Raw genomic sequence first — 115,343 nt, forward strand, 5'->3', positions numbered from 1 at the left:
GCGGTCCCTCGCTGGCGTCGACGAGCAGGACGACGCCGTCGACCATGGTCAGGCCGCGTTCGACCTCGCCACCGAAGTCGGCGTGGCCGGGGGTGTCGATGATGTTGATGGTGAAAGGGCCGGTGCCGTCGGCGGGCACGTAGCGCACCGCGGTGTTCTTGGCCAGGATGGTGATGCCCTTTTCGCGTTCCAGGTCCATGGAGTCCATGACCCGGTCGGCCATCTCGGCCCGGGCGCTGAACGCACCGGCCTGGCGCAACATGGCGTCGACCAGGGTTGTCTTGCCATGGTCGACGTGGGCGATAATGGCGACGTTGCGGAGGTCGGAGCGGGTCTGCATGCCCTTATCCTCCCGCTCGCCCGTCGCCGGCCCCCGTCGGGGTCACCCTGAGGTGGCCCGGATCTCCACGCAAATCGCTGCCTGTCGCCGTCCGGCGGCTGGCATGCTGACGTTCGTGGCGGGGGAGCGACATGCATGACCTGTTGATGCGGTTGGCCGACCTGCCGCCCGGGTTGATCTACGTGGTCGCGGCGGCCCTTGTGATGGGCGAGACCGCGCTGCTCCTCGGCCTTTTCGTGCCGGCGGAGGGGACGCTCCTGCTGGTCGGGTTCCTGGCGTACACCGGGACGCTGCGGCTCGGCCCGACGCTGCTGATCATGATCACCGCGGCGGCCGTCGGTGACGCGTTGGCGTTCCGGGCCGGTCGGCGGTACGGGCCACGGCTGCGGGCCGGCGGATTCGGTGCCCGGGTCGGCGAGGAGCGGTGGGCCCGGGCCGACCGGATGCTGGGCCGGATGGGTGGTCGCGGCATCGCCGGGGCGCGGTGGGTGGCGTTCGCCCGCACGCTTCTGCCCCGGCTCGCCGGAAGCACCGGCATGCGCTACCGGCGGTTCGCGCCGTGGAACCTCCTCGGGGTGGTGAGCTGGGTCGGCGGCTCGATCGTGGTCGGCTATCTGGCGGGGGAGTCGTACGCGGCGGTCTCGCACTACCTGGGCCGCGCCACCGCGGCGGTGCTGCTGATGCTGGTCTCGGTCGTCGCGATCGTGCTCGCCGGCCGGTGGCTGGGCCGCAACCCCGATCCCGTACGCGCGCTGCTGGCGCGGGCCGGCCGGCTGCCGGTGCTGCGGTGGGTGGTGCACCGGTACGGCGCCCTGTTCACCGGGCTGTCGGCGCGGGTCGGTGCCGGTTGGGCACTGGTGGCCAACCTTGCCGCCGGCCTGGTGCTGCTGTTCAGCGGCGGCCTGGTGCTGGCCTGGGCGGTGTCGACGGTGGTCGACGGGAGCGGGCTGTCCGCCGTGGACACCGCGATCGCCGGCTGGTTCGCCGGGCAGCGCACCGACGGCGCGGTCGAGGTGGCGCACACGGCGATCGGCGCGTTGCGGGGATCGCTGCTGATCGCGGTGGTCGGGATGCTGGCGCTGGCACACGGTTGGCGTACCCGGGCCTGGCGCGACGACCTGGTCGGCGTGGTCGGTACGGTCGGCGCGTTCGTGCCACCGGTCCTGGTCGCGCTGGTGGCCGACCTGACCATCCTGGACGAGTCGTCGGCGGGCGGCCCGCTGCCGGCGGCGCTGCTGCCCGGCCAGAACGCGGTGGCGTCGGCGAGCCTGTGCACGCTGGCGTGGCTGCTGTCGCGGCGGGCGCGTTGGCCGGTGGCGGTGGCGGCGTGGACCGGGGCCGCGGTCGGGGTGGTGACGGTCGCGGGTGCCCGGCTCTACGTCGGCTGGAGCACCGCGAGCGAGACGGTGACGTCGGTGCTGCTCGGGGTCCTGTGGACGGCGGTGTTCATGATCGCCTGGGCGACCCGGGACCGGGCCGTGCGGAAGCCGGACGGGGCGACCGGCACCGGGGCGGTCGGCACCGGGGCGGTCGGCATCGCATCAGCCGGCGCCGGACCAGCCGGCAGCGGTGGGCCGTTGGCGGACGGGCGGTCGGCGGGCGACACGGGGCCGGTGGCGGCCGGTGGCCGGGCCGACGGGGACCGGCCGGCGGTCGGTGCCGCGGGCCTGGAGCAGGCCGGTCCGGAGGCGGGCGGCGGCCGGGCGAACGCGGGCACCTACCGGCCGCGACGGGCGGCGGGCCTGGTCTGACCGGGCCGCCCGAGGCGGCGTCCAGTTTGCCCGGGCGGGTCCCGTCCAAGGTCAACCGCTGTTATGGTGCGTCCCGCGCCGGTCCCCACCTGCCACGACCTGCGCGGCTCGTCGCTCGTGCGACTGGCCGCCGGTCGGCGGGGCCCGGTGTCCGGACCGACACGGGAGGGGACGTCCGATGCGGACACGGGCACGCCGGACAGTGGTGGTGCTGGTCGCAGCCGTGCTGGCGGTCGCCGGTTGCGGCGACGCCGGTGGCGACCTGGCCGGGGACGGGTTGGCCGGGGACGGGATGTCCGACGTGGTGGCCCCGGTGGTCGAGGCCACCGGCACGCCGACGCCGTCGCCGACCCCGCCACCGCCGCACGTGCAGGGGCTCGGTGCCGCCCTCACGCCCAGTGCCAGCCCGACGCCGGGCGCCACCCCGTCGGCCCGGCCGAAACCGACCCGCAAGCCGCCGGTCGAGGCCAAGCTGCCGCCGGCCGTACCGGCGCCGGCCCCCAGCGGCTGCAAGCCGAAGTACGTGGGCACGCAGGCCACCCGGGCCCAGGCGAAGGCGGCGCTGACCGAGGCGGCGGGGCGGGCGTACTGGCCGACGTCGGCGCCGGGCATCCGGGTGCCGGTCAACCTGGTGAAGGCCGTCGCGTGGCAGGAGAGCGGCTGGCAGTCCAACATCATCGCGTGTGACGGCGGGATCGGCCTGATGCAGGTGATGCCGGACACCGCGGCGTACGTCAACATGCGGTTCGAGAAGAACTACGACGTCGACGACTACCGGGACAACGCGACGCTGGGCGCGAACTACCTGGCCTGGCTGATCAAGTACTTCGGCGACGTCTACTTCGGGGGCGACTACACGCTGACGTACGACGGGGAGTGCGCCAGCCACACCGCGCCGTGCCTGGTCAACGCGGTGTTGGCGGCGTACAACTTCGGCTACGGGAAGGTCGACACCGCCGACGGGCTGGTGATACCGAACCCGCGCTACGTCGAGAACGTCCGGTGGTTGACGACCGGATGCGAGTGCCTGGCGTTCTAGCCGCCGCCCGCCGCCGCGCCGGTGTCACGATCCGGCGCGGTGGCGGGCCGGACCGGTCAGTCGGTCTTGGCGCGGGCCAGGGCGCTCGGCCACCAGAAGCGGCGGCCGACGGTGACGGCGATGGCCGGCACCAGCAGGGTGCGGACGAGCAGGGTGTCGAGCAGCACGCCGAGGCCGACGATGATCCCGAGTTCGGTGAGGGTGACCAGGGGCAGCACGCCGAGCACGGCGAACACGGCCGCGAGCAGGATGCCGGCGCTGGTGATGACGCCGCCGGTGACGGCCAGCGAGGTCAGCATGCCCTTGCGGGTGCCGAGGGTGAACGCCTCCTCGCGGGCGCGGGTGGCGAGGAAGATGTTGTAGTCGACGCCGAGAGCGACCAGGAACAGGAACGCCAGCAGGGGCACCGAGGTGTCCAGGGCGGCGTAGTCGAGGACGTTGGTGAACAGGAAGTTGCCGGCGCCCAGGGCCGCGAAGTAGGTCGCGACGACGGTGGTGACCAGCACCAGCGGGGCGACCAGTGAGCGCAGCAGCACGATCAGGACGAGCAGGACGACGACGAGCACCAGCGGTACGACGACCTTGAGGTCGCGGATGGCGGCGTCGCGGGTGTCGAGGTTGCTCGCCACGGTGCCGCCGACGAGCGCGTCGGCGTCGGGTACGTCGTCGACGCGCTCGCGCAGGTCGCGGATCGTGTCGAAACTGGCGGTGCTGTCCGGTTCGGCCTCCAGCACGACGTCGATGGCGACGAGGTCGGCGGTGCGTTCGGCGACGCGGGCGCTGGCGACGCCGGGGGTGTCCTGGACGGCGGTGAGGAGTGGCTGCTCGCTGCCGGCGTTGCCGATGACGCTGGTCGGGTCGGCGGAGCCGGCGGGGAAGTGCCGGGCGAGGGTGTCGAGGCCGTCGATCGACTCGGCCTGGACCCGGAACTGTTCGGTGCGGCTGAGGCCGAGCCGGGCGTCGCTGAGGCCGAGGGCGAGGAGGGCGAGCACGGCCAGGGAGCCGGCGAGCACGGCGCGCGGGCGGCGGGCGACGAGGCCGCCGACCCGGGCCCAGATGCCGGAGCGGGCGGGGTCGGCCTGCCCGGCGCGGGGCACGAACGGCCAGAAGAGGCCACGACCGCAGACGGACAGGGCGGCGGGCAGCACCACCAGGCCGTACGTGGCGGCGACGGCGAGCCCGACCGCGCCGGCGACGCCGATCGCCCGGTCGTTGCCGAGTACGGCGGTGAGCAGGGTGAGCAGGCTCAGGCAGACGGTGGTGGCGCTGGCGGCGATGGCCGGTCCGGCCGACGACAGCGAGCGGCGCATCGCCTCGCGCCGGTCGTCGACGCGGCGCAGTTCCTCGCGGTAGCGGGCGATCAGCAGTAGGGCGTAGTTGGTGCCGGCGCCGAAGACGAGGACGTCGACGATGCCGGTGGTCGACGGGTCGATCGGCAGTTCGATCGCCCGGCTGAGCATGGCGATCAGGCCGTTGGTGACCACGTTGGCGGTGCCGACGACGGCCAGCGGTACGAGCCACAGCCAGGGGCTGCGGTAGGTGACGATCAGCAGCAGGGCGACGACGACGACGGTGACCAGCAGCAGCCGGAAGTTGGCGCCGTCGAACGAGGAGGCGATGTCGGCGGTGAATCCGGCGCCGCCGCTGACCTGCGCGGTCGCGCCGGCGGGCAGGCCGTCGGCGGCGGTGGCGCGCAGCCGTTCGACGGTGGCGATCGTGGTGTCGGTGTCGAGGTCGGCGGGCAGTGGTACGGCGAGCAGGGCGGCCGCCCGGTCGGGGGAGTAGACCGGTGGGGAGACCTGGCCGCCGGTGGCCTCGGCGGCGAACGCGGCGGCGTCGGCGGCGATGGCGGCCGCGTCGTCGGCGGTCAGTGGCTGCCCGCCGCGGGAGTAGACCACCAGGGCCGGGTTGAGTTGGCCGCTGGGCAGTTGCCGCTGGAGTTCGGCGACCCGGACGGACTCGGCCGTGTCGGGCAGCGCGGCCGTCGGGTCGGTGCTCTCGTAGGCCTGGCCGCCGCCGAGGACGACGGCGGCGGAGAACACGGCCGCGACGAGGAGCACGATCCAGGCGCTCCACCGGCCGCTGACGATCGCGCCGATCCGGCCGCCGATCCTGGTCGGCCGGTGGTCGCCGGCCGGGCCGTCGTCGGTTTCGGTGTCCGTCCGGCCGGAGGTGACCTGTCGCGGTGTCATCCACATCTCCCGATAAACATACTTGTCGACAACCAAGTATCTCGACGATCGAGATTATCGACGCCTCCGGTAGAGTGCAAATCAGGCGAGGCAAGGCACGGAAAGGCGGACAACCTCGGTGACGCACGGCATGTACCGGCCGCGTGACACGCGGCGCGAAGCGCTCACCGCCGACATCGCCGTCGACCTGCGCCGGCTCACCATCGACTCCGAGCACGTCGGGCACGCCTTCGCCAACCTGCACGGGCTCGGCGCCACCGACCTCCAGGCCCTGATCGCGATCATGGACGCGGAGCGGGAGGACAACCCGATCACCCCGGGCCGGCTGGGCGAGCACCTCAACCTGTCGTCCGGCTCGGTCACCGCCCTCATCGACCGGCTGGAACGCGCCGGCCACATCCGCCGCGACCGGGACACCGTCGACCGGCGCAAGGTCTTCCTCCGCTACGCCGACCGGGGCGCCCGCGTCGCCATGGACTTCTTCCGCCCGCTCGGCTGGCGCACCGAGGGCGTGATGGCCGGCTACACCGACGACGAGCTGACGGTCGTGCACCGGTTCATGCGGGACATGGCGGCGATGATGCGCCAGCACCGCGACGACGTACGGGCCGGTCGGCCCACCGGCCCGGCACCCGGGGGCGACGCGCCGGACCGGGCCGCCCCGGTCGGCCGGCCGCCGGACTGATGTTCGCCGCGCTGGCGGCCGGGCTCGCCGCCCGCCTCCTGCGACTGCCCCCGGCGCGCACCCGCCGGGTGGTCCGCCGGGCCGGCCTGCGGGTCCGGGCCCGTGACGGGGTCAAGCTCCTCACCGACCACTACGCCCCCGACCTGCCGGCCGCGCCCACCGTGCTGATCCGGACCCCGTACGGGCGGGGCCTGCCGATGCGGGTGCTCGGCCGGCTGCTGGCCGGGCAGGGCTTCCACGTGGTGATCCAGTCGTGCCGGGGCACGTTCGGCTCCGGCGGGGTGTTCGAGCCGTTCGCCGACGAGCGCGCCGACGGCCTGGACACCGTCGACTGGCTGCGCCGGCAGCGCTGGTACTCGGGCGGGTTCGGCATGTTCGGCGCCAGCTACCAGGGCTTCGTGCAGTGGGCGCTGGCCCCGGACGCCGGCCCCGACCTGCGCGCGATGGTCGCCGTCGTCGCCGCGTCGACCAGCCGCGAATCGACGTACGCCGGCGGGGCCTTCTCGCTCGACAGCGTGCTGACCTGGGTGGAGCTGATCCAGGCGCAGCGGGTGCCGTGGCTGGCCCGGCAGGTCGAGCTGAAGCGCGGCCAGCCGGGGCTGGTCGCCGGGCTGGCCCACCTGCCGCTGGCCGAGGCCGACCGGATCGCCACCGGCGCGGCGGTGCCGTTCTTCCAGGACTGGCTGCGGCACCACCGGCCGCGGGCGGCGTACTGGCGCGCCCGGGTCTTCGACGCCCGGATCACCGAGGTCACCGCCCCGGTCGGCATGATCACCGGCTGGCACGACATCTTCCTGCCGGCCCAACTGGCCGACTACGCGCGGCTGCGGGCGGCGGGCCGGCGGCCCTACCTGACGGTCGGGCCGTGGACGCACGGCAGCCCGGGGCTGCTCGCGGCGTCCGTACGCGAGGGGGCGGCCTGGCTGCGGGCGCACCTGGCCGGTGACGCCGTCGGTCTGCGCACGGCACCGGTACGCGTCCACGTCGGCGGCGGCGCGGGCTGGCGTGACCTGCCACGGTGGCCGCCGCCGGCGGTGCCGGTGGCCTGGCACCTGCAACCCGGCGGCGGCCTGGACCCCGCGCCGCCGCCGCCGTCGAGCCCGGACCGGTTCCGCTACGACCCGACCGATCCGACGCCGTCGCTGGGCGGCCCGTTGCTCGTCGCCCAGCGGGCCGGGACGGTCGACAACCGTGACCTGGAGGCCCGCCCGGACGTGCTGACCTACACCGGTGCGCCGCTGCGCGCGCCGGTCGAGGTGGTCGGCCCGGTCGCGGCGGAGATCCGGGTACGCAGCGAACTGCCCTACTTCGACGTCTTCGTCCGGCTGTGTGACGTGGACCGGCGCGGGCGCTCCCGGAACGTGTGCGACGGCCTGGTCCGGGTGGTGCCGGACGGCTTCCCGACGTCGGCCGACGGGGTGGTGGCCGTGCCGGTGGCGATGTGGCCGGTCGCGCACCGGTTCGCCGCCGGCCACCGGCTGCGGGTGCAGGTCAGTGGGGGTGCGCATCCGCGCTACGCCCGCAACCCCGGCACCGGCGAGCCGCTGGGTACGGCGGTCACGCTGCGGGCCGGCGACCGCGAGCTCCACCACGATCCGACCCATCCGTCGGCGATCCTGCTCCCCGTCGTAGAACAGGGCTGATCTACCACTTTCAGGTGTCTGGTTCACCATTTCCACACTTGTAACAAAACCGACAAATATCCTGCCGTGTCAGGTGTCGGTAGCCGCGCCGTCGCCCGTACGAAAGGGGACGACGTGCGCGTCGCGACCACGACCACGGTGCTCATCGCCGGCCTGTCGGCCATTCTCGCCGCCCCCGTGCCGGCCGTCGCCCGGGCCGCCGAACCGGCCGCGACCGTACGCGCCGACGGCTCGCTCAACGTCCGTGCCGGCGCCTCGACCGCCGACCGGCGCGTCGGCACGCTGCGCGACGACACCCGGATCACCGTCACCTGCCAGGTGTACGGCGAACTCGTCACCGGCACCCAGGGCCGGTCGGCGCACTGGAACCTGCTGTCCAGCGGCCGGTACGTCGCCGACGCCTACATCCGCTGGACCCCGTCGCGGCCCGCCGTGGCCTGGTGCGGCGGCAACCGGGCGGCCGTGGCCACGGCGCGCACCGGCGGCGGGCCGCTCAACGTGCGCGCCGGCGCCGGCACCGGTCACGCCCGCGTCGGCACCGTCGCCGACGGCAGCCGGCTCACCGTGGAATGCCAGACCTGGGGCCAGACGGTCACCGGGGCGGTACGGCGCAGCTCCGCCTGGAACCGGCTGGCCGGTGGCCGGTTCGTCGCCGACGCGTACGTCGCCTGGAACCCCGCCGCGTCGAACCTGCCGTGGTGCGGCCAGGCGCCGCCGACCGTGCCGACCGCCGACCGCAACCGGTTCATCCAGCGGATCGCCGAGCCGGCCCGGGCCGGCTTCCGCCAGTACAAGGTGCCGGCCTCGGTCACCATCGCCCAGGCGATCCAGGAATCCGGCTGGGGCGGCAGCGGCCTGACCCGCCGCGACCACAACTACTTCGGGATCAAGTGCTTCGGCGCCCCTGGCCCGATCGCGGTCGGCTGCCGGTCGTACGCGACCACCGAGTGCGAGGGCACCCGCTGCTACGGCACCACCGCCAGCTTCCGCGCCTACCGCGACGCGGCCGGTTCGTTCGCCGACCACGGCCGCTTCCTCAGGGACAACAGCCGGTACCGGCCCGCGTTCGCGTACAGCGACAACCCGGACCGGTTCGCCGCCGAGATCCACAAGGCCGGGTACGCCACCTCGCCGACGTACGCGACGAACCTGATCAGGCTGATGAAGCAGTACGACCTCTACCGCTACGACCGGTGAGCGGCGCCGCCGGGGCCGGGAACCGGCAGCGGGCGCGGAAGACGGCGGGTGGGGTGCGGTGAGGGCCGCCCACCCGCTATTCTCCTATGTTCGGGAAAACAAAAGAATCGCATGTGAAATGCGATTCTCTGGGGATTTTATCGAACAGGGAGACAATTTGTCAATCTCGTCCAGGGCCGCCGCCGACCAGCGCACCGACGAGGTCGACCGCGAGCAGGCGCACGTGTCGATGCTCTACCGACGGCTCGACGCGATGCGTGATCATGCCACGAAACGGCTGGCCAGGGCCTTGCGTGAAACCGGCGGTACGCCCCAGGCCCGGTCCCAGCGCGACAGCGCCACCGCGATGTACCGCGAGCAGGTGGCGCAGTTCGACGCGGTGGAAAACGGACTCTGTTTCGGCCGACTCGATTTCGACGACGACCGCACCGCGCACGTCGGTCGGATCGGGATATTCGACGAGAGCCACGGCCACCGGCCGCTGCTGCTCGACTGGCGGTCGGACGCCGCCCGGCCGTTCTATCTCGCCACCGCCGCCGCCCCGCACGGCGTGACCCGCCGCCGGCACATCCGCACCAACGACCGCACCGTGGTCCACCTCGACGACGAGGTGCTCGACCTCACCGCCGCCGACCCCACCGGCAGCACCGGACTGGCCGGCGAGGCGACCCTGTTCGCCGCGCTCGGCGCCGGCCGCACCGGACGGATGCGCGACATCGTCGAGACGATCCAGGCCGAACAGGACCGGATCATCCGTTCCGACGTCGCCGGCCTGCTCGTCGTCCAGGGCGGCCCCGGCACCGGCAAGACCGCCGTCGCCCTGCACCGGGTCGCCTACCTGCTCTACACCCACCGCCGGGAACTCTCCACCCGTGCCGTACTCGTCGTCGGGCCCAACCCGACCTTCCTCAACTACATCTCCCAGGTGCTGCCGTCGCTGGCGGAGACCGGCGTGCTGCTGCGCACCCCCGGCGACCTGTTCCCCGGGGTGACCGCCCGCCGCGACGAGCCCGCCGAGGTGGCCGAGATCAAGGGGCGGCCGGTGATGATCGACGTCCTCGCCGCGGCCGTCGCCGACCGGCAGCGGCTGCCCGACGAGCCCATCGAGATCAACGTCGAGCAGGACACCCTGCGGCTCGACCCGGCGACCATCGCCGACGCCCGGACCCGCGCCCGCCGCTCCGGCAAGCTGCACAACCTCGCCCGGCCGCTGTTCGACACCGAGATCATCCACGCCCTCGCCGCCCAGCTCGCCGCGAAGATCGGCGCCGACCCGCTCGGCGGCGACAACCTGCTCGACGAGGCCGACGTCGCCGAGATCCGGCGCGAACTGCGCCGCGAACCCGAGGTGCTCGCCACACTCGACTGGCTGTGGCCGATCCTCAGCCCGCAGCAACTCGTCGCCGGCCTGTTCGCCTCCGACGCCCGCCTCGCCGCGGCCGCCCCGCAACTCACCACCGTCGAGCGGGAGCTGCTGCGCCGCGAACCGCGCGGCGGCTGGTCACCGGCTGATGTGCCACTGCTCGACGAGGCCGCCGAACTCCTCGGCGAGGACGCCACCGTCGAGGCCGTGCTCGCCGAACGCGAACGGCAACGCCAGATCGAGTACGCCGAGGGCGCCCTGGAGATCGCGATGGGCTCCCGTTCGATCGACGTCGAGGACGAGGCCGAACCCGAGCTGCTCGCCGCCACCGACCTGCTCGACGCCGACCTGCTCGCCGACCGGCACGAGTACGGCGACCAGCTGACCGCCGCCCAGCGTGCCGCCGCCGACCGCCGGTGGGCGTTCGGGCACATCGTCGTCGACGAGGCCCAGGAACTGTCCCCGATGGCCTGGCGGCTGCTGATGCGCCGCACACCGAACCGGTCGATGACCGTCGTCGGCGACGTCGCCCAGACCGGGGACCTCGGCGGCACCTCGTCGTGGGCACAGGTCTTCGAGCCGTACGTGGCGGACCGCTGGCGGCTCGCCGAACTCGAGGTCAACTACCGCACCCCGGCCGAGATCATGTCGGTCGCCGCGCGGCTGCTCGCCGACATCGACCCCACGCTGACCCCACCCCGGTCCGTACGCGAGACCGGCGTACCGCCGTGGGCCAGCCGTACCGCCCCGGGTGAACTGCCCGCCCGGCTCGCCGACGTGGTGACCCGGGAGGCGGACGACGTCGCCGACGGCCGTCTCGGCGTGATCGTGCCCGCCGCGCGGCTGGCCGAGCTGGGGCGGGCGGTCGCCTCGGCGGTCCCGGACGCGGCGGTCGGTGACCGGTCCGACCTGGTCAACCGGGTTGTCGTGCTGACCGTACGGCAGGCCAAGGGGCTGGAGTTCGACTCGGTCGTCGTCGTCGAGCCGGCCGAGATCGCCGCCGAGTCGCCCCGTGGCGACAGCGACCTCTACGTGGCGCTGACCCGGGCCACCCGCCGGCTCGGCGTCGTCCACAGCGGAGAGTTGCCGGCCGCCCTCGCGGACCTGGCCGATCGGCCGACCTGATCACCCGATGTCCCGACCGGATCGGTATGGCGTACGCCGTACGGTGGATCCATGGTGGACTGGGCGGTGGCCCTCGGTGTGGTGGGTGTCGTCGGGGCGGTGGGTGTCCTCGGCGTGGCCGCCGCCATCGGTCGGGCCCGGGCGGCCGGCCGGCGCAAGGACCTGGTCGGCGGCGCGCTGCGGGACCGGCGGCCGGCCGATCCGGCCCGGTCGGACGATCCGCCGGTGCGGGAGATGCCGGCCGAGGCCGAGGTGATCGCCGAGATCGCCGAACTGCTCGATCGGGGCAAGCGGCGCCAGGCGACCTATGTGCTGCGCGGGCACACCGGCATGGCGGGCGCCGACGCCAAGCGGCTGGTCGACGAGATCGGGGCGGGCCGGCACCCGGCCACCTGGCCGGTCCGGACGCCGGTCGTCGGGGCCGACTGGGAGTTCGACCCGTTCATCGTCGACCGGGCGTTCGCCCTCAAGAAGCGGGGCCGTGAGGCCGACGCCGTACGGCTGCTCTGCGAGCGGCTCGGCGCGCCGCTGTCCGAGGCGACCAAGCTCGTCCGTTGAGCGCCGGCGGGCCGGCGGTGGGCTGGCAGGTCGCCGGTAGCGTGGGGCCATGGAATGGTTCGGGGCCCTTGGCGCGATCGTGGTCGTACTGGTGATCTGTGTGATCGTGTTCGTCGCCGCCCGCTCCCGCCGTCGCGGTGCCGACCTGGTCGGCGGCGACCTGGCCGGGCGGGCGCGGTACGGCGCCGGACCGGCCGGCGGCAAGGGCACCGGTGTCGTCGCCGGACCCGAGGGGGTCGAAGGTCTCGACCGTCTCGACGCCACGGACCGGGCGCTGGTCGCCGAGATCCTGGAGTTGCTCGGCCGGAACCGGAAGATCCACGCGATCAAGGTCCTGCGGACGCGGCGCCCGATGGGCCTGGCCGAGGCGAAGCAGGTGGTCGAGCAGATCGGGGCGGGCCGGGTGCCGGCGCGCTGGCCGGGCCAGCCGCCCCGGTCGCCGGAGGTCGCCGACCGGTCCGTTGTCGACCGGGCCACCGACCTGAAGCGTCAGGGCCGGCTGATCGAGGCGGTCAAGCTGGTCCGCGCCGAGACGGGCCTGTCCCTGCGCGAGGCCAAGGACATGGTCGACGTCCTCTGACCCGACCCTCGCGCCACCGGGCCTCTAGCCGCGATCTTGCACTTGTCGCCTGACAAATCCGGCGAACGGGGGAGACAACTGCAAGATCGCGGGGATCGGGGCGGGGCGCGAAGCGCCCCCGCCCCCGATCTCAGCGGCCGCCGAAGAAGTTGTTGCCGGCCATGCCACCCTGGCCCATGCCGAAGCGGCCGGCCATGTCGGTGCCGGCGAGCGCGTTGTACGGCGGCATCAGCTCCGCCGGCTGCACGACCACCATGCCCTCGCCGCTGAACTGCATCTGCCAGCTCTCGCCGGTGTTGCCCCGAGGGCGCCACACCGACGACGAGGTGACCGCCGCCTGCATGCTGACCTGGAGGCTCGACGACCAGGCGATCACCGCGTCGGCGTCGGCGAAGTAGTAGTTGCTGGGCGTCACCCGCATCACCAGCGGTTCGCCGGTGGTGGTGACGGCGATCTTGCCGTGCCCGGTCAGTTCGATGTTGTACGCCCCGGCGCTGGCGATGTTCACCTGCGACTCGATGCGGACCACGTCCCACCGCAACTGCTTCTCGAACGCGAGCACGTTCTCGCCGTCGACGGTCAGCCCGTCACCGGTCAGGTCGAGGATGTGGATGTCCTGCGCCTGGTTGGCCAGGAAGACGCTCCCGGAGCCGGACACCTTCATCAGGTTGAGGCCCTCGCCGGTCATGTAGCGCGAGATGTGGGCGCCCCAGTGCTCGTGGTGCCCGTCGAAGTTGACGCCGCCCTGGTAGGCGATCATCGCGCCCTTGCGGGCGAAGAACTCCGTCATCCCGCTCTGCTGGCCGAGGTTGGCCTTGAGCATCTTGGTGTTCTGGAGCACGAACTTGTCGGTGCCGCCGACTTCGGTGTTGGTCAGCAGGCTGCTCTGGTACATGTCGTCTTCTCCTTCGCCGTATCCCGCTACCGCTGACCGTCAGCCCCGGGCCGAGAAGTTGGGGCGCTCGTCCTCGCTCGGCTGGACCATGACGAAGCCCTGCCCGGAGAACCCCAACTGGAACGCCTCGCCGGAGCCGCGCCCGAAGAGACCGCCCAGCCGGGCGGTGCGCCGCGGCTGGACGCTGAGCCCCTCGGTGAAGGCCACCAGCGCGTCGGTGTCGACGAAGGTCGGCGCCTCCCGGGTGTCGAGGACCACCGGGGTGCCCTTGCTGGTCAGTGCCACCCAGCCGTGGCCGCGCAGCACGACGTTGAACATGCCCATGCCGGACAGCATGCTGACGCCCTTCACCCGCTCGATGCCCCACTGGAGGGAGGCGTCGAAGGCGAGGATGTTCTTGCCGTTGACGCTGAGCGCCTCGCCGGCCAGTTGCAGGACGACCACGTCCTTGCCGTAGTCGGCCAGGTAGAGCTCGCCCTGGCCGGTCGCGACCATCAGCGGTACGCCCTCACCGGTCGCCCAGGAGCGCGCCATCTGGCCCATCTGCGGCGGGTTGGGGTTGAAGTCGATCAGACCCTCGTACGCCACCATCGAGCCGGCGCGGGCCATCAGGTCCTGCCCGGGGGCCATCATCACCTTGGCCATCTTGTAGCCGTGGGTGCTCATCCGGTCCCGGATCTGCGTCTGCCCATAGTGCTGGAGCAACGGACTCTGCACGGCGAACCCCTCAGACCTCGTACGGCTGGACTACGACAAAGTGGCCCTGGAGGCCCATGAACTGCAGCGCGACCGACTCGCCGCTGGCACCCGGGTAGATCTCGCGGGAGATCCGTACCTGGGTGGACACCGACACCCGCATCCCCGCCGTCCAGGCGACGACCGCGTTCATGTCGGCGAAGGTCGGGCCCTGGCACTGCAGGGTCAGCGGCGTGCCCTTGGTCATCACCACGACCGTGCCCTGGCCGGACACCACCAGGTGGAACATCCCGCCGCCGGGGATGCCGGGGCTCTCGATGCGCTGCACCTGGGTCTGGAGGCTGGCGTCGAAGGCCAGCACGTTGTTGGCGTTGACGCACAGCGAGTGGCCCTGCAACTCGACGATGTGCAGGTCGGCGGCGTCCTCGGCGAGGAACACCTCGCCCTGGCCCTTGCAGGTCATCAGCTTCAGGCCCTGCCCGGTCGCGGCGTTCTCGAAGAACGCCTTGAGCCCGCCGGAGCCCTTGTAGGCGAACTCGATGTCGCCCTGGTAGGCGACCATCGAGCCGCGCCGGGCGTACGCCTCCGGGCCCAGCGTCACCTTGACCAGCTTCTTGTTCTGCTGGGTCCACCGGCCGGTGGTCGGCGTCTCCCGGTATTTCTGCAGGCTGACCATGACGCCGGGCTGCACCGGCTGGGCCTGCGACGGCAGTCCGGAGCCGAACTGGCCGGGCGCCTGCGGGTAGCCGGGCTGCTGCTGCGGGTGCCCCTGCTGCGGCGGGAAGCCCTGCTGCGGCGGGTAGCCCGGCTGCTGCTGCTGGGGAAAACCGGGCTGCTGCGGCGGGAAGCCGGGCTGCTGGGGCGGGAAGCCGGGCTGCTGGGGCGGGTGGCCCGGCTGCTGCGGCGGCGGGAAGCTCTGCCCGGGCTGCTGGCCGTAGCCGGGCGGGGGCGGCGGAGGCGGCGGCGGGGTGAAGCCGGTGTGCGCCGGGGCGGCGGGCTGCTGCTGCGGTGGCACCGGCGGCGGCGCGAACGACGGCGCCGCCTGCTGGGGCGGCGGGGCGAAGCCGGGCGACGGCTGCTGCTGCGGCGGCGCGAACGACGGCGGGGCCGCCGGGGGCGCGGCCGGCTCGTCGTCGACCTCGCCGCCGTACGAGCGGATCAGGTCGGCGAGCCCGCCGGCGAAGCCCTGGCCGACCGCGCCGACCCGCCAGACGCCCTTGCGGTAGAGGTCGGTGATGATGATGGCCCGCTCGGTGCCGAAGTCGGCGCCGGTGAAGCTGTAGCGCAGCACCTCCTGGCCGCCGGCGACGAGTCGCAGGTAGCCGGACTGGATCTGGCTGGCGCTGCCGGAGCCCTCGATCGCCGCGCAGAACGACAGCTTGTGGATCTTGTCGGGGACCTGGTCGAGGGTCACCCGGAACGAGTCGGTGTCACCCGACTGCTCGCCCAGCTTCTGGATCGCACCCTCGGGCGACTTCGGCTGGTTGAAGAAGATGAAGTAGGAGTCGTCGGAGAGCTTGTCGGCGGCGTCCAGCCCGAAACACGAAATGTCCCAGGTCAGGCCCGGTGAGACCAGTTGGATACCGACGTATAGGTCGGTTCCCGCGGTCAGTGCCGACAATGGGCTCTTCTGACCCCGCGTGAATGCCTGAGACACGTGATCCCCTCAGCTACGACGTGGTGTTCCTGATGAAGTTAGCGCCGTTCGGCAAGTCGCGGCGAACCGGCCGGTCCGGCCACGCTGCCCGGCGGTGTCGCCGGATCGACCGGCGTCGACCAGGGTCGGGAACCGTCGTCCCCGGCCGGTCGTCCCGGCCCCGGGCGGCGGTTCACCGTCCACCGGCCAGGCGGTCGAGTACGGCGTCGAGCGCCGTACCCGATCCGACCGGGTCCGGGGTGAAAGTCCACGACAGCCCGACCCACGGGTCGCCGACGTGGTCGTCGGGCACGGCCGGTAGCCGCGACATCGACCGCCACAGCGCGGACACCAGCGGCCCGAGCGTCGACGAGTCGGCGGGGTCGGCGACCAGCAGCAGGTTCACCCCGACATCCGGGCCGTCGTTGATCAGGTACTGGATCTGCGCGATCGACCGCTCGTCGAAGCCGTACGGGAAGTCGTGCAGCACCAGCAGCCGGCGGCCGCCGTCGACCAGCCCCGGCGGCAGCGCCGTCTCGCCCGAACGCATCGCCATCTGGATCAGGTCGACCCGGGAGACCAGGTTGTCGAGCAGTTCGGCCAGTTCGCCCGGAGTGGTCGCCGGTGGTCCGGCCAGCGCGTCGCCACGCAGGCCACGTACGGCGGCACCGCCACCCGCCAGGTCGGCGACCGAGACGCTGAGCTTGCCGGCCGGGTGGGCGGCGAGCAGCCGGGCGATGACCGAACGGGCCAGCGCGGTCGCCGTCGACCGGTCGGTGCCGGCCGCGTCGATCCACAGTGGCCTCGCCAGCGGGAGCCGGAACAACAGCGGAATCCGCAGGTCGGGGTCTTCGGGCAGGTGCAGTTCACCGACCCGCAGCGCCACCGCCAGCTCCGTCGGCGGCTGCCAGCCCCGCCAGACCGGACTGTCCCAGCGGGCCATCGTCGCCGGGAGGACACCGTCGAGCTGGCGCAGCTCGGTGCCGAGCTGCGCCGCGTCCCGCCGGTGGTCGGCGGTCGCCCGGGCCACCAGTTCGTCGTGCCGGCGGTCGGCCGCCGCCCGGGCGGCCGCGGTCTCCGGCGAGTTGCGGGCACGCGGGTCGTCGAGCAGCCGGCCGACCTCGTCGTCGCGGCGCTGCTCGGCGTATTCGGTCGCCGACCGCAGCGCCGAGGTGCTGCGGGCGGCGTCCTCGAAGATGCTCCACACCTGCTGGTAGAGCCGTTCCGGGGGCAGCCCGCCGGCCGCTTGCGGCGCCGGCTGCGGCGGCTTGGCCCGGTCGGTCGGCCACGGCCGCGCCGGCTGGGCGGGCACCGCCGCCGGGCGCGCGGATGGCGTCGGTGGCTGGGCGGGTGGTGCGGGTGGTTGCGCGGATGGCGCCGGTGGCTGGGCGGGCGGCGCGGGTGGTTGCCCCGCCGGCGCACCGGTGCCGGCCGCGACCGGGCTGGCGGTGGTCGCGGATACGGGCACCGCCGGCGCCGGCTCCTCGTCCACCTCCACGCCGCACACCGCCACCAGCTCGGCCAGCCCGCCGGCGTAGCCCTGGCCGACGGCCCGGATCTTCCAGCCGCCGGCCCGGCGGTAGATCTCCCAGGCGATGACCGCCCGTTCGGTGTCGAGGCCGGTGACGACGAACGTCGCCATCACCGCCCCGTCGGCGCCGGCGATCCCGGCGACCGGTGCCGGGCCGGCACCGAACGCCGGCGCCGAGCCGTCGACACTGACGGCCACCAGCACCTTGCCCACCTCGGCCGGTACGGCGGCCAGGTCGACCTCGACGCACGCCGGCCGGCCGGCGGCGGCGGGCCGGCACGACACCCCCGGCCCGTCCGGCTGGTTGTAGAACACGAAGTCGGCGTCGGTGCGTACCCGGCCACTGTCGGTGAGCAGCAACGCCGACAGGTCGGCCGGCCCCGGAGTCTCCACGGTCACGCGGAGCCGGGCCACGGTCAGGGGAGCGTTCTGTCCCTTGACGAGGACCTGTGCCATCACTCTCTCCTCGGTGGCGATCTAGCGGGTGGCCGCCACGGTCACAGGAAACGTCCCAGCATGGGGATCAGCTCCAGGGGCTGGCGGCCCTGGACCGGCTCGCCGATGGCCATCATCTTCCAGACGCCACCCTCGCGGTAGACCTTGGCCATCACCATGCCGGTGGTGCCGACACCGCCCGAGAGCGTATAGCGGGCCAGCTCCTGGCGGGTCGTCTCGTCGACGAGCCGACAGAACGCCGCCTCGACCTGCTCGAAGGTGTGCCCCTGGTACGACGTGACCACGAACAGCACCGTCGTGACGTGGGCGGGCACCCGGGCCAGGTCCACGATGATCGACTCGTCGTCGCCGTCACCGTCGCCGGTGCGGTTGTCGCCGGTGTGCGCGATCGACCCGTCCTTGCTGCGCAGCTGGTTGTAGAAGGCGATGTCGACCGGCTGCTGGTCGGCGAACAGGATCGCCGACGCGTCGAGGTCGACGTCGATCTCCCGGCTGCCGAACAGGCCGCGCCGCTTGATCGGGTCCCAGCCGAGGCCCATCCGCACCAGGGTGAGCTGGACGCCGTTCTCCTTGCGCAGCGACACCCGCTCGCCCTTGGACAGGCTGACCGGGGCACCCGGGCGGCCCAGCGTCTTCTCCATCGAGATCGGGGCGGCGGCCGGCGGCTGCGGGGCCGGGGGTGCCGGTGGCTGCGGGGCGGGCGGCTGCGGCGCCGGGGGTGCCGGTGGCGGCGGGGGCGGCGGCGCGGCCTGCGGCGCCGGGGCGTACTGCGGCGCGGGTGCGGCCGGCGGCGGCGTGTACTGCGGCGCGGGCGGCGCGCTCGGCGGTGGCGGCGGGGGGCCTGGGTGACCGGCGGCGGTGGCGGCGGGGCCTGGGTGACCGGCGGCGGTGGCGGCGGGGCCTGGGTCACCGGCGGCGGGGGCGGCGGCGCGGCCTGCGGGGCCGGCGCGGGTGCCGCCGCGGCGGGCGCGGGCGCCCCGTCGACCACGACGCCGTGGTCCTGGATCAGGTCGGCGAGGCCACCGGCGTAGCCCTGCCCGACCGCCCGGACCTTCCACGCCCCGGCCCGCCGGTAGAGCTCCAGCGCGATGACGATGCTCTCCGTGGCGAGGCCGGTGACGGCGTAGTTGACCAGTTCGGCGCCGGCCGCGTCGTAGACCCGGGCGGTCGGCGGCGCCACCTGGCCGAACCGCTGGCCCTGCCCGTCGACGCTGACGACGATCCGGACCTTGTCCACGTCGGCCGGCACCGCGCCGGTGTCGACCGAGACCTCCCACGGCTGGCCGGGTGAAGGCTGCCGGCAGGAGACCCCCGGCCCGTTCGGCTGGTTGTAGAAGACGAAATCGGCGTCGGAACGTACCTTGCCGTTCGCCGCGACCAGCAGCGCGGACAGGTCGGTCGGGCAGGCGACCTCGACCACGACCCGTACCTGGGGCGCGGTCAGGGCGGTGTTCTGCCCCTTGACCAGGGCGGTGGACATCTTCGTCTCCTCGTGGTGTCAGCGGGACGCGGTGGACGTCGGCCGGTCGATGGTCTGTTCGCCGTACCACCGCACGATCTCGTCGCCGGCGGCGGCGCCGGCGGACGCGGTGGTGCGGCAGTGCGGCGCGGTGAATCCGGTCAGGTGCAGTTCGCCGTGCGCGGGCCGGATGGCCGCGTCGGCGGCCCGCAGCATATCGGCGTCGAGCAGCGAGTCGCCGCCGGCGACGACCCGGTCGGCGGCCACCCGTTCGGCGACGTGGGCGACGGCGGCGGCCTTGTCCAGGCTGGACGGCAGCAGGTAGAGCTTGCGGCCCTGCAACGACACCCGCCAGCCGCAGGCGCCGGCCCACTCGCCGGCCTCGGCGGCGAAGTCCGGCAGCCACGCCTCGCGGGTCTCCACGGTCAGGTAGAGGAAGAAGTCCTCGACCGCGCGTACGGCGGCGAACCCGCGCCGGCCGTGCCAGTCGACGCCCTGCTGCCAGACCGCGTCGAACGTGGCCGCGGCGGCGGCCATGTTGCGGCGGACCTGCCGCTCCCAGACCGGGTCGGATTCGCCGTCGACGAGCAGCCGGGCCCCGTTGCAGACGATCGCCAGCGACGGTGCCCGGCCGGGCAGCCGCAGCCGCAGGTACTGCGGGACCGAACGGGTGGTGGCCGGCACCACCACGCCGGCCGCCGCCAGCTCGGCCCAGCGGGTTGTGGTGGCCGTCGTCATGTAGGCGTAGGTGCGGTCGCCGTCGATGTCGACCGGCACCAGGTCGGCCGGGTCGGGGCGGGTGGCGCCGGCCGCCATCGCGCGTTCGGAGAACAGCACGGTGCCGTCGAGGTCGGTGGCGATGACCGTGCTCACGACGCCACGTCCGTCCCGGCCGCGCCGCGCGGCCGGATCAGACCAACCGCCGAGTACGGCAGGTCGGCCACCTTCTCCACCGGCACGCCGCGCTGCTCGGCGAGCAGCAGTACGTGCCCGAGGTCGGCGACGGCGTCGGGGCGGATCAGCACCCGCCACGGCATCCGGCGCAGCAACACCCGGGTCGTCTCGCCGACCCCGGGCTTGAGCAGGTTGACGTTGTCGAGGCCGTACTCGCGGGTCAGCCGGAGCGCGGTGTGCCAGCCGCTCCAGTCCGGGGTGCGGTCCGACGCGGCCAGGGCCGGCCAGTCGGCGGCGACCCGGTCGGCGACCGCCGGGAACCGCGCGGTGATCCGGTCGAGCAGCAGGTTGGAGACGTCGGCGTCGGCGAGGTGCCGGTAGAACTTCGCGCCGTGGAACTGGCCCGGCCCGATCAGCCGGTCGTTGAGCACGGTGCGCGACACCAGCCCGGACACCGTCGAGTTCAGGCACGCCGACGGGATCAGGAAGTCGTCGCGGGTGCCGAACACGGTCACGCAGTTGCCGGGGTCGGCGAGCACGGCCAGCGTCGGGTCGAAGACCAGGCCGTCCTGTTCGGCCAGCAGGTCGAGGGCCGCCCGCAGCTCCCGGGAGATCGCCCCCTTGCCGGTCCAGCCGTCGACGAACATCACCTGGGCCGGGTCGTGGTGCCGGGCCAGGTAGCGCATCGCCACCCGGTCGATGCCGCGGTCCCGCACGATCGACACGGTGTAGTGCGGCAGTGTGACGCCGTGGGCGTACCGGGCCCAGCGGCGCATCAGGATGCCGACCGGGGTACCGGCCCGGGCCAGCGACACCAGCACCGGCGCCTCCCGCTGCGCCAGCACCAGTTCGGTGACCACCCCGACCGCGTGCGCGACGCGGTCGGCGGATTCGGCCAGCGCGGCGTGGAACAGCTCCAGGTATTCCCCGGACGGCTGGTATTCGGTCGGCAGCGACTCGGCGTAGTGGGCGGCGCCGGACTGGATCCGCGCCTCCCGCTGCTCGACCGGGGCCTCCAACTCCACGTCCGACAGGTCGGTCAGCAGCCAGGTCACCTCGGCCGCGTCGTACGAGGAGAACGCCGGGCCGTGCAGCGGCGTGGGCAGGGTCATCGGGCTACCTCCTGTCCGGCCGGCGCCGTGGCGACCACCGGGACCAGATCGGGTACGACCGCGACGGTGACGCCGCCGCTGACCGCGCGCAGTGCCGCCACCAGCCCGTCGTCCTGCCACAGCCGCGGGGTGTCGGCGGTCCGGTCGACGACCAGCACGATCCGGTCGAACGGTTCGGCGGCATCTGGCGGCGCGACGTTGTAGACGTACCGGACGCCGTCGGTCTCGTGGTCGTGCGGAGGGAACGTCAGCGTGGTGCGGATCGCGTATCCGGGCTCGTCGACGGCGAGCACCGGCGAGCGGGTGGTGGAGGAGAACCGGACCGGGCCGCGTCGGGTCCGCGCCAGCCGGCAGGCCAGGGCGAGCGGGGCGTACATGAACTCCTCGGTGCCGAGCACGAGGATCCGCGCGTCGTCGGGGAACCCGGCGGCGACCTGTTCGGCGAGCCGGGACACCGCCCCGGCCAGGGCCGGCCGGTGCCGGGCGGCGAACCCGTGCCGGCCGCCGTCGGGCAGATCGGCCGGCCAGCCGGCGTCGACCCGTACGACGTCCGACGGCGCCCGGCGCGGTGCCGGCGACCGGCCGCCCGAACGGTGCGGGCCGGCCGGGGGCCGCCCGGTGTCGACGGCGTCGACCAGCGCGCGGCCGCGTTCGAGCACGTCGTCGGGGAGGACGACACCACCGGCGGCCAGCGACACCACATCGACCCGGGCCCCGAGTTCGGTGCCGAGTTCGGCGAGCATCCGCTGGTCGGGGCCGCCGCGCAGGTCGAGCAGGGCGGCGATGACGTAGTGCTCGCGGGGCCGTAGGGCGTGCAGGGCGCGGATCGTCGCCGCCGCGGTCCGCCCGGTGGACAGCTCGTCGTCGACGAGCAGGAGCGGGCCGGGCCGGTCGAGCCAGCCCGGGTCGGCCGGCAGCAGCAGGTGCTCGGTGGCGTGGCTGTGGGTCTCGTCGAAGCGGCCGAGCAGCGGCACGCCGGGCACCGGCCGGCGGGTGGAGTGCAGGTAGTCGGCGCCGGCGAAGACGTCGGCGACGACGTGGCCGAGGGCGGTGGCGGTCTCGGCGTATCCGACGACGAGGGGCGGCTCGGGCAGGTGCGCGACGCCGGCCGGCGGGATCCCGGCGCCGGGGGCCGGGGCACGGTCCGGTCCGGGTACGGCGTCGACGTCGGTCAGCTTCGCGCCGAGCAGTTCGGCGACCCGCCGGCCGAGTAACCAGCCCGCGGTGTAGACGGTCCGCGGGTCGACCGGGATGTGCTTGCCCAGCACCTCGGAGACGATCAGGTGGGCGCGGCGGGGGTTGCGCCGTACGGCCAGGCCGGCGAGGTCGGCCAGGCGCGGGGTGTCTGCCGGCGTACCGGGACCGGCGGTGTCGACGAGGCGGATGCCGAGACGTTCGGTGACCCAGGTCCCGGACCAGGTCGCATCGGTGCGGCTCAAGCGGCGAGCTCCGGCGGGCTGACGGTGGCGTCGAGGAAGTCGACGAAGCCCACCCCTTCGGCGGCCACGCCGAACACGCTGGCCCGCAGCAGGGTCTGCTCGGCCCACGGGCGGTGCGGCTTGACCTCGTTCATCTTGTTGCCGTAGAGGCTGCGCAGCACGCCACCGCCGAGGCCGCCGGCCGAGTCGTCGCAGATCGCCACCGCGTCACTGTATTCCTCGTGGCTGACAACACTGAGGGCGTGTACGGCCGCCGCGTGGCTCGGGTGGATGACGGTCTTGCCGTTGAGCCCGTTCGAGCGGTCGAGCAGCAGCTCCCGGATCAGGCCGTCGAGCGCCTGCCGGACCAGGTGGCGGCGCAGCAGCCGGCCGCTGTCGTCGTGGTCCTCGAACGGGGTGACCCGCAGTTGCGGCTTCAGGACCCGTTCGCCGCCGGAGAAGTACTCCCACACCGGGCCGGTCACGAGATAGCCGGTGCCGTCGCGGCGGGCCATGACGTTGATGATGTCGGTCAGCACCGAGGCGACGACGCCGATGTCCCAGGCGGTCAGTTCGGCCGGCCGGCGCAGGCCGTAGACGCTGCTCAGGTCGGTTGCGCCGACCCGTACGGCGAGGATCAGGTCGCGGTTGAGGTCGAGCAGGTGCCGGATCGCGAGCAGGGTGCCCTGCCGCGTCTCGGCGTGTGCGATCTCGGGGGTCTCCAGCACCGGCATGGCGTACAGCGGGCGGCCGGTGGCCCTGGCGACGTCGCGTACGGCGCGCAGCCCGGCCTGCCCGGAGTCGTCGGCGCGGAACTTGGGCAGGACGAAGCCGCTGAGCACCCCGAGGTCGTCGCCGAGCCGTTCGGCGAGCCGGTAGATCTGGTCGGGGTGGCGGACCCGGACGAAGAGCAGCGGGCCGTCGGGGCGTTGCTGCGCCACCTGCCGTAGCTGCCGGGGAAGGTTGATCTCGGCCGCGTCGACCTCGTCGTCGCGGATGGCGTCCTCGAGGCAGCACACCATGCTCATCACGCCCTCGGCGTGGCACCGGGCGATGTCGGAGGCGAGCTGGGGGCGTACGGCGGGGGAGTAGAGGGTGGCGCCGAGGGCGAGGGCCAGCCGCTCGGGCGGGGAGTCGCGGGCGAAGTCGGTCGGGGGGCGGTGGAACAGTGTGTCCGCCGCACCCCCGACCAGGTGGGAGAAGTAGCGCATTGCTGTCCTTTCTTCTCTTCCCGGGACGGGGGCGCGGCGCGCCACGTGGTGATGGGTGGCCCGCCGGCGGGTGGTGCCGGCGGGTGGTGCGGATCGACCCGGGCGGTCAGCCCAGGTTGGCGGCCACCAGGGGCATGAGTTCCTGGAACGTGCGGCCGCTGCCGGGGGCGCCGATGGCGGTGAGCGCCCAGCCGGCGCCCTGGCGGTTGACCCGGGCCATCACCAGCGCCGTGTGGGTGCCGGATCCGGTCAGGGTGAAGCGGGCCAGCTCGCTGCCGTTGGTCTCGTCGACCACCCGGCAGTAGGCGTTGGCGACCCGGGAGAAGTCCTCGCCGGTGAACGAGTTGACGGTGAAGACCAGGGTCTGCACCGCGGCGGGCACCTGACCCAGTTCGACGATGATCGACTCGTCGTCGCCGTCGCCCTCGCCGGTGGTGTTGTCACCGGTGTGGACGATCGAGTTGTCCTTGCTGCGCAGTTGCCGCCACCACACCTGGTCGAGCAGCCGACCCGAGCCGTCGAGCAGCAGGCACGACGCGTCGAGGTCGATGCCCCCGCCGCCGCCGCGCAGCTTGCCGAAGAATCCCTTGGCGGGTGCGGCGTCCCAGCCCAGGCCCATCCGGATCCGGGTCAGGGTGCCACCGGGCTTCTCGAGTGAGACCCGCTGCCCTTTGGTCAATTGCACTGCCATGGTGCTGCTCCCTGCGTTGGTGTGTCCGTCAGACCTTCGCGAGTTCGGAACCCGACCGGTCGGAGCCGGCGCCGGCGCGGCGGTTGCGAATCACCGAGCTGGCGAACGAGGCGAGGATGAAGGCGAGGCCGATGAGGCCGGTGAAGATCTCGTTGATGTGGATGTTGATGGTCAGGATCAGGATCGTGGCCAGCGCGCCGATCGCCCAGTGCGCACCGTGTTCCAGATAGACGTACTCGGCCAACGTCCCCTTGTTGACCAGGTAAACGGTGATCGAACGGACGAAGAAGGCACCGACGCCGAGGCCGGCGACGATGATGAAGATGTTCGAGGTGATCGCGAACGCGCCGACGACGCCGTCGAAGCTGAACGACGCGTCGAGGACCTCGAGGTAGAGGAACAGGAAGAACGCGGCCTTGCCGACGGCGACGGTGACCGGCTGTCCGCCCTTGGTCTCGGTCTTGGTCTTGGCGTCGGCCGCGACGGCCTCGGCCACCGCGTTGGTCGCCGGTACGCCGGGCGCGGTCGTCGGGTTCTTCGCGTCCTTCGACCCGTCCGCGTCCTCGGACTCGTGGGTGACGTTCTCGACCAGGTTCTCACCGGCCGACTCGAACAGTTCGCCGAGACCCTTGACCAGCAGGTAGGTCACCAGGCCGTAGAGGCCGGAGGTGAGCACGGTCGCCGCGTTGTCGCCGGCCAGCAGTTCGCCGGCGGCCAGCAGCACGGCGAGACCGACGACGACCGACAGGTGGTCGAGCCGGCCGAGCTTGGCCAGCACCGCCTCGATCGGCTTGATCCACTTGATCTCGCGGTCCTCGAACATGAAGTCGAGGAAGATCATCAGCAGGAAGATGCCGCCGAACGCCGCGATGGCGGGGTGCGCCTCCTCCAGCGCGTGCTGGTAGTCGTCGGGCGAGTCGATGGCCAGCTGGAAGGCCTCGATCGGGCCGAGGCCGGCGGTGAACGTCACCAGCAGCACCGGGAAGACCAGCCGCATACCGAAGACGGCGATGGCGATACCGACGGTGAGGAAGATCTTCTGCCAGAACCGCGACATGCGTTGCAGCACGCTGGCGTTGATGACGGCGTTGTCGAACGAGAGGGAGACCTCCAGCACGATCAGCACCGCGACCAGGACCAACGCGGTAGGGCCACCGAACCAGGCTGCGGCGATCAGAGTCGCCACAGTGATCGCCAGGGACCAGAAGAAGGTACGTAAGAACACGTGGCGCTCCGAATGGACAGTTGTCAGAGGATGTCGATGTGCTGGTGGAGATCGTTCGATGGACCGGTTGAAGATCGTCCGGCGGGAGGTCTCGAAGTGGTGTCGTTCACACGGCCGCGGGCCGCCCGTCCGGTTGGAAGGACGACCCGCGGAGTGAAGGTGCAGGCGGCTGGCTGCGCCGCCGGTTGTCAGACGTTGACGCCGAAGTCCTGCGCGATGCCCCGCAGGCCGGAAGCATAGCCCTGGCCGACGGCCCGGAACTTCCACTCGGCGTCACGACGGTAGAGCTCGCCGAACACCATGGCCGTCTCGGTGGAGGCGTCCTCGGAGAGGTCGTAACGGGCCAGCTCCTCGCCGCCGGCCTGGTTGACCACCCGGATGAAGGCGTTGGCGACCTGGCCGAACGACTGGCTGCGGCCCTCGGCGTCGTAGATCGACACGGTGAACGTGATCTTGTCGACGTCGCCGGGCACGCCGGCGAGGTTGACGTTGATCTGCTCGTCGTCGCCGTCGCCCTCACCGGTGAGGTTGTCACCGAGGTGCTGCACCGACCCGTCGGGCGAGGTCAGGTTGTTGAAGAAGATGAAGTGCTGGTCCGAAACCGCCTTGCCCGAGGCGTTGCAAATGATGGCGCTGGCGTCGAGGTCGAAATCGGTGCCGGTGGTGGTGCGTACGTCCCAGCCCAGACCGACCGTGACGGCCGTCAGACCCGGGGCCTGCTTGGTGAGGCTGACGTTGCCACCCTTGCTGAGGCTGACTCCCACGAACTCCTCCAACTCGCTGCACGGCGGGACGATCCCGCGAATGAACTTGTGGCCGGGCCGTAGCCCGTACCAGCGTGTAATACCACTGTGAGGCCGGGTCTCCCGGCTGCCTCACCGAGCGTCGCAGACCGACGCAACACGTGACGCACCCTCGATGGGCGACCTGACCTCACGGAACGGGGAGGTTACCACCGTGAGATCAAAGAATCCTGAGAAACGGATTGTCACGGCCGAACCGCCGACCGAACCGGCCCGGCGTCACCAGCCGCGGGCCCGCCACTCCGGCACCCCCGGCCGTTCGGCACCGAGCGTGCTGTCCTTGCCGTGACCGGGATAGAACCAGGTCTCGTCGGGCAGCCGGTCGAAGAGCTTGTGCTCGACATCGTCGATCAGGGAAGCGAACCGCTGCGGGTCCTTGTCGGTGTTGCCGACCCCGCCCGGGAACAAACTGTCCCCGGTGAACAGGTGGGGCACCCCAGCCGGGTCGCGGTAGAGCAGGGCGATCGACCCCGGCGTGTGCCCCACGATGTGGATCACCTCCAGGGCGCAGTCGCCGACGCGTACGGTGTCGCCCTCGGCCAGCGGCTCGGACGGGATCGGCAGCCCCTCGGCGTCGAGCGCGTGCACCAGCGACCGGGCGCCGGTGGTCGCCACCACCTCCTCCAGCGCCACCCAGTGGTCCATGTGCTGGTGGGTGGTGACCACCGCGGACAGCCCGCCTCCACCGACCAGTTCCAGCAGCCGCGGCGCCTCGTTGGCGGCGTCGATCAGCACCTGGTCGCCGGTCGCCCGGCAGCGCAGCAGGTAGGCGTTGTTCTCCATCGGCCCGACCGAGAGCTTGGTGATGGCCAGGTCGTCCAGCTCGCGTACGTCGGGCGGGCCACCCGGTGCGACATCTCCGGTATAAGGCATCGGGGTTCCTTCACATCCAGTTCGGCGGATTCGGCAGCGGTCCGTCCGGGGTGACCTCGAGCGACTCGCCGGTGGACCGCCCGGTGAGCCACCCGGCCAGCGCGTACGCCGGCCCGGTAACCGTCGGCGTCGCCCCGGCGGCACCGACGGACAGTTCCTGCCCCGTCTCCACGGGGCACAGCACGACGTTCGGCGCGTCGTCACGCCCGGCGTAGCCGCTGACGATCTCGTGCAGCAGGTGGAGGGCGAACGCCTCCGGCCAGTCCCGCGGCCGGTAGCCGGCGGCCAGGTCGACGTGGTGCACCTCGATCTCCCGCAGCCGCCGCCACACCCCGTACGCCGCGGTCTGCGGGCGGTCCGGGATCTCCAGCGTGGTGAGCCACATCTCGCTGGTCAGCCGGTCGGCCGTGGCGGCGTGCCGGGCGGCCGAGTCGCGCAGGTCGGCGAGCTGGACCGCCAGCGGGCGCCCGGCGCCCGCCTCGATGTCGGCGACCCGGCGCTCCCAGCTCGGGTACTGCGGGGTCACCACCCCGGTCCGCGCCCACTCCAGCAGGTTGGTCATCCCGTCGGCGTTGCGCGCCAGGTGGGTCAGCACGTGTCCGCGGCTCCAGCCCGGCAGCGCCGACGGCGCGGCGACCGCCGCGTCGGAAAGGTCCGCCACCGTCGACAGCAGCCGGTCGGTCGCGCGTCGCACCTCGGCCATGAGTACGAGCGGGTCAGCCGTCACGGTCCGACCCTAACCGCCGTACCGCCACGGGGCCGGACGGAAATGCCTTTCGGCGGGTCGGGGGAGGCTCTACCGTCGATGCCGACGCGTCACGCAGGAACCGAGAGGGGGTGCCAGTCCATGCCGCCATCCATGCGGGCGAACGCGACCAGCCCCGTCTCACCGGGTATCTGACGGCCCACACCGGGCCGCCGGCACCATCACGCACGAGAAGGTTCCCATGACGTTCGACATCACGTCCCTCGGTTGGGACGCCGAACGGGCCGCCGCGTTCCGCGCGCCCGATCCCAGTCATCGACCCGGCCGGGTCATCCGCGTCGACCGCGGCGCCTGCACCGTGCTGTGCGCCGACGGCACCGTACGCGCCAGTCTCGCCGGCGGGGTCCTGGTCGCCGCCGGCCGCGACCCGGCGAACCTGCCCTGTGCCGGCGACTGGGTGGTGGTCCGGCACTGGCCCGACCAGCGGGTCACCGCCGAGGCGGTGCTGCCCCGGCGCACCGCCGTCGTACGGCGCACCGCCGACAAGGACTCGACCGGTCAGGTGCTGGCCGCCAACGTCGACACCGTGGCGGTCGTCGAGCCGATGGACCCGGAGCCGGACGTCGGCCGGATCGAACGACTGCTGGCGCTCGCCTGGGAGTCCGGGGCCCGGCCGGTGGTCGTACTCACCAAGTGCGACCTGGCCGCCGACCCGGCGGCCGTGGCCCGGCAGATCGCCGAGATCGCGCCCGGCGTGGAGATCGTGCCGGTCAGCGCGCAGCGCGGCGACGGCCTCGACACGCTGCGGCCGTCGATCGCCGCCGGCCGGACCCTGGCCCTGCTGGGCCCGTCCGGCGCCGGCAAGTCGACCCTCGTCAACGCCCTCGCCGGGGCGGTCGTGATGGCCGCCCAGGGGGTCCGCGGCGTCGACGGCAAGGGCCGGCACACCACCACGTACCGGGCGTTGATCCCGATCCCGGGCGGCGGCGCGGTGCTGGACACCCCCGGGGTACGCGCGGTGGGCCTGCTCGACGCCGCCGGGGGACTCGACCAGGCATTCGCCGACATCGCCGAGCTGGCCGCCGGGTGCCGGTTCGGGGACTGCGCGCACAACGGCGAACCGGGGTGCGCGGTGCGGGCCGCGCTGGAGTCCGGTGACCTGACCGGCCGGCGCTGGGAGAGCTGGCGCAAGCTCCAGCGCGAGGTGGCGTTCGAGACCCGCCGCCGCGACGCCCGGGTGGCGGCGGAGCACCGGGCCAGGTGGAAGCGGATCGACCGGGACCAGCGGGCCGGGGGTGCCCGCCCCTAGCCGTCGGCCTCTGGCCGTCGGCCTCTGGCCGTCGGCCTCTGGCCGGCGGCCCCGGCCGGCGCGTCGGTCGCGGTCGCCGGCACCGGCCGTCCGTGGCGCCGCCGCCCCCGGTGACCTGGTGTCGGGGGTGTGGGGCGGGTCGCGGGAATTCGGGGGAGGGGAAAACTGTCATACCCCGCGGATACAGTAGCCGCGACGTTTCTGTGTCGTTGGCATCTACGACCGGCGGGCATCAGCGTCGATGAGATCAGCCGTCGATGGAATCAGGTGTCGACGAGATCAAGTCGATGAGTGACGGCATCGTTACTGTGCCGGTGCCCCGGACAGATCCCCTTATATTGCAACTGGGAGTGGGCGGACAGTGGCCGACCGACTGATCATCCGCGGCGCGCGCGAGCACAACCTGCGCGACGTCAACCTCGACCTGCCGCGGGACGCGATGATCGTGTTCACCGGGCTGTCCGGCTCGGGCAAGTCCAGTCTCGCGTTCGACACGATCTTCGCCGAGGGGCAGCGCCGCTACGTCGAGTCGCTGTCGTCGTACGCCCGGCAGTTCCTCGGCCAGATGGACAAGCCGGACGTCGACTTCATCGAGGGGCTCAGCCCCGCGGTCTCCATCGACCAGAAGTCGACCTCGCGCAACCCCCGCTCGACCGTGGGCACCATCACCGAGGTCTACGACTACCTGCGACTGCTCTTCGCCCGGGTCGGCGAGCCGCACTGCCCGGTCTGCGGCGAGCGGATCTCCAAGCAGAGCCCGCAACAGATCGTCGACCGGGTCCTCGCCATGACGGAGGGCACCCGGTTCATGGTGCTCGCCCCGGTCGTGCGCGGACGCAAGGGCGAATACGTCGACCTCTTCGCCGAACTGCAGGCCAAGGGCTATGCCCGGGCCCGGGTCGACGGCGTCGTGCACCCGCTCAGCGAGCCACCCAAGCTCAAGAAGCAGGAGAAGCACACCATCGAGGTGGTGGTCGACCGGCTCACCGTCAAGGCCGGCGCCAAGCAGCGGCTGACCGACTCGGTCGAGTCGGCGCTCGCGCTGGCCGGCGGCATCGTGCTGCTCGACTTCGTCGACCTGGCCGACGACGACCCCAACCGCGAACGGCGCTTCTCCGAGCACCTGGCCTGCCCCAACGACCATCCGCTGGCGATCGAGGACCTCGAACCCCGGGTCTTCTCCTTCAACGCGCCGTACGGCGCCTGCCCCGAGTGCACCGGCCTCGGCACCAAGAAGGAGGTCGACGCCGACCTGGTCGTACCCGACCCGGAGCGCACCCTGCGCGAGGGGGCCATCGCGCCGTGGAGCGGCGGGCACACCCTCGAATACTTCCTGCGCCTGCTCGAGGCCCTCGGTGACGCCGAGCACTTCGACCTCGACACCCCGTGGCGCAAGCTGCCGTCCCGGGCCCAGAAGACGATCATGTACGGCTCCGAGGACCAGGTCCACGTCCGCTACCGCAACAAGTACGGCCGGGAACGTTCCTACTACACCGGCTTCGAGGGCGTGGTGCAGTGGATCGAGCGGCGGCACTCCGACACCGAGTCGGACTGGTCCCGCGACCGCTACGAGGGCTTCATGCGCGACGTGCCGTGCGGCACCTGCGGCGGCACCCGGCTCAAGCCGGAGGTCCTCGCGGTGACCCTGGCCGGCAAGAACATCGCCGAGGTCACCAACCTGTCGGTCGGCGAGTGCGCCGACCTGCTCGGCGGCCTGGTCCTCACCGACCGGCAGAAGATGATCGCCGAGCGGGTGCTCAAGGAGATCAACGCCCGGCTGCGGTTCCTGGTCGACGTCGGGCTCGACTACCTGTCGCTCGACCGGGGCGCCGGCACGCTCTCCGGCGGCGAGGCGCAGCGGATCCGGCTCGCCACCCAGATCGGCTCCGGCCTGGTCGGCGTGCTCTACGTGCTCGACGAGCCGTCGATCGGGCTGCACCAGCGGGACAACCAGCGCCTGATCGAGACCCTCGTACGCCTGCGCGGGCTGGGCAACACGCTGATCGTCGTCGAGCACGACGAGGACACCATCCGGGCCGCCGACTGGATCGTGGACATCGGCCCGGGCGCCGGCGAGCACGGTGGCCGGATCGTGCACAGCGGCTCGGTGGACGACCTGTTCGCCAACGAGGAGTCGCTGACCGGCGCCTACCTGTCCGGGCGGAAGGCGATCGTGACGCCGGCCACCCGCCGCCCGCAGACCGCCGGCCGCGAGCTGGTCGTGCACGGTGCCCGCGAGCACAACCTGAAGAACCTGACCGTCAGCTTCCCGCTCGGGCAGTTCATCGCCGTCACCGGGCTCAGCGGGTCGGGCAAGTCGACGCTGGTCAACGACATCCTCTACACGGTGCTCGCCAACCAGCTCAACCGGGCCCGGCTGGTGCCCGGCCGGCACACCCGGGTCAGCGGCCTCGAACACGTCGACAAGGTCGTCGGCGTCGACCAGTCGCCGATCGGGCGTACGCCGCGCTCGAACCCGGCCACCTACACCGGTGTCTTCGACCACGTACGCAAGCTGTTCGCCGAGACCACCGAGGCGAAGGTACGCGGATACGGTCCCGGCCGGTTCTCGTTCAACGTCAAGGGCGGGCGCTGCGAGGCGTGCTCGGGCGACGGCACCATCAAGATCGAGATGAACTTCCTGCCCGACGTCTACGTCCCGTGCGAGGTCTGCAAGGGCGCCCGCTACAACCGGGAGACGCTGGAGGTCCACTACAAGGGCCGGACCATCTCCGAGGTGCTGGAGATGCCGATCGAGGAGGCGGCCGAGTTCTTCGCCGCCATCCCGGCCATCCACCGGCACCTCAAGACCCTGGTCGACGTCGGCCTGGGCTACGTCCGCCTCGGCCAGCCCGCGCCGACCCTGTCCGGCGGTGAGGCGCAGCGCGTCAAGCTCGCCTCCGAGTTGCAGAAGCGTTCCAGCGGCCGGACCGTCTACGTGCTCGACGAGCCGACCACGGGCCTGCACTTCGAGGACATCCGCAAGCTGCTCAAGGTCCTCGACGGGCTGGTCGACAAGGGCAACACGGTCATCGTCATCGAGCACAACCTCGACGTGATCAAGTCCGCCGACTGGTTGATCGACATGGGACCCGAGGGCGGCCACCGCGGCGGCACGATGCTGGCCGCCGGCACCCCGGAGGAGTTGGCCGAGGTGGCCGACAGCCACACCGGCCAGTTCCTGCGCCCGGTGCTCGGCCTGACCGGCGAGCCCGACGGCGGCGCGTCGGCGGTCGCCCGGGCGGCGAAGGCCAACGGCCGGTCCACCGGCGCGAAGGCCACCGGCCCGGCCACGAAAGCCACCGGCCCGGCCACGAAGACCGCCGGCCCGGCCACGAAGACCGCCAGGGCGACCGCCGCGAAGACCGCGAAGTCCGCGAAGTCCGCGGGTACGGCCGGCGCGGAGGCCGGTGGGACCGACGGCGAGGCGGGGTCCGGCGGCACCGCGCCCAAGACCCGCGCCCCCCGCAAGGCGGCCACCCGGACCCGCGGCTGAACCAGCGCCGGCTCGATTCCGTGCCTTCTGGTGGGTCGTGGAAGATCCATGGCCCACCAGCAGACAGGAAGGGCTTCGCATGAGTGAGGACCAGGTCGTGACCGGGCCGGGCAGCACCACCCGCCGTTCGCTGTTCGCGGGTGCCGGCGCGGTCGGCGCGACCGTCGTACTGGCCGCCTGCGGCGGTGACGACGGGTCCCCGGACGGCGGCACGTCCACGCCCGGCACCGCGCCGACCGGCGGCGGCGACACCGGCGGCGGCGTCACCCTGGGTTCGACCGCCGACGTACCGGTCGGCGGCGGGGTCATCTTCGCCGCCCAGCAGGTCGTGGTGACCCAGCCGACGGCGGGTGACTTCAAGGCGTTCAGTTCGATCTGCACCCACCAGCAGTGCCCGGTCAGCCGGATCGAGGGCGGCATGATCAACTGCACCTGCCACAACAGCCGGTTCTCGATCGAGGACGGCGCGCCGCAGGGCGGCCCGGCCACCGCGCCGCTGCAGAGCAAGACGGTCACCGTCCAGGGCGACAACATCGTCCTGGGCTGACGACCGGCGTCGCGGCGGGGCGCCGACCGGCGCCCCGCGCGGCGCCTCCGGGTCGTCCCGCCCGCCGGGTCCGGTCCGTCGACCGGGTTGTGTCGGGGGTACGGGCTAGGCTTGCCGCCGTGGCTGACCCCTCGACCTACCGCCCCGCCCCGGGGACGATTCCCGAGGCGCCGGGGGTCTACCGCTTCTACGATCCCGGCGGCCGGGTCATCTACGTCGGCAAGGCGAAGAACCTGCGCAGCCGCCTCAACTCCTACTTCACCGACCCCTGGCACCTGCACCAGCGCACCCAGCAGATGGTGACGACGGCCTCGTCGGTCGACTGGGTCATCGTCAGCGGCGAGGTCGAGGCGCTCCAGCTCGAATACACCTGGATCAAGGAGTTCGACCCGCGGTTCAACGTCAAGTACCGCGACGACAAGTCCTACCCCTACCTCGCCGTCACCGTCGGCGAGGAGTTTCCCCGGCTGCAGGTGATGCGCGGCGAGAAGCGCAAGGGCGTGCGCTACTTCGGGCCGTACTCGCACGCCTGGGCGATCCGCGAGACGCTCGACCTGCTGCTGCGGGTCTTCCCGGCCCGCACCTGTTCCTCCGGGGTCTTCAAGGCGGCCGGCCAGGCCGGCCGGCCGTGCCTGCTCGGCTACATCGGCAAGTGCTCCGCGCCGTGCGTCGGCCAGGTCGGTGCCGACGAGCATCGCGAGATCGTCGACCGGTTCTGCGACTTCATGGCCGGGCGCACCGACACCATGGTCCGCCGGCTCGAACGCGAGATGTCGCAGGCCAGCGAGCGGCTGGAGTTCGAGCAGGCGGCCCGGCTGCGGGACGACCTCGCCGCGCTGCGCCGGGCGATGGAGAAGCAGACCGTGGTGTTCGGTGACGGCACCGACGCCGACGTGGTGGCGTTCGCCGAGGACCCGCTGGAGGCAGCCGTCCAGGTCTTCCACGTGCGCGGCGGCCGCGTCCGCGGCCAGCGCGGCTGGGTGGTGGAGAAGGTCGAGGACCTGACCACCGGTGACCTGGTGCACTACTTCTGCACCCAGGTCTACGGCGGCCAGCACGGTGAGGCCGACGTGCCCCGGGAGTTGCTGGTGCCGGCCCTGCCCGGCGACGCCGAGGCGCTCACCGAATGGCTGTCCGACCACCGGGGCAGCCGGGTCAGCCTGCGGGTGCCGCAGCGCGGTGACAAGAAAGCCCTGCTGGAGACGGTGGGCCGTAACGCCGCCGAGGCGCTGGTCCGGCACAAGCTGAAGCGGGCCGGCGACCTGACCACCCGTGGCAAGGCCCTCGACGAACTCGCCGAGGCGCTGGGCATGGAGACCGCGCCGCTGCGGATCGAGTGCTTCGACGTCTCGCAGATCCAGGGCACCGACGTGGTCGCCAGCATGGTCGTCTTCGAGGACGGGCTGCCCCGCAAGAGTGAATACCGCCGGTTCGCCGTCCGTGGCGCGACCGACGACCTGTCCGCGATGGCCGAGGTGCTGCGCCGGCGGTTCAGCCGCTACCTCGACGCGACCAGTGAGGAGATACCGGCCGGCAGCGCGACCCCGGCCGGTGCCGCCGCCCCGGACCGGCCCGGCCTGTCCGGCGGCCCGGTCGCGGCCGACGCCGCGGTGGGCGCCGACGCCGCGGTGGGCGCCGGGGTGCCGGCGGAGAGCACGCCGGATGGCGGCCCGGACGGGGGGCCGGCCGGCAGCCTGCTCGACCCGACCACCGGCCGGCCGCGACGGTTCGCCTACCCGCCGCAGCTCGTGGTCGTCGACGGCGGGCAGCCGCAGGTCGCCGTCGTCGCCCGGGTCCTGGCCGAGCTGGGCATCGACGACGTCGCCCTGTGCGGGCTGGCCAAGCGCCTGGAGGAGGTGTGGCTGCCCGACGACGACTTCCCGGTGATCCTGCCGCGCACCTCCGAGGCGCTCTACCTGCTCCAGCGGATCCGCGACGAGGCGCACCGGTTCGCTATCGCCTACCACCGCCAGCGCCGCTCCAAGCGGATGACCGCCTCGGGCCTGGACGGGGTGCCCGGCCTCGGCGAGGTACGCCGCAAGGCGTTGCTGCGCCACTTCGGTTCGCTGAAGCGCCTGTCGTCCGCGACGGTCGAGGAGATCACCGAGGTGCCGGGGGTCGGCCCGCGCACCGCCGAGGCGATTCTCGCGGCCCTCGGCGACGAGCCGGCCCCGCCGCCCGTACCGGACGCCCGGGCGGAGACCGGCCCGGACGCCGTCGCCGGCCCGGCCGCGACGGCCGCCGGCGGGCCGGGTGCCGACGCCGGCGCCGGCCCGGACGGCACGCGCGGCGCCGGGTCCGGACCGGCCGTGCGGCGTGACGACGCCTAGGATCGGATTCTGGTCGAGCGGCCCGACGGGCCGCCCGTACACGACGGGGAGATCGTGAGCGAGCGAACCATTGGGCTCCGTGCCCGGCACGGCGCCGCCGAGCGCAGCGAGGGGTCGGTGTGAGCGAGCGGAACCATCAGGTTCAGGTCTTGGCACGGCGCCGCCGAGCGCAGCGAGGGGGCGGTGTGAGCGAGCCCAGCGAGCGAACCATCAGGTTCAGGTTCTGGCACGGCGCCGCCGAGCGCAGCGAGGAGGCGACGTGAGCGAACGCAGCGACAGCGGGCCCGGGGCCACCCGGTCGGACACCAGGCTGGTGGTGGTCACCGGTGTCTCCGGCGGCGGCCGCAGCACCGTGGCCCGCGCCCTGGAGAACGTCGGCTTCTACGTCGTCGACAACCTTCCCCAGGCACTGATGCTCGAGATGGCCGAGCTGGCGTACGCCGCCGGTGGGGCCGCCCGGCAGACCGCGATGGTGCTGGACGTACGCAGCCGGGCCTTCTCCACCGATCTCGCCGGTGCCATCGAGGCGCTGCGGGAGCGGGGCTTCCAGCCCCGGGTGGTCTTCGTCGACGCCGACGACGAGGTGCTGATCCGCCGCTTCGAGAGCGTCCGGCGGTCGCATCCGTTGCAGGGCGAAGGACGGCTGGTCGACGGCATCACCGCCGAGCGCAAGCTGCTGGAGGAGGCCCGCGACCAGGCCGACGTGATCATCGACACCAGCCACCTCAACGTCAACCAGCTCCGGCGCCGGGTCGAGGAGCTGTTCGGGGGCGAGGACGCCCGCCGGCTGCGGGTGACCGTGCTGTCCTTCGGGTTCAAGTACGGCCTGCCGCCCGACGCCGATTTCGTGCTCGACGCGCGTTTCCTGCCGAACCCCTACTGGGTGCCGGAGTTGCGCGAGCACACCGGCCGGGACGCCGACGTCAGTGACTACGTGCTCGGCCAGGATGGCGCGATCTCGTTCATCGAGGCGTACGCCGGGCTGATCAGCTCCACCGCCGCGGGGTTCGAGCGGGAGGGCAAGCGCTACCTGACGGTCGCCGTCGGGTGCACCGGCGGGAAGCACCGCAGCGTCGCCATCGCCGAGGAGCTGGCCGCCCGGCTGCGGCTGGCCTGGCTTTCGGCCAACCCGCAACACCGTGACCTGGGGCGCGAGTGAGGGGGCCGGGACGGGGGGCGTCCGGCGGGCCGGGGCCGGTCCGGGTCGTCGCCTTCGGCGGCGGGCACGGGCTGGCCGCCTCGTTACGGGCGCTGCGGCAGTGCCGGCTCGATCTCGACATCACCGCCGTGGTGACGGTCGGCGACGACGGCGGGTCGAGCGGGCGGCTGCGTACCGACCGTGGCTCGCTGCCTCCCGGCGACCTGCGGCAGGCGCTCGTCGCGCTGACCGCCGACACCCCGCAGACGCGCCGCAGTGCCGACCTTTTCCAGCACCGGTTCACCCCGGTTCCGGCGGGTCAGCCCGACGACCCGCTGGTCGGGCACGCGGTCGGGAACCTGGTGCTGTGCGGGCTGATGGAGCTGCTCGGCGACCCGGTGGCCGCGCTCGACCACGCGGCCCGGATGCTGGACGCGGCCGGCCGGGTGCTGCCGATGTCCTGCGACCGGGTGGAGATCGAGGCCGACGTACGGGGGCTCGACCCGGCCCGCCCCGACGAGCTGGTCACGGTCCACGGTCAGCACGAGGTCGCCGTCACCACCGGCCGGGTGGAGACCGTACGCCTGACCCCCGGCGCGCCGGCGGCCTGCCCGCAGGCGCTGGCGGCGGTGGCCGACGCGGACTGGTTGATCTTCGGCCCGGGAAGCTGGTACACCAGTGTGATCCCGCATCTGCTGGTGCCCGAACTCGCCGCCGCGATCGTGGCCAGCCCGGCCCGGCGGCTGGTGACCCTCAACCTGGCCGCCGAACTGGAGACCGACGGCCTTTCGGTCGCCGGGCACCTGGCGGCCCTGCACCGGTACCTTCCGGAGTTGGCAGTTGACACGGTTATCGCGGACGGGAAAGCCGTAGGTGACCCCGAACCGGTCAATCGTGCGGCAGAATCGCTGGGTGCGCGGCTGTTACTCGCCCCGGTGGCGGTCTCCGACGGCGGCCCCCGACACGATCCGGCCGCATTGGCGGCCGCACTGGTTCCCGTACTGGGTTCCGCTCGTTAAGCACGTACGAAAACACCGGCAGCAAGCCGGAACCGGCCACGAGGTGACGTGAGAAAATGGCGATGACCGCTTCGGTCAAGGACGAGCTGAGCCGGGTCGACGTACCCAAACCCTGCTGCCGCCGGGCGGAGATGGCCGCCCTGCTGCGCTTCGCGGGGGGCCTGCACATCGTCTCCGGCCGGGTCGTCGTGGAGGCCGAGCTGGACACCGGCGCCGTCGCCCGGCGGCTGCGCCGCGAGGTGGCCGAGGTCTACGGCTACCCGAGCGAGATCCACGTGCTGGCGTCCGGTGGACTGCGCAAGAGCAGCCACTACATCGTGCGGGTGGTCAAGGACGGCGAGGCGCTGGCCCGCCAGACCGGGCTGCTCGACGTGCGCGGGCGTCCGGTGCGCGGCCTGCCGCCGCACGTGGTGTCGGCCAGTGTGTGCTGCGCGGTGGCGGCCTGGCGGGGGGCGTTCATGGCGCACGGCTCGCTGACCGAGCCCGGCCGGTCCTGCGCCCTGGAGATCACCTGCCCGGGGCCGGAGTCGGCGCTGGCCCTGGTCGGCGCCGCCCGCCGGATCGGGGTCACCGCGAAATACCGCGAGGTGCGCGGTGTCGACCGGGTCGTGGTCAAGGATGGTGACGCGATCGCCGCGCTGCTCACCCGGATCGGCGCGCACTCCAGCGTGCTCGCCTGGGAGGAGCGCCGGGTACGCCGGGAGGTGCGGGCGACCGCGAACCGGCTGGCCAACTTCGACGACGCCAACCTGCGCCGTTCGGCGCGGGCGGCGGTCGCGGCGGCGGCCCGGGTGACCCGGGCCCTGGAGATCCTCGCCGACGACGCCCCCAACCACCTGACGTCGGCCGGCCAGTTGCGGCTGGAGCACCGGCAGGCGTCGCTGGAGGAGCTGGGCGCGCTCGCCGACCCGCCGCTGACCAAGGACGCCATCGCCGGGCGCATCCGCCGGCTGCTCGCCTTGGCCGACAAGCGGGCGCGTGACCTGGGCATTCCCGACACCGAGGCGGCCGTCACACCGGACATGATGGTCGTCTGAGCACCGACCGGGGCGGTTTCCGCCCCGACGCACCACGACGGACAGCGCTCGGATAGGGTCGCAGCGTACGGCGACGGGGCCGGCACCCGGCCCAACCCGCCGCACGCACCGCCTCGGGCGGTCAGAGCTTCTTCCAGAGGCGTGGCGGGGCGGCCGGGGTGACCTTCGGCGGCCGACCGCGGACGGTCGGCGCACAGAATTTCCGCCGGTCACGGGCTTTCCCGGCGGACCAGAATGCGAGGAGATGGAACCTGTGACCATCCGGGTTGGCATCAACGGCTTCGGCCGCATCGGCCGCAACTTCTTCCGGGCGGTGTCCGCGTCGGGCGCCGACATCGAGATCGTCGCCGCCAACGACCTGACCGACAACGCGACGCTCGCCCACCTGCTCAAGTACGACAGCATCCTCGGCCGCTTCCCCCAGGAGGTGAAGGCGACCGCGGACGAGATCACCGTCGGTGGCCACACCGTCAAGGTCTTCGAGGAGAAGGACCCGGGCAAGCTGCCCTGGGGCGACCTCGGTGTCGACGTGGTCGTCGAGTCGACCGGCTTCTTCACCGACGCCAACAAGGCCCGGGCGCACATCGACGGCGGCGCGAAGAAGGTCATCATCTCGGCCCCGGCCAAGAACGAGGACGTGACGGTCGTCATGGGTGTCAACCAGGACACCTACGACCCCGCGCAGCACTCGATCATCTCCAACGCGTCGTGCACCACCAACTGCCTCGCGCCGATGGCCAAGGTGCTCAACGACACGTTCGGCATCGAGCGTGGCCTGATGACCACCATCCACGCGTACACCCAGGACCAGAACCTCCAGGACGGCCCGCACAAGGACCTGCGCCGGGCCCGCGCGGCGGCGCTGAACATCGTGCCGACCTCGACCGGTGCGGCCAAGGCCGTCAGCCTGGTGCTGCCGGAGTTGAAGGGCAAGCTGGACGGCTACGCGCTGCGGGTGCCGATCCCGACCGGCTCGGCCACCGACCTGACCGTCACGCTGTCGCGTGAGGCGTCGGTCGAGGACGTCAACGCCGCGCTCAAGGCCGCCGCCGAGGGCCCGCTCAAGGGCATCCTGGTCTACACCGAGGACGAGATCGTCTCCAGCGACATCGTCACCGACCCGGCCTCCTGCATCTTCGACGCCGGCCTCACCAAGCGGATCGGCGACCAGGTCAAGGTCGTCGGCTGGTACGACAACGAGTGGGGCTACTCGAACCGCCTGGTCGACCTGGTCAAGCTGGTGGGTTCGTCCCTGTGAGCATCCGTACCCTCGATGATCTTCTCGCCGAGGGTGTGTCGGGTCGGCGCGTACTCGTACGCGCCGACCTGAACGTCCCGTTCGAGAAGGAGCATCCGGGCGTCATCTCCGACGACGGCCGGATCCGGGCGGTGCTGCCGACGGTCACCGCGCTGCGCGACGCCGGTGCGGCCGTGGTCGTGGTCTCGCACCTGGGGCGGCCCAAGGGCGCGCCGGACCCGAAATACAGCCTGGCGCCGGTGGCGACCCGGCTCGGTGACCTGCTCGGCTCCCAGGTGGTCTTCGCCGAGGACACCGTCGGCGAGTCGGCGCGGGCCGCGGTCGGCGCGCTGACCGGCGGGCAGGTGGCGCTGCTGGAGAACCTGCGGTTCAACCCGGGGGAGACCAGCAAGGACGACGCCGAGCGGGGCGCGTTCGCCGACCAGCTCGCCGCGTTCGCGGACGCGTACGTCGACGACGCCTTCGGTGCCGTGCACCGCAGGCACGCCAGCGTTTACGACGTACCGGAGCGGCTGCCGCACTTCGCCGGCCGGCTGGTGCTGCGCGAGGTCGAGGTGCTGGCCAAGCTGACCGGCGACCCGGAGCGGCCGTACGTGGTCGTGCTCGGCGGCTCGAAGGTCTCCGACAAGCTGGCGGTGATCGAGTCGCTGCTGCCGAAGGTCGACCGGCTGCTGGTCGGCGGCGGCATGTGCTTCACGTTCCTCAAGGCGCAGGGCTACGAGGTGGGCCAGTCGCTGCTGGAGGAGGACCGCGTCGAGATCTGCCGGGACCTGCTGGAGCGTGCCGGCAACCGGATCGTGCTGCCGGTCGACCTGGTCGCGGCCACGGCGTTCTCGGCCGACGCGGAGCGGACCGTCGTCGACGCCGCCACCATCCCGGCCAACCGGATGGGGCTGGACATCGGCCCGCGCAGTGTCAGCCTCTTCGCCGAGGCGATCGGCGGCGCCCGCACGGTCTTCTGGAACGGGCCGATGGGCGTGTTCGAGCTGGAGCCGTTCGCGGCCGGCACCCGGGGCGTCGCCGAGGCGATCACCGAGGTCGACGGGTTCACGGTCGTCGGCGGCGGCGACTCGGCGGCGGCCGTACGCACCCTCGGACTCGACGAGTCCGCGTTCGGACACATCTCGACCGGCGGGGGTGCCTCGCTGGAATACCTGGAGGGCAAGATCCTCCCGGGCATCGCGGCGCTGGAAGGGTAGCTCGGTGGCTGACACTGTCCGCCGGCCGTTGATGGCCGGCAACTGGAAGATGAACCTCAACCACCTGGAAGCGATCGCGCTGGTCCAGAAGTTGGCGTTCAGTCTCAACGAGAAGCAGCTGACCGAGGTCGAGACGGTGGTGCTGCCGCCGTTCACCGACCTGCGCAGTGTGCAGACGCTGATCGACGGCGACAAGCTCCTGATCGGGTACGGCGCCCAGGACCTGTCGCCGTACGCGTCCGGGGCCTACACCGGTGACATCTCCGGCCCGATGCTCGCCCGCCTCGGCTGCCAGTACGTCGTCGTCGGGCACTCCGAGCGGCGGGCCTACCACCACGAGGACGACGCGGCCGTCAACGCCAAGGTCGCCGCGGCGCTGGCCCACGGCCTCGCGCCGATCCTCTGCGTCGGCGAGGGTCTGGAGGTCCGCGAGGCGGCCGGCCACGTCGCGCACTGCAGCGATCAGCTCGACGCGGCCCTGAAGGGGCTCAGCGCCGAGCAGGTCGAGAAGGTCGTCATCGCGTACGAGCCGGTCTGGGCGATCGGCACCGGCAAGACGGCGACCCCGGAAGACGCCCAGGAGGTCTGCGGGGCGGTCCGCGAGCGGGTCGCCGAGCGGTTCGGCAAGGAGACCGGCGAGCGGACCCGGGTGCTCTACGGCGGTTCGGTGAAGTCGTCGAACATCGCCGGCATCATGGCGAAGCCGGACGTCGACGGCGCGCTGATCGGCGGGGCGAGTCTCGACGCCGACGAGTTCGCCAAGATCGTTCGCTTCCCGGAGCACGTCTCCCGGTAGCCGGTCGTCGACCCCTCGTCACCAGGACGGTGGCGAGGGGTCGATCCGTACCCGGTGCACATGATCGCGGTCCTACCGCTATCCTTGGCGCGGCCCCGTAATCGAGAGGACTGACCTAACTATGCCGATCGCGTTCGCATACACGTTGATCGTGTTGCTGGTCATCACGAGCGCCCTGCTCACCCTGCTGATCCTGCTGCACCGCGGTAAGGGCGGCGGTCTGTCGAGCATGTTCGGCGGCGGTGTCAGTTCCAGCCTGGCCGGGTCGTCGGTCGCGGAGAAGAACCTCGACCGCTACACGGTTCTCGTCGGCATCGTGTGGTTCGCCTGCATCGTCGGGCTCGGCCTCTGGCTCAAGCTCGCCATGAACACGGGCGCCTCCTGAGCCGCGAACAGTCGTAGACTCGGCGCGCGGACCGCACTGCGGTCCGCGCGCCGAATTCTTGGCGGCCGATCGTCCGTTGCCGCTCGGGTCCGGCGGCCGCACGTCGCGCTCCATCGTGTCGCGCCGCCGTCCGGTGGCACCGCACCCGACGACAGGAGCGAACGACCGTGGCCAGTGGCAGCGCCATCCGGGGTGTCCGGATCGGATCCGGTCCGATGCGACCGATCGAGCGCGGTGAACCCGCACCCCGCCGGTCGGTCACCTACTGGTGTGCCGGCGGGCACGCCAACCCGATCCTGCTCGCGGCCGACGTGCCGCCGCCGGCCACCTGGGACTGCCCCCGCTGCGGGCAGCCGGGCGGCCTCGACGCCGACAACCCGCCGGGGCCGGCGCGGCCCGAGCCCTACAAGTCGCACCTGGCATACGTGAAGGAGCGGCGCAGCGAAGCCGACGGCGCGGCGATCCTCGCCGAGGCCCTGGCCGCCCTGCGCCGACGCCGCGGCGAAGCCTGATCCACTCCGCCCCGTCAGCCGGTGGACGGGGCCGCTTCGGCGTCCAGGAACCAGCGGGTGCGGTCGACGCCGTGGACGGCCGCCGCGGGCAGCGGCCCCGCCGGCCCCGCCCAGCCGTCCGGCCCGGCGTCGGCCGGGGGCGCGGCGGTGCCGGACTCGGTCAGGGCCAGCCGTACCGCGCCGGCCTTGTCGGCACCGGCCGCGACCAGCCACACCTCGCCGGCGGTGTTGATCGCCGGCAGGGTGAGGGTGATCCGCACCGGCGGCGGCTTCGGGCTGTCCCGGACGGCGGCCACCGGCTCGGTCGCACCGGTGACCGGATGGCCGGGGAACACCGACGCGACGTGCCCGTCCTCACCGACCCCGAGCAGCAGTACGTCGAACCGTGGCAGGTCGCCGTCCGGACCGGCGGCCACGGCGAGGGCCTGCCCGTACCGCTGGGCCGCCGCCTGCGGGTCGGGTCCGTCCGGCCCGTCGTCGGCGGGCATCGGATGCACCCGGGCCGGGTCGAGGGGCAGCGCGTCGAGCAGCGCCGCCCGGGCCTGGGTCTCGTTGCGGTCGGGGTGGCCGGCCGGCAGGAAGCGCTCGTCGCCCCACCACACGTCGACCCTGGACCAGTCGACGCGGTCCCGGTCGGACAGGTCACGGACCGTGCGGTAGACGTCGGCGGCGACCCGGCCGCCGGTGAGCACCACCGACGCCGCGCCCCGGGCCGCCTGCGCCCCGGCCAGCGTCTCGACCAGCCGCGCGGCGACGACCCGGACCAGTTCGTCCCGGTCGCCGAGCACGTTCCGGCGTACGCCGGCCACCGGCACCTCCGGCTCCGGCCCGCTCACCCGGCCGACCCACCCGGACCGGCGTGCGCACCCATCTGCGCCTCGGCCCGCTTCGCGGTGATCGGATCGCGCCACACGTGCACCCGCTGCGCCGGCCGCTCCTCGAGGCCCGATTCGCCGGCCATCGCCTCCAGCGACTGCGAGTAGATCTGGTCGGCGTCGAGCCGGCGCAGTTCCTCGGCCAGTTCGTCGCCGAGCGGGCGACGGACCAGCGGAAGTTGCCGCTCGTTCTGGCCGGTACGCCGGAACGTCGCCATGCCGCCGTCGCGGACCAGTTCCAGCTCGTCGCCGTTGGCGCAGCGCAGCTCGACCGAGCGCATGCGGGGAAACTCCGTCGTCTCCCGCAACGTGGGGGAGATGCCCAGCCGGGCCTTCAGCCAGCCGGACATCAGCGCCGCCGTCGGGTCGGTCGGCGGTGCGGTGATGGTGGCCTCGGTCACCTCGGCCGCGGTCGTGTCGAACGCCCCGGCGACCAGGGTGCGCCACGGCGTGATCCGGGTCCAGGCCAGGTCGGTGTCGCCCGGCGCGTAGTCGGCCGCCCGCCGGTGCAGCGCCTCGACCGGGTTCACCGCCTGCGCCGTGTCGGTGATCCGCCGGTCGGCGACGATGCCGAGGAAGTCGGTGGCGATCTCGTCCGGCGGCTCGCTGTGCCACCAGGTGACCACCGGTACGTCCGGCACCAGCAGCGGCATCACGACCGACTCGGCGTGCAGGGCCAGCCGGCCGGACATCCGCATGACGACGGCCTCGCAGGGGCCGAGACGGCCGCCGACGACGATCTCGGCGTCGAGCCGGTTCCGTTCGCCGTTGATGTCGGAGCGGACGACGACCAGCAGCCGGCACGGGTGGGCGGCGGCGGCGATGGTCGCCGCCGCCTCCGCCTCGCGGACCCGCTTCTCGTCGACGACCACGATCAGGGTCAGCGCCATGCCGCTGGCGACGCCGCCCGCGCTGCGCCGTTCGGCGGCGAGCGCCTTCACCACCTCGTTGCCGGTGGTGTCCCACAGCCCGATCACGGGTTCCTCCAGGTCGCCTCGGTCACGCCCGACACCGGCCCGGTCACGTCCGACGCCCGGCCGGTCATGCCCGCCGCCAGGACCGGCCGTCGCGGGCCAGCATCTCGTCGGCGGCCCGCGGCCCCCACTCGCCGGACCGGTACGGCTCCGGCTTGCCCTCCCACGCCTGCTCCAGCGGGTCGACCACGGCCCAGCTCTGCTCGACCTCGGCGGCGTCCGGGAACAGGGTGCGGTCGCCGATCAGCACGTCGAGCACCAGCCGCTCGTACGCCTCCGGGCTCTGTTCGGTGAACGCCTCGCCGTACTGGAAGTCCATGGCGATGTCGCGCAGCTCCATCGTGGTGCCCGGCACCTTGGAACCGAACTTGAGCACGACACCCTCGTCGGGCTGGACCCGGATGACGAGCTGGTTGTGCCCGAGCAGTTCGACGTCGGCCGGGTTGAACGGCAGGTGGGGCGCCTTCTTGAACATGATGGCGACCTCGGTGACGCGGCGGGGGAGCCGCTTGCCGCACCGGATGTAGAACGGCACCCCGGCCCAGCGCCGGTTCTGGATGCCGAGCCGTACCGCGACGTACGTCTCGGTGGTGGAGTCCTTCGGCACGTCGTTCTCGTCGAGGTAGCCGACGGCCCGTTCACCGGCGACCCAGCCGGGCAGGTACTGGCCGCGTACGGTGCCGGTGGCGACGTCCTCGGGCAGCGCGATCGCCTTCAGCACCTTCAGCTTCTCGGTCCTGATCTCGGCGGCGTCGAAGCTGGTCGGCTCCTCCATCGCGACCAGGGCCAGCAGCTGGAGCAGGTGGTTCTGGAGCACGTCGCGGGCGGCACCCGCGGTGTCGTAGAACCCGGCCCGGGTGCCGATCCCGACGTCCTCGGCCATGGTGATCTGCACCGAGTCGACGTGCCGGGAGTTCCACAGCGGCTCGAAGAGGTTGTTGGCGAAGCGCAGCGCAAGGATGTTCTGCACCGTCTCCTTGCCCAGGTAGTGGTCGATCCGGAAGACGTCGTCGCGGGTGAAGACGTCGTCGACCAGGTCGTTGAGGGCCTTCGCCGACGGCAGGTCGAACCCGAACGGCTTCTCCACCACGACCCGCCGCCAGCCGCCGGACTTGGCGTTGTCGGCCAGGCCGGTGCGGGCGAGCTGCTTGAGCACGACCGGGAACGCGGCCGGCGGGATGGAGAAGTAGAACGCCGCGTTGCCCGGGATGCCGTGCGTCTCGCGCAGCTCGTCGAGGGTTTCGACGAGGTGGTCGAACGCGGCGTCGTCGTCGAACGACCCGCCGACGAACTTGATGTTGCCGACGAGCCGGGCCCACACCTCCTCCCGCCACGGGGTCCGGGCGTGCTTCTTCGCCGACTCGTATGCCATCGACTCGAAGTCGCCGTCGCCCCAGTCGCGGCGGGCGAAGCCGGCGACCACGAAGCCGGGCGGCAGCAGGCCGCGGTTGGCCAGGTCGTAGACCGCCGGGAGGAGCTTCTTACGGGACAGGTCGCCGGTCACCCCGAAGATGACCAGCGCACATGGTTCGGGGATCCGCGGCAGCCGCCGATCCTGCGGATCACGTAGCGGGTTCACGCCGGCCATTGTCAGCCCCGCAGGTTACGAACGGCGTCGAGGAGCTGCGCCACGCCGGCGGCCCGGTCGGTCAGGTGCAGCCGGACGAGCGGCCGGTCGCGGCCGGCGAGGGCCTCCCGGTCGCCGGCGGCCTGCGCCGCCTGCAACGTCCCGAAGCTGTACGGCTTGCCCGGCACCGGCAGGTCGTCGGTGACCGCACCGGTGATCTGGAGGTACGACCCGACCTGCGGCCCACCCTTGTGGTACTGCCCGGTGGAGTGCAGGAACCGGGGTCCCCAGCCGAAGGTGACCGGCCGGCCGGACGCGGCGGCGAGCAGCGGGCGTACGTCGGCCGCGGCGGCGTCGCCGAACCGGTCGAGGTAGGCCATCACGGCGAGGTAGCCGTCGCCGACGACGCCGTCGACCAGCCCGCGCAGCACCTCGGCGAGGGTGCCGCCGGTGCCGCCGTACACCTCGACGGCGCCCTCGCTGAACGCGGGCGTCTCGGTGGGCAGGCCGGCGGCGAGCAGCCGGTTGGTGTTGTCCTTGGACTCGGTGACGTTCGGCTGGTCGAACGGGTCGATGCCGAGCACCCGGCCGGCGACCGCGGTGGCGTACTCCCAGGCCAGGAACTGGGCGCCGAGCGGGCCGTTGACGGCCAGGTGCGGGCGTACGCCGCCGCCGGGCACGGTGCCGGGCGGGCAGGCGCCGCCGGTGGTGACGGTGAGTACGTCGTCGCCGGTGGCGCCCGGGCTCTCCGGGGCCTCGACGACGACCGGCAGGATGCCGATGCCGCTCTTGCCGGTCGACTCGGCGACGAGTTGCTCGATCCAGTCACCGAGTCCTTCGATGCCGGTGCCGTCGGAGACCAGCGCGACCTTGTCGCGGCCGACGGTGGCGGCGGTGCCGAGTGCCGCGCCGAGGGCGAGGCCGGGGTTGTCGGTGTCGCCGGCCAGCGAGCGGGCGAACTCGTCGGCCTCGTCGAGCAGGTCGGCGACGGCGACCCCGGCCAGCGCCGACGGGACCAGGCCGAAGGCGGTCAGCGCCGAGTAGCGGCCGCCGACCTCGGGGTCGGCGAGGACGACGTGGGCGCCCATCTGCGCCGCGGTCGCCTCCAGCGGCGAGCCGGGGTCGGTGACGACGACGAAGTGCCGGCCGGCCTCGGCCTCGGTCAGGCCGGCGTCGAGGAACGCCTGCCAGTAGGCGCGCCGGTGGCTGTCGGTCTCCACCGTGGAGCCGGACTTGCTGGCGACGACCACGACGGTGCGGTCCAGGCGCTCGCGCAGCGCGGCGCCGACCTGGTGCGGGTCGGTGGTGTCGAGGACGGTCAGCGACCTGCCCAGGGTGCGGGCGATGACCTCGGGCGCCAGCGACGACCCGCCCATCCCGGCGAGTACGACGTGGTCGAGGTCGCCCAGTTCCGCGCGTAGTTCGGCGAGCTGGGGGAGCAGTTCCCGGCTGCGCTTGAAGGTGTCGATCCAGCCGAGGCGGATCTTCGCCTCCTCCTCGGCCTCCGGGCCCCACAGCGTGGGGTCCTTGGCGGCGAGCTTGCCCGGTACGCCGTCGGCGACCAGCGCGGCCCGGGTGGAGGCGGGCGCCTCCTTGTCGACCGCGTCGGCGCCGTAGACGGCGAGCCCCGCCGCCGCCTCGACGCCACCGTCCAGCAGATCACTCACGAGTTGCCTCCGGCTGCCTTGTTGGGGGTGGCCGCGCCCTGCGCCGCCGAGTCCAGCGACTTGCGTACGCCGTCGAGCAGTTCGTTCCAGCTGGCCTCGAACTTCTCCACGCCCTCGCGTTCGAGTACGGCGACCACGTCGGCGAGGTCGATGCCGTTCGCGGTGAGCGCGTCGAGCACGCCGCGGGCGTCGTCGTAGGCGCCGGTGACGGTGTCGCCGCGGGTCTCGCCGTGGTCGGCGTACGCGTGGATGACGGCTTCGGGCATGGTGTTGACGGTGCCCGGGGCGATGAGTTCCTCGACGTAGATGACATCGCGGAAGTCGGGGTTCTTCGTCGACGTGGAGGCCCAGAGCGGACGCTGCGGGTGCGCGCCGGCGTCGGCGAGCGCCTGCCAGCGGGCCGAGGAGAAGACCTCGCTGTAGCGCTGGTAGGCGAGTTGGGCGTTGGCGATCGCGGCCTTGCCCTTCAGCGCCTTGGCCTCGTCGGAGCCGAGCTTGTCGAGCCTCTTGTCCACTTCGGTGTCGACCCGGGAGACGAAGAACGACGCCACCGAGCCGATCTTGGCCAGGTCGTGGCCGTTGGCCTTCGCCTGCTCCAGGCCGGCGAGGAAGGCGTCCATCACCTCGGCGTACCGCTCGAGCGAGAAGATCAGCGTGACGTTGACGCTGATCCCCTCGGCCAGGGTCGCGGTGATCGCCGGCAGGCCCGCGGCGGTCGCCGGGATCTTGATGAACAGGTTGGGCCGGTCGACCAGCCACCACAGCGCCTTGGCCTCGGCGACGGTCTTGTCCGTCTCGTGCGCCAGCCGCGGGTCCACCTCGATCGACACCCGGCCGTCGACGCCGTTCGTCGCGTCGTACGACGGGCGCATCACGTCGCACGCCCACCGCACGTCGTACGTGGTGAGCATGCGGGCGGCCTCCTCGACCGTCACGCCGCGGGTGGCCAGGTCGTGCAGTTGCCAGTTGTACTCGTCGGCGTCGCCCAGTGCCTTGGCGAAGATCGTCGGATTGGTGGTGACCCCGACCACATGCTTCTCGCGCCGGAGCTGGTCCAGCCCCCCGGAGCTGAGCCGGTTGCGGGAGAGGTCGTCGAGCCAGATCGCCACGCCCGTGGCGGTGAGTTCAGCAAGCCGGTCCGTCATGACAGTCCCCTCAGTTGCCGGTGGTGGTGCCGGTGATGGCGCCCACCCGGGTCAGCGACGCGTGGGCGGCCGCGACGACGTTGTCGGCGGTGAACCCGAACTGCTCGTAGAGCACCTTGTACGGCGCGCTCGCCCCGTAGTGCTCCAGGCTGACCGTTTCACCGCAGTCGCCGACCAGGTCCCGCCACGACATGGCGATCCCGGCCTCCACGCTCACCCGTGCCTTTACCCCGCGGGGCAGGACCGACTCCCGGTAGGCCTCGTCCTGGGCCCGGAACCACTCCTGGCACGGCATCGACACGACCCGGGTCGGGGTGCCGTCGGCCTCCAGCCGCTCGCGGGCGGCGAGACAGAGCTCGACCTCGGAGCCGGTGCCGATCAGGATGACCTGGGGCTGGGCGTTCGACGCGTCGGCCAGGACGTAGCCGCCCTTGGCGGTTCCCTCCGGCCCGGCGAGCGACGTGCGGTCCAGCACCGGCAGGTTCTGCCTGGTGAGGGCGAGGGCGGTGGGACGGTCGGTGTGTTCGAGAGCCTGCCGCCAGGCCCAGGCGGTCTCGTTGGCGTCGGCGGGGCGGACCACGTCGAGGCCGGGGATCGCGCGCAGCGCCGACAGGTGCTCCACCGGCTGGTGGGTCGGGCCGTCCTCGCCCAGGCCGATCGAGTCGTGGGTCCAGACGTAGACGACCGGCAGCTTCATCAGCGCCGCGAGCCGGACGGCGGGGCGCATGTAGTCGCTGAACACCAGGAAGGTGCCGCCGTAGGGGCGGGTGCCGCCGTGCAGCGTGATGCCGTTGAGGATGGCGCCCATGGCGTGCTCACGGATGCCGAAGTGCAGGGTGCGGCCGTACGGGTTGCCGGGGAACTCCCTGGTCGCGTGCTCGGCCGGCACGAACGACGGCTCGCCCTTCATGGTGGTGTTGTTGCTCTCCGCCAGGTCGGCGGAGCCGCCCCACAGCTCGGGCAGCACCGGGGCGAGGGCGTTGAGGACCTGGCCGGAGGCGGCCCGGGTGGCGATCGGCTTGGCGTCCGCCGGCCACGCCGGCAGCGCGTCGGTCCAGCCCGCCGGCAGCGTACGCGTCGACATCCGCTGGTAGAGCGCGGCCCGCTCGGCGTCGGCCTCCTTCCAGGCGTCGAATTCGGTCTGCCACTTCGCGGCGGCGGCCCGGCCGCGGTCGAGGGCCTCGCGGGCGTGGGCGAGCACCTTGTCGTCGACGGCGAAGGTCTGCGCCGGGTCGAAGCCGAGCAGCTTCTTGGTGGCGGCGACCTCGTCGGCGCCGAGCGCCGATCCGTGGATCTTGCCGGTGTTCCGCTTGTTGGGAGCCGGCCAGCCGATGATGGTGCGCAGCGCGATGAACGACGGCCGGTCGGTGTCGGCCTTGGCGGCCAGCAGCGCGGCGTACAGCGCCTCGACGTCCTCGTGGTAGTCGTCCTGGTCGGCGTCGCCGCGCCGCCAGTCGACGGTCTGCACGTGCCAGCCGTACGCCGCGTAGCGGGCGGCGACGTCCTCGCTCTTGGCGATCCGGGTGTCGTCCTCGATCGAGATCTCGTTGTCGTCGTAGATCAGGACGAGGTTGCCGAGCTGCTGGTGGGCGGCGAGGGCGCTCGCCTCGTGGCTGATGCCCTCCTCGATGTCGCCGTCGGAGGCGATGCACCAGATGTGGTGGTCGAAGAGGGACTGCCCGGCCGGGGCGTCGGGGTCGAACAGGCCGCGTTCGCGGCGGGCCGCCATCGCCATGCCGACCGCGTTCCCGACGCCCTGCCCGAGCGGACCGGTGGTGGTCTCGACGCCGTTGGTGTGGCCGTGCTCGGGGTGACCGGGGGTCAGCGAGCCCCACTGCCGAAGCGACTGGAGGTCCTCCAGGCCGAGCCCGAAGCCGTTGAGGAAGAGCTGGACGTAGAGGGTGAGGCTGGAATGGCCGGCCGACAGCACGAACCGGTCCCGGCCCGCCCAGTGCGGATCGGCCGGGTTGTGCCGCATGACGCGGTTGAACAGCAGGTATGCGACGGGTGCCAGGCTCATCGCCGTGCCCGGGTGGCCGTTGCCGGATTTCTCGACGGCGTCGACGGCCAACACCCGCGCGGTGTCGACGGCCCGGCGGTCCAGCTCGGACCAGTTGAGTGGGGCAGGCTCGGATCGGTTGGCAGCCACGATGATTTGTGCTCCTCGGCAGGTGGGCGGAACCCTCTTTCGTGACCCTATCGAGCGAGGCTAAACATCCGTACGCCGAACTCGCCTGTCCGGCGCGTCGGGGCGGGCCGCGCCGCCGCGACACGCCCTAACACGGTGTGACCGGCCGCACCTATACCGGGTGGCCCAAGCTGCGCAAACGGTGGCGCGTACGCTGTCGGTCGGCACGGTGACCTTGCGGGTCACCCCGCCGCCCCGAACTCCCGCGCCGATGCCGGAAGGTGGCAATCCGTGAGCATGATCACCGAGCGCCCTGTCCACGGTAGGGCGTCTGGTGCCCAGATCGGCGCCGGGCCGGTCACGGGGGAGGGGGCGGCCGTCGACGGCACTCCCGCCGGTCGGGCGCGGGGCCGCGACGTCGCCGGGGTGGTCCGGGCGTACGTCTCGCTGACCAAGCCCCGCATCGTCGAACTGCTCCTGGTGACCACCGTGCCGGCGATGATGCTGGCGGCCGGTGGCCTGCCGTCGCTGTGGCTGGTCGCCGTCGTGCTGGTCGGCGGCTCGCTCGCGGCGGGCGCGGCCAACGCGCTCAACTGCTACATCGACCGGGACATCGACCAGCTGATGCGGCGGACGAAGCGCCGGCCGCTGCCGACCCACGTGGTGGCGCCGAAGCAGGCGCTGGTCTTCGGGCTGGTGCTCGCCGCGGTGTCGGTGACGATCATGGCGGTCTTCACCAACTGGCTGGCGACGCTGCTGACGCTCGGCGCGATCGCCTACTACGACCTCGTCTACACGATGTGGCTCAAGCGCACCACGCCGATGAACACGTTCTGGGGCGGGGTGTGCGGGTCGGCGCCGGTGCTGATCGGCTGGGCGGCGGTGACCGGGTCGCTGTCGCCGGCGGCGTGGGCGCTGTTCGCGGTGGTGTTCTTCTGGCAGATGCCGCACTTCTACGCCCTGGCCATCAAATACAAGGACGACTACGCGCGGGCCAGCATCCCGATGCTGCCGGTGGTCGCCTCGGCCCGCCGGGTCAACGCCGAGATCCTGCTCTTCTCCTGGCTCACCGTGGCCGCCTCACTGGTCGTCTGGCCGCTCGGGATGTCGCCGATCTACGGCGCGACCGCGGTGGTGCTCGGCGGCATCTTCCTGCTCGAGGCGCACCGCCTGGTCGGTCGTTCCCGGCGGGGCGAGCCGTTGCGGCCGATGCGGCTGTTCCACTGGTCGACGACCTACCTGACGGTGTTGTTCATCGCGGTGGCCCTCGACGCCCTGCTCTGAGGTTGTCCGTTCTGCCACTGTCCGGCGCTGAACCGCCTGATTGTTCCGCCCGCTTGTCCAACATGTGACACGAGTTAATCAGTGCCCGTTTTGGTCACTCGGTATCAACCGGTTTGTCACGAAAAATCCACCCAGAATAGCGGCGTGGCGTCCTAAACATCGAGGTAATGGGCATCACAAACACCGCCTCGTTTCTGCGCGTGTCGTTGCCGGTCTGCTTACGCTCGCGTCATGGCAGATGGTTCCGATACGACCCTGACGACCGCTCCGATCCAGACCCCCGCGGGCCTCGTCACCGGTTTGAAGTCATTCGTCGCCGAGCACGGCGGGGCGAAGGCGGTCATCGAGTACGTGGGCAAGCGCGGGGCACGGATCGTGCTGGTGGGGCAGGACGGGGTCTGGGGGGACCAGTTCGCCACCGACACGAATGTCGCCCGGCAGGCGTGCGCGACCGCTGGCGTCGAGGTGGAGAACGAGTGGGAGCGGGAGCTGATGGACCAGATGCGCCCCAGCAACGACCTGTGGCGTTCGATGGGCCGCCGGGCCATGTCACGCTAGGGACCATGATCCAATCTGATACTCCGCTGAAGGCGGCCCGGGACCCCCGGGTCGCCTTCGTCACCTGCGCCGAACTTCCCGACCTGGACCCCGACGACCGCCCGGCGTACGACGCCCTGGTCCGGCGGGGCGTGGCCGTCGACATGGTGTCCTGGGACGCCGACGTCGACTGGGCCGGCTACGGCCTCGCCGTACTGCGTTCGCCGTGGGACTACGTCGCGCGCCGCGACGAGTTCGTCGCCTGGGCGGCCACCGTGCCCGGACTGGCCAACCCGGCCGACGTCGTGGCCTGGAACACCGACAAGCGCTACCTGCGCGAGCTGGCCGCCGGTGGGGCACCGGTGGTCGCCACCACCTGGCTGGAACCCGCCGACACCTGGTCGCCCCCGTCCACCGGGGAATACGTCGTCAAGCCGGCGGTCAGCGCCGGCAGCCGGGACACCGGCCGCTACCTGCTCGGCGACGCCGAGCACCGGCGGCTCGCGGCGGCGCACGCCGCCCGCCTCGGCGCGGCCGGACGGCTCACCATGGTGCAGCCCTACCTGTCGGCGGTCGACACGGTCGGTGAGGCGGCACTGGTGTTCCTGAACGGGCCGGACGGGCTCACGTTCAGCCACAGCATCCGCAAGGGGGCGATGCTGACCGGACCCGACCTCGGCGGCGACGAGCTGTACAAGGAGGAGAAGATCTCGGCGCGTACCGCCACCGCGGCCGAACTGGCCGTCGCCGCCCGGGTGCTCGACCTGGTGCCGGGTGGGCCGGACCGGCTGCTCTACGCCCGGGTCGACCTGATTCCCGACGCCGACGGCAGCCCGCTGCTGGTCGAGTTGGAGCTGACCGAGCCGTCGCTGTTCTTCCCGTACGCCGACGGCGCCGCCGAGCGCTTCGCCGACGCGGTCGTCGGCCGGCTGGGCTGACCGGCCGGCTGACCGGCTGGGCAGCTGTGATCCTCTGCTGCCCAGCAGCTCGACCCGCCGTACGGACCACGGCGGAACAGCTGACGATCACCACCGCCACGTCACGAAGGGCGCGGGGGTGGCGGCCGGGGTTGACGCGCCATCGGAGCGACCGGCCGCGCCCGTGTACCGGGAGGGCCGGTCAGCCGGCCGGTGCGAGTTCCCGGTCGGCCCGGGCCGCCGGGTCGCCGGGGCCGACCGGCGGGGCGGTGACCGGCCCGACCGGCGGGCGTTCCCGGGTCGACCAGAGCACCGCCAGGGTGGCCAGCCAGACCAGGCAGGCCCCGAGCATGTGTAGTCCGACCAGCAGCACCGGCAGGTCGGTGAGGTACTGCACGAAGCCGAGCACACCCTGCGCGAGTTCGACGACCAGCAGCATCGCGGCCGCCCGGACGGCCCCCGGCGGGGCGCCGACGGCCTTCAGGGCCAGCCACAGCGCCACCGTGAGGCCGATGAGCAGGAACACCAGGTCGGCGTGGACCTGCGAGATCGTCTCCGGGTCCAGGCCGTTGCGTTGCGCGTCGGCGTCGCCGGCGTGCGGTCCGCTGCCGGTGACCAGCGTGCCGATCACGATCACCGCGGCGCTGACCGCCGTGGTGATCCAGACCAGCGCGTACATCGGCCCGGGTACGGTGCGTACCTTCGGCCCGTCGGACTCGCCGATCCGCCGCCACAGCGCGTACGTCAGCACCAGCAGCGCCATCGAGCCCACGAAGTGGATGCCGACGATCATCGGGTGCAGGTCGGTGTGCACGGTGATGCCGCCGATGACCGCCTGTACGACGATGCCGACGAGCACGGCCAGGGCGAGCAGCACCAGCGAGCGCCGGCGCGGCCGGTGCAGCAGCACGGCGATCAGCGCGGCCAGGGCCACGAAGCCGACCGCGAAGCTGAGCAGCCGGTTGCCGAACTCGATGACGCCGTGGATGCCCATCTCGGCGGTGGAGACGTACGACTCGTCGGTGCAGCGTGGCCAGGTCGGGCAGCCGAGCCCCGACGCGGTCAGCCGGACGGCCCCGCCGGTGACGACGATTCCGACGTTGGCGATGATCGAGGCCAGCGCGATCCGCCGGACCAGCGACGGGCGCACCGTAAACCGGGCGGATTGGGTCACGGCGGCAATCCTACGTTCTGTAGTTTTCGGTCCTCCGCGCGGCCCGGTGGCCAGGGTGGTGTGGATCACCGGCAGTCGGTTGCGGGTCCGGGGCGAATTACGTAACGTTGCCGTTGTGAAAAACGCGGTGGCGGTGTCCGCGAGCGCCTCAGGGGCGCACATCCCGACGGCCGAGCCGGCCGCCGGCGCCGCCGCATCCGCGCCGACCGCCGACGGGCGCACCCGCGACCGGGTCCTCCAGCTCCTGCTGGCCCACGGCGCGGCCACTGCCGCCCAGCTCGGCGCCGAGCTGGGGCTCAGCCCGGCCGCGATCCGCCGGCACCTCGACGCCCTGCTCGCCGACGGCGACGTCGTCGCCCGCGAGCAGTCGGTGCGCGGGCACCGGGGCCGGGGCCGCCCGGCCAAGGTCTTCGTGCTGACCGACGCGGCGCGGCTGCGTTGCGGCCGGCACACCTACGACGGGATGGCCACCGCGGCGCTGCGCTGGATCGCCCGCACCGGCGGCGCCGAGGCCGTCGACTCGTTCGCCGCCGAGCAGGTCGCCGACCTGGAGGCACGCTGCCGCACGGCGATGGAGGACGCCGGCGACGACCCGCTGGCCCGGGCCGAGGCCCTCGCCACGGTGCTGACCGCCGAGGGCTACGCTGCCAACGCGTCCACGATCGCCTCGGGCGGCCAGTTGTGCCAGCACCACTGCCCGGTGGCCCATGTGGCCGCCGAGTTTCCCCAGTTGTGCGAGGCCGAGACCGCGGTCATCTCCCGCCTGATCGGTTCCCACGTGCAGCGCCTTGCCACGATCGCCCACGGCGACGGGGTGTGCACGACGCACATCCCGGCCCAGCCGGGTGGACCGCACACCACTGCCAACCCTGTGAGGACAGATAGATGACCGAGCAGATCGTCCAGCCCGTCGTCACCCAGGAGGAGCACCTCGCCGCCCTGGGCAAGTACGAATACGGCTGGGCCGACTCCGACGTGGCCGGGGCATCCGCCCAGCGTGGCCTCAACGAGGCGGTGGTGCGTGACATCTCCGCCAAGAAGAACGAGCCCGCCTGGATGCTCGACCTGCGCCTGAAGGGGCTTCGGCTCTTCGGCCGCAAGCCGATGCCGCACTGGGGCGCCGACCTGTCCGGCATCGACTTCGACAACATCAAGTACTTCGTCCGCTCCACCGAGAAGCAGGCCGCCAGCTGGGAGGACCTGCCCGAGGACATCAAGGCGACGTACGACCGGCTGGGCATCCCCGAGGCCGAGAAGCAGCGCCTGGTCGCCGGTGTCGCGGCGCAGTACGAGTCCGAGGTCGTCTACCACAAGATCCGCGAGGACCTCGAGGAGCAGGGTGTGGTGTTCCTCGACACCGACACCGCACTCAAGGAGCACGAGGACATCTTCAAGGAATACTTCGGCACCGTGATCCCGGTCGGCGACAACAAGTTCGCCGCGCTGAACACCTCGGTGTGGTCCGGCGGCTCGTTCATCTACGTGCCGAAGGGCGTGCACGTCGAGATCCCGCTGCAGGCGTACTTCCGGATCAACACCGAGAACATGGGCCAGTTCGAGCGGACCCTGATCATCGTCGACGAGGGTGCCTACGTGCACTACGTCGAGGGCTGCACCGCGCCGATCTACTCGTCCGACTCGCTGCACAGCGCGGTCGTCGAGATCATCGTGAAGAAGAACGCCCGCTGCCGTTACACGACCATCCAGAACTGGTCGAACAACGTCTACAACCTGGTCACCAAGCGGGCGGTCTGCCACGAGGGCGCGACCATGGAGTGGATCGACGGCAACATCGGGTCCAAGGTGACCATGAAGTACCCCGCCGTCTACATGACCGGCCCGCACGCCAAGGGCGAGGTGCTTTCCGTGGCGATGGCCGGCGAGGGCCAGCACCAGGACGCCGGCGCCAAGATGGTGCACGCCGCCCCGCACACCTCCAGCACGATCGTGTCCAAGTCGATCGCCCGCGGCGGTGGCCGCACGTCGTACCGGGGTCTGATCCAGGTCCTGGAGGGCTCGCACCACAGCCGGTCGACGGTGAAGTGCGACGCGCTCCTGGTCGACACCATCTCCCGGTCCGACACCTACCCCTACGTCGACATCCGCGAGGACGACGTGGCGATGGGACACGAGGCGACCGTCTCCAAGGTCAGCGACGACCAGCTCTTCTACCTGATGAGCCGTGGCCTGAGCGAGGACGAGGCGATGGCGATGATCGTGCGTGGCTTCATCGAGCCGATCGCCAAGGAACTGCCGATGGAATACGCCCTGGAGCTCAACCGTCTGATCGAGCTGCAGATGGAGGGCGCGGTCGGCTGACGCCGCCCGCACCGGTCACCTTTCGCGAGACGAGACCAAGGACGAGATGACAACCGAAGCCATCGCGCCGCCCAAGACCAAGTCGCAGGCGCTGCGTTCGTACGACGTCGCGGACTTCCCGGCCCTGACCGGCCTGGAGGAGGAGTGGCGGTTCACGCCGCTCAAGCGCCTGCGCGGCCTGGCCACCGGGGTGCCGGCGGCGACCGTGAAGGTCGAGCACGAGTACGGCCAGTTGCCGGCGGGGGTCGGCGTGTCCACCGTCGACCGGACCGACCCGCGGATCGGCAGCGTGCTGACACCGTTCGACCGGATCAGCGCGCTCGCCCACGGCGGCGCCGGTCAGGCGCTGCTGGTCACCGTCGACGCCGACGCGGTCGTCACCGAGCCGGCACTGGTCAAGGTGGTCGGCGGCGGCGCCGAAGGCGTCGCCTTCGGGCACACGTTCGTCGAGGTCGGCCGGTTCGCCGAGGTCACGCTCGTGCTGGAGCACGTCGGTTCGGCGACGCTGGCCGACAACGTCGAGGTGGCGGTCGCCGACGGGGCGAAGCTCACCCTGGTGACGGTCACCGACTGGGCCGCCGACTCGGTCCAGGCCCAGCACGTCAAGGTCCGGCTCGGCCGCGACGCGCGGGTGACGCACGTGCAGGTGACCCTCGGCGGCGACCTGGTCCGGCAGTTCACCAGCGTCGAATACACCGGTCGCGGCGGTGAGGCCGAGCTGTACGGCCTCTACTTCGCCGACGCCGGCCAGCACCTGGAGCACCGGCAGCTGGTCGACCACACGGTGCCCGACTGCCGCAGCGACGTGGGCTACCGCGGGGCGTTGCAGGGCGACGGGGCGCACACCGTCTGGGTCGGCGACGTGCTGATCCAGGCCGAGGCGACCGGCACCGAGACGTACGAGATCAACCGGAACCTGCTGCTCACCGACGGGGCGCGGGCCGACTCGGTGCCCAACCTGGAGATCGAGACCGGTGAGGTGGCCGGTGCCGGACACGCCAGCGCGACCGGCCGGTTCGACGACGAGCACCTGTTCTACCTGATGGCCCGGGGCATTCCGGAGGCCGAGGCCCGCAAGCTCGTGGTCCGCGGCTTCTTCGCCGAGCTGATCAACAAGATCCCGGTCGAGGAGCTGCGCGAGCGGCTCGGCCAGGCGATCGAGGACCGGCTGGCGCGGGCGGGAGCCTGATGTCGGACTTCATCCGGATCTGCGCCGTCGAGGACATTCCGAAGGCCAGCGCCGTACGCGCCGACGTCGACGGCACCGAGATCGCCGTCGTGCACACCGAGGACGGCGAGTTCCACGCGGTGTACGACGAGTGCTCGCACGCCGCGGTCGCGCTGTCCGAGGGGGAGATCGACGGCTGCACGATCGAGTGCTGGCTGCACGGCTCGCGCTTCGACCTGCGTACCGGCGAGCCCACCGGGCTGCCCGCCACCGAACCCGTACCCGTCTATCCCGTCGACGTACGCGACGGCGACATCTACGTCAGTCTCACGCCCACCAATGGAGTAACGGCACCATGAGCGTTCTGGAGATTCGTGACCTGCAGGTGTCGGTCAAGCTGCCCGAGGGCGAGCTGAAGCCGATCCTGGCCGGGGTGAACCTGACCGTGAAGGCGGGGGAGACCCACGCCATCATGGGCCCGAACGGGTCCGGCAAGTCGACGCTGGCCTACTCGATCGCCGGCCACCCCAAGTACGAGATCACCGGCGGCACGGTGACCCTCGACGGCGACGACGTCCTGGCGATGACCGTCGACGAGCGGGCCCGCGCCGGCCTCTTCCTGGCCATGCAGTACCCGGTCGAGGTGCCCGGCGTCTCGGTCGCCAACTTCCTGCGTACGGCGAAGACCGCGGTCGACGGCGAGGCGCCGAAGCTGCGCACCTGGGCCGGTGAGCTGCGTGGCGCCATGGAGCGCCTGCAGATGGACCCGTCGTTCGCCCAGCGCAACGTCAACGAGGGCTTCTCCGGCGGCGAGAAGAAGCGGCACGAGATCGTGCAGCTCGAACTCCTCAAGCCGAAGGTGGCGATCCTCGACGAGACCGACTCCGGCCTCGACATCGACGCCCTGCGGGTGGTCAGCGAGGGCGTCAACCGGGTGCGGTCGACCGGTGACACCGGCCTGCTGCTGATCACGCACTACACCCGGATCCTGCGCTACATCAAGCCGGACTTCGTGCACGTCTTCGTCGCCGGCCGGATCGTCGAGGAGGGCGGCCCGGAGCTGGCCGAGAAGCTCGAGGCCGAAGGCTACGAGCGCTACGTCGCCGGCGCCGGCGCGGCGGCCTGAGCGCCGGTCCGCGAGAAGTCCCGATGACCGTCATCGCCATCCCGCCGGGCATGCCGCAGTACGACGACGTGCCGCGCTTCGACGTCGAGAAGATCCGCGCCGACTTCCCGATCCTGGACCGCCAGGTCAACGGGCACAAGCTGGTCTACCTGGACAGCGGGGCCACCTCGCAGCGGCCCCGCCAGGTGCTCGACGCGATCCGCGAGCACAACGAGCGGCACAACGGCAACGTGTCCCGGTCGGTGCACACCGTCGGCACCGAGGCGACCGAGGCGTACGAGGGCGCCCGGGCGAAGGTGGCGACGTTCATCGGCGCCGCCAGCCCCGACGAGGTGGTGTTCACCAAGAACGCCACCGAGTCGATCAACCTGGTGGCGTACGCCTTCTCCAACGCCTCGGTCGACCCGGCCGCCGACCCGCGGTTCCGGCTCGGCCCCGGCGACGAGGTGGTGATCTCCGAGATGGAGCACCACTCCAACATCGTGCCGTGGCAGTTGCTGTGCCAGCGCACCGGAGCGACGCTGCGCTGGTTCCGGGTCACCGAGGCCGGCCGGCTCGACCTGACCCAGCTCGAGGAGTTGGTCAACGAGCGCACCAGGCTGGTGTCGTACGCGCTGGTCTCCAACGTGCTCGGCACGGTCAACCCGACGTCGGCGATCACCGCCCGGGCCCGCGAGGTCGGCGCCCTGGTGATGCTCGACGCGTCGCAGGCGGTGCCGCACCTGCCGGTCGACGTCGCCGACCTCGGCGTCGACTTCCTGGCCTTCACCGGGCACAAGATGTGCGGGCCGACCGGCATCGGCGCGCTGTGGGGGAGGGCGGAACTGCTCGACGCGATGCCGCCGTTCCTCGGCGGCGGGTCGATGATCGAGACGGTGACGCTGGAGCGGTCGACGTTCGCGGCGGCACCGGCGAAGTTCGAGGCCGGCACCCCGCCGATCGCCGAGGCGGTCGGTCTCGGCGCGGCCGTCGACTACCTGTCCGCGGTCGGGATGCGGGCGGTCCAGTGGCACGAGAAGGAGCTGACCGCGTACGCGCTCGACGCGCTGTCGACCGTGCCCGGCCTGCGGATCTTCGGGCCGAAGGTCCCGGTCGGGCGGGGCGGCACGCTGTCGTTCGGCTTCGACGGGGTGCACCCGCACGACGTCGGCCAGGTGCTCGACGCGCACGGGATCGAGGTCCGGGTCGGCCACCACTGCGCCCGACCGCTGTGCGTGCGCTACGGGGTACCGGCGATGACCCGCGCGTCGTTCTACCTCTACACGACCACGGACGAGGTCGACGCCCTGGTGCGCGGCCTCGACCAGGTGCGGAAGGTGTTCGGCTGATGCAGCTCGACCAGCTCTACCAGGAGATCATCCTGGACCACTACAAGCACCCGCACGGGCGCGGCCTGCGCGAGCCGTACGGTGGCGAGGCGCACCACGTCAACCCGACCTGCGGCGACGAGGTGACGGTCCGGGTCGCCGTCGACGGCGACGTGCTCGGCGACATCTCGTACGACGGCATGGGCTGCTCGATCAGCCAGGCTTCGGCGAGCGTGCTGCACGAGCTGCTCTCCGGCCGGGGCGCCGCCGACGCGTTCGCGGTCCACGAGGCGTTCGTGGAGCTGCTGTCCGGGCGTGGCCAGGTCACCCCCGACGAGGAAGTACTGGGCGACGGGGTGGCGTTCGCGGGCGTTGCCCGCTACCCGGCCCGGGTCAAATGCGCGCTGCTGCCGTGGATGGCGTTCAAGGACGCGGCGGCGCGCGCCGGTGTGGGCGCGAGCCCGGAGGTGAAAGCATGAGCACGGACGAAACCGGCGCCACGACGCCGGCGGAGACGCCGGGGGTGGCGACCGCCCCGGCGGAGGTTTCGAAGGCGGCGATCGCCGATGTCGAAGAGGCGATGAAGGACGTCGTCGACCCCGAGCTCGGCATCAACGTCGTCGACCTCGGCCTGGTCTACGGGGTGCACGTCGACGACGAGAATGTGGCGACCCTGGACATGACGCTGACGTCGGCGGCCTGCCCGCTGACCGACGTGATCGAGGACCAGACCCGGCAGGCGCTGACCACCGGTCCGGGTGGCGGCCTGGTGCAGGACTTCCGGATCAACTGGGTGTGGCTGCCGCCGTGGGGGCCCGACAAGATCACCGACGAGGGCCGCGACCAGCTGCGGGCTCTCGGCTTCAACGTCTGACGTATAGCGATCGGGCGCCGGGCGAGCCTGCCCGGCGCCCGATCGATTTTTCGGTGCTGGCCGGCCACGGCACCCCGGCCAGCATCCGCGGCGTGATCACCCCGCCGACGCGGACCGGTCCCGGGTCGGCGGCGACGGGCCGGGCCGTGACGGGCCGGCGGTGACCAGCCTGGCCGGCGTCGACCGCCGGGGACGGGTATCGCTGTCGGCCGCGACAGCAGACCTGCCCGGCTCAGCGTCGCTGCGCGCCGGCACGAACTGGATCATCCGGCCCGGCGGCGTTCAGCCGATGTTCCTCAGCGCCTCACGCGCCGACAGCGGCGCCAGCCGCGACCGGTGGGCGACCACGAAGGCGCGGACCGCCTCCGGGTCGGTGCGGGCATATTCGCGCAGCGCCCAGCCGATCGCCTTGCGGACGAAGAAGTCGGGGTGGCCGGCCTGCCGTACGCAGTACCGGAACAGCCGCCCGGCGTCGGTCGCCTCCCGGTAGCCCAGTTGGTGCAGGACCGCCGTACGCACCAGCCACGGATCGTCGTCGCCGATCCAGCCGTCCATCGCCGGCACCAGCTCCGGATGCGCGGCGACAAGTGGCCCGACCAGGTGCACCGCCAGCGGGTCGATGGTGTCCCACCACGACCTCGTGGTGATCAGTTCGCGGGCGGTCGACAGGAACCCGGCCGAGCAGACCCGGGCGTGCCGGCGCAGCCAGTCGCAGGCGAAGTACTGGTACTCGCGTTCCGGCAGCGCCCAGCAGCCGACGGCGACCGCCCGCAGGTCGGCCTCGTCCGGCCGGCCGAGCCCGGCCAGGACCTGCCGGCCCAGAACCGCCCGGGCCGGCGCCTGGATGCCCAGGAAGGGGAACCGGTCACGCATGTACGCGGCCATCTGCGCCCCGCGGGCCGGATCGGCGGCAGCGGCGTACACCGTCGTCAGCCGGGCCAGCACCTCGCTGGCCAGGGGTGGTGCCGCGTTGACCATGGCTAGATCCTGCCATCCGGGCGGCCCGGTACCGTCGACCGGATGGACGATCATCCGGAGGTGGACATGACCGTACGGACCGGCGCGCGCCGGCCGGGTCGGGCCGGCACCGCGCGGGGCGAGGGGCCGGGTGACCGCCCGGCCGGCCAGCCGGCGGCGGCCGCTGGGTCGACGTCGACCCCGGCCGGCTGGCCCGCTGGCTGGAGAACTTCACCGCCCGGCACGGTCCGCCCGCCGCCGAACCCACCGGGTACGGCCTGCTGCTGACCGCCCCGGACGGCGCCACCGCCGAACTGCACCCGCCGCCCGGCGCGGCCGGCACCGCCGACCTGCCGGGGTTCGTGGCCGAGGCCGGGGCGGCCCGCCGGATCGGCCTGCTGCTCGCCCGCAAGGCGGCGGTGGCGGTCGGCGTCGCCGACGGCACCCGGCTGGTCGAGTCGAAGGTCGACACCAGCTACGTGCAGAGCCGCACCGCCGCCGGCGGCTGGTCGCAGCAGCGGTTCGCCCGCCGCCGCGACAACCAGGCGAAGGCGGCCGCGGCCGGGGCGAGCGACATCGCCGTACGGCTGCTCCTGCCGGCCGCCGGCACGCTGGCCGCGCTCGTCTGCGGCGGCGACCGGCGTACGGTCGACACGATCCTCGAAGACCGGCGGCTGGCGCCGCTGCTGCCGCTGCGGTCCGACCGGCTGCTCGACGTACCCGAGCCCCGGCGCGCGGTGCTGGTCGACGCGGTGGCCGCCGCCCGCGCGGTACGCGTCCTCGTCCGCGACCCGTGACGGGTGCCGCGGCCCGCGACCTGGCACGGCCCCTTCCGCGCGGGGCGCGGCCCGTCAGATGGCCCCGCCGAAGGTGTCGCAGGAGGTCGGGTCGCCGGTCTGGTAGCCGCGGCCGAACCACTCCTGCCGCTGCGCCGCCGTGCCGTGGGTGAACGACGACTCGTCGATCCGCCCGCCGGACCGCCCCTGGATCGTGTCGTCGCCGATCGCGGCCGCGGTGTCCAGACCCTCACGGATGTCCTGGTCGGTGATGCTGGTGAAGATCCGCTGCCCCTGCGCGTCGGCGGTGCCGGTCGCGTTCTTCGCCCACGCGCCGGCGTAGCAGTCGGCCTGCAGCTCCAGGCGCACCGACAGCTCGTTGGCGTTGCGCGGGTCACGCTGCTGCTGGCGGCGCATCTGCGCCTCGGTGCCGAGCAGGGTCTGCACGTGGTGGCCGTACTCGTGGGCGACGACGTACGGCTGCGCGAACTCGCCGCCGGCGCCGAGCTGGTCGGCGAGCACCCGGTAAAAGGTCAGGTCGATGAAGACCTTGCGGTCGGCGGGGCAGTAGAACGGGCCGACGCCGGAGTCCGCGGTGCCGCAGCCGGTGTTGACCGCCCGCTCGAAGAAGACGGTGTCCGCCGGCTGGTACTGCCGGCCGAAGTGCTGCGGCAGCGCGGTACGCCAGTACGCCTGCACCGAGTTGACGTAGAGGGTGTTGCGGCAGTCGAGTTGGCGTAGCGCGTCGTCGGCCGCGCACCGCTGGTCGATGGCCGCGTTGTCGCCCTGCTCCTCGCCACCGGTCAGCGCGTTGAGGCCGAAGCCGCCGCCGATGAGCGTGAACACGACGACGGCGATGAGAACGACCAGGCCACCCTTGCCGCCACCGCCGCCCGGCAGCGGGATCGGCAGGCCGCCGATGCCCCCGCCGCCTCCGCCCCTGCCAGCGCCCCGCCGGTCCTCGATCTGGCTGGTGTCGATCCGCGCGTTCTCGTTCAGCTCCACGACGCCTGCTCGCTCCGCTCGCAGTCGCCATGTCGTCGACTGAGTCTGATGATTCGCTCGTTGTCCTGGCTCATGACGATCGCCCACTCCGTCCGCAGTCGCTCGTGACGACTCCAGCCAATCCCGGCACCGTTCGAATCGTCATGGTGCCACTGCTTCGCCCACTACCCGATGATCTTGCCTGACAATCCGCTGGGAGGGCGCTCCCGCCACCCGGTACACTTTTCGCCGTGCTGCTCTGCCAAGGCTGAACCGCCCCGCGCCGACGGGTCAAATACCCGCCGGCGCTTCCGCGTGCCCGAGTCAGCCTTTCCGCGCCATCGAGAGCGAGCCCTTCGAAATGATCACTGCAACCGGTCTGGAACTGCGCGCCGGCTCCCGCATCCTGCTGTCCGACACCACGCTGCGCGTGCAGCCCGGTGACCGGATCGGCCTCGTGGGCCGCAACGGCGCCGGCAAGACCACCACCCTGAAGGTGCTCGCCGGTGAGGGCACCCCGTACGCCGGCCAGATCGACCGGCGCAGCGCGATCGGCTACCTGCCGCAGGACCCGCGTACCGGTGATCTCGAGGTCACCGCGCGCGACCGGGTGCTGTCCGCCCGTGGCCTCGACGTGCTGATGGCCCGGATGAAGGAGGTCGAGCAGCAGCTCGCCGACGGCGGCGACGACCGGCTCGTCCGCCGCTACGGGGCGCTGGAGGACCAGTTCGCCTCGCTCGGCGGGTACGCCGCCGAGGCCGAGGCGGCCCGGATCTGCGCCAACCTCGGCCTGCCCGACCGGGTCCTCGCCCAGACCATCGGCACCCTGTCCGGCGGTCAGCGCCGGCGCATCGAGCTGGCCCGGATCCTCTTCCGCGACGCCGGCGAGAACGGCGGCGGCATCCTGCTGCTCGACGAGCCGACCAACCACCTCGACGCCGACTCGATCACCTGGCTGCGCGGCTTCCTCGCCGGGCACAAGGGCGGCCTGGTGGTGATCAGCCACGACGTGTCGCTGCTGGACGCGGTGGTCAACCGGGTCTGGTATCTCGACGCGACCCGGTCGGTGGTCGACACCTACAACGTCGGCTGGAAGACCTACCTGGAGCAGCGCGACACCGACGAGCGGCGGCGCCGCCGCGAGCGGGCCAACGCCGAGAAGAAGGCCGGCGCGCTGATGGCGCAGGCCGACAAGATGCGGGCCAAGGCCACCAAGACCGTCGCCGCGCAGAACATGGCCCGGCGCGCCGAGCGGCTGCTGTCCGGGCTGGAGGAGGTCCGGGTCTCCGACAAGGTCGCCAAGGTACGGTTCCCGTCCCCGGCCGCCTGCGGCAAGACCCCGCTGACCGCGACCGGCCTGTCGAAGTCGTACGGCTCGTTGGAGATCTTCACCGACGTCAACGTCGCGGTCGACCGCGGCTCCCGGGTCGCCATCCTGGGGCTCAACGGTGCCGGCAAGACCACCCTGCTGCGGATGCTCGGCGGCCTGCTGGAGCCCGACACCGGTGAGGTGCGGGCCGGGCACGGCCTACGGCTGGGCTACTACGCGCAGGAACACGAGACGCTCGACGTCGACCGTACGGTGCTCGACCACATGCGCAGCGCGGCGCTGGAGCAGACCGACACCGAACTTCGCAAGATCCTCGGTGCGTTCCTGTTCTCCGGCGAGGATGTCGACAAGCCCGCCGGGGTGCTGTCCGGCGGTGAGAAGACCCGGCTGGCACTGGCCACGCTCGTCTGCTCGGGCGCCAACGTGCTGCTGCTCGACGAGCCGACCAACAACCTCGACCCGGTCAGCCGGGAACAGGTGCTGGACGCGATCGCCAACTATCCGGGGGCGATCGTGCTGGTCACCCACGATCCGGGCGCGGTGACGGCGCTCAAGCCCGACCGGGCCATCCTGCTGCCCGACGGTGACGAGGACGCCTGGAGCGACGACCTGCTGGAACTGGTGGAGCTGGCCTGACCGGAGCGTTCCGCGTACGGGATGTGGGTGGCCACCGTGTGTCCGGTGAAATTTCAGTGGGGTGGGCACACTTGCGCTCACTGCGATACAGGTATCGGGTAGCCGACAGTGACGCGCGTGTCGGTTGGCGAACAGATGATATCTGGCGCATGATCGTTCGAGGCGGTCTAATAGGTGGGACCGCATCGAACCGCACAGTCTGGGACGTGAGGATTCCAACATGGCAGCCACTGGCACAGCCACCAGCACTGAGAAGGGTCGCCGGATCGTCGGGGCCGAGCGTCAGACGCTCGCCAAGGACCTTGTAAAGCGGTACACCTCGGGAGAGAGCATTCGTGCCCTGGCGGTCTCCACGGGCCGCTCCTACGGGTTCGTGCACCGGGTGCTCACCGAGTCCGGAGTGCAGTTGCGTCAGCGCGGCGGCGCCCGTCGTCGTAAGAAGGCGTGACCAGCTCTTCAGCCTCTCCCGCCTCCGCCCACGCCAGGATCCCCCGGTGAGCACAGCGAGCGGAGTGCGACTCGACCGCGACGGGCCGGTCGCGACAGTGACGTTGTGCCGGCCCGACGTGCTCAACGCGCAGACGCCCGCGATGTGGGAGACGCTGCGCGAATTCTCCCGGCAGCTCGCCGGCGACGTACGCGTGGTCGTGGTCCGCGGCGAGGGCCGGGCCTTCTCCGCGGGCCTCGACCTGTCGGTGGCCGGCGGCGCCGACCCTGATTCCGGTGGCGGCTCGTTCGCCGAACTGGCCCGGATGTCGCCCGAGGCGTGCGCCGACCGCATCGCCGAACTACAGGCCGGGTTCACCTGGCTGCACCGCCCTGACCTGATCTCGGTCGCGGCGGTCCAGGGGCACGCCATCGGCGCCGGATTCCAGCTCGCGCTCGCCTGCGACCTGCGGGTCCTCGCCGACGACGCGAAGCTCTCGATGGCCGAGGTCACCCTCGGGCTCGTACCCGACCTGGCCGGCACGAAGCGACTGGTCGACCTGGTCGGCTATGCCCGTGCCCTGGAGATCTGCGTGACCGGGCGGCGGATCGACGCCGCCGAGGCTGACCGGCTCGGCCTGGCCAACGTGGTCGTGCCCCGCGCCGACCTCGACGCCGCCGTACGCGACCTGACCGCGGCGATCCTCGCCGGCAACCGGGACGCGGTCGTCGAGATCAAGGCACTGCTCGCCGGCGCGGCCGGCCGGTCACCCGCCGACCAGCAGCGGGCCGAACGGGAGGCACAGACCCGTCGCCTGCGCGATCTCGCCGGCACCGCCGACTAGCGGGTGCGCCCCGGCCCTCAGCGGACCGGTTCCGGCCGGGAATCCGGCTCCACCGCCGGAGCGGCCGTACCGGTGACCCGCCGCCGGCGGACCGGGACGGTGAGCACGGCCAGGCAGGCGCCGACCAGGCCGACACCGAACCAGCCCGGGCCCGGCAGCCGCTCGCCGACGACGAGCACCGCGAGCACGGCCGCGACCGCCGGTTCGAAGAGCGACAGGGTCGTCGCGGCGCTGGCCGGTACGCGCGCCAGCCCCCAGCCGAAGAGCAGATAGCCGGCGAACATCGGCACGACCGCCAGATAGGCGCCGACCGCCAGGTGCCGACCCGAGTCGAGGAACGGGCCACCGGTCGCGACCAGGACCGGCATCAGCAGCAGCCCACCGAGGCCGAAGGTCGACCCCATCGCGGCCCGCGAGGAGAGGCCGCCGGCCATCAGCCGGTGCGCGGTCCACGAGTAGAGCGCGTAGGTGAGCCCGGCGAGCAGGCCGAGTACGGTCCCGGCCACCGGCCGGGGAGCCGTCGCGTCCGCGCCGCCCGCCGCCCGGGCCACGCAGAGCAGCACCGTTCCGGCCAGGCCCAGCCCGGCCCCGGCCAGCCAGCGCGCGGAGAGCCGGCGGCCGTCGGCGACCCGCTCGATCAGGGCCGAGGCCAGCGGCGCGGAGCCGATCGAGACGACGGTGCCCACCGCCACGCCGGCCAGCCGCATCGAGGTGTAGAAGGCCAGCGGGTAGACGGCGACCGACACCGCACCGGCCAGCACGACCGGCCACCGGGCGCGCAGCCGCATCCGGTCGCGACGCAGGTGACCGGCGGCGACGAGAGCCTGGAGCAGGCCACCGACGCCCATCGCCGCGGCACCGATGGCCAGCGACCCGACCGCCGGGGCGAGGCTCGCCGCGGTGCCGGTGGTGCCCCACAGCAGCGAGGCCGCCAGGACGCACAGCGCGCCCAGACCGGCGGCGCGGTCGGTCACGGGGTCTCCAACGGGATCAGGGCGATGGCTCGGGCGGGTGGCAAGTCTAGCCACGACCGGACAGCGGTGCGTGATCATGCCGACAGGGCGGATGCGGAAGGAACGGGTTGTTTCCCGGGTTGTCGTAGGTGTCGGGAAAACTGGACCCGACCCACAGACGACGGAGGTGCCGGTGACCCACGCGATGTCCGGGGCGGGCGGCGGCATGGGCGGTTGGAACATGCTGCGCTCGATGCGCGACAAGGACGCGGTCGACAAGCACCGGCTGACCCGGGGGACCGCCCGACGCATCGTCGCCTTCGCCCGGCCCTACCGGGTCGACATCACCGTCTTCCTGGTCACCGTGGTCATCGCCGCCGTCATCGGGGTCGCCACCCCGGTCCTCGCCGGCGACGTCATCAACACCATCACCGGCGGCGGCCCGGAGGCCGGGGCCACGGTCGTCCGGCTCGCGCTGTTCATCGCCGGCCTGGCGATCGCCGACGCGGTCCTGCAACTGGTGCAGCGCTGGTTCTCCGCCCGGATCGGCGAGGGCATCATCCTCGACCTGCGCAGCCGGGTCTACGACCACGTGCAGCGGATGCCGTTGCAGTTCTTCAACCGCACCCAGACCGGCGCCCTGGTCAGCCGGCTCAACAACGACGTACTGGGGGCCCAGCGGGCCTTCACCTCGACCCTGTCCGGCGTGGTCAGCAACGTCATCCAGCTCGTGCTGACCGCCGCGGTCATGTTCACCCTGTCGTGGCAGATCACCGCGTTGTCCCTGGTCCTCCTGCCGATCTTCATCCTGCCCGCGCGCCGGGTCGGGCGCCGGCTGGCCGAGATCACCCGGGAGTCGTACGACCTGGACGCGAAGATGAACGCCACGATGACCGAGCGGTTCGGCGTCGCCGGCGCGCTGCTGGTCAAGCTCTTCGCCCGGCCCGAGATCGAGGCGCGACGCTTCGAGCAGCGCGCCGAACGGGTCCGCGACATCGGCATCCAGTCGGCGATGTACTCCCGCACCTTCTTCGTCGCCATGCTGCTGGTCGCCTCGCTGGCGCAGGCGCTCACCTACGGCCTCGGCGGCTGGCTCGCCGTCACCGGCTCGGTCAGCGCCGGCACCGTGGTGACCCTCGCCCTCCTGCTCACCCGCCTCTACGGGCCGCTGACCGCGCTGTCGAACGTGCGCGTCGACGTGATGAGCGCGCTCGTCTCGTTCGACCGAGTCTTCGAGGTGCTCGACCTGAAGCCGGCCATCGCCGAGAAGGCCGACGCCGCCGAGATCCCGGCCGGCTCCGGGCATCTGGAGTTCCGCGACGTGTGGTTCCGCTACCCGAGCGCGGCCGAGGTCTCGCTCGCCTCGCTGGAGAGCGTCGCGGCGCTGGACCGTACCGAGTCCGACCCGGTGCTGCGCGGGGTCAGCTTCACCGTCCGGCCCGGCCGGATGGTCGCCCTGGTCGGCCCGTCCGGCGCCGGCAAGTCGACCACCTCGATGCTCGTCTCCCGGGTCTACGACGTCACCGACGGTGCCGTCCTGGTCGGCGGGGTCGACGTGCGCGACGCCACGCTCGACTCGCTGCGCGACACCATCGGCGTCGTCACCCAGGACGCGCACCTCTTCCACGAGTCGATCGCCGAGAACCTGCGCTACGCCAAACCCGACGCCACCGAGGACGAGATGTGGGCCGCCCTACGTGGCGCCCAGGTCGCCGACCTCGTCCGCTCCCTGCCCGACGGCCTCGAGACGACCGTGGGGGAGCGCGGCTACCGGTTCTCCGGCGGCGAGAAGCAGCGCATCGCGATCGCCCGGATGCTGCTCAAGGCCCCGTCGATCGTGATCCTCGACGAGGCAACCGCACACCTCGACTCGGAGTCCGAGGCGGCCGTGCAGCGGGCGCTGACGACCGCGCTGTCGGGGCGTACGGCGCTGGTGATCGCACACCGGCTGTCGACGGTGCGCGAGGCCGACGAGATCCTGGTGCTCGACGGGGGCCGGATCGTGGAGCGCGGCCGGCACAATGAACTCGTGGCCGCCGGCGGCCTGTACGCCGAGCTTTACCGGACCCAGTTCGCGGTCGCCGACTCGCCGCCGCGCTACGTCGACGACCCCGAGCCGGTGGTCACCGTCCCGACCCGCGACTACGTGTCCGGCGACGCCCTCGGCCCGACCGCGTAGCCGCCGGGCCGGGCAAGAGTACGCGTACCCGGTGCCGCCGGGTCACGGTGCGGCGGTGCCGGTCGGCGGGCACCACATAGCGTCGGCGGCATGGATGGGACGCCGACGGGGGTACGGCAGCGCCCGGGATGGCCGGTCGCCGCCGTACTGCTCCTGACCCTGGCCTGGCTGGCCGCGCTGGTGCTGATCGCCTACCTGTACATCGGGGTCGGCTTGGAGTCCTGGGCGGCCAGCTACAACGACGCCGACGAAGCCGCCGCCGCGGACCGTGTCCAGCGCAGCTACACGCTCGCCATGTACTTCTGTCTCACCCTCTTCGTGGGGCCCGTCCTCACCGCGGTCGTGGCGGCGGTCGGTGGGCTGCGCCGCACCGCCATCGGGTACGGCGTCGTCGCGGTGCCGCTCGCCGGGCTGGCCCTGGCCGGCTGTGCCCTGACCGTGCGGGACGCCGATCCCGGCCCGCAGGCACCGCCTCCGCCGCCCGGTCACTGCGTGCCGCTCAGCGGCAGCGACAACCGCTGCCCCGGCGGCTGACGGCCGGGCTGACCGCGCACCCGGTGGCCGGACCCGCTGCGCCACCCGGCGGCCGGGTGGCCTCGATCGTCTGCTGTTCAGACAGTCGACACGCCGCCCCGGAGGTGCCTGAACAGCAGACGATCATGACGACCGATCCGTTGCGCCGGGCAGTGTCAGGGTGTGCACCCGACCGGCGAACTGGATCACGACGGTGCCGTCGCCGCGGCGCAGCGCCGGAAGCCGGCGCGGGCGGGGGGCGTCGGTCCCGCGGTAGTGCCAGGTCGCCTCGCGGGCGGCCAACTCGTCCCGGGCCGGCCCGGTGAGCCGGCCGGCGGCGTGCAGGTCCCGGGCCAGGTCCCAGCCGTCGCGCAACGAGCCCCGGGTCGGCCGGGTGGCGGCGAAGCGGGCGAACGTCGCCGTCCAGTCGGTGCCGAGCCCGGCGGCGAGCAGCGGCCAGTGCCGGGCGACGTCGCCGGCCCGCTTGCGCAGCAGCGCGCCGCGGGCGATGCCGACGAGCCGTTCGTCGAACCCCGCCGGTACGGGCGCCCCGGCGACCAGAGCCGCCACCAGTTCGGCCTGCCGGGCGGCCAGGTCGCCGTGCTGGACCGATCCCGGTGGGTGGGACGCTGCCGGCGCGGGTGGCGGCAGCGGCGCGGGGCCGCCACCCGGCTGGACGGAGCCGGCGGTCATGTGACGGTGGGATAGCCGGAGGCGGTGGCGACGGCGTCGAGTTCGGCGCGTAGCACGTCACCGGCCGGGTAGTTGCCGTCGCGTTCGAGCAGCAGCGCGGGCGGCCGGTGCCGGGCGCAGAGTTCGCCGATCAGGTCGAGCACCTCGGCCGGGATCGGATCGGTGTGCGTGTCGTGGTAGACGCCGCCGTGGTCGGCGCCCCCGGCGACGTGCACGTACGCGACCCGGTCCAGCGGCAGCCGGTCGAGCAGGTCCACCGGGTCGGTGTCCCGGTTGCGGGCGTTGGCGTAGACGTTGGCGATGTCGAGCAGCAGCAGGGCGCCGGTCTGGTCGAGGATCTCGGTGATGAACTGCGCCTCGGTCAGCTCGTCGTCGGGCCAGTCGAAGATGGCGGCGATCGGTTCGAGGGCGATGGGTACGGAGAGTTCGGCCTGCGTACGGCGGACGTTGCCGACCACCGCGGCGACGGCCTCCCGGCTGCGGGGCAGCGGCAGCAGGTGACCGGCCTCGACGTCGCCGGCCCGGACGAAGGCGATATGTTCGCTGACCAGTGGTGCGTCGACGAGGGCGGCGGCGTGGGCGAGGTGGGCGACCCGGGCCGGATCGACGGGTTCGGCGCCGCCGAGGGAGAGTCGTACGCCGTGCGGGACGACGGCGACGTCACGGGCCCGCAGGTCGGCGAGCGCGGCCGGGGCCGGTCCGCTGTGGGGCAGCGACTCGGCGACGACCTCGACGAACCGCAGGCCGGGCAGGCCGGCGACGAACCCGGAGATCTCCGGCCGCCAGCCGATGCCGACGCCGTACGCCCCGGTCATCCGCCGCAGCCTCCGCATCCGCCACAGCCACCCCCGCCGCCGCACGAGCCGCCGCCACCACCGTCCGAAGAGGACCCGCCGCTGCACGAGGAGCCACTGCCACCTCCGGCGCTGGCGTAGTTGCGCTGGATCTCCGCGTCGGCGGCGAATGCCGGGTCGAGTGCCCACAGTGACGCCGCCCCGAAGAGGGCGACCCCCATCGCGGCGCCGGCCGCGCCGTACGTGGCGTAGGCGGGGGCGGTCCTGGGCGAGAGGTGCACGTGCTGGACCCGCAGTTGGCTCAGCGCGGCCCGGGCGGCCCGGGTGCGGCGCGGTACGACGCTGAGGAAGACGATCGCGACCGGCGCGTAGAGCACCGTCAACAGGATGAGGAAGCCGACCGGACGGTCGTTGGCGAGACCGGCGAAGATCCGGACGACGCCCACGAGGACCAGGGCCAGCATGACCGCCGGAACGATCCGGGCGGCCCGGCGGGTGCCCGCGCTCGGCGCCAGCCCCTGCTGCTCCAGCGACTCGCGGAGCTGGTCGAGGGCCCGGGCGACGAAGCTGTCGGCCAGCAGCTGCCGGGACTTGATCCGCTTCTGGGCGGCGTTGTAGACGGCGGTGTCCAGCGGCGTGGCGCCGAGCGGTAGCTGGCCGCCGACGGCGAGGGTGCGGTCCTTCGCCACCCCGATCACGCCGGCGCTGCGCAGGGCGGCGAGCGACGAGTAGACGGCGAGCCGGTCGCCGCCGTTGAGGTAGGCCGCCTGCTGCGGACCGAGCTGCGCGGGCGGCACGTCCCGGCGGCCGGCGAAGAGGATCAGCCGGTGTACGACGGCGAGCGTGACCAGCGTGGTCGCGGTGAAGAAGAAGATCAGCAGGAAGGTGGTACTCGGGATGCCCCAGGTGTCAGCAGGGGTGGCTGGAACTTCCATCGTGCAACTCCAGTCGCGTCAGGGGTCCGCGGCCTCATTGTGTCCGGCCCGTGCCACCCCGGTCCGGGTCAGCCCTTCACCGACGCCCGGCGGACGGCCTCCTCGACGAGGTCGAGGACCGCGCCGAGGTCGCCGGCCGGCCGGCCCATCGCCAGGTGCAGCACCAGCCCGTCGTACGCCAGCTCGAGGAACTGGGCCAGCACCTCGATCGACACGTCGTCGCGGAGCACGCCGGCGTCGCGCTGGCGGGCGAGCCTTTCGCGGGTGGCGCCGGCGATGCTGGCCGAGCGTTCGGCCCACCGCCGGGCGAAGGCCGGATCGGTGCGCAGCCGCCTCGACACCTCGAGCTGGGTGCCGAGCCAGCCGGTCGTGTCCGGTGACTGGGCCCGGTCGAGGAGGTCGCGCATCACCTGCACCAAACCGTTGCGGGCGACCGTCTCGGCCATCTCGGCGGCGTCGTCCTCGGCGACGGCGAGGAAGAGCGAGTCCTTGTCCCGGAAGTGGTGGAAGATGGCACCGCGGGAGAGCCCGGTCTGCTCTTCGAGCCGGCGCACCGTCGCGCCCTCGTAGCCGAGGCGGGCGAAACAGGCCCGGGCCGCGGCGAGGATCTCCTGGCGGCGCGCGTCGAGCTGGTCCTGGCTCACCCTGGGCACGCGACGATCGTGTCACGCCGGTGGGTCACCATGCAATCCGTACGTACGGCTTGGCAGCGCGGGTGCGGCGCGGCGGACCTGCGTCGATATCCTGTCGGCGTGACCGCCTCCGCGCCGATGGGCGCCCCCGCTCATCCGGTGCCGGCCGAGGCGTTGACCGTGGCGGCCGGGCAGGCCGAGGCGGTGCCCGGCGACCTGGCCGGCAACGCCGCCACCGCGGCCCGGCTGGTCCGGGAGGCGGCCGCGCGGGGCGCGACGGTCGTCGTACTCCCCGAGCTCTTCCTGCCCGCCTACCATCCGCCGACGCTGGCCGATCCGGCGACCGATGTCGCCGCCGACGGTGTCGGGCTGGTCGACGACGCCCGGCTGGAGCCGCTGCGTTCGGCCGCCCGGGACGGGAGCGCGGTGGTCGTGGTCGGGGCGGCGGTACGCCACCCCGACGACCGGCGTACCTGCTCGGCGCTGGTCGTGGACCGGGCCGGGACGGTCAACGCCGGCTACGACAAGCAGCATCTGTGCGGCCCGTACGAGAAGGCGCTGTTCACCCCGGGCGTACGCGGCGCGACGCTGACCGTCGACGGCTGGCGGCTCGGGCTCGGCATCTGTTATGACGGCTGTTTTCCCGAGCACGGCCGGGCGGCGGCGGCCGACGGTGCCCACGCCTATCTCTGCCCGAGCGGATACGAACGCGGTTCGGAGCACCGCCGTGATCTTTACTATCCGGCCCGGGCGCTGGACAACGGCATGTACGTGGTCTTCGCCAATCCGGTCGGTGCCGCCACCCGGTGGCGGTTCAACGGCGGTGCCGCCGTCTACGATCCGCAGGGCCGGCCGCTGGTGCGGGCCGCCGACGACGGGGAGGCGGTCGTGGTCACCGCCTGCGACCCCGCGGAGCTGGTCCGGGTGCGGGCCACCCACTCGATGCTCGCCGACCGGCTGTCCGACCAGGGTGGACCGCGGGCATCGATCGCCGCCTGAGTCGCGAATCGGTCGACGCCATTTGTTCAACGGCAAATAATGTTTACGGGACAGGGGTTTTGTCGGATGGTCGACATCACATAAGGTGCGCGGGTGCCACTCCTGTTCCTCGATCTGGACGACACTCTGCTCGATCGCGGCGGGCCGTTTCGCGCGTGGGCCGAGGGGTTCCTGGCGGCTGTCGGTGCACCGCCCAAAGACATCGAATGGCTACTGTCCGTCGACGCGGACGGTCTGACCGACCGCTGGGACGTCGCCGACGCGATCCGGTCCCGCTACCAGTTGCGGACCCCGTCGATCGACCTGGTCGACGCGTTGCACGAGGGCGTGATGGAGCGCATCCGGCTCGATCCGCTGGTCGCCTGCGCGCTGCGGATCGCCGACGACGCCGGCTGGGTGCCGGTCGTGGTGACCAACGGCACCAGCCGGCAGGAGGATGCCAAGATCCGGCGGACCGGGCTGGACCGCTACGTCGCCGACTGGGTGGTCGCCGACGAGGTCGGGGTGAGCAAACCCAATCCGCGGATCTTCGCGATGGCCGCGCAGCGGGTGCGGATGCGGCTGGCCGGGGCCTGGGTCGTCGGTGACAGCCCGGAGGCCGACATCGCCGGGGCGGCCGCGATGGGCCTGCCCAGTGTCTGGTTGCACCGGGGGCGCAACTGGTTGGAGCCGAGGTTCAGCCCGACCCGTACGGTCGGCGGGTTGCTGCCGGCACTGGCCGCCGTACTGGGGGCCTGAGGCCGGTAAGAAATGGGTTGACGCCCCGGCGGGTCCGGCGGCAAACTTCCCGCGTCGTGTGAGCACCGGGTGTGCCCGGTCGAGTGGAGGGAGTTGAGCAGATGGCTGTCATCGCTGTGCGCCTCATGCCGCCTTCTTTCACCTCGACCAAAGGATCCCTGCTGTGCGCGAGCACGAATACGCACCATCGGCGCGCGAGCGCCGCACCCGCGGCAACCGTCGCTTCGACGACGACGAGCCGCAGTTCCTGAAGCGCTCCCGGCATTCGCCGGGCGGCTTCGACACCAATACGGACACCGACGAGCCGGAGACCGGTGACCGCTGGTCCAGTTGGGACGACGCCGAACGCGGCCCGGAGCCGCATCCGGCCTGGCTGGTCACCGAACTGGCCGCCGTCGACACCGAACTCGGCGTGCTGAAGACCGGCAAGGAAGCCGACGTGCACCTCGTGCGTCGGGGCGTACCCGACACCGACCGGTCCTGCCTGCTCGCCGCGAAGCGGTACCGGGCCCCGGAGCACCGGCTCTTCCACCGCGACGCCGGATACCTCGAAGGTCGCCGGGTCCGCCGCTCGCGGGAGAACCGGGCGATGGCGGCCCGTACGGCGTTCGGCCGGGAGATGATCGCCGGTCAGTGGGCCGCCGCCGAGTTCTCCGCGCTGACCCGGCTGTGGCAGGTCGGGGTGGAGTTGGGGGCGGTCGCGGTGCCGTATCCGGTGCAGTTGCGCGGCACCGAGGTGATGCTGGAGTTCGTCGGCGACGCCGAGTCGGGTACGGCGGCGCCCCGGCTGGCGCAGGTACGCCCCGAACCGGCGGCCCTGGAGCGCCTCTGGGGGCAGCTCGTCGACGCCCTGATGGTGCTGGCCCGGTCGGGCCTGGCGCACGGCGACCTGTCGCCGTACAACCTGCTGGTCCACGATGGACGGCTGGTGTTGATCGACCTGCCGCAGGTGGTCGACGTGGTCGCCAACCCGCAGGGGCCGGAGTTCCTGGCCCGTGACGTACGGGTGGTCAGCACCTGGTTCGCCGCCAAGGGCCTGTCGACGGACCTGGCCGACCCGGCCGCCCTGACGGCCCGCCTGCTGTCCGAGGCGGGGATGCGCTGACCGGCCCCGTCGTTGCCCGCGATCTTGCACTTGTCGCCCGACAATCCAGGCGAAAGGGGGAGATATGTGCAAGATCGCGGGAGGGACGCCGTGGGGCTGGGGAAGGCTACTGGAGGTAGCGCTCCACCTGGTTGCGGCTGGCGGGGCTGGTGGCGTCGGGGTCGCCGCCGGAGTCGCGGGCGGCCCGGCGCCGGCGCAGCAGGTCCCAGCACTGGTCGAGGGACTCCTCCAGCTCGCGTAGCCGGGTCTGCTCCTCCTCCGAGGAGATGCCGCCCGCCTGTACCTGTGTACGCAGGCGGTGCTCCTCGTCGACCAGCTCGTTGATCCGGCCCAGAATCGTCCTGTCGTCCATGTCTGAGAGCCTGTCACACCGGGCCGTCCGCCGCCCGCCGTCCGCCTTCGCCCCACGCCGGCCACGTTGCCGGCCGGGCACCCGGCCCGGACACGGCGAGGGGCGGGCCCCGGTCGGGAGCCCGCCCCTGCGGCGCGAACCTCGGATCAGCTCGCGATCATGCGACGCAGCACGTACTGCAGGATGCCGCCGTGCCGGTAGTAGTCGGCCTCACCCGGCGTGTCGATCCGGACCACCGCGTCGAACTCGACGCCACTGTCCGTGGTGACCTTCACGGTGCGCGGGGTGCTGCCCTCGTTGAGCGCGGTCACCCCGCTGATCGAGAACGTCTCGGTGCCGGTCAGCCCCAGCGACTCCGCCGTCTCGCCCTGGGGGAACTGCAGCGGCAGCACGCCCATGCCGATCAGGTTGGAGCGGTGGATGCGCTCGTACGACTCGGCGACGACCGCCTTGACGCCGAGCAGCATCGTGCCCTTGGCCGCCCAGTCCCGCGACGAGCCCGAGCCGTACTCCTTGCCGGCCAGGATGACCAGCGGCACGCCGGCCTCCTGGTAGGCGACCGAGGCGTCGTAGATGCTGGTCTGCTCACCGGTGAGGTGGTTGACCGTGAAGCCGCCCTCGACGCCCGGCACGAGCTGGTTGCGCAGCCGGATGTTGGCGAACGTGCCGCGGATCATCACCTCGTGGTTGCCCCGGCGGGAGCCGTACGAGTTGAACTCGTGCTTGGGCACGCCGTGCTCGGCGAGGTACTTCCCGGCGGGGGAGTCGGCCTTGATCGAGCCGGCCGGCGAGATGTGGTCGGTGGTGACCGAGTCGCCGAGCCGGGCCAGGACCCGGGCGCCGGCGATGTCGCCCACCGGGGCCGGCTCCTGCGCCATGCCCTCGAAGTACGGGGGCTTGCGGACGTACGTCGACTCGTTCTCCCAGGCGAACGTGTCGCCGGTCGGGGTGGGCAGCGACTGCCAGCGCTGGTCGCCGGCGAAGACGTCGGCGTAGTCGCGGCTGAACATCTCGCTGGCCACCGACGCCGCGATGACCTCTTCGATCTCGGCGGCGCTGGGCCAGATGTCGCGCAGGAACACCGGCTGCCCGTCGGCACCCTCGCCGAGCGGCTCGTTGGCGACGTCGATGTCCATCGTGCCGGCGAGCGCGTACGCGACCACCAGCGGCGGCGACGCCAGGTAGTTCATCTTGACGTCGGGGTTGATCCGGCCCTCGAAGTTGCGGTTGCCGGACAGCACCGAGACGACGGCGAGGTCGGCCTCGTTGACGGCGGCGGAGACCGCCTCGGGCAGCGGGCCGGAGTTGCCGATGCAGGTGGTGCAGCCGTAGCCGACCAGGTGGAAGCCGAGCTTCTCCAGGTAGGGGGTCAGGCCGGCCCGCTCGTAGTAGTCCATGACCACCTTGGAGCCGGGGGCGAGGGTGGTCTTGACCCACGGCTTGCGGGACAGCCCCTTCTCGACGGCGTTGCGGGCCAGCAGCGCCGCACCGATCATCACCTGCGGGTTGGAGGTGTTGGTGCACGAGGTGATGGCGGCGATGACGACCGCGCCGTGGTCGAGTTCGAACTCGGTGCCGTCGTCGCCGGTGACCCGGATCGGGTTGGACGCCCGGCCGCCGGCGCCCACCGCCGCGGTGACCAGGTCACGCGGCTTGTCGGCGGGGTCGTTGAGGCCGTCGGCGGCCGGCGGGTCGCTGGCCGGGAACGACTCGGCGCTGGCCTCGTCGGCGGGGCCGCCGAGGGCCGGCGTGACGTCGGCGACGTAGTCGGTCAGCGCGGAGCGGAAGAGGGTCTTGGCGCTGTCCAGCGGCACCCGGTCCTGCGGGCGCTTCGGGCCGGCCAGCGACGGCTCGATGGTGGACAGGTCGAGTTCGAGCCGCTCGGAGTAGTTGGGCTCGGCGGCCGGGTCGTGCCAGAGACCCTGCTCCTTGGCGTACGCCTCGACGAGCGCGACCTGCTTCTCGTCGCGGCCGGTCAGCTGGAGGTAGTTGATCGTCTCGGCGTCGATCGGGAAGATCGCGACGGTGGAGCCGTACTCGGGGCTCATGTTGCCGATGGTGGCCCGGTTGGCCAGCGGTACGGCGCTCACGCCGGGGCCGTAGAACTCGACGAACTTGCCGACGACGCCGTGCTTGCGCAGCATCTCGGTGATGGTCAGCACCAGGTCGGTGGCGGTGGTGCCGGTCGGCATCTCGCCGTGCAGCTTGAAGCCGACGACCCGGGGGATCAGCATGCTGACCGGCTGGCCGAGCATGGCGGCCTCGGCCTCGATGCCGCCGACGCCCCAGCCGAGCACGCCCAGGCCGTTGACCATCGTGGTGTGCGAGTCGGTGCCGACGACGGTGTCCGGGTAGGCCTGACCGTTGCGCTCCATGATCGTGCGGGCCAGGTATTCGATGTTGACCTGGTGCACGATGCCGGTGCCCGGCGGGACGACCTTGAACTCGTTGAACGCGGTCTGGCCCCAGCGCAGGAACTGGTAGCGCTCCTTGTTGCGGCCGTACTCCAGCTCGACGTTGCGCTCGAAGGCGTCCTCGCGGCCGAAGAGGTCGGCGATCACGGAGTGGTCGATGACCAGTTCGGCGGGGGCGAGCGGGTTGACCTTGGTCGGGTCGCCGCCGAGGTCGCGTACGGCCTCGCGCATGGTGGCCAGGTCGACCACGCAGGGCACGCCGGTGAAGTCCTGCATGAGGACCCGGGCCGGGGTGAACTGGATCTCCACGCTCGGGTCGGCGTCGGGGTCCCACTGGCCGAGCTGGCGGATGTGGTCGGCGGTGATGTTCGCGCCGTCCTCGGTGCGCAGCAGGTTCTCCAGCAGGATCTTCAGGCTGTACGGCAGGCGGTCATGCCCGTCGACCTGGCTGATCTTGAAAATCTCGTAGCTCGCGTCAGCGACGCGTAGCTGGCTCTTCGCACCGAAGGTGTCGAGGCTCGCCACGTCCGTACTCCCTTACACCAGCGACCGTCTAGGACCTGAGCAGCAGTCTTTCCTACCCGTTACCGCACCTGGCCGGTTAGGTAACACTTACCTCTGTCGCTGCTCCGGTTTCAACAAAACCGTACGTCCGTCTTGTTAAAGTCGCAACCTCGTGCCAGGCTCTGGGACGAGGAGGTCCTGCCATGATCCATCACGTGCAGCTCGCCTGCCCGCCGCGCAGCGAGGACCTGTCGCGCGCCTTCTACGCCGGCGTGCTCGGCATGGTCGAGAAGCCCAAGCCGCCGGCCCTCGCGGTCCGCGGCGGTTGCTGGTTCACCGGGTACGGCATCGAGCTGCACCTCGGCGTCGAGGACGACTTCCGGCCGGCCCGCAAGGCGCACCCCGGGCTGCTGTGGCCCGACCTCGACGACCTCGCGGCCCGGCTCGAGGCGGCCGGCCATGGGGTGACCTGGGGCGACGGCGAGCTGCCCGGCATGCGTCGCTTCCACACCCACGACGTGCACGGCAACCGGCTGGAGTTCCTCGCCCCGCTGCCGTGACCGTCGGGACGGACCGTGACCGTCGCGACGGGCGCCGGCCGTCGAGGCGGGCCATGATCGCTGAGACGGACCTGTGACCCGGTGGTCGATCGGGCCGCGACCGGTCAGGATGGCGGGCATGGTCGGCGAGGGTTCCCCACGCAGGCGTACGCCCTGGCTGCTCGTCGGGCTGCTCGCGCTGGCGCTGGGCACCGCCGCGTTCTCCGTCGACCGGCCGCTGGCCGGCAAGGCCGGGCTGCTCCTGGTGCTGGTCGGGGTCAACCTCGTCTTCTGGCGGGTCACCACCGCGGTCGACCGGCGTACGGCCGGGCCGGGGCGGCGCGAGTCGACCGGGGTCGGGGGGTTTGCCGACCTTCCGGGCAGGAAATCCTCATCCTCGTGAGCGCCTCGATCGATCTGGACACGCTGACCGACTTCTTCGACCGGTACGGCGCCGCGTTGACCGCTGCCGACGTACCCGCGATCGCCGCCTGCTACGCGCTGCCGGGGCTGGTCGTCGCCGACTCCTACAGCTTCTCCTTCACCTCGCCGGCGGCGGTCGCGCTGTCGTTCGTCGGCGCCGCGCCCGACTACCTTGAACGCCAACTGGTCGCCGCGCACGCGCAGATCCGCGACGTGCAGTGGCTGTCGGGGGCGCTGACCCTGGTCGCGGTCGAGTGGGAATACCTCGACAGCGCCGGCCGCGCGGTGCCCGGCGAGTCCTACCAGTACCTGCTGCGGACCACACCCACCGGTCCGGTCATCTGCACCGTGATCCGCGCCGGCTGACCCGCCCGCTCCGCTCCGCCCTGCCTCGCCGCGCTGCTCGCCCGGCGCTTTCCCGCGATCTTGCACTTGTCGCCCCCCATAAAGGGCAAAGGGGGGAGATAACTACAAGATCGCGGGCGTGTTTCGGGGGTGTTACTTGCGCAAGATGATGCATGGCGAACGCTGGGGTCTGCAAGGTCTTGCAGAAGGTTTCCGCAAAGGCTAGCGTGCGTGCGAATCCGCGACCCTAGGAAGGCCGTCGATGAAACCCCCGCCACGCACGCGCCCAGCCCCGCTCGCCCTCGTCGCCCTTCTCGCGCTCGCCCTCGTCGGCACCCCGGTCGCGGTGTACCCGACCGGCGCCCGCCCCGCGCACGCCGCCGCCCCCGCCGGCGCCCAGCAGTGGAGCAGCGAACCGTCGGCGGACGTACTCGCCAAGGCCCGCCCCGGCGCCACCCGCGCCGAGCAGTTCTACTTCGTACTGCCCGACCGGTTCGCCAACGGCGACCCGCGCAACGACCGCGGCGGCCTGTCCGGCGACCGGCTCGGCACCGGCTACGACCCGACCGACAAGGGCTTCTACCACGGCGGCGACCTCAAGGGCGTCATGGACCGGCTCGACTACATCCAGGGTCTGGGCACCACCGCCATCTGGCTCGCCCCGGTCTTCAAGAACCGGCCCGTGCAGGGCACCGGCGCCGACGTGTCGGCCGGCTACCACGGCTACTGGATCACCGACTTCACCCAGGTCGACCCGCACTTCGGCACGACCGCCGACCTGAAGAGGCTGGTGAGGCTGGCCCACCAGCGCGGCATCAAGATCTACCTCGACGTGATCGTCAACCACACCGCCGACGTCATCAGGTACGAAGAGGACCAGTACACCTACGTCGACAAGGCCACCGCGCCGTACCGCGACGCCCAGGGCCGGCCGTTCGACGACCGCAACTACGCCGACGGCAGCCGCGACTTCCCGAAGGTGAACACCGACTCGTTCCCGTACACGCCGGCCTTCGCCACCCCCGCCGACGCCCGGGTCAAGGTGCCGGCGTGGCTCAACGACCCGACGATGTACCACAACCGCGGCGACAGCACCTTCGCCGGCGAGAACAGCGAGTACGGCGACTTCTACGGCCTCGACGACCTGTGGACCGAGCGTCCCGAGGTGGTCCGCGGCATGACGAAGATCTTCGCCGACTGGATCGCCGAGACCGGCGTCGACGGCTACCGGCTCGACACCGTCAAGCACACCAACCTCGACTTCTGGCCGCAGTTCAGCCGCGGCATCGAGCAGGCCGCGAAGCGCGCCGGCAAGCCCGACTTCTTCATGTTCGGCGAGGTCTACAGCGGCGACCCCGAGGTCACCTCCACCTACGTCCGGCAGGGCGAGCTGCAAGCCACCCTCGACTTCGCCTTCCAGGAGACCACCCGCGGCTACGTCGCCGCCGACGCGTCGGCGCGTACGCTCGCCGACCTCTACGCCCGCGACGACCTCTACGCCGCCCGCGACACCGGCGCCGGCCGGCTGCCGACCTTCCTCGGCAACCACGACGTCGGCCGGATCGGCTCGTTCATCGCCGGCGGTTCCACCGACCCGGCCACCCACCTGCGCCGCGACCAGCTCGCCCACGAGCTGATGTTCCTCACCCGCGGCCAGCCGGTCGTCTACGCCGGCGACGAGCAGGGCTTCACCGGCCCCGGCGGCGACAAGGACGCCCGGCAGACCCAGTTCGCCAGCCGTACGCCGGACTACCTCGACGACGACCTGATCGGCACCGACGCCACCCACGCCACCGACAACTACGACACCCGCCACCCGCTCTACCGGACCGTCGCCGACCTCGGCAAGCTGCGCCGCGACCACCCGGCGCTGCGGGACGGAATCCAGGTCACCCGGTACGCCGCCGACGGCCCCGGCGTCTTCGCCTTCTCCCGCGTCGACCCGAAGCAGCGGATCGAGTACGTCGCCGCGGTCAACAACGCCGGCACCGCGCAGACCGTCACCGTCGACACCTGGTCGGCCGGGGCGAACTTCCGCGGCGTCCACGGCACGGACGTCACCACCCGGGCCGGCGCCGACGGCAGGCTCACCATCACCGTGCCGCCGCTGTCCGCCGTCGCCCTGCGCGCCGACAAGGCCGTCCCGCAGCCCGGCGCCAAGCCGGCCGTGACGATCAGCGCCCCGGCCGCCGGCGCCGCCGTGGCCACCCGCGCCGCCGTCGTCGCCGACGTCACCGGCGACCCGCTGTCCACGGTCACCGTCGCCGCCAAGGTCGGCGACGGGAAATGGACGCTGGTCGGCACCGCCGACCGGGCCCCGTACACCGTCCACCACGACCTCGACGGCCTGGCCGCCGGCACCCGCGTCGAATACAAGGCCGCGGTACGCGACAGCCGGGGCCGCACCGCCGCCGCCAAGCGCGTCGTCACCGTCGGCACCCCGCCGGTCGCGGAGTCCCGGGACTGGGCGGTCGTGCACTACCAGCGGCCGGAAGGCGGCTACGACGACTGGAACCTCTACGCCTGGGGCGACATCGACCCGGCGTACGTCACGCAGTGGCCGGCCGGGCAGCCGTTCGCCGGGGAGGATCCGTACGGCCGCTTCGCCTGGGTCAAACTGAAGCCCGGTGCCAAGCAGGTCGGCTTCATCGTGGTCGACGGCGACGGCGTCAAGGACGTCGACGCCGACCGGACCATCGACGTGAGCCAGACCGGCGAGATCTGGATCAAACAGGGAGACCCGACCATCTATCCCACCCGCCAGGCGGCCACCGGGCAACCGGATCCGCCCGTCGACGAGAACACCGCGGTCCTGCACTACCGGCGGCCGGCCGGCGACTACGACGGCTGGGGGCTGCACGTCTGGGACGGCGCGGCCAACCCCACCGACTGGTCGGCGCCGCTGCCGCCGGCACAGACCGACGCCTTCGGGGTCACCTTCCGGGTGCCGCTGTCCGCCGGCGCGACCGGGCTGAGCTACATCATCCACAAGGGCGACACCAAGGACCTGCCCGAGGACCAGCGGCTCGACTTCGCCACCGCCGGGCGGGAGGCGTGGCTGCTGGCCGCCACTCCGGGCCGGCTGCTGCCGGTGTCCGCCGGCGCCACCCGCGATCTCGACATCAGCAAGCAGCGGGCGCACTGGATCGACCGGTCCACGATCGCCTGGCAGGTCGGCCCGACCGACGGCCGCCGCTACGACCTGGTCTCCGCGCCGGCCGGTGGACTGTCCATCGTGGATGACGAACTCGTCGGCGAGCACACCACGATCCCGCTGCGGGCCACCCCCAACGGGCTCACCGAGGCGCAGCGCGCGACGTTCCCGCACCTGTGGGCGTACGAGGCACTCGCGGTCGACAAGCGCGACCACGGCAAGCTCGCCGCCGCGCTACGCGGCCAGCTCGTCGTCACCGAACGCGACCACGAGGGCAACCTGATCTCCGCCACCGGGGTGCAGATCCCCGGCGTCCTCGACGACCTCTACGCCAAGGCCACCGACGCCGACCTCGGCGCCACCTTCCGCGGCGGCCGGCCCACCCTCGCCGTCTGGGCACCGACCGCCCGTACCGTCGGCCTCGAACTCTTCGACACCCCGGCCGGCACCCCGCGACAGGTCACCATGCGCCGCGACGACCGCACCGGCGTCTGGTCGGTGACCGGCGAGAAGAACTGGACCGGCCGCTACTACCGCTACCGGATCGAGGCGTGGCAGCCGGCCGTGCAGCGGATCGTCACCGCCTCGGTCACCGACCCGTACTCGGTGGCGCTCGCCGCCGACTCGACCCACACCCAGATCGTCGACCTGGCCGACCCCGGCCTCGCCCCGGCCGGCTGGGACAAGCTGCGCAAGCCGGCCGCGGTGCCGTCCAGCCGTACCCAGATCACCGAACTGTCCGTACGCGACTTCTCCATCGCCGACGACACCGTGCCCGCCGACCGGCGCGGCACCTACCTCGCCTTCACCGACCCCGGGACCGCCGGCATGCGGCACCTGCGCGGCATCGCCGACGCCGGCGTCACCCACCTGCACCTGCTGCCGGCGTTCGACTTCGCCACCATCCCCGAACGTCGCGCCGACCAGGCGCAGCCGGACTGCGACCTGGCCGCCCTGCCGCCGGACTCCGAACAGCAGCAGGCGTGCATCGCCGCCGTCGCCGACACCGACGGCTACAACTGGGGGTACGACCCGCTGCACTACACCACCCCGGAGGGCGGGTACGCCGTCGACCCGGCCGGCGCCGCCCGCACCCGGGAGTTCCGGCAGATGGTCGCCGGGGTCAACAACTCCGGCCTGCGGGTGGTCATGGACGTCGTCTACAACCACACCTCGGCCGCCGGCGCCGACCCCAAGTCGGTCCTCGACCAGGTGGTGCCCGGCTACTACCACCGACTGCTCGACGACGGCGCCGTCGCCAACTCCACCTGCTGCGCCAACACCGCACCCGAACACGCGATGATGGACAAGCTGATCGTCGAGTCGGTCGTCACCTGGGCCCGGGCGTACAAGGTCGACGGGTTCCGGTTCGACCTGATGGGCCACCACCCGAAGGCCAACATGCTCGCCGTACGCAAGGCCCTCGACGAACTGACCGTTCGCAAGGACGGGGTCGACGGCAAGGCGATCCTGCTCTACGGCGAGGGCTGGGACTTCGGCGAGGTCACCGGCAACGCCCGCTTCGTCCAGGCCACCCAGTTCAACATGGCCGGCACCGGCATCGGCACCTTCAACGACCGGCTCCGCGACGCCGTACGCGGCGGCGGCCCGTTCGACGAGAACCCGCGCGTGCAGGGGTTCGCCAGCGGCCTGTTCACCGACCCGAACGGTGACCCGGTCAACGGTGACGAGGCCGCGCAGCGGGCCCGGCTGCTGCACCAGCACGACCAGATCAAGGTGGGCCTGACCGGCAACCTCGCCGACTACCGGTTCACCTCCACCGCCGGCACCCCGGTCACCGGCCGGCAGGTCGACTACAACGGCTCACCGGCCGGCTACACCGCCGCGCCCGGCGAGGCGGTCACGTACGTCGACGCGCACGACAACGAGATCCTGTACGACGCGCTGGTGTACAAGCTGCCGACCGGCACCTCGATGACCGACCGGGCCCGGATGCAGGTCCTCGCCCTCGCCACCGTCGTGATGGGGCAGGGGACCGGGTTCGTCACCACCGGCACCGAGCGGCTGCGGTCGAAGTCGCTCGATCGCAACTCCTACAACTCCGGCGACTGGTTCAACCAGATCCGCTGGGACTGCGCCGACGGCAACGGCTTCGGCATCGGGCTGCCGCCGGCCGGTGACAACCAGGAGAAGTGGTCGTACGCCCGGCCGCTGCTGGCGAACGCGGCGCTGGTGCCGGACTGTGCCGCGGTCGGGCTGACCGACGCGCGTTACCGGGAGCTGCTGCGGATCCGGGAGTCGTCGCCGGTGTTCGGGCTGCCGACCGCCGCCGAGGTGCAGAAGCGGGTGACGTTCCCGCTCTCCGGCACCGCCGAGACGCCGGGCGTGATCACCATGCGGCTCGACGGCCGGGGCCTGGACCGGCAGTGGAAGTCGGTGACCGTCGTCTTCAACGCCGGCCCCGGGGCCGCCAGCCAGAAGGTCGACGGGCTGCGCGGCGCGAACGTCGCCCTGCACCCGGTGCTGGCCGGCTCGGCCGACCCGGTCCTGCGTACGGCGTCCTTCGACCGCGCGTCCGGCACCTTCACCGTTCCGGCCCGCAGCGTGGCCGTGTACGTGGAACGCTGACCCCCGACATCCCCGCGATCTTGCACTTGTCTCCTCCGTTCGTCTGTTATGGGGGGGCGACAAGTGCAAGATCGCGGGGTTCGGTGAAATCCGTTGCCGGGGCGGGGTCACGCGGCGTGCAATTAGCCGTGACCACCGACCACGTACAGACCAACCGTGAGGTCTGGGACAACATCGCCGACTGGTACGCCGAGCGGGCCCCCGGCAACTGGGCGGCCGACGAACCCGACTGGGGCATCTGGAAGATCCCGCAGTCCGAGCTGCCGGTCCTGCCCGCCGACGTCGACGGACTCGACGCGGTCGAACTCGGCTGCGGCACCGCCTACGTCTCCGCCTGGCTGGCCCGCCGCGGCGCCCGCCCGATCGGCATCGACAACTCACCCCGCCAGCTCGCCACCGCCCGCGCCATGCAGGAACGCTTCGACCTGCACTTCCCGCTGATCCTGGCCAACGCCGAGGAGGTGCCGCTGCCGGACGCCTGCGCCGACCTGGCGATCAGCGAGTACGGCGCGGCGATCTGGTGCGACCCGTACCGGTGGATCCCCGAGGCGGCCCGGCTACTGCGCCCCGGCGGCCGGCTGATCTTCCTGGCCAACTCGGTCCAGCTGATGCTGACGATGCCCGACACCGGCGCGGCCGGCGAGACGCTGCTGCGCCCGCTGTTCGGGATGCACCGTCTCGAGTGGCCGGACGAAGGGGTCGAGTTCCACCTGCCGCACGGCGAGATGATCCGGCTGCTGCGGCGCTGCGGCTTCGAGGTCGAGGACCTGATCGAGGTGCGGGCGCCGGAGGGCGCGCAGACCGCGTACGACTTCGTCGGCCTCGACTGGGCGCGTAGGTGGCCGAGCGAAGAGGTCTGGTTCGCCCGCAAGCGCTGACGGGCCGCGCCCCCGGGAAGGGGTAGCTGTCGCGGGCCACAGCGAATTCGGTGTGGATACATCGAATTCGCTGTGGCCGCGAACAGCAACATGTCCCCGGGCCGTAGGGCCCGAGACCCGGCCGGGCCGGGCCGTCAGCCGGTCAGTTCGATCTTCAACAGGTCGATCTGGCCGTACGCGTCGGTCTCGACGTTGCGGACCCGCTCGGAGTGGCCGTAGCTCTCCCGGCCGAAGCGCAGCGGCAGCACCGGCACCTGCTCGGCCAGCAGCGCCTCCGCCTCCTGGTACTTGGTGATCGCGGCGGCCTGGTCGGCGGCCCGGCCAGCCTCGCGCAGCAGCGCGTCGAAGCCGGCGTCGCTGAACCCGGAGTAGTTCGACGAGCCGCCGCTGGCGTACAGCGGGCCCAGGTAGTTCTCCATCGACGGGTAGTCCATCGACCACGACTGCCGGAACAGGCCGACCGGCTGCCGCGCGTCGACCTTGCGCAGCACGTCGCGGTACGTCGGCTCGGCCACCGCCTCGCACTCCACGCCGAGGTTGGTGCGCAACTGGCCGCAGACCGCGTCGACCCACTCGCGGTGGCCGCCGTCGTCGTTGAACGTGATGCGCAGCGCCGCCGGACCCTTCGCCGCCTCGTACGCCGCCCTGGCCTTGGCCGCGTCGAACACGCACGCCTCGCCGCAGGTGTCCGGCCGGGCCCCGGCCACCAGCGGGGAGACGAACGAGCGGGCCGGCGCCTGCTGGTCACCGGAGCCGTCGACGGCGTCCCGGTCGATCGCCATCGAGATCGCCCGGCGCACCTCCGGCGAGGCGAACTCCGGCTCGTACGTCGGGAACGCCAGGAACTGGTACGCGGAGTTCGCGCCGTTGCGCAGCCGGTCGCCGAGCGCCTCCTGCGCCGCGTCCACGCTCGCGGCCGGGATGTTGCGGATCAGGTCGGTCTCGCCGTCGGTGACGTCGGCGAGACCGGCCGAGAGCTGGTCGTAGACCCGGAACTGCACGCCGCGCAGCCGGGGCTTCTCCGCCGGGTAGGCGTCGTAGCGCTCGACCTCGATGGGCGCCCCGCGCTGCCACGTGCCCTTCAGCCGGAACGGCCCCTGGCCGACCACGGCCTGCTCGAAGTCGGGCTTCAGCACCCCCTCGGCCTGCCACGCCGACGCCGGCAGCGGCAGGAACGCGCGGTGCCCGAGCACCGACGGGAACTCGGCGAACGGCGCCGAGAGCCGGACGGTGAAGGTCAGGTCGTCGACCTTGGCCAGGCCGGTGAGCGTACGGGCCTTGGGTTCGGCGGCCGGTCGTTCGCCGTCCGGGCCGTCCGGGTCGATCTTCTGGAGGTCGGCGTAGCCGTCGACCTTCTCGAACAGGTAGCCGCCGGCCTGCCCGTTCGGGCCGTACGCGGCGTGGTTCCAGGCGTTGACGTAGCTGTCGGCGGTGACCTTCTCGCCGTTGTGGAAGGTGAAGTCGGGCTTGAGCCGGACCGTCCATTCCAGGTTGTCCTCGGACTCGACCGACTCGGCCGCGAGCGGCACCGGTCGGTGCTCGGCGTCGAAGCCGACCAGCGGGGTGAACAGCGCGGCCAGCACCTGCGCCCCGTTGGGTTCGACGGTGTTCGACGGGATCAGGTGCGCCGGCTCGGCCAGCCCGACGACGATCGTGTCCGCCGGCACGTCGTCGCCGCCCGTGCAGGCGCTGGCTCCGAAGGCGACGACCAGCGCCGCCGTGGTCCAGGCCGCGACTCTGCGGACCCGCATGAAACCTCCTCGTGGTCGTGCCGCCCCACCCCCTGCGGGACGGCACGGTCGTGCACCGCGGTGGCACGGATCCATCCGGGCACCACGGTGCGGCGCCCGGCGGGTCGCCGGGCGCCTCGTTCGAGCTCGGTACGGGCGTCAGCCGGGCAGTCGGTGACCGGCCTCCCGCTGGGTGGCGAGCCAGCTCTCCACCTCGTCGGACCGCCGGGGCAGGCCCGCCGAGAGGTTGACCGCGCCGGCAGGGGTCACCAGCACGTCGTCTTCGATGCGTACGCCGACCCCGCGCAGTTCCTCGGGCACCAGGTCGTCCTCGGCCTGGAAGTAGAGGCCGGGCTCCACGGTCAGCACGTTGCCCTCGGCGAGGGTGCCGTCGCGGTAGTGCTCCTTGCGGGCGTTGGCGCAGTCGTGCACGTCGATGCCGAGCATGTGGCCGAAGCCGTGCAGCGTCCACCGGCGGTAGACCGACGAGTCGGACTCCATCGCCTCGTCGACGCTGACCGGCAGGACGCCCAGGTCGGCGAGGCCTTGGGCGAGGACCCGCATGCAGGTCAGGTGGATGTCCTGGAACTTCACACCGGGCCTGATCGCGTCCATGCCGGCCTGCTGTGAGGCGTAGACGACGTCGTACACCTGGCGCTGCAGCGGGGTGAACGTGCCGTTGACCGGGACGGTGCGGGTCACGTCGGCGGTGTAGAGGTGCCGGTTCTCCACGCCCATGTCCATCAGCAGCAGGTCACCGGGGCGGGTGGTGCCGGTGTTGCGGGTCCAGTGCAGGATCGTGGCGTGCGCGCCGGCGCCGACGATCGTGGCGTAGCCGACGTCGTTGCCGTCGTGCCGGGCGCGCAGCCCGAAGACGCCCTCGACCAGCCGCTCGCTGACCGGCCGGTCGGCGGGCAGGATCCGGGCCACGTCCTCGAAGCCGCGCACGGTGGCGTCGATCGCGTCCTGGAGCTGGGCGATCTCCCACTCGTCCTTGACCAGCTTCAGCTCGGACAGGACCGCCGCCAGCTCCCGGTCGCGGGCGCCGGCCCGCTTGGGGTCGTACGGCCGGACGGTGGCGTCGACACGAGCGTCGAACCCGCGTAGCACCCGGGTACGCCCCGGCGCGCAGTCGGCCAGCGCGGCCGCCAGCTCGGTCAGCGGCGCGGTCTCCAGGCCCAGTTCGGTGGCCTTCTCGGCCAGCGTGTGGCGGCGGCCGACCCACAGCTCGCCGTCGCGGCTGCGGAAGAACTCGTCGTCGCGGTCGCGGGCCGCCTGCGGCCGGGTGTAGAGGATCGCGTCGTGGCCGCCGCCGTTGGGGCGCAGCACCAGCACGCTGCCCGGGTCGTAGTCGCCGGTCAGGTAGGCGAAGTCGCTGCCGGGCCGGAAGGCGTACTCGGTGTCGTTGGCGCGTACCTTGTCCCGGCCGGTCGGGATGACCAGGGTCTCGCCGGCGAAGGCGGCGGACAGGGCGGCCCGGCGCTTGGCGTAGTTGGGCACCTCCGGGCGTGGGCCGGCGTGCAGCGGGTCGTCCCGCCAGCCCTCGCGCATGAACTGGAGGAGCTTCTCCGGAAAGTCCGGGTCGTGTGACTCGGTGCGTGTCGCCTGCGTGTTTTCGACCCGGTCGTCGCCCATGACGCCTCCCCACTACGTTGCTTGCGGTCCGTCCCCGCAGTAGACGACCGTACCGCGCGCGGGTGGGGGTGGGTCGCCGGTGTCCGGCGATATACGTCAGGTGTCGGGCCGGTGCCGGCGTACGACGGGCGGGACCGTGGAAAGATGGCCGCCATGTGCGGACTTCTGGCCTTCTTCAGCGCGCGCGGCGACGCCGCCGCCCACCGCGACGCGATCGCCGGTGCCCTCGAATGCCTCCACCACCGGGGGCCCGACGAGACCGGTGTGGAGATCATCGGTGACGCCACCGGCCAGTTCGCCGACGCGGTGTTCGCCCACAAGCGGCTGTCGATCATCGACGTGGCGCACAGCCAGGAACCGTTGCCGTACGCGGGTGGCCGCTACCTGTTGACGTTCAACGGTGAGATCTACAACTACATCGAGCTGCGCGAGGAGTTGGCCCGCGAGTTCGGTGCCCAGTTCAGCACCCTCGGTGACGGCGAGGCGATCGTCGCCGGCTACCACTTCTGGGGTGAGCGGGTGCTCACCAAGCTGCGCGGCATGTTCGCGTTCGTCATCTGGGACCGCCTGGAGCGCAGGGCGTTCGGCGCCCGGGACCACTTCGGGATCAAGCCGCTGCACTACCTCCAGACCGCCGACGGGATCTACCTGGCGTCGGAGAAGAAGGCGCTGCTGCCGTTCGCGCACTCGGCGTACGCCGGGGACGCCGGTGTCGACGCCGCCAACCTGTCGCACTACCTGACGCTGCAGTACGTCCCCGAGCCGCGCACCCTGCACCAGGGCATCCACCGGATCGGGTCGGGGGAGTGCCTGACCTGGAGCGTGACGGGCGGCGGCAGCGTCGACGTGCGCCGCTGGTACCAACCGGTGTTCCGGCCCACCCCGCAGCCCGAGCCGCAGCGGCTCTACGACGAGATCCGTGAGGTGCTGCGCGAGAGCGTACGGATGCACATGCGGGCCGACGTGCCGGTCGGCTCGTTCCTGTCCAGCGGCATCGACTCGACCGCGGTGGTGGCCCTGGCCCGGGAGTTCAACCCGAACATCCTGACCTTCACGGTCGGCTACGACGTGCCCGGCTACTCGGAGATCGACGTCGCCCAGGAGTCGGCCCGGCACCTCGAGGTGACCACGATCCCGACGAAGATCGGTCCGCAGGACATGATCGACGCGCTGCCCAAGATCGTGTGGCATCTCGACGACCCGGTGGCCGACCCGGCGCTGGTGCCGCTCTACTTCGTGGCGAAGAAGGCGGCCGAGCACGTCACCGTGGTGCTGTCCGGCGAGGGCGCCGACGAGTTCTTCGGCGGCTACACGATCTACCGCGAGCCGCTGTCGCTCGGCACCGTCAACGGGCTGCCGGACCCGATGCAGAAGGGGCTGCGCGCGGTCTCGAAGGTCATCCCGCAGGGGGTGAAGGGCAAGAGCTTCCTGGAGCGCGGCACCACGCCGATCGAGGAGCGCTACTACGGCAACGCGCGGATGTTCACCGAGGCGGAGAAGCAGAAGCTGATGCGCCGCTACGACCCGAACGTGCGCTACACCGACGTGACCGCCCCGATCTACGCCGAGTGCACCGAACTCGACGACGTCACCAAGATGCAGTACGTCGACCTCTACACCTGGCTGCGCGGCGACATCCTGGTCAAGGCCGACCGGATCTCGATGGCGCACTCGCTGGAGGTCCGGGTGCCGTTCCTGGACAAGGAGGTCTTCGAGGTCGCCGCGAAGGTGCCGGTCGACCTGAAGCTGCCGCCGCGCTCCGACGCCACCAAGTACGCGATGCGCCAGGCCCTGCAGGGGGTGGTGCCGCCGGCGATCGTCAACCGGCGCAAGCTCGGCTTCCCGACCCCGACCCGGGTGTGGCTGCGCGGCGAGATGTACGAGTGGGCCCGCCACGTGCTGGCCACGTCCGGCGCCGGCGAACTGCTGGACCTGTCGTACGCGATGCGGCTGCTGGAGGAGCACAAGCGGGAGGAGGCCGACCACTCCCGCAAGGTGTGGACGGTGCTGATCTTCTGCATCTGGCACGCGATCTTCGTGGCGCGCACGCTCGACCCCGGAATCCAGCGCAACCAGTCGGCGCTGCTGACCAAGCCGGTGGTCGGCTCGATGGTGCACTGACCCGTCTTCGGAACGTACGGCGGCCCGGACCGAATCGGTCCGGGCCGCCGCCTTATCCGGTCACGGTCACACCGTGCAGGTCACCGCCGGTGAGCCGGCGTTGCCGCCGGCGGTGAAGCCGAAGGTGGTCGAGGCGCCCGGTGCCAGGCTGCCGTTCCAGGCCGCGTTGGTCACCGTCACCTGTGAACCGCTCACCGTGTGTGAGCCGCTCCAGAGTGAACCGATGCTCTGGCCGGCCGCCAGGTTCCACTTCGCGGTCCAGTTGCCGATGGTGGAACCACCGGTGTTGGTGATCTTGACTTCGCCCTGGTAGCCGCCGTTCCAGGAGCTGACCACCGTGTGCGTCGCCGAGCAGCCGGAGCCGCCCGGCGGCGGGGTGGTCGGGTTCGGCGGGGGAGTGGTCGGGTTCGGCGGCGGGGTGGTGGGGTTCGGGCCGTTGCCGCCGCGGCCGAGGCCGGAGACCTCGCCGTTGCCGCCGTCGAAGGTCACGTCCGAGCAGCCGAAGAAGTTCTCCTGGCTGTCCGAGCGCACCCAGCGCGAGTAGATGATGTGCCGGCCGCTCTTGCCCGACGGCAGGTTGCCGCTGAAGTAGTAGTGGCCCTCGTTGGTGCCGACCGCGCCGTTCTGCGGCGGGTTGGTCACCGTGAGGAACGGCTGCTCCTCCAGGTCGCTCCAGGCCAGCGGCCGGGTCGGGCTCCAGCTGTTCTTCGTCACGTAGAAGTAGAAGGTGCCCGGGTGGTGCGCCCAGTTGCTGTACCGGAAGTTGAAGTTGGCGCCGGCGGTCAGGTGGGTCAGCGGCCAGTCGGTGCGGGCCGCGTCGTACGCCGAGAACACCGGGTTGCCGCCGCTGCACAGCTGGCCGTCCGGGATGAACCCGGTGGTCCGGCCGTTCGCGTCGGAGCGCAGCACGCTGAACCAGTTGTAGAGCGGGTTGGCGCCGCCCTGGTTCACCGCGGCCGTACAGGCGGGGTTGATCGGCTGGATGTTGCCTTGCGGGCTGAGGCCGTCCTTCCAGCACAGGTAGGTGCGGCTGCCGGGCGCCATGGCGGCGCCGTGCGACCAGGCCGCGGTCTGGTTGACGACCGACACGACGCCGGCGGTCAGCATGGCGGCGGCGGAGAGCACCGCCACCTTGCGTAGAAGTCTCACGACGTTCTCCTTCGAGGCCGGAACCGCGGCGGGGTGGCCGGACGGCCGACGGCACGGTTCCATCGGTTCGCGGGTGTGCTGCGGACCGGCACCGGGTGTCGTGTGCGGTGACGAGCGGCTGCTCCGGGGAGGTCGGAAGCGGGGCGGCTCGGCGGGCACGCGAACGGCGGCCCGGTGTCGGACCTGGGTCTTCGCGTGGCTCCGTGCGTGCCGGTCTGTCGGCGCCCGGTTCACCGGCACCTGTCGGCGCCTGGCTGCCGGGACACCTGTCGGCGCCCGGCTCGCGGGCGCCCTGTCGGCGCCTGGCTCAAGGGCGCCTGTCGGCGCGTTAGCCCCCGCGCCGTGTCGGCCTGGCTATCGCACCACGGATCGGCGCCCGACACAATAGCCGTACTTCGATGTTTCAGGTGGTGGCGTCCTCGAGCGGTGCCAGGTAGCCGCGGATGGCCCGCTTGAGTTCGGTCACCAGAGCGGCCCGCTCCTCGGTTTCCGCCGCGACGATAGGCGGCATCATGGCCTTGACGATCTGTACGACCACGGTCGCCGTCCGGGCGGCCTCGACGGCGGACAGGTGCGGGGCGCGGGCGGTGACCACGGCGGTGACCCGCCGGGTGACCGCCTCGTGCAGCGGCCGGGTCGCCGCCGCGAGCTGTGCCGGCATGTCGGTGTTGCCGAACAGGGACTTGGCGCCCGGGTTGGACACGTTGAACTCGATGAGCGGGTCGAGCATCAGGTCGACGAGTTCGTCGAGCGGCAGGGTGGCCACCGGCCGGTCGGCGAAGGCGGTGGCGTGCGCGTCCCGGGTCCCCTCGACCAGGCGGGCCGACAGGGCCTGCGCGATCGCCTCCTTGTTGCGGAAGAACTGGTAGAGCGAGCCGGGGGAGATCCCGGCCCGGGCGGCGATCGCGTTGGTCGTGGCGGCCTCGTAGCCGACCTCGGCGAACAGGCTCAGCGCGGCATCCAGGATCTCGGCGATCCGGCGTTCGCCGCGGGCCTGCCGGCGGACGGGGCGGGGTTCGGCCACCGCTCCTACCTCCTTGACTAATGCGAGCGATCACTCGTATCTTGCAAAACGCGGGCGATTGCTCGTGTTTCTGACGCTAACAGCAGACGACACAAGGGGACCACCATGTCACCACTCGCCCGGCTCGGCGCGTTCACCGCCCACCGCCGGCGCCGCGTCCTGATCGCCGGACTGCTGCTCGCCCTCGCCCTCGCCGGCGTCGGCGCCACCGCGATGGGAGTTCTGGTCCTCAACCGCTGGGAGGCGCCGGGCAGCGAATCCGTACAGGCCCGCCAACTGCTCGAACGCGACTTCGGCACCAGCAACGCCAACCTCGTCCTGCTGGTCACCGCCGAGACCGGCACCGTCGACACGGCGCCGGTCGCCGCCGCCGGCACCGCCCTCGCCGACGAACTGCGCGCCGAACCCATGGTCGGCGACGTCTGGTCGTACTGGTCCCGGCCCGGTGACCCGACACTGCGCAGCACCGACCAGCGGCACGCGCTCGTCCTGGCGTACGTCGAAGGCGACGCGACCACCACCCGGGCCGAGATCCGCGAGAAGCTGCTGCCGGCGTACACCCGCACGACCGGGCCGGTCAGCGTCCAGGTCGCCGGCTCCGAAGCGGTGTCCAGCCAGGTCAGCGAACAGGCGTCGCGCGACTTCATCCGCGCCGAACTGCTCATCATCCCGCTCATGGCGGTGCTGCTGGTCGTGCTCTACCGCCGGGTACGGCTGGCCCTGCTCACCCTCGGCGTCGGCCTGTTCGCGGTGTTCGGCACCCTCGCCGGGCTGCGTGGACTCGCCGAGATCACCGAGATCTCCACGTTCGCCGCCAACATCACCCTGGTCATGGGCATCGGGCTCGGCGTCGACTACAGCCTGTTCGTCATCGCCCGGTTCCGCGAGGAACTCACCCGCGGCGCCACCGTGACCGACGCCGTGGTGACCACGGTACGCACCGCCGGCCGTACCGTGATCTTCAGCGGGCTGACCGTCGCCGCCGCACTGTCGGTGATGCTCGCCTTCCCGTACTCGTTCCTGCGCTCGTTCGCGTACGCCGGGGTGCTCGTCGTGGTCATGGCGGTGCTCGGCGCCCTCGTCCTGCTGCCGGCGGCACTGGCCGTGCTCGGACCACGCGCGCTGCGCCGCGGGCCGGCCGCCACCGCGACCGCCGAGGAAAGCGGCTTCTGGTACCGGCTCGGCGCCCGGGTGATGCGGCGGCCCGTCCTGTTCGCCGCCGCCGGCCTGGTGCTGGTCGGCGCACTCGGCGCACCCGCGCTCGGCCTGCGGATCGGGCTGCCCGACGACCGGGTCCTGCCACCCACCGCCTCGACCCGGCAGGCGTACGACGAGCTGCGGGCCAACTTCGCCCACGAGGCCAACGACGCGATCCACTTCGTCGCCCCGGCCGGCCGGGCCACCCCCGCCGACGCGGTGGCCCGGTACGCCGGCGAACTGTCCCGGGTGCCCGGGATCGGGCAGGTCAACTCCACCGCCGGCGTCTTCGTCGCCGGCGACCGGGTCTCCGCCGAGCCCGCCGCCGACCGGCTGACCAGCGCCGACGGCCAGCGGCTGGAGGCGATCCCGACCCGCGAGGTGCTCGCCGGCACCGACGTCACCGGGCTGATGGAGCGGCTGCGTGCCGTACCGGCGCCGTTCGGCGAGCTGCTGATCGGCGGCTACCCGGCCGAGCTGACCGACTTCCGGGCCACCCTGATGGACCGGGTGCCGCTGGTCGGCGTACTCATCCTGGTCGTCACCTTCGTGATCCTCTTCCTGATGTCCGGCAGCCTGCTCATCCCGGTCAAGGCCACCGTCCTCAACCTGCTGAGCCTGGCGGTGATGTTCGGCGCGCTCGTCGTGATCTTCCAGAACGGGGCGCTGGCCGACCTGCTCGGCTTCACCCCGATCGGTACGGTCGACCCGACCTTCCCGATCCTGATCTTCTGCGTCGCATACGGCCTGTCCATGGACTACGAGGTCTTCATGCTGTCGCGGATCAAGGAGCGGTACGCGGCGACCGGCGACAACCGGCGGGCCGTCCTCGAAGGCATCCAGCGCAGCGCGCCGCTGGTCACCGCCGCCGCGGTCATCCTCGCTTTGTCGTTCTCGCTGTACGCCACCGGCGAGGTCATGTACCTCCAGATGGTCGGCATCGGCGTCGCGATCGCCGTCCTCGTCGACGCCACCATCATCCGGGCGATCCTGGTGCCGGCCTTCATGCGTCTCGCCGGCCGGGCCAACTGGTGGGCGCCGGCCCCGCTGCGCCGGTTGCAGTGGCGCCTCGACCCGCACCGTACCGACCCGGCGCCGGTGGGCGGCGTGGTGTCGGTCGACGGCGCGGTGCCGGCTGGCGGTGCGGGCTCGGCTGGCGGTGCGGGCTCGGCTGGCGGTGCGGGCTCGGTGGGCGGCGTGGTGCCGGCCGGCGGGGCGGGCTCGGTGGACGGGGCGGGCTCGGCCGGCGGTGCGGTGCCGGCGCGGCGCCGGTAGGCTGCCGGGCCGGCGCGTCGGTCATAGTGGACAGGTCGACCGGTGAGGAGACGCATGCGGTACGCGGTGGTGCTCGGTGAGGCCCTGGTCGACCTGCTCGAAGCTGAATGCGAAGGGGAACCGGTCTACCGGCGGGTGATCGGAGGCGCGCCGCTCAACGTCGCGGTCGGCGTCGCCCGGCTCGGCGGCACCGTCGAGTTCGCCGGCTCGCTCGGCGACGACGTGCTCGCCGACCGGATCCGCGAGTTCCTCACCGCCACCGGAGTCGGGCAGCGGGGCACCGTCACCGTCGCGGCGCCGACCACGCTCGCGGTCGCCACCTTCGCCGGTGCCGAACCCGACTTCCGCTTCTACGGCGAACCCGCCTCGTACGGGCTGATCGACGCCGACGCGCTCGACGCCGACCTGGTGACCGGCGCGGCCGTGCTCTACTGCGGGTCGATCGTCCTGCTCCAACCGCTGGCGCTGGCCGCCGCCCGGCGCGCCTGGGCGCTGACCGGCGGACTGCGCGTCTTCGACCCGAACATCCGGCCCCGGCTGCTGCCCGACCTGGCCGCCTGGGACCACCAGCGGGCCGTCGTCGCCGAATTCGCCGCCACCGCCCACCTGGTCAAGCTCAGCGCCGCCGACGCCGACGCGCTCTACGGCGAGGATCCGGAGCAGGTCGCGTCCCGGTTGCTGGGGCTCGGCGCCGAGGTGGTCGTCGTCACCCGCGGGGCGGCGGGAGCACTGGTCGCGTACGGGACGGAGACCGTGGACGTGGCGGCCCCGGTGGTCGACGCGGTCGACGCGACCGGTGCCGGTGACTCGGTGATGGCGGCGCTGATCGAGGGGTTGCTCCGCGACGGGCTGCCGGCCGGCCTGGCCGGCTGGCGGGTACGGGTCGACTTCGCGCTGCGGGTTGCCGGCCTGGTCTGCGAGTCTCCCGGCGGCGCCGCCGCCATGCCCACCCAAACCGAAGTAAGAACCCGCTTCCCCTAACCCCCCGCCCCGCCGTTCCTCGCCCTGCCCCGCCCCGGCAAGATCCGCGTGATCAGGGATTGAGTCGTGCGTGTCGTCGGTGTGTCGTGGTGAAAACTCCCTGATCACCCGGATCTTGGTGCAGGTGCAGGTGCAGGTGCAGGTGCGGGTGCGGGTGCGGGTGCGGGTGCGGGGGCGGGGGCGGGTGCGGGAAGCGGCGGGCAGGGCGGGGGAGTCGGTGGGTGGGCGTCAACTTGATCGTCTGCTGTTCCGCTGTTGGTACACGGCGTGTCGACCGGCCGGACAGCAGACGATCATGCTCCTTGGAGCGCCGTGCCCCGCCGTCGGAGGTCCTTCCTGGTGGTGACTTGATCGTCTGCGGTTCAGGCACCCGACACGCCGTACCCGGAGTGCCGCAACTGCAGACGATCATGACGACCGGGTCGGCCCGCTGACCGAGCCCTCAGCTTGGTGCACCCGGGCTCCCTGCCCCAGGTGCCCGAGCCTTCCCGTGGGGCGCCCCGAGCCGCCGGGCGCCGGTGTCAGAGCGGCCGGCGCCCACGCCAGCGCTACCCGACGCGTCCACCTGAGCCGCAGGGTGAATGCCGCGACCGCCCCAACGCCCGCCCCCAAGATCCCCGTGATCAGGGAGTTTCCGCCTCGACGCGCCGACGACACGCCCGACATACTCCCTGATCACGCGGATCTTGGAGGGAGAGGGAAGGGAGAGGGCGGGGTCAGGTGCGGTTGGATAGTTCGGCGTAGCCGCGCTCGATGGCGGGCAGGGCGACGGCCGGGCCGTACGCGGAGCGCATCGCCAGCGCGGCGGCGGCCGCCCCGTCGGCGTGACCGTCGCGGATCAGCCAGGCCAGCGCGGTCAGCCCGGTGTGCTGCTCGTGTACGAAGTCCACGCCGACCGGGGCACCGTGCCCGGGAACGACCAGGGTGTCCTCGCCGGTCAACCGCAGCAGCGCGGTCAGCGTCTCCGGCCACTCCAGTGGGTAGGACTCCTCGAACGCCGGCGGCCCGCTCTGCTCGACCAGGTCGCCGGCGACCACGACGTCGGCGTCGGGTACGTGCGCGACCAGGTCGCCGGCCGTGTGCCCGCGCCCCAGATGGTGCAGGTCGACCCGCCGGCCGCCGACGTCGACGGTGGACAGCAGGTGCACCGGGTGGGTCGGGGCCAGGATGGCGGTGCCGGCCAGTTCGGCGGCGAGCGCCGGCTCGGTCGGCAGCATCTCCTCGTACGCCCGGCGGCGTACTCCGGCGGCGTCGTCGGCGAGCAACCGCGCGGTCTCCTCGTGGGCGTAGATGGCGACCGGCAGGTCACCGGCGAGCGTGGCGTTGCCGAAGCAGTGGTCGAAGTGGTGGTGGGTGTTGACGATCGTCCACGGGGCGGTGGTGAGCTGTCGGGCGGCGACGGCGAGTTCGGCCGCCTGCGCCGCCGTCGACAGCGTGTCGACCAGCAGCGCCGCCCCGTCGCCGACCACCAGCGTCACGTTGACGTCGAGCAGTGGGTGGCGCAGGACGTAGACCCGGTCGGCGACCTCGGCGAAGGCGATCGTCACGACTCGTCGGGGCCGAAGGCCCGGGCGACGAACCGCTGCCGGTCGACGAGGATCCGTTCGACCCGCCCCTCGGCCACCGTGGTGTCCCCGTCGGTGACGACGATCTCGAACAGCAGCCGCCGCCCGTCGACCTTGGCCAACTGGGCGTGTGCGGTGACCCGGCGCCCGACCGGGGTCGGTGCCCGGTGGTCGAGTTCGACGCGGGTGCCCACCGTGGTCATTCCGGTCGGCATCCGCCGGGCCGTCGCGGCGACGGTGGCCGCCTCGGCCAGCGCGAGCACCCGCGGGGTGCCGAGCACGGGTACGTCACCCGAGCCGACCGCCTGCGCGGTGTCGGCGTCGGTGACGGTCAGTTCGACGTGTGCGGTGAGCCCGGGCGCGAAGCCTGGATCCGGCTGCTGCTCCATGCACCTCAGCGTAGGCGCTCCGATACGGTCGGGCCATCGTTGCCGGCACCCGACCGCGCCGATCCGCCGGTGCGGCCGCGGCGGGGCCGACCGGCCGGATCGGGCCGGTGCCGGAAGGTCGGCCGGTGACTGCCTTCGGGGTGGGATTGGCCCGCCGTTAACCTTGACCGCGATGGCCACCCTGTCCGATTCCCAGACCAGTCCGTTCCCGGAGCCGCCGGCCGCGCCGGATCCGCCCGTCCGCGACCCGTCGAGGCGGCGCCGGCTGATCGCGATGACCGTGTGGTCGGTCGCGTTCGTCGCCGGATGGCTGCTGATCGGTCTGCCGACGGATCCGCTGTACGCCTTCGTGTGGCTGTGGACCGCCACGATCGCGTGGAACAGCGAGCGGCCGTTCCGGTCGCACCTGGGGTTCGTCCGCGACTGGCTGCCGATCGTGGTCCTGCTGGCGCTGTACAACCTCTCCCGCGGCTTCGCCGACAACGGCGCGATCCCGTACTCCTTCGACCTGATCGTGGCCGACCGCCTGTTGATCGGCTGGGCCACCGGCGGCGAGGTGCCGACGATCTGGTTGCAGGAGCGGCTCTACGACCCGGACCGGATCCACTGGTGGGACGTCGCGGTGAGCTGGGTCTACTTCTCCCACTTCGTGGCCGCGTTGGCCGCCGCGGTGGTGCTGTGGATGACCAACCGGGCCCGCTGGGGCCAGTTCATGCGGCGCTGGGGATTCCTGTGCGCGACCGGCCTGGTGACCTATTTCCTCTACCCGGCGGCCCCGCCGTGGTGGGCGGCCCAGTACGGGCTGCTGGAGGACGTCGCCCGGATCTCCACCCGGGGCTGGCGGGCGTTCGGTATGCACGGCGCCGGCAACCTGCTCAATGCCGGCCAGATCGCCTCGAACCCGGTGGCCGCGATGCCGTCGCTGCACACCGCCTTCGCGTTGTTCGTCGTGGTGTTCTTCCTGGCCAACGTGCGCAAGAGGTGGTGGCCGCTGCTGCTGTCGTACCCGTTGGCGATGACGTTCACCCTGGTCTACGCGGGCGAGCACTACATCATCGACGTGCTGGTCGGCTGGCTGTACGTCGGGATGACGTTCGTCGTCGTCGGCCTCGGCGAACGCTGGTGGCGGGCCCGCAAGGCGCGCCGGGCCGTACCCGAGGAGCCGGCCCTGGCCGTCGACGCCGGCTCGCCGGCCGTCCGACCGGCCGCCGATCCGCTCGCGGAGCCGTCCGACCCACCGGCGCCGCCGGACCCGTCGGTGACGCCCGCCGGGCGATGAACTGCTGAACGCCCCGCACCGGGCCGGTGCGGGGCGTTTCGCGTTTCCGTCGACCGGGTCGCGGTCCGGCGGGTTCAGGCGGTGGGGAACGGTGCGGCGCCGGTGGCGCGGGCGTGGCGGGCGCGGGCGGTCAGGTCGGCGGCCATCGCCCACGCCTCCCGCAGGTCGCGGGAACCGGCCGCCGCGCTGGGGCCGCCGGCGGTGTCGGCGTAGACCGTCGCCAGCCCGAGCCGCCGCTGGAGGGGGCCCTGGATCACCCGTACGCTCTGGATCCGGGCGTACGGCACGACCATCACCAGACGGGTGATCGGCCCGGAGCGGACCGCGAACACCTCGTCGGTCAGCGCGGCGCCCATCACCGGCTGGGCGAACGGGTGCAGCCAGCGGGCCCGGGCCGGCGGCGTGGTCAGCGGCAGGGTGGCCAGGTCGACGCGGGGCAGCACCTCGTTCATGATCGACTGGGCGGTGGGCGGCACCCCGACCGGCAGCAGCCGGTCGGTCCCGCCGCTGTCGCCCTCGCCGACGCTGACCCCGGCGACGTGCAGCCGCAGGAGGAGCCAGCCCTTCGCCCGCCACAGCAGCGGCCAGGTGGCGACGATGGCCTGGACCCGGACCAGCGGCACGGTCTGGGCGCGGGTCTCGAGCAGGCCGTGGCGGACCCGCAGCCGCTCGTCCTCGCGGACGAGCCGGAAGTTCCAGTCGTCGACGACCCGGCGGACCGGCTGGAGCAAAACGCCGGCCAGTGCGGTCAGCCCGCTGGCGACGGCGATGAACGAGAACGAGGCCGCCGACAGGAACTGGTAGAGCACGAAGGCGACACCGAACGGCACCAGGAACGCCTGCGGCGTCAGCAGTTGACTGACCAGCAGGTCGCGGTTGGAGACCGCGTGCAGGTCGCGGCCGGCCACCTCGACCGGCTTGGTCGGCACCACCCCGGCCGGTCCCGGCGCCGGCATGCCGGGGCCGGGCGCCCCCTGCGGTACGCCGGCCGGTGCCACGGCGGGTGCGCCGGCCCGGCCGGCGAGGGTGAGCAGGCGCTCACGCAGCACGGCGGCGTCGGCGATCCGCAGGTAGGCCAGCGGCGCCTCGGTCTTGCCGCCGCCGACCACTTCGAGTCGCAGTTCGGCCAGTCCGGAGAGCCGGGCGAGCAGTGGGCGGACGACCTCGACGGCCTGGAGCCGTTCGAGCGGGATGGCCCGGGTACGCCGCCACAACAGCCCCTCGTGGATGCGCAACTCCCGCCCGACCACGTGGTAGCCGGTGTTGTACCAGCTCACGACGTAGAGGACGAGGGAGCCGAGCAGGAGCAGGACGACCATCAGCGCGAACCAGCCCAGGCCCACCCGGGACAGCGTCGACCACGACATCGCGGCGATGATCGCGAGCAGCGACTTGGCGCCGTGGAGGAACGGGCTCAGCGGGTGCAGCCGCTGCCGCGGCTCGACGCCGCCGGGCCCCGGTGCCGGGCCGACCCCGGGCGCCGCGCCCGGCACGGGCGGCACCCTGGCGCCGGGCCGGCCGCGGGCGTCGCGCCCGGCGCCGGGCCGGTTCCGGGCGCGGGCTGCGGGCCCGGACCGGGAGGAACCGGTCCCGGCGAGGGCTCGGGGTTCACAGGCCCTCCGCCCGGTCCTCGCCCAGGGCGGTGAGCCGGTCACGCAGCCGCGACGCCTCGGCCGGCCGCAGTCCCGGCACCTTGGCGTCACTGGCCGCCGCCGCGGTGTGCAGTTGCACGTTGGCGAGGTTGAACGCGCGTTCCAGGGGCCCGGCCGACACGTCGACGAACTGCATCCGCGCGTACGGCACGATGGACAGCCGGCGGACCAGCAGGCCGTGCCGGACGAGCAGGTCGTGGTCGCGTTCGGCGTAACCCCAGGCGCGTACGGCCCGGACGGTCGTGACGACCCGCACCAGGCCGAAGAGGGTGACCAGGCCGAACGCGAGCCCGAGCGTCCAGTGCCCGGACAGTGCCCAGGCGATCCCGACCCCGCCGAGCAGGAAGACCATCAGGATGGCGAGCCGCACCAACTCGACCCAGATCAGATCGCGTGAGACGGGCTGCCAGTCGACCGTGTCCGGCCACGGCTCCAGCGGGTCGAGCGGGCGCGCCGCCGGTGCGGCGGGAACGGGAGCGCCGTCGGTCACTTCGTCGTCCCCGTCGGCTCGGTCATCACGGAGTGCGCGGTCATCCTTCGAGCGTAGGCGATGGCGTGAACGGTGTGACGTCCCGCAGGAACCCGCGCGCCCCGAGGAAGTCACCGAGCGTCTCGCGGTGCGTGTCGCAGGCGAGCCAGGTCTTGCGCCGCTCCGGGGTGTGCAGTCTGGGGTTGTTCCACCGCAGCGCCCACTGCGCCGCGGCCCGGCAACCTTTCGCGGAGCACTCCGGTGTCTCGACCTGGGCAAGAGGATCGGCCATCGTCGCGAGTCTACGGGCGACGGGATGCCGGCGCGGGCACGGGGCGTCCACCGAGACACGCCGGGGCGGCGCAGGAGAATTTCAGCGCCGGGAGTTTCAGCACCGGAGAGTTTTTAGCGCCGGGCGGCCACGGGGGAAGCCGCCCGGCGACGGCTGCATCGTACACATCACCGACCCCTGTGTGTCTACCCTGGCGGGACGCCGGTTCATCCGGTTCTCGAACCTGATTTCGGGTTCTCGCCGTCCGGGCGGTCGCGGCGGCGTGTAAGTCTTAAGGCCGCAGCCGCTCCACAGACTGCCGCAGTAACGTCAGACCGACGCACGGACTTCCAGCCCGATATACGCGAACCCGCCTCGGAGGACCGGTGGCCCAGCCGACCACGCCCGACACCCCGACCGACGCCGCCAACGGCGGCCCGCCCACCCGCAGCGGCCCGCCGGCCGGTCCGCTGACCAAGGGCACCAGCACCCCGGCGGAGGACGCCACCCTGCTCGAGCGCGCCCTCTTCGAGGTCAAGCGGGTCATCGTCGGCCAGGACCGGATGGTCGAGCGGATGTTCGTGGCGCTGCTCGCCCGTGGCCACTGCCTGCTGGAGGGCGTACCCGGGGTGGCCAAGACGCTCGCGGTCGAGACGCTGGCCAAGGTCGTCGGCGGCAGCTTCGCCCGGGTGCAGTTCACCCCCGACCTGGTGCCGGCCGACATCGTCGGCACCCGGATCTACCGGCAGGGCAGCGAGAAGTTCGACGTGGAGCTGGGGCCGGTCTTCGTCAACTTCCTGCTCGCCGACGAGATCAACCGGGCGCCGGCGAAGGTGCAGTCGGCGCTGCTGGAGGTGATGGCCGAGAAGCAGGTGTCGATCGGCGGAACCACGCACCGGGTGCCCGACCCGTTCCTGGTCATGGCTACCCAGAACCCGATCGAGCAGGAGGGCGTCTACCCGCTGCCGGAGGCGCAGCGCGACCGCTTCCTCATGAAGATCCTGGTCGGCTACCCGACCGACGCGGAGGAACGCGAGATCGTCTACCGGATGGGAATCAGCGCCCCCGAACCCGACCCGGTGTTCACCTCCACCGACCTGATCGGGCTCCAGCGCAAGGCCGACCAGGTGTTCGTGCACAACGCGCTGGTCGACTACACCGTACGGCTGGTGCTGGCCACCCGGTCGCCGGCCGAGCACGGCCTGGCCGACATCGCCCCGCTGATCCAGTACGGCGCCAGCCCGCGCGCCTCGCTCGGCATCGTGCGCGCCACCCGGGCCCTGGCGCTGATGCGCGGCCGCGACTACGCGCTGCCGCAGGACGTGCAGGACATCGCGCCGGACATCCTGCGGCACCGGCTGGTGCTCAGCTACGACGCGCTGGCCGACGACATTCCGGCCGACCACGTCGTCAACCGGATCATGGCCACGATCCCGCTGCCGTCGGTCGCGCCCCGGCAGAACTCGGCGCCGCAGACCGTGCCGGCCGGGCCGGGTCAGCCGGCCGGATGGCCCGGGCGGCTGCCGTGACCCCAGCCGGCAGCCCGCCCGTCCCCCACCTGACCGGGGGCGGCGGCTCCGGCCGGGCCGAGGCCGTACTGTCCAAGCTGCAACTGCTGGTCACCCGCAAGCTCGACGGCCTGCTACAAGGCGACTACATCGGGCTGCTGCCGGGGCCGGGCACCGAGGCGGGGGAGTCCCGCGAATACCGGCCCGGTGACGACGTACGGCGGATGGACTGGCCGGTCACCGCCCGCACCACCGTCCCGCACGTGCGGCGTACGGTCGCCGACCGCGAGCTGGAGACGTGGCTGGCCGTTGACCTGTCGGCGAGTCTCGACTTCGGCACCGCCCGGTGGCTCAAGCGCGACCTGGTCGTGGCCGCCGCCGCGGCGGTGTCACACCTGACGGTCCGGGGCGGCAACCGGATCGGCGCGGTCGTCGGCACCGGCGAGGGCACGCCGGTACGGCTGCCGGCCCGGCCCGGCCGCAAGGAGGCGCAGGGCCTGCTGCGCGCCATCGTCGGCACGCGGGTACGCCCCGGTCGCAGCGACCTGGGCGCGCTGGTCGACCTGCTCAACCGGCCGCCCCGGCGGCGGGGCGTGGCGGTGGTGATCTCCGACTTCCTCACCCCGCCGGAGCAGTGGGGCCGGCCGATACGCAAGCTGGCGCTGCGGCACGACGTACTCGCGATCGAGGTCGTCGACCCGCGCGAGCTGGAGCTGCCCGACGTCGGGGTGATCGCGCTCGTCGACCCCGAGACCGGCGAACTGCACGAGGTGCAGACCGCCGACCCGAAGCTGCGCCGCCGCTACGCCGAGGCGGCCTCGGCGCAGCGCACCGCCATCGCCCACCAACTGCGCGCCTCGGGCGCGGCCCACCTGCGGCTGCGGACCGACTCCGACTGGCTGCTCGACATGGTCAAGTTCGTCGCCGCGCAGCGACACGCCCGCACCAGAGGGACCACACGATGATCCGTTTCCTGCAACCGTGGTGGCTGCTCGCCGTGCTGCCGGTGCTCGCCGTCGCGGGCGCGTACGTGTGGCGCCAGTTCCGGCGCCGGTCGTACGCCGTCCGGTTCACCAACGTCGACCTGCTGCGCACGCTGGCGCCCAAGGGGCTCGGCTGGCGACGGCACGTGGCGGCCGCCGCGTTCCTGCTCAGCCTCCTGACGCTGGCGACCGCGATGGCCCGGCCGTCGGTCGACACCGAGGAACCGCTGGAGCGGGCCACCATCATGCTCGCGATCGACGTGTCGCTGTCGATGGAGGCCGGCGACGTCGAACCGAGCCGGATCGAGGCGGCGCAGGAGGCGGCCAAGGAGTTCGTCGCCGAGCTGCCGGAGACCTACAACCTGGGGCTGGTGGCGTTCGCCAAGTCCGCGAACGTGCTCGTCCCGCCGACCAAGGACCGGCCGGCGGTGATCCAGGCGATCGACGGTCTGACGCTGGCCGAGGCGACCGCGACCGGTGAGGCGGTCTTCACCTGCCTGGAGGCGATCCGGTCGGTGCCGGCGGACGGGGCGCAGGGCATCCCGCCGGCCCGGATCGTGCTGCTCTCCGACGGCTACCGCACCTCGGGCCGGTCGATGGAGGAGGCCGCGGCGATGGCACAGTCGGCGAACGTGCCGGTGTCGACGATCGCGTTCGGCACCGACTCGGGCGAGGTCGAGATCGGCGGCCACCGCCAGCGGGTGCCGGTCGACCGGTTGGCGCTGGCCGAACTGGCCGAGACGACGCAGGGCTTCTTCTACGAGGCGGCGTCGGTCACCGAGCTGAAGCAGGTGTACGAGGACATGGGCAGCTCGATCGGGCACCGTACCGAGCCGCGCGAGGTGACCCAGTGGTACGCCGGAGTGGCGCTGCTGCTCGCACTGTCGGCGGCCGCCATGAGTCTGCTGTGGACGTCGCGGCTGCCGTGACGCGGACGTGGGCCGGTCGCGGGGATGCGCCTCGCGGCCGGCCCGACGTGTTTCGGCCCGGCGTGTCCCGGGCCGGCGGCCGGTTCAGCGCGGGCTGACCAGGACGACGACGACCAGGATCCAGACGGCGGCGAGGGTGAAGCCCAGCGGGGCGACGTAGCGGTTCATCGGGGTCTCCGGTGGCGACTGGCGCGGGACGTGGGGACACGCTGGGGTCAGTCGCGGCAGGGCGGCTCGCGGTGTCCGCACACGGGACCGGTCCCGGCGGCGGCCGGGGAGCGGGGGTGCGACGCGAGCGGGTGCGGGGTCGGCTCGGGCTGAGGCTGGCTCAGCGCGGCGGACCGTCGGCCCGGCCACGACTGAGAGGATCGCTATCTCGCACAGCGATCACCTCCATCGGTCGTGGGGAGCCGTGCAGACCGCGCCGATGCTACACCCGTCCCGCCGTGCCGCGGCGCTCACCGCGCCCTGATCCGTGTCGGCCGGCCCGTGATCCGCGTGATCAGGGAGCGCGTACCCCGACCCACCGGACGACACGCGGACCCGGTCCCTGATCACCAGGATCATGGGGGGCGGGTTACTGCTTACCTGTCGGTAGCGCCTAGTGTCCTTCGCGCACCCGTCGGAAGAACCGCTGGAGGAATGACCGTGCCGCGTACCGTGCTGGTGACCGGGGGAAACCGGGGGATCGGGCTGGCCATCGCCCAGGCGTTCGCCAAGCAGGGCGACCGGGTGGCGATCACGCACCGGGGTCGCTGGGCCGGGGCGGCCGACGGTGACAGCGGATACCACGAGGGCGTGTTCGGGGTCCGCTGCGACATCACCGACAGCGCCGCCGTCGACGCCGCCTTCACCGCCGTCGAGGCCGAGCTGGGGCCGGTCGAGGTGCTGGTCGCCAACGCCGGCATCACCGCCGACACACTGCTGCTGAGGATGTCCGAGGACGACTTCACCAGCGTCATCGACACCAACCTCAACGGGGCGTACCGGTGCGCCAAGCGGGCCGCCGGCAAGATGCTGCGCGCCAAGTGGGGCCGGATGATCTTCATCTCGTCCGTGGTCGGCCTGTTCGGCGGTCCCGGCCAGGTCAACTACGCGGCCAGCAAGGCCGGCCTGGTCGGCGTCGCCCGGTCGATCACCCGGGAGCTGGGCAGCCGTAACATCACCGCCAACGTGGTCGCCCCGGGATACATCGACACCGACATGACCGCGGCGCTGCCCGACGACCGCAAGGCCGAATACCGCAAGCTGATCCCGGCCGGCCGGTTCGCCGACCCCGACGAGGTCGCCGGGGTGGTCACCTGGCTGGCCGGCGACACTGCCGGCTACATCTCCGGCGCCGTCATCCCGGTCGACGGCGGCCTGGGCATGGGTCACTGACGAAGACGGAGGATCTGTACGTGTCTGGACTGCTGGCCGGAAAGCGGCTGCTCGTCACCGGCGTCATCACCGACGCGTCGATCGCGTTCTCGGTCGCCAAGCTGGCCCAGGAGAACGGCGCACAGGTCGTGCTCACCGGCTTCGGCCGGATGTCGCTGGTCGAGCGGATCGCCAAGCGGCTGCCCGAGGCCGCGCCGGTGATCGAGCTGGACGTCACCAACGAGGAGCACCTGGCCGGCCTGGCCGACAAGGTGCGCGAGCACGTCGACGGCCTCGACGGGGTCGTCCACTCGATCGGCTTCGCCCCGCAGAGCTGCCTCGGCGGCGGCTTCCTCAGCGCGCCCTGGGAGGACGTGGCGACGGCACTGCACGTGTCGACGTACTCGTACAAGTCGCTCGCGATGGCGGCACTGCCGCTGATGGGCCCGGGCGGCGCGGTCGTCGGGCTGACCTTCGACGCGACCAAGGCGTGGCCGGTCTACGACTGGATGGGCGTGGCAAAGGCCGGCCTGGAGTCGGCGTCCCGCTACCTGGCGCTGCACCTCGGTCCGAAGGGCATCCGCAGCAACCTGGTGTCGGCCGGCCCGCTGCGCACCATGGCGGCGAAGTCGATTCCCGGCTTCGAGCAGTTCGAGGACGCCTGGGCGGACCGGGCCCCGCTGGGCTGGAACCTGACCGACCAGGAGCCGGCCGCCCGGGCCTGCCTGGCACTGCTGTCCGACTGGTTCCCGGCCACCACCGGCGAGATCGTGCACGTCGACGGCGGCTACCACGCGCTGGGCGCCTGACCGGGCGGTGAAACCCGCCACGATCGCCGCCGGCCGGGCCGCCCTGGCGACCGGCCGGCGGCGTCGCGGGACAGAATGGGGACCATGCCGTACGACGCACTGGTGGTGGTCTCCTTCGGCGGGCCCGAGCGCCCCGACGACGTCCTGCCGTTCCTGGCCAATGTGACCCGGGGGCGGGGCGTGCCGCCGGAGCGGCTGGCCGAGGTCGCCGAGCACTACCAGCACTTCGGCGGCGTGTCGCCGATCAACCAGCAGTGCCGTGACCTGATCGCCGCGATCCGCGCCGACCTCGCCGCGAACGGCGTCGACCTGCCGGTCTACTGGGGCAACCGCAACTGGCACCCGATGCTGGCCGACACCGTGGCACGGATGCGCGACGACGGCGTACGGCACGCCCTCGCCTTCGTCACCAGCGCCTACGCCGGCTACTCGTCGTGCCGGCAGTACCTGGACGACATCGCCGCCGCCCGGGCCGCCGTCGGACCCGACGCGCCCCTGATCGACAAATTGCGTCAGTTCTGGGACCACCCCGGATTCGTCGAACCGCACGCCGACGCCGTACGCGCCGCGCTCGGCACCCTCGACCCGGCCCGACGTGGCAGCACCCGGATCGTCTTCACCGCCCACTCGATCCCGACCTCGATGGCGGCGGGCGCCGGCCCCGAAGGCGGCCGCTACCAGGCGCAACTGCACGAGACCGCCGGGCTGGTCGCCGCGGCCGCCGCCCCCGGCCTGCCGTACGACCTGGTCTGGCAGAGCCGGTCCGGGCCGCCGCACGTGCCGTGGCTCGAACCGGACGTCAACGACCACCTGCGCCAGTTGGCCGCCACCGGCACCACCGGCGTCGTGGTCAGCCCGATCGGCTTCGTCTCCGACCACCTCGAGGTGGTGTGGGACCTCGACACCGAGGCCGCCGCCACGGCCAAGGAGGTCGGTCTCGACTTCGTCCGGGCCGGCACCCCGGGCACCGACCCGAGGTTCGTCACGATGGTCCGCGAACTCGTCGCGGAGCGCGGCGTCGGCGCGGCTCACCCGGGTGACACCGCCCCGCGACGCCGGCTCGGTACGCTCCCGGTCTGGGACACCTGCCCCGGCTGCTGCGCACCCGCCCGCCGACCGTGACACCGTTGGAGACCCGATGAGCGACCGCAAGCCGGTGGAGAGCTGGCTGACCGACATGGACGGCGTGCTGGTGCACGAGGGGCAGCCGGTGCCCGGGGCGCCCGAGTTCATCAACCGGCTGCGTTCGTCCGGCAAGCCGTTCCTGGTACTGACCAACAACTCGATCTACACGCCGCGTGATCTCCAGGCCCGGCTCACCCGGATGGGCTTCGACGTGCCCGAGCACGCCATCTGGACGGCGGCGCTGGCCACCGCCCAGTTCCTCGCCGACCAGCGGCCGGGCGGCACCGCGTACGTCATCGGCGAAGCCGGACTCACCACCGCGATGCACGCGGTCGGCTACATCCTGACCGACTTCGCCCCCGACTACGTGGTGCTCGGCGAGACCCGCACCTACAGCTTCGAGGCGATCACCAAGGCGGTCCGCCTGATCAACGACGGGGCCCGGTTCATCTGCACCAACCCCGACCCGACCGGTCCGTCGATCGAGGGCGCCCTGCCGGCGGCCGGCTCGGTCGCCGCGATGATCTCCAAGGCGACCGGGGTCGAGCCGTACTTCGTCGGCAAGCCCAACCCGATGATGATGCGGTCGGCGCTCAACGTGATCGAGGCGCATTCCGAGACGACCGCGATGATCGGCGACCGGATGGACACCGACATCCTCTGCGGCCTCGAGGCCGGGCTGGAGACGGTGCTGGTGCTGACCGGTATCAGCACCCGCACCGAGGCGGAGCGCTACCCCTACCGCCCGTCCCGCATCGTCGGCTCGGTCGCGGATCTGATCGACGAGATCTGACCCCGCCGCCCCGCCCCGCCTCCGCTGCCGCCATGGCGCCCCGTTGCGTTGATCAAGGAGTTGTTGAGCGACAAAAGGGTGGATCGCGGGCACGACTTCTCCGTGATCGTGGCGGTCGTGGCGCCCTGGTCCGGCCATACGCGTCCTGGTCCGGCCATAACGGGCAACCAGGCCTATCGGTTCACGGCGGTGGTCGGCGGCCGCGACCTGGCCCCCGGCCGGGAGCCGACGGGGCTGGCGCGGTATCGCTGTCGCGCCTCACAGCGAATTCGCTGTACAAACAGCGAATTCGCTGTGGCCGCCAACAGCATTATGTGGCCGGATCGTTCGTACCCTGCCGCCGCCTGCCAGCCACGCGCTGCTGACATCACCGCCCGTCGCCCACCCGGTCGGCCGGCGACTCGTTGCTCGGAGCCGGGGAGACGACCGGTACCGTCCGGCGGCGGCGCCCCGAACATCGCCCTGGCCGGCAAGGGACACCTGGCAGCAGGCCGGCGCCGGCCAGCGCGACCGCGCCAGCGCCAGCCAGCCAGCGCGCGGTCGGGCCAGTGCCCAGTGCCGTTCAGGCCAGCGCGCGGTCGGGCCGGCGCCGGCCGGACAGCCCGCACAGCCTGCACAGCGGGGAAGTGCGCTCCGTGCGCGTCCGGGGCGCGCCGAGGGTCCGGGAAGCGTCAGGCGCTCAGGGGGGCGTTGCAGGCGGCGACGAGGGCGCGGCGGCAGGCGGTGGTCAGCGGGCGTAGTGCCGCGTCACGCTGCTGCGCCTCGTAGCCGTTGATCGCTCCGCCGGGTGCCGCGTGCTCGGCGAGCGCGAGGACCCGGTCGAGCACGCTGGCCCGGGCGAACAGCCGGCGGGCCCGGGGGTCGAAACCGGGCGGAAGGTCGGTGGCGCTGTCGGGCTTGCGCAGCGCCGCCAGCGCCCCGGCCAGCTCCGGCCGCCAGTGGGCCACGTCGAGGCGGGTCAGGGTGGCGGTCGCCTCGGCCAGGGCCACCGACAGTTCGGCCTCGGCTTCGGCGGCGCTGGGGGCGCCGAGACCGGCGGTGTGCGCCTCCTCGGGCAGCGGATAGACCCGCCACAGCACCGTCTCGAAGGTCATGCCCGAGCCGGACGTGTGGCTGCGTACCTCGGGAATGAGTCCGAGGCCGCGGGCGACGACGGCCTCGCCGGCGACCAGGGCGGCGCCGGCGAACGGCCCGGGGCCGGGCAGGCCGCGCGGGTCGCCGGGGGCGGGCAGGGCCAGCCGGATCTCGTCGGGCGACAGCTTCGACAGGGTGGGCAGGGCGTCGCGGAGCGGCAGGTCGGTCCACGCGCCGGGTGCGTCCGCGACCAGGTGCTCCTCGTCGCCGGCGATTTCGTCGGCAACCTCGTCGTATGGCACCAGCCCGGCTCGCCATGCCCGTACCCAGGCCACGAACCGGCTCGAACGACGCACAGCGAGGGTCGCCGCGCCTGCTGCGGGGGACATGCGAGCAAGGGTACGTGGTGCCCGCCGGCCCTGTCTCGACAGCGGCGCGTCGAAATGACCGTCGTGATGTGGCCGGCTAGCGTCGGCGGGATGTATGGGGAGGACGTGCTGGCGGGTGACTGGCGGCGACGGCGGGTGACGCCGGAGGTCGACGCCGAGCCCGACCTTGTCGTGGAGGACGCCGATTCCGGGTTCTGTGGCGCGGTCGTCGGGTTCGAGTCCGGGGCCGTGGTACTGGAGGACCGGCACGGGCGGCGCCGCAACTTTCCGCTGCTGCCGGCGGCGTTCCTGCTCGACGGCCGCCCGGTGACGCTGCGCCGGCCGGCTTCGGCGGCGGCGCCGGCCGCCCGGCGGCGGACCGCCTCGGGGTCGGTGGCGGTCGCGGGCGTACGGGCGCAGGTGGCCAAGGCCAGCCGAATCTGGGTCGAGGGCATCCACGACGCGGCGCTGGTCGAGCGGATCTGGGGCGACGACCTGCGGATCGAGGGCGTCGTCGTGGAGCCGCTGGACGGCATCGACGACCTGGAGGCCGAGGTACGCCGGTTCGGGCCCGGTCCGGACCGGCGGCTGGGGGTGCTCGTCGACCATCTCGTGCCGGGGTCGAAGGAGAGCCGGATCGTGGCCGCGGTGACATCGCCGTACGTGCTGGTGACCGGTCACCCGTACGTCGACGTGTGGCAGGCGGTGAAGCCGGCGAAGGTGGGTATCCGGGCGTGGCCGCAGGTGCCGCCGGGCCGGCCGTGGAAGGAGGGCGTGTGCGCCGCCCTCGGGGTGGCC

The 115,343-nt window shown here is 72.4% G+C and carries 97 protein-coding genes and 4 pseudogenes (2 of these 101 only partly in view); 57 read left to right on the top strand and 44 right to left on the bottom strand.

What is annotated here, in order from left to right; genetic code table 11:
* On the bottom strand, positions 1 to 340 hold the start of the coding sequence (typA, locus tag QCD66_RS09925) for a translational GTPase TypA (protein WP_375736433.1). Its footprint begins 1,529 nt before the window's first position; only the first 340 of its 1,869 coding nucleotides appear in the window; the start codon lies at positions 338 to 340; its stop codon lies beyond the left edge, outside the window.
* Between the two features lie 131 nt (positions 341 to 471).
* Here typA and QCD66_RS09930 point away from each other — a divergent pair.
* Together QCD66_RS09930 and QCD66_RS09935 are read left to right on the top strand one after the other, a co-directional pair.
* Positions 472 to 1,821: pseudogene (locus QCD66_RS09930) on the top strand (VTT domain-containing protein); the annotation flags it as partial.
* 448 nt (positions 1,822 to 2,269) lie between these two features.
* The gene (locus tag QCD66_RS09935; protein WP_375736790.1) at positions 2,270 to 3,130 is read left to right on the top strand and encodes a lytic transglycosylase domain-containing protein; all 861 of its coding nucleotides are present in this window, start codon (positions 2,270 to 2,272) and stop codon (positions 3,128 to 3,130) included.
* 56 nt (positions 3,131 to 3,186) lie between these two features.
* Here the strand turns inward: QCD66_RS09935 and QCD66_RS09940 are convergent, their stop codons facing one another.
* Entirely contained in the window at positions 3,187 to 5,322 is a 2,136-nt protein-coding gene (locus tag QCD66_RS09940; RefSeq protein WP_375736789.1) for an MMPL family transporter, read from the bottom strand.
* A 130-nt stretch (positions 5,323 to 5,452) separates the two neighbouring features.
* On the opposite strand from QCD66_RS09940, the gene QCD66_RS09945 reads away from it, so the two are divergent.
* The 6 genes from QCD66_RS09945 to QCD66_RS09970 all read left to right on the top strand — a co-directional run bounded on the left by QCD66_RS09945 (position 5,453) and on the right by QCD66_RS09970 (position 12,473).
* Entirely contained in the window at positions 5,453 to 6,007 is a 555-nt protein-coding gene (locus tag QCD66_RS09945; protein ID WP_364215621.1) for a MarR family transcriptional regulator, read from the top strand.
* A complete protein-coding gene (locus QCD66_RS09950; protein WP_407567085.1) occupies positions 6,007 to 7,650 on the top strand; it encodes a CocE/NonD family hydrolase in 1,644 nt (547 codons plus the stop codon). Before QCD66_RS09945 ends, QCD66_RS09950 begins: the two co-directional genes overlap by 1 nt.
* Before the next feature lie 114 nt (positions 7,651 to 7,764).
* A complete protein-coding gene (gsmA, locus tag QCD66_RS09955; protein WP_375736787.1) occupies positions 7,765 to 8,847 on the top strand; it encodes a sporangiospore maturation cell wall hydrolase GsmA in 1,083 nt (360 codons plus the stop codon).
* A gap of 229 nt (positions 8,848 to 9,076) precedes the next feature.
* Positions 9,077 to 11,335 (top strand): HelD family protein, encoded by a 2,259-nt coding sequence (locus tag QCD66_RS09960; RefSeq protein ID WP_375736791.1) that lies wholly within the window; start codon positions 9,077 to 9,079, stop codon positions 11,333 to 11,335.
* Positions 11,336 to 11,386: 51 nt separating this feature from the next.
* Positions 11,387 to 11,893 carry a hypothetical protein gene (locus tag QCD66_RS09965; protein WP_375736786.1) on the top strand — a complete coding sequence of 169 codons (507 nt, stop codon included), beginning with the start codon at positions 11,387 to 11,389 and terminating at the stop codon, positions 11,891 to 11,893.
* Positions 11,894 to 11,942: 49 nt separating this feature from the next.
* Positions 11,943 to 12,473, top strand: coding sequence for a hypothetical protein (locus tag QCD66_RS09970; RefSeq protein ID WP_375736785.1), 531 nt, complete (start codon positions 11,943 to 11,945; stop codon positions 12,471 to 12,473).
* Positions 12,474 to 12,603: 130 nt separating this feature from the next.
* Here the strand turns inward: QCD66_RS09970 and QCD66_RS09975 are convergent, their stop codons facing one another.
* The 15 genes and pseudogenes from QCD66_RS09975 to QCD66_RS10045 form a co-directional block, all read right to left on the bottom strand.
* Positions 12,604 to 13,368 carry an AIM24 family protein gene (locus QCD66_RS09975; protein WP_375736784.1) on the bottom strand — a complete coding sequence of 255 codons (765 nt, stop codon included), beginning with the start codon at positions 13,366 to 13,368 and terminating at the stop codon, positions 12,604 to 12,606.
* A gap of 39 nt (positions 13,369 to 13,407) precedes the next feature.
* Positions 13,408 to 14,085 (bottom strand): AIM24 family protein, encoded by a 678-nt coding sequence (locus QCD66_RS09980; RefSeq protein ID WP_357540869.1) that lies wholly within the window; start codon positions 14,083 to 14,085, stop codon positions 13,408 to 13,410.
* A 10-nt stretch (positions 14,086 to 14,095) separates the two neighbouring features.
* Positions 14,096 to 15,721 carry a TerD family protein gene (locus QCD66_RS09985; RefSeq protein WP_407567086.1) on the bottom strand — a complete coding sequence of 542 codons (1,626 nt, stop codon included), beginning with the start codon at positions 15,719 to 15,721 and terminating at the stop codon, positions 14,096 to 14,098.
* Between the two features lie 172 nt (positions 15,722 to 15,893).
* Positions 15,894 to 17,687: a TerD family protein gene (locus QCD66_RS09990; protein WP_407567087.1), complete on the bottom strand. Its 1,794-nt coding sequence runs from the start codon at positions 17,685 to 17,687 to the stop codon at positions 15,894 to 15,896.
* 41 nt (positions 17,688 to 17,728) lie between these two features.
* Positions 17,729 to 18,328: a TerD family protein gene (locus QCD66_RS09995; RefSeq protein ID WP_407567088.1), complete on the bottom strand. Its 600-nt coding sequence runs from the start codon at positions 18,326 to 18,328 to the stop codon at positions 17,729 to 17,731.
* 413 nt (positions 18,329 to 18,741) lie between these two features.
* A pseudogene (locus QCD66_RS10000) lies at positions 18,742 to 19,167 on the bottom strand (TerD family protein); the annotation flags it as partial.
* A gap of 18 nt (positions 19,168 to 19,185) precedes the next feature.
* Positions 19,186 to 20,019, bottom strand: a complete 834-nt coding sequence (locus QCD66_RS10005) for a hypothetical protein (protein WP_375736616.1) — start codon at positions 20,017 to 20,019, stop codon at positions 19,186 to 19,188.
* Positions 20,016 to 21,152 (bottom strand): cysteine protease StiP family protein, encoded by a 1,137-nt coding sequence (locus QCD66_RS10010; protein ID WP_407567089.1) that lies wholly within the window; start codon positions 21,150 to 21,152, stop codon positions 20,016 to 20,018. Before QCD66_RS10010 ends, QCD66_RS10005 begins: the two co-directional genes overlap by 4 nt.
* Entirely contained in the window at positions 21,149 to 22,591 is a 1,443-nt protein-coding gene (locus QCD66_RS10015) for a phosphoribosyltransferase family protein (protein WP_375736614.1), read from the bottom strand. Before QCD66_RS10015 ends, QCD66_RS10010 begins: the two co-directional genes overlap by 4 nt.
* Complete coding sequence (locus QCD66_RS10020; protein WP_364215367.1) at positions 22,588 to 23,781, bottom strand: HpcH/HpaI aldolase/citrate lyase family protein; 1,194 nt, start codon at positions 23,779 to 23,781, stop codon at positions 22,588 to 22,590. The genes QCD66_RS10015 and QCD66_RS10020 overlap by 4 nt, the downstream gene beginning before the upstream one ends.
* 106 nt (positions 23,782 to 23,887) lie before the next feature.
* Entirely contained in the window at positions 23,888 to 24,472 is a 585-nt protein-coding gene (locus QCD66_RS10025) for a TerD family protein (protein WP_364215364.1), read from the bottom strand.
* A 28-nt stretch (positions 24,473 to 24,500) separates the two neighbouring features.
* Entirely contained in the window at positions 24,501 to 25,697 is a 1,197-nt protein-coding gene (locus QCD66_RS10030; protein ID WP_364215361.1) for a DUF475 domain-containing protein, read from the bottom strand.
* 188 nt (positions 25,698 to 25,885) lie between these two features.
* Positions 25,886 to 26,461, bottom strand: coding sequence for a TerD family protein (locus tag QCD66_RS10035; RefSeq protein WP_364215358.1), 576 nt, complete (start codon positions 26,459 to 26,461; stop codon positions 25,886 to 25,888).
* Positions 26,462 to 26,719: 258 nt separating this feature from the next.
* A complete protein-coding gene (locus QCD66_RS10040) occupies positions 26,720 to 27,373 on the bottom strand; it encodes an MBL fold metallo-hydrolase (RefSeq protein ID WP_364215355.1) in 654 nt (217 codons plus the stop codon).
* Positions 27,374 to 27,383: 10 nt separating this feature from the next.
* Positions 27,384 to 28,100, bottom strand: coding sequence for a maleylpyruvate isomerase family mycothiol-dependent enzyme (locus QCD66_RS10045; protein ID WP_375736612.1), 717 nt, complete (start codon positions 28,098 to 28,100; stop codon positions 27,384 to 27,386).
* Between the two features lie 220 nt (positions 28,101 to 28,320).
* Between QCD66_RS10045 and rsgA the strand changes: the two genes are divergently transcribed.
* The 12 genes and pseudogenes from rsgA (at position 28,321) to QCD66_RS10105 (ending at position 43,105) form a co-directional block, all read left to right on the top strand.
* A complete protein-coding gene (gene rsgA / locus QCD66_RS10050) occupies positions 28,321 to 29,388 on the top strand; it encodes a ribosome small subunit-dependent GTPase A (protein ID WP_364215351.1) in 1,068 nt (355 codons plus the stop codon).
* A 361-nt stretch (positions 29,389 to 29,749) separates the two neighbouring features.
* Positions 29,750 to 32,701, top strand: a pseudogene (gene uvrA / locus QCD66_RS10055) (excinuclease ABC subunit UvrA); the annotation flags it as partial.
* 262 nt (positions 32,702 to 32,963) lie between these two features.
* Positions 32,964 to 33,431, top strand: coding sequence for a Rieske (2Fe-2S) protein (locus QCD66_RS10060; RefSeq protein WP_364215348.1), 468 nt, complete (start codon positions 32,964 to 32,966; stop codon positions 33,429 to 33,431).
* Positions 33,432 to 33,550: 119 nt separating this feature from the next.
* Positions 33,551 to 35,761 carry an excinuclease ABC subunit UvrC gene (gene uvrC, locus QCD66_RS10065; RefSeq protein ID WP_407567090.1) on the top strand — a complete coding sequence of 737 codons (2,211 nt, stop codon included), beginning with the start codon at positions 33,551 to 33,553 and terminating at the stop codon, positions 35,759 to 35,761.
* Between the two features lie 259 nt (positions 35,762 to 36,020).
* Entirely contained in the window at positions 36,021 to 36,920 is a 900-nt protein-coding gene (rapZ, locus tag QCD66_RS10070) for an RNase adapter RapZ (RefSeq protein ID WP_364215342.1), read from the top strand.
* Positions 36,917 to 37,918 (top strand): uridine diphosphate-N-acetylglucosamine-binding protein YvcK, encoded by a 1,002-nt coding sequence (yvcK, locus tag QCD66_RS10075; protein ID WP_375735892.1) that lies wholly within the window; start codon positions 36,917 to 36,919, stop codon positions 37,916 to 37,918. Before rapZ ends, yvcK begins: the two co-directional genes overlap by 4 nt.
* 56 nt (positions 37,919 to 37,974) lie before the next feature.
* Positions 37,975 to 38,955, top strand: a complete 981-nt coding sequence (gene whiA, locus QCD66_RS10080) for a DNA-binding protein WhiA (protein WP_364215336.1) — start codon at positions 37,975 to 37,977, stop codon at positions 38,953 to 38,955.
* A gap of 253 nt (positions 38,956 to 39,208) precedes the next feature.
* Positions 39,209 to 40,213, top strand: coding sequence for a type I glyceraldehyde-3-phosphate dehydrogenase (gene gap / locus QCD66_RS10085; protein WP_357544152.1), 1,005 nt, complete (start codon positions 39,209 to 39,211; stop codon positions 40,211 to 40,213).
* Positions 40,210 to 41,412, top strand: a complete 1,203-nt coding sequence (locus QCD66_RS10090; RefSeq protein WP_375735891.1) for a phosphoglycerate kinase — start codon at positions 40,210 to 40,212, stop codon at positions 41,410 to 41,412. The genes gap and QCD66_RS10090 overlap by 4 nt, the downstream gene beginning before the upstream one ends.
* 4 nt (positions 41,413 to 41,416) lie before the next feature.
* A complete protein-coding gene (gene tpiA / locus QCD66_RS10095) occupies positions 41,417 to 42,208 on the top strand; it encodes a triose-phosphate isomerase (RefSeq protein ID WP_364215328.1) in 792 nt (263 codons plus the stop codon).
* A 121-nt stretch (positions 42,209 to 42,329) separates the two neighbouring features.
* Entirely contained in the window at positions 42,330 to 42,593 is a 264-nt protein-coding gene (gene secG, locus QCD66_RS10100; RefSeq protein ID WP_212820767.1) for a preprotein translocase subunit SecG, read from the top strand.
* Positions 42,594 to 42,760: 167 nt separating this feature from the next.
* Positions 42,761 to 43,105: an RNA polymerase-binding protein RbpA gene (locus QCD66_RS10105; RefSeq protein ID WP_364215324.1), complete on the top strand. Its 345-nt coding sequence runs from the start codon at positions 42,761 to 42,763 to the stop codon at positions 43,103 to 43,105.
* 14 nt (positions 43,106 to 43,119) lie between these two features.
* On the opposite strand, the gene pgl is transcribed toward QCD66_RS10105, so the two are convergent.
* The 6 genes from pgl to tkt form a co-directional block, all read right to left on the bottom strand.
* Positions 43,120 to 43,914, bottom strand: a complete 795-nt coding sequence (gene pgl, locus QCD66_RS10110) for a 6-phosphogluconolactonase (RefSeq protein WP_375735893.1) — start codon at positions 43,912 to 43,914, stop codon at positions 43,120 to 43,122.
* A 23-nt stretch (positions 43,915 to 43,937) separates the two neighbouring features.
* Positions 43,938 to 44,957 (bottom strand): glucose-6-phosphate dehydrogenase assembly protein OpcA, encoded by a 1,020-nt coding sequence (locus QCD66_RS10115; RefSeq protein ID WP_357539672.1) that lies wholly within the window; start codon positions 44,955 to 44,957, stop codon positions 43,938 to 43,940.
* 64 nt (positions 44,958 to 45,021) lie between these two features.
* Entirely contained in the window at positions 45,022 to 46,542 is a 1,521-nt protein-coding gene (zwf, locus tag QCD66_RS10120) for a glucose-6-phosphate dehydrogenase (RefSeq protein ID WP_375735890.1), read from the bottom strand.
* Positions 46,543 to 46,544: 2 nt separating this feature from the next.
* Positions 46,545 to 48,188: a glucose-6-phosphate isomerase gene (locus QCD66_RS10125; protein ID WP_375735889.1), complete on the bottom strand. Its 1,644-nt coding sequence runs from the start codon at positions 48,186 to 48,188 to the stop codon at positions 46,545 to 46,547.
* A complete protein-coding gene (tal, locus tag QCD66_RS10130) occupies positions 48,185 to 49,333 on the bottom strand; it encodes a transaldolase (protein ID WP_364215314.1) in 1,149 nt (382 codons plus the stop codon). Before tal ends, QCD66_RS10125 begins: the two co-directional genes overlap by 4 nt.
* Positions 49,334 to 49,343: 10 nt before the next feature.
* Complete coding sequence (gene tkt, locus QCD66_RS10135; protein WP_375735888.1) at positions 49,344 to 51,482, bottom strand: transketolase; 2,139 nt, start codon at positions 51,480 to 51,482, stop codon at positions 49,344 to 49,346.
* Between the two features lie 270 nt (positions 51,483 to 51,752).
* Between tkt and QCD66_RS10140 the strand changes: the two genes are divergently transcribed.
* From QCD66_RS10140 to QCD66_RS10150, 3 genes are all read left to right on the top strand, one after another.
* Entirely contained in the window at positions 51,753 to 52,745 is a 993-nt protein-coding gene (locus QCD66_RS10140; RefSeq protein WP_375735887.1) for a heme o synthase, read from the top strand.
* Between the two features lie 231 nt (positions 52,746 to 52,976).
* Positions 52,977 to 53,303 (top strand): hypothetical protein, encoded by a 327-nt coding sequence (locus tag QCD66_RS10145; protein ID WP_364215308.1) that lies wholly within the window; start codon positions 52,977 to 52,979, stop codon positions 53,301 to 53,303.
* Positions 53,304 to 53,308: 5 nt separating this feature from the next.
* A complete protein-coding gene (locus QCD66_RS10150; RefSeq protein ID WP_375735886.1) occupies positions 53,309 to 54,220 on the top strand; it encodes a hypothetical protein in 912 nt (303 codons plus the stop codon).
* Between the two features lie 181 nt (positions 54,221 to 54,401).
* Here QCD66_RS10150 and QCD66_RS10155 read toward each other — a convergent pair whose 3' ends face one another.
* Complete coding sequence (locus tag QCD66_RS10155; protein ID WP_375735885.1) at positions 54,402 to 55,373, bottom strand: heme A synthase; 972 nt, start codon at positions 55,371 to 55,373, stop codon at positions 54,402 to 54,404.
* 160 nt (positions 55,374 to 55,533) lie between these two features.
* Between QCD66_RS10155 and QCD66_RS10160 the strand changes: the two genes are divergently transcribed.
* The 8 genes from QCD66_RS10160 to QCD66_RS10195 are packed head-to-tail and all read left to right on the top strand — an operon-like array spanning position 55,534 to position 62,167.
* Positions 55,534 to 56,262, top strand: coding sequence for a metalloregulator ArsR/SmtB family transcription factor (locus QCD66_RS10160; RefSeq protein WP_364215610.1), 729 nt, complete (start codon positions 55,534 to 55,536; stop codon positions 56,260 to 56,262).
* Complete coding sequence (sufB, locus tag QCD66_RS10165) at positions 56,259 to 57,692, top strand: Fe-S cluster assembly protein SufB (protein ID WP_357539656.1); 1,434 nt, start codon at positions 56,259 to 56,261, stop codon at positions 57,690 to 57,692. Before QCD66_RS10160 ends, sufB begins: the two co-directional genes overlap by 4 nt.
* 46 nt (positions 57,693 to 57,738) lie before the next feature.
* Complete coding sequence (gene sufD / locus QCD66_RS10170; RefSeq protein ID WP_364215299.1) at positions 57,739 to 58,881, top strand: Fe-S cluster assembly protein SufD; 1,143 nt, start codon at positions 57,739 to 57,741, stop codon at positions 58,879 to 58,881.
* Entirely contained in the window at positions 58,881 to 59,219 is a 339-nt protein-coding gene (locus QCD66_RS10175) for a non-heme iron oxygenase ferredoxin subunit (RefSeq protein WP_357539652.1), read from the top strand. Before sufD ends, QCD66_RS10175 begins: the two co-directional genes overlap by 1 nt.
* Positions 59,216 to 59,986: a Fe-S cluster assembly ATPase SufC gene (gene sufC / locus QCD66_RS10180; RefSeq protein ID WP_212820745.1), complete on the top strand. Its 771-nt coding sequence runs from the start codon at positions 59,216 to 59,218 to the stop codon at positions 59,984 to 59,986. Before QCD66_RS10175 ends, sufC begins: the two co-directional genes overlap by 4 nt.
* Positions 59,987 to 60,009: 23 nt before the next feature.
* Positions 60,010 to 61,314, top strand: a complete 1,305-nt coding sequence (locus QCD66_RS10185; protein WP_375735884.1) for a cysteine desulfurase — start codon at positions 60,010 to 60,012, stop codon at positions 61,312 to 61,314.
* Complete coding sequence (gene sufU / locus QCD66_RS10190) at positions 61,314 to 61,772, top strand: Fe-S cluster assembly sulfur transfer protein SufU (RefSeq protein WP_375735883.1); 459 nt, start codon at positions 61,314 to 61,316, stop codon at positions 61,770 to 61,772. Before QCD66_RS10185 ends, sufU begins: the two co-directional genes overlap by 1 nt.
* On the top strand, positions 61,769 to 62,167 hold the full coding sequence (locus QCD66_RS10195; protein ID WP_357539644.1) for a metal-sulfur cluster assembly factor: 399 nt from the start codon (positions 61,769 to 61,771) through the stop codon (positions 62,165 to 62,167). Before sufU ends, QCD66_RS10195 begins: the two co-directional genes overlap by 4 nt.
* 282 nt (positions 62,168 to 62,449) lie before the next feature.
* On the opposite strand, the gene QCD66_RS10200 is transcribed toward QCD66_RS10195, so the two are convergent.
* Complete coding sequence (locus tag QCD66_RS10200) at positions 62,450 to 63,145, bottom strand: DNA alkylation repair protein (protein WP_364215288.1); 696 nt, start codon at positions 63,143 to 63,145, stop codon at positions 62,450 to 62,452.
* 130 nt (positions 63,146 to 63,275) lie between these two features.
* Between QCD66_RS10200 and QCD66_RS10205 the strand changes: the two are divergent.
* Positions 63,276 to 63,921 (top strand): annotated as a pseudogene (locus tag QCD66_RS10205) (acVLRF1 family peptidyl-tRNA hydrolase).
* A gap of 54 nt (positions 63,922 to 63,975) precedes the next feature.
* Here QCD66_RS10205 and QCD66_RS10210 read toward each other — a convergent pair.
* Positions 63,976 to 64,905, bottom strand: coding sequence for a neutral zinc metallopeptidase (locus QCD66_RS10210; RefSeq protein ID WP_375736037.1), 930 nt, complete (start codon positions 64,903 to 64,905; stop codon positions 63,976 to 63,978).
* 340 nt (positions 64,906 to 65,245) lie between these two features.
* On the opposite strand from QCD66_RS10210, the gene QCD66_RS10215 reads away from it, so the two are divergent.
* The 3 genes from QCD66_RS10215 to QCD66_RS10225 all read left to right on the top strand — a co-directional run bounded on the left by QCD66_RS10215 (position 65,246) and on the right by QCD66_RS10225 (position 68,121).
* Positions 65,246 to 66,850 carry an ABC-F family ATP-binding cassette domain-containing protein gene (locus tag QCD66_RS10215; RefSeq protein WP_364215279.1) on the top strand — a complete coding sequence of 535 codons (1,605 nt, stop codon included), beginning with the start codon at positions 65,246 to 65,248 and terminating at the stop codon, positions 66,848 to 66,850.
* 220 nt (positions 66,851 to 67,070) lie between these two features.
* Entirely contained in the window at positions 67,071 to 67,298 is a 228-nt protein-coding gene (locus QCD66_RS10220) for a helix-turn-helix domain-containing protein (RefSeq protein WP_212820725.1), read from the top strand.
* 46 nt (positions 67,299 to 67,344) lie between these two features.
* Complete coding sequence (locus QCD66_RS10225) at positions 67,345 to 68,121, top strand: enoyl-CoA hydratase/isomerase family protein (RefSeq protein WP_357539634.1); 777 nt, start codon at positions 67,345 to 67,347, stop codon at positions 68,119 to 68,121.
* A gap of 17 nt (positions 68,122 to 68,138) precedes the next feature.
* Here QCD66_RS10225 and QCD66_RS10230 read toward each other — a convergent pair whose 3' ends face one another.
* Positions 68,139 to 69,095: an EamA family transporter gene (locus tag QCD66_RS10230; protein WP_364215274.1), complete on the bottom strand. Its 957-nt coding sequence runs from the start codon at positions 69,093 to 69,095 to the stop codon at positions 68,139 to 68,141.
* Between the two features lie 184 nt (positions 69,096 to 69,279).
* On the opposite strand from QCD66_RS10230, the gene QCD66_RS10235 reads away from it, so the two are divergent.
* Together QCD66_RS10235 and QCD66_RS10240 are read left to right on the top strand one after the other, a co-directional pair.
* The gene (locus QCD66_RS10235) at positions 69,280 to 71,253 is read left to right on the top strand and encodes an ABC transporter ATP-binding protein (RefSeq protein WP_407567240.1); all 1,974 of its coding nucleotides are present in this window, start codon (positions 69,280 to 69,282) and stop codon (positions 71,251 to 71,253) included.
* Positions 71,254 to 71,343: 90 nt separating this feature from the next.
* Entirely contained in the window at positions 71,344 to 71,787 is a 444-nt protein-coding gene (locus QCD66_RS10240) for a DUF6234 family protein (RefSeq protein ID WP_375736039.1), read from the top strand.
* A gap of 123 nt (positions 71,788 to 71,910) precedes the next feature.
* On the opposite strand, the gene QCD66_RS10245 is transcribed toward QCD66_RS10240, so the two are convergent.
* The 4 genes from QCD66_RS10245 to QCD66_RS10260 all read right to left on the bottom strand — a co-directional run bounded on the left by QCD66_RS10245 (position 71,911) and on the right by QCD66_RS10260 (position 74,841).
* Positions 71,911 to 72,459 carry a hypothetical protein gene (locus QCD66_RS10245; protein WP_375736040.1) on the bottom strand — a complete coding sequence of 183 codons (549 nt, stop codon included), beginning with the start codon at positions 72,457 to 72,459 and terminating at the stop codon, positions 71,911 to 71,913.
* Positions 72,456 to 73,274: a DUF692 domain-containing protein gene (locus tag QCD66_RS10250; protein WP_375736041.1), complete on the bottom strand. Its 819-nt coding sequence runs from the start codon at positions 73,272 to 73,274 to the stop codon at positions 72,456 to 72,458. Before QCD66_RS10250 ends, QCD66_RS10245 begins: the two co-directional genes overlap by 4 nt.
* Positions 73,271 to 74,188, bottom strand: a complete 918-nt coding sequence (locus QCD66_RS10255) for a TIGR04222 domain-containing membrane protein (RefSeq protein ID WP_364215262.1) — start codon at positions 74,186 to 74,188, stop codon at positions 73,271 to 73,273. Before QCD66_RS10255 ends, QCD66_RS10250 begins: the two co-directional genes overlap by 4 nt.
* A gap of 68 nt (positions 74,189 to 74,256) precedes the next feature.
* Positions 74,257 to 74,841: a helix-turn-helix domain-containing protein gene (locus QCD66_RS10260; RefSeq protein WP_357539621.1), complete on the bottom strand. Its 585-nt coding sequence runs from the start codon at positions 74,839 to 74,841 to the stop codon at positions 74,257 to 74,259.
* A 99-nt stretch (positions 74,842 to 74,940) separates the two neighbouring features.
* On the opposite strand from QCD66_RS10260, the gene QCD66_RS10265 reads away from it, so the two are divergent.
* The 3 genes from QCD66_RS10265 to QCD66_RS10275 all read left to right on the top strand — a co-directional run bounded on the left by QCD66_RS10265 (position 74,941) and on the right by QCD66_RS10275 (position 77,662).
* The gene (locus QCD66_RS10265) at positions 74,941 to 75,819 is read left to right on the top strand and encodes a carbon-nitrogen hydrolase family protein (protein ID WP_375736042.1); all 879 of its coding nucleotides are present in this window, start codon (positions 74,941 to 74,943) and stop codon (positions 75,817 to 75,819) included.
* Between the two features lie 93 nt (positions 75,820 to 75,912).
* Positions 75,913 to 76,557, top strand: a complete 645-nt coding sequence (locus QCD66_RS10270; protein ID WP_364215255.1) for an HAD-IA family hydrolase — start codon at positions 75,913 to 75,915, stop codon at positions 76,555 to 76,557.
* Positions 76,558 to 76,720: 163 nt separating this feature from the next.
* Positions 76,721 to 77,662 carry an RIO1 family regulatory kinase/ATPase gene (locus tag QCD66_RS10275; RefSeq protein ID WP_364215252.1) on the top strand — a complete coding sequence of 314 codons (942 nt, stop codon included), beginning with the start codon at positions 76,721 to 76,723 and terminating at the stop codon, positions 77,660 to 77,662.
* Between the two features lie 106 nt (positions 77,663 to 77,768).
* On the opposite strand, the gene QCD66_RS10280 is transcribed toward QCD66_RS10275, so the two are convergent.
* Both QCD66_RS10280 and QCD66_RS10285 read right to left on the bottom strand, forming a co-directional pair.
* A complete protein-coding gene (locus QCD66_RS10280) occupies positions 77,769 to 78,014 on the bottom strand; it encodes a DUF2630 family protein (protein WP_364215249.1) in 246 nt (81 codons plus the stop codon).
* 146 nt (positions 78,015 to 78,160) lie between these two features.
* Positions 78,161 to 80,953 carry an aconitate hydratase gene (locus QCD66_RS10285; RefSeq protein WP_375736043.1) on the bottom strand — a complete coding sequence of 931 codons (2,793 nt, stop codon included), beginning with the start codon at positions 80,951 to 80,953 and terminating at the stop codon, positions 78,161 to 78,163.
* Positions 80,954 to 81,135: 182 nt separating this feature from the next.
* Between QCD66_RS10285 and QCD66_RS10290 the strand changes: the two genes are divergently transcribed.
* The 5 genes from QCD66_RS10290 to QCD66_RS10310 all read left to right on the top strand — a co-directional run bounded on the left by QCD66_RS10290 (position 81,136) and on the right by QCD66_RS10310 (position 88,860).
* Positions 81,136 to 81,492 (top strand): glyoxalase, encoded by a 357-nt coding sequence (locus tag QCD66_RS10290; RefSeq protein WP_375736044.1) that lies wholly within the window; start codon positions 81,136 to 81,138, stop codon positions 81,490 to 81,492.
* 118 nt (positions 81,493 to 81,610) lie between these two features.
* Positions 81,611 to 81,874: a hypothetical protein gene (locus QCD66_RS10295; RefSeq protein ID WP_357539606.1), complete on the top strand. Its 264-nt coding sequence runs from the start codon at positions 81,611 to 81,613 to the stop codon at positions 81,872 to 81,874.
* Positions 81,871 to 82,260: a hypothetical protein gene (locus tag QCD66_RS10300; RefSeq protein ID WP_375736045.1), complete on the top strand. Its 390-nt coding sequence runs from the start codon at positions 81,871 to 81,873 to the stop codon at positions 82,258 to 82,260. The genes QCD66_RS10295 and QCD66_RS10300 overlap by 4 nt, the downstream gene beginning before the upstream one ends.
* Before the next feature lie 241 nt (positions 82,261 to 82,501).
* Positions 82,502 to 87,982 (top strand): pullulanase-type alpha-1,6-glucosidase, encoded by a 5,481-nt coding sequence (pulA, locus tag QCD66_RS10305; protein WP_375736046.1) that lies wholly within the window; start codon positions 82,502 to 82,504, stop codon positions 87,980 to 87,982.
* A 128-nt stretch (positions 87,983 to 88,110) separates the two neighbouring features.
* Complete coding sequence (locus QCD66_RS10310) at positions 88,111 to 88,860, top strand: class I SAM-dependent methyltransferase (RefSeq protein WP_375737270.1); 750 nt, start codon at positions 88,111 to 88,113, stop codon at positions 88,858 to 88,860.
* A 134-nt stretch (positions 88,861 to 88,994) separates the two neighbouring features.
* Here QCD66_RS10310 and QCD66_RS10315 read toward each other — a convergent pair whose 3' ends face one another.
* Positions 88,995 to 90,611, bottom strand: a complete 1,617-nt coding sequence (locus QCD66_RS10315) for an ABC transporter substrate-binding protein (RefSeq protein WP_375737269.1) — start codon at positions 90,609 to 90,611, stop codon at positions 88,995 to 88,997.
* A gap of 138 nt (positions 90,612 to 90,749) precedes the next feature.
* On the bottom strand, positions 90,750 to 92,225 hold the full coding sequence (locus tag QCD66_RS10320) for an aminopeptidase P family protein (protein ID WP_375737268.1): 1,476 nt from the start codon (positions 92,223 to 92,225) through the stop codon (positions 90,750 to 90,752).
* A 153-nt stretch (positions 92,226 to 92,378) separates the two neighbouring features.
* Between QCD66_RS10320 and asnB the strand changes: the two genes are divergently transcribed.
* On the top strand, positions 92,379 to 94,346 hold the full coding sequence (gene asnB, locus QCD66_RS10325; RefSeq protein ID WP_407567091.1) for an asparagine synthase (glutamine-hydrolyzing): 1,968 nt from the start codon (positions 92,379 to 92,381) through the stop codon (positions 94,344 to 94,346).
* Positions 94,347 to 94,412: 66 nt separating this feature from the next.
* Here the strand turns inward: asnB and QCD66_RS10330 are convergent, their stop codons facing one another.
* The gene (locus QCD66_RS10330; RefSeq protein WP_364215604.1) at positions 94,413 to 95,453 is read right to left on the bottom strand and encodes a lytic polysaccharide monooxygenase; all 1,041 of its coding nucleotides are present in this window, start codon (positions 95,451 to 95,453) and stop codon (positions 94,413 to 94,415) included.
* A gap of 445 nt (positions 95,454 to 95,898) precedes the next feature.
* Positions 95,899 to 96,519, bottom strand: a complete 621-nt coding sequence (locus QCD66_RS10335) for a TetR/AcrR family transcriptional regulator (protein WP_375737184.1) — start codon at positions 96,517 to 96,519, stop codon at positions 95,899 to 95,901.
* A gap of 105 nt (positions 96,520 to 96,624) precedes the next feature.
* Here QCD66_RS10335 and QCD66_RS10340 point away from each other — a divergent pair, with 105 nt between their 5' ends.
* Both QCD66_RS10340 and QCD66_RS10345 read left to right on the top strand, forming a co-directional pair.
* On the top strand, positions 96,625 to 98,991 hold the full coding sequence (locus QCD66_RS10340; RefSeq protein ID WP_407567092.1) for an MMPL family transporter: 2,367 nt from the start codon (positions 96,625 to 96,627) through the stop codon (positions 98,989 to 98,991).
* Between the two features lie 54 nt (positions 98,992 to 99,045).
* On the top strand, positions 99,046 to 99,972 hold the full coding sequence (locus QCD66_RS10345; protein ID WP_375737199.1) for a carbohydrate kinase: 927 nt from the start codon (positions 99,046 to 99,048) through the stop codon (positions 99,970 to 99,972).
* A 716-nt stretch (positions 99,973 to 100,688) separates the two neighbouring features.
* On the opposite strand, the gene QCD66_RS10350 is transcribed toward QCD66_RS10345, so the two are convergent.
* Both QCD66_RS10350 and QCD66_RS10355 read right to left on the bottom strand, forming a co-directional pair.
* Positions 100,689 to 101,519 (bottom strand): MBL fold metallo-hydrolase, encoded by an 831-nt coding sequence (locus QCD66_RS10350; RefSeq protein WP_364215210.1) that lies wholly within the window; start codon positions 101,517 to 101,519, stop codon positions 100,689 to 100,691.
* On the bottom strand, positions 101,516 to 101,926 hold the full coding sequence (locus tag QCD66_RS10355; RefSeq protein ID WP_357539584.1) for a thioesterase, FlK family: 411 nt from the start codon (positions 101,924 to 101,926) through the stop codon (positions 101,516 to 101,518). The genes QCD66_RS10350 and QCD66_RS10355 overlap by 4 nt, the downstream gene beginning before the upstream one ends.
* A 172-nt stretch (positions 101,927 to 102,098) precedes the next feature.
* On the opposite strand from QCD66_RS10355, the gene QCD66_RS10360 reads away from it, so the two are divergent.
* Entirely contained in the window at positions 102,099 to 103,205 is a 1,107-nt protein-coding gene (locus QCD66_RS10360; RefSeq protein WP_375737201.1) for a phosphatase PAP2 family protein, read from the top strand.
* 74 nt (positions 103,206 to 103,279) lie between these two features.
* On the opposite strand, the gene QCD66_RS10365 is transcribed toward QCD66_RS10360, so the two are convergent.
* The 3 genes from QCD66_RS10365 to QCD66_RS10375 form a co-directional block, all read right to left on the bottom strand.
* Entirely contained in the window at positions 103,280 to 104,698 is a 1,419-nt protein-coding gene (locus tag QCD66_RS10365; RefSeq protein WP_407567093.1) for a PH domain-containing protein, read from the bottom strand.
* Positions 104,699 to 104,813: 115 nt separating this feature from the next.
* On the bottom strand, positions 104,814 to 105,347 hold the full coding sequence (locus QCD66_RS10370; protein ID WP_357539579.1) for a PH domain-containing protein: 534 nt from the start codon (positions 105,345 to 105,347) through the stop codon (positions 104,814 to 104,816).
* Positions 105,348 to 105,387: 40 nt separating this feature from the next.
* Positions 105,388 to 105,618: a hypothetical protein gene (locus QCD66_RS10375; RefSeq protein WP_375736701.1), complete on the bottom strand. Its 231-nt coding sequence runs from the start codon at positions 105,616 to 105,618 to the stop codon at positions 105,388 to 105,390.
* A gap of 365 nt (positions 105,619 to 105,983) precedes the next feature.
* Between QCD66_RS10375 and QCD66_RS10380 the strand changes: the two genes are divergently transcribed.
* The 3 genes from QCD66_RS10380 to QCD66_RS10390 are packed head-to-tail and all read left to right on the top strand — an operon-like array spanning position 105,984 to position 109,017.
* Positions 105,984 to 107,126 carry an AAA family ATPase gene (locus QCD66_RS10380; protein ID WP_407567094.1) on the top strand — a complete coding sequence of 381 codons (1,143 nt, stop codon included), beginning with the start codon at positions 105,984 to 105,986 and terminating at the stop codon, positions 107,124 to 107,126.
* The gene (locus tag QCD66_RS10385) at positions 107,105 to 108,070 is read left to right on the top strand and encodes a DUF58 domain-containing protein (protein WP_375736699.1); all 966 of its coding nucleotides are present in this window, start codon (positions 107,105 to 107,107) and stop codon (positions 108,068 to 108,070) included. The genes QCD66_RS10380 and QCD66_RS10385 overlap by 22 nt, the downstream gene beginning before the upstream one ends.
* Positions 108,067 to 109,017 carry a VWA domain-containing protein gene (locus tag QCD66_RS10390; RefSeq protein ID WP_364215189.1) on the top strand — a complete coding sequence of 317 codons (951 nt, stop codon included), beginning with the start codon at positions 108,067 to 108,069 and terminating at the stop codon, positions 109,015 to 109,017. Before QCD66_RS10385 ends, QCD66_RS10390 begins: the two co-directional genes overlap by 4 nt.
* A gap of 84 nt (positions 109,018 to 109,101) precedes the next feature.
* On the opposite strand, the gene QCD66_RS10395 is transcribed toward QCD66_RS10390, so the two are convergent.
* Positions 109,102 to 109,266, bottom strand: coding sequence for a hypothetical protein (locus QCD66_RS10395; protein ID WP_364215186.1), 165 nt, complete (start codon positions 109,264 to 109,266; stop codon positions 109,102 to 109,104).
* Between the two features lie 399 nt (positions 109,267 to 109,665).
* Here QCD66_RS10395 and QCD66_RS10400 point away from each other — a divergent pair, with 399 nt between their 5' ends.
* From QCD66_RS10400 to QCD66_RS10415, 4 genes are all read left to right on the top strand, one after another.
* Positions 109,666 to 110,397 carry a beta-ketoacyl-ACP reductase gene (locus QCD66_RS10400; protein ID WP_364215183.1) on the top strand — a complete coding sequence of 244 codons (732 nt, stop codon included), beginning with the start codon at positions 109,666 to 109,668 and terminating at the stop codon, positions 110,395 to 110,397.
* 20 nt (positions 110,398 to 110,417) lie between these two features.
* Positions 110,418 to 111,185, top strand: a complete 768-nt coding sequence (gene fabI, locus QCD66_RS10405; RefSeq protein WP_364215180.1) for an enoyl-ACP reductase FabI — start codon at positions 110,418 to 110,420, stop codon at positions 111,183 to 111,185.
* An 84-nt stretch (positions 111,186 to 111,269) separates the two neighbouring features.
* The gene (locus tag QCD66_RS10410; RefSeq protein WP_375736698.1) at positions 111,270 to 112,307 is read left to right on the top strand and encodes a ferrochelatase; all 1,038 of its coding nucleotides are present in this window, start codon (positions 111,270 to 111,272) and stop codon (positions 112,305 to 112,307) included.
* Between the two features lie 16 nt (positions 112,308 to 112,323).
* Positions 112,324 to 113,103, top strand: coding sequence for an HAD-IIA family hydrolase (locus QCD66_RS10415; protein WP_212820657.1), 780 nt, complete (start codon positions 112,324 to 112,326; stop codon positions 113,101 to 113,103).
* Positions 113,104 to 113,774: 671 nt separating this feature from the next.
* Here QCD66_RS10415 and QCD66_RS10420 read toward each other — a convergent pair.
* The gene (locus QCD66_RS10420; protein ID WP_364215171.1) at positions 113,775 to 114,566 is read right to left on the bottom strand and encodes a hypothetical protein; all 792 of its coding nucleotides are present in this window, start codon (positions 114,564 to 114,566) and stop codon (positions 113,775 to 113,777) included.
* A gap of 90 nt (positions 114,567 to 114,656) precedes the next feature.
* On the opposite strand from QCD66_RS10420, the gene QCD66_RS10425 reads away from it, so the two are divergent.
* Positions 114,657 to 115,343: the 5' portion of a DUF3097 domain-containing protein gene (locus QCD66_RS10425; RefSeq protein ID WP_375736697.1), read on the top strand. It continues 120 nt past the right edge of the window; 687 of the gene's 807 nt are visible here — the first part of the coding sequence; it begins with the start codon at positions 114,657 to 114,659; its stop codon lies beyond the right edge, outside the window.

Origin of the sequence: Polymorphospora sp. A560, from assembly GCF_045781765.1 — a bacterium.
In the GTDB taxonomy this organism is placed as follows: domain Bacteria; phylum Actinomycetota; class Actinomycetes; order Mycobacteriales; family Micromonosporaceae; genus Polymorphospora; species Polymorphospora lycopeni.

Bases quoted from the DNA above. Each gene is read 5' to 3' on its own strand.
- QCD66_RS10145 (WP_364215308.1), top strand. From the start codon at position 52,977: ATGGCAGATGGTTCCGATACGACCCTGACGACCGCTCCGATCCAGACC.
- whiA (WP_364215336.1), top strand. From the start codon at position 37,975: ATGGCGATGACCGCTTCGGTCAAGGACGAGCTGAGCCGGGTCGACGTA.
- rsgA (WP_364215351.1), top strand. From the start codon at position 28,321: ATGACGTTCGACATCACGTCCCTCGGTTGGGACGCCGAACGGGCCGCC.
- QCD66_RS09975 (WP_375736784.1), bottom strand. From the start codon at position 13,368: ATGTACCAGAGCAGCCTGCTGACCAACACCGAAGTCGGCGGCACCGAC.
- sufD (WP_364215299.1), top strand. From the start codon at position 57,739: ATGACAACCGAAGCCATCGCGCCGCCCAAGACCAAGTCGCAGGCGCTG.
- QCD66_RS10195 (WP_357539644.1), top strand. From the start codon at position 61,769: ATGAGCACGGACGAAACCGGCGCCACGACGCCGGCGGAGACGCCGGGG.
- zwf (WP_375735890.1), bottom strand. From the start codon at position 46,542: ATGGCCGGCGTGAACCCGCTACGTGATCCGCAGGATCGGCGGCTGCCG.
- tal (WP_364215314.1), bottom strand. From the start codon at position 49,333: ATGACGGACCGGCTTGCTGAACTCACCGCCACGGGCGTGGCGATCTGG.
- QCD66_RS10240 (WP_375736039.1), top strand. From the start codon at position 71,344: ATGGATGGGACGCCGACGGGGGTACGGCAGCGCCCGGGATGGCCGGTC.
- sufC (WP_212820745.1), top strand. From the start codon at position 59,216: ATGAGCGTTCTGGAGATTCGTGACCTGCAGGTGTCGGTCAAGCTGCCC.
- QCD66_RS10415 (WP_212820657.1), top strand. From the start codon at position 112,324: ATGAGCGACCGCAAGCCGGTGGAGAGCTGGCTGACCGACATGGACGGC.
- sufU (WP_375735883.1), top strand. From the start codon at position 61,314: ATGCAGCTCGACCAGCTCTACCAGGAGATCATCCTGGACCACTACAAG.
- QCD66_RS10245 (WP_375736040.1), bottom strand. From the start codon at position 72,459: ATGACCGCCGGCTCCGTCCAGCCGGGTGGCGGCCCCGCGCCGCTGCCG.
- QCD66_RS10315 (WP_375737269.1), bottom strand. From the start codon at position 90,611: ATGCGGGTCCGCAGAGTCGCGGCCTGGACCACGGCGGCGCTGGTCGTC.
- QCD66_RS10290 (WP_375736044.1), top strand. From the start codon at position 81,136: ATGATCCATCACGTGCAGCTCGCCTGCCCGCCGCGCAGCGAGGACCTG.
- pulA (WP_375736046.1), top strand. From the start codon at position 82,502: ATGAAACCCCCGCCACGCACGCGCCCAGCCCCGCTCGCCCTCGTCGCC.
- QCD66_RS09990 (WP_407567087.1), bottom strand. From the start codon at position 17,687: ATGGCACAGGTCCTCGTCAAGGGACAGAACGCTCCCCTGACCGTGGCC.
- QCD66_RS10200 (WP_364215288.1), bottom strand. From the start codon at position 63,145: ATGGTCAACGCGGCACCACCCCTGGCCAGCGAGGTGCTGGCCCGGCTG.
- QCD66_RS10185 (WP_375735884.1), top strand. From the start codon at position 60,010: ATGACCGTCATCGCCATCCCGCCGGGCATGCCGCAGTACGACGACGTG.
- QCD66_RS10215 (WP_364215279.1), top strand. From the start codon at position 65,246: ATGATCACTGCAACCGGTCTGGAACTGCGCGCCGGCTCCCGCATCCTG.
- QCD66_RS09960 (WP_375736791.1), top strand. From the start codon at position 9,077: ATGCTCTACCGACGGCTCGACGCGATGCGTGATCATGCCACGAAACGG.
- QCD66_RS09950 (WP_407567085.1), top strand. From the start codon at position 6,007: ATGTTCGCCGCGCTGGCGGCCGGGCTCGCCGCCCGCCTCCTGCGACTG.
- QCD66_RS09995 (WP_407567088.1), bottom strand. From the start codon at position 18,328: ATGGAGAAGACGCTGGGCCGCCCGGGTGCCCCGGTCAGCCTGTCCAAG.
- QCD66_RS10020 (WP_364215367.1), bottom strand. From the start codon at position 23,781: ATGCGCTACTTCTCCCACCTGGTCGGGGGTGCGGCGGACACACTGTTC.
- QCD66_RS10060 (WP_364215348.1), top strand. From the start codon at position 32,964: ATGAGTGAGGACCAGGTCGTGACCGGGCCGGGCAGCACCACCCGCCGT.
- QCD66_RS10295 (WP_357539606.1), top strand. From the start codon at position 81,611: ATGGTCGGCGAGGGTTCCCCACGCAGGCGTACGCCCTGGCTGCTCGTC.
- QCD66_RS10250 (WP_375736041.1), bottom strand. From the start codon at position 73,274: ATGACCGGGGCGTACGGCGTCGGCATCGGCTGGCGGCCGGAGATCTCC.
- QCD66_RS09970 (WP_375736785.1), top strand. From the start codon at position 11,943: ATGGAATGGTTCGGGGCCCTTGGCGCGATCGTGGTCGTACTGGTGATC.
- QCD66_RS10255 (WP_364215262.1), bottom strand. From the start codon at position 74,188: ATGGAAGTTCCAGCCACCCCTGCTGACACCTGGGGCATCCCGAGTACC.
- QCD66_RS10330 (WP_364215604.1), bottom strand. From the start codon at position 95,453: ATGCTGACCGCCGGCGTCGTGTCGGTCGTCAACCAGACCGCGGCCTGG.
- QCD66_RS10355 (WP_357539584.1), bottom strand. From the start codon at position 101,926: ATGGAGCAGCAGCCGGATCCAGGCTTCGCGCCCGGGCTCACCGCACAC.
- QCD66_RS10235 (WP_407567240.1), top strand. From the start codon at position 69,280: ATGTCCGGGGCGGGCGGCGGCATGGGCGGTTGGAACATGCTGCGCTCG.
- QCD66_RS09945 (WP_364215621.1), top strand. From the start codon at position 5,453: ATGTACCGGCCGCGTGACACGCGGCGCGAAGCGCTCACCGCCGACATC.
- QCD66_RS09965 (WP_375736786.1), top strand. From the start codon at position 11,387: ATGGTGGACTGGGCGGTGGCCCTCGGTGTGGTGGGTGTCGTCGGGGCG.
- QCD66_RS10345 (WP_375737199.1), top strand. From the start codon at position 99,046: ATGCGGTACGCGGTGGTGCTCGGTGAGGCCCTGGTCGACCTGCTCGAA.
- QCD66_RS10360 (WP_375737201.1), top strand. From the start codon at position 102,099: ATGGCCACCCTGTCCGATTCCCAGACCAGTCCGTTCCCGGAGCCGCCG.
- QCD66_RS10390 (WP_364215189.1), top strand. From the start codon at position 108,067: ATGATCCGTTTCCTGCAACCGTGGTGGCTGCTCGCCGTGCTGCCGGTG.
- QCD66_RS10150 (WP_375735886.1), top strand. From the start codon at position 53,309: ATGATCCAATCTGATACTCCGCTGAAGGCGGCCCGGGACCCCCGGGTC.
- asnB (WP_407567091.1), top strand. From the start codon at position 92,379: ATGTGCGGACTTCTGGCCTTCTTCAGCGCGCGCGGCGACGCCGCCGCC.
- QCD66_RS10410 (WP_375736698.1), top strand. From the start codon at position 111,270: ATGCCGTACGACGCACTGGTGGTGGTCTCCTTCGGCGGGCCCGAGCGC.
- QCD66_RS10040 (WP_364215355.1), bottom strand. From the start codon at position 27,373: ATGCCTTATACCGGAGATGTCGCACCGGGTGGCCCGCCCGACGTACGC.
- QCD66_RS10010 (WP_407567089.1), bottom strand. From the start codon at position 21,152: ATGACCCTGCCCACGCCGCTGCACGGCCCGGCGTTCTCCTCGTACGAC.
- sufB (WP_357539656.1), top strand. From the start codon at position 56,259: ATGACCGAGCAGATCGTCCAGCCCGTCGTCACCCAGGAGGAGCACCTC.
- secG (WP_212820767.1), top strand. From the start codon at position 42,330: ATGCCGATCGCGTTCGCATACACGTTGATCGTGTTGCTGGTCATCACG.
- QCD66_RS10340 (WP_407567092.1), top strand. From the start codon at position 96,625: ATGTCACCACTCGCCCGGCTCGGCGCGTTCACCGCCCACCGCCGGCGC.
- QCD66_RS09940 (WP_375736789.1), bottom strand. From the start codon at position 5,322: ATGACACCGCGACAGGTCACCTCCGGCCGGACGGACACCGAAACCGAC.
- QCD66_RS10385 (WP_375736699.1), top strand. From the start codon at position 107,105: ATGGCCCGGGCGGCTGCCGTGACCCCAGCCGGCAGCCCGCCCGTCCCC.
- QCD66_RS09935 (WP_375736790.1), top strand. From the start codon at position 2,270: ATGCGGACACGGGCACGCCGGACAGTGGTGGTGCTGGTCGCAGCCGTG.
- QCD66_RS10220 (WP_212820725.1), top strand. From the start codon at position 67,071: ATGGCAGCCACTGGCACAGCCACCAGCACTGAGAAGGGTCGCCGGATC.
- QCD66_RS10375 (WP_375736701.1), bottom strand. From the start codon at position 105,618: ATGGCCGATCCTCTTGCCCAGGTCGAGACACCGGAGTGCTCCGCGAAA.
- QCD66_RS10025 (WP_364215364.1), bottom strand. From the start codon at position 24,472: ATGGCAGTGCAATTGACCAAAGGGCAGCGGGTCTCACTCGAGAAGCCC.
- QCD66_RS10320 (WP_375737268.1), bottom strand. From the start codon at position 92,225: ATGGGCGACGACCGGGTCGAAAACACGCAGGCGACACGCACCGAGTCA.
- QCD66_RS10280 (WP_364215249.1), bottom strand. From the start codon at position 78,014: ATGGACGACAGGACGATTCTGGGCCGGATCAACGAGCTGGTCGACGAG.
- QCD66_RS10420 (WP_364215171.1), bottom strand. From the start codon at position 114,566: ATGTCCCCCGCAGCAGGCGCGGCGACCCTCGCTGTGCGTCGTTCGAGC.
- QCD66_RS10175 (WP_357539652.1), top strand. From the start codon at position 58,881: ATGTCGGACTTCATCCGGATCTGCGCCGTCGAGGACATTCCGAAGGCC.